This window comes from Sulfitobacter sp. 1A13421, assembly GCF_043557285.1.
GTDB lineage: Bacteria > Pseudomonadota > Alphaproteobacteria > Rhodobacterales > Rhodobacteraceae > Sulfitobacter > Sulfitobacter faviae.
In genome coordinates, this window is record NZ_JBIFFQ010000001.1 from 1 (window position 1) to 110,624 (window position 110,624).

Here is a 110,624-nt window from a genome sequence, read left to right on the forward strand (position 1 = left end):
TGGCGCGGTTGACGGGGCTCGAACCCGCGACCCCCGGCGTGACAGGCCGGTACTCTAACCAACTGAGCTACAACCGCGCGATGTGGGCGGAATAGGCCACGGGGCGCGGGGCGTCAAGCGCATTCGCGCGAGAAAATGCGCTTTCTCGACAGAAGTTTTTGCGTGGCATTTTAAGGGGATTGGAAACGAAAAAAGGGACCTCAGAGAGGTCCCCTTTTCAGGCAGCGGTGGCGCGGTTGACGGGGCTCGAACCCGCGACCCCCGGCGTGACAGGCCGGTACTCTAACCAACTGAGCTACAACCGCCCGCTGCACTCTCCAGGTCGCCCCGGAGCGTTTGGGTGTTCTATGGTGAGGGCGCTCCGCCGTCAAGCGCGGTTTGCGCGAAAATGCGAAATTTTCGTAAGTTGTTTTTGGGGCGTTTGATGGGCTGGGTTTGAGGTGGGAAACCATGTGGTTTTTACGGAGGGATCGCGGCGCTTTTACTTGGCCGCCCCCATGGTCGGGACTGACGAAGGCTATGGCTTGGAATACTGCTATGCCGCGGAGGCATTGAGCTGCTGGCCCAACATCAATCGCTGAACGAGAGGGAAATGCTGCGTCGTGAGAGGCTCGAACTCCCGACCCAGACTGACCGCGCAGCGGACGGGCGTCGGTCGGGCTCACCACTGGGGAAACCGGTTGATCCAAATAAATAGGTTGGAGGGGGATGGTGGGTCGTGAGAGGCTCGAACTCCCGACATCTTCGGTGTAAACGAAGCGCTCTACCAACTGAGCTAACGACCCGACTTGGACCTGATAGCCCAAGGTGGGGGCGGGCTTCAAGCCTATAATGTCAGCCTTTCTTGCTGGCCGTTCTCAAGGCGGAAAACCACCCCCTGCCCGCCTTGCATCTCCCGCAGCGCGGCGGGCGTGCGGCCCAGTAAAATAAGGCGCAACATGCGCGATGTGATGCCGTGGGTGACCAGCACATGGGGGCCGGACAGGCTGTCCAGAAAGCGCTGGCAGCGCTTATGCAGCGCCGCGAAACCCTCGCCCTCGGGGGCGTGTTCATAAAGATCGTAGGAATCACGCGCGGCGGGGGTTTGGCGCAGCAACGTCTCGCGCGATATTCCGGCCCAAGCGCCGATGCCGATCTCCCCCAAGCGGGGATCAGGCCCAGCCTCCAGCCCCGTCCCCGCCAGCGCGATTTCGGCTGTGACCACCGCCCGCCCCTGCGGGCTGCTCAGCGCCGAGACTCCCGCCAGATCGCAGCGTTTCAGAATCGCATTCTGCGCCGCGGCCTGTTCACGCCCCCGCTCGGTCAGCGGGGAATCGAAATGCCCTTGGAGCCGATTGGCGAGGTTCCACTCCGTCTCCCCATGGCGCAGGATATAGAGCGTCGGGTAACGGCTCATGCGGGGGCTTCCAAGATGCGCTCGGTCCCGTTCTCCAGCAGATAGACGCAGCCTTGCCGGTTGCTGAGCCGACCGGCCTCTGCCGGATCAACGCCGCATACCTCTGCGCGAAGCACCTGCCCCCAGAGCCCGTGGGCGACCAGCACCGTGGGCGTGGTCAAACTGTCGAGCACCGCCCGTATCCGCTTGCGAAAGGCCGCCAGCCCCTCCCCGCCCGGCGCGGCGGCGTAGATCTCCAACGGGGCGGGGTCGCGGGCAGCGAGGTCGGGGTGCGCGGCGAATATCTCATCCCGGGTTGCCCCCTGCCAATCGCCTGCATGGATTTCTTTCAGCCGGGCATCCGTTTGGAAAGCGGCCCCATTCAACGCAATCCGCGCCGTCTGCTGCGCGCGGCCAAGCGGAGAGACGAGGATATCCGGCTTTTGCGCAAGGATCGCTGGCATGATCTGCGCTTGTCGCTCGGCCTCGGCGATACCCTGATCGGTCAGCGGTGAATCGAGATGCCCTTGTAGACGAAACGCGCGATTACACTCGGTCTGCCCGTGGCGCAGGAACCAGATTTTAGGATGTGCCGACATGCTCTCTCCGCCCGTGGTGCCCGTGGTATGGGCCGATAGGGATAAGGATCACTCCGACGCAGAGAAGGCAAGCCATGGGACATGGGCGCAGGCTCTGAGTGGCAAGCCAATCCAACGCGAACTAGGGGGAAAATGGTGGGTGATAAGAGATTTGAATCTTGATTAACTTCAATAAAAACAACTACTTACCATACCATTTGTAACCATGTAACCGGCGTAAAAATGGGCGAAGAATACCCTCCGAAGCCGCGCGATGACGTCAAAGCTGAGCATACGCTCGAAGCCCCAACTACTTGAGGTTGCAATGCTAGCAGGAATCGAGATTGTAGGTATGTAAACTTAGGGAGTTAAAAATGAAGAAATTTGTCATAATGATTGCAGCAATATTAGGGGGCTGCACAGCAGGGCCTACGCCTCAACAGAACGCAAAGGCGTCGGCAGCATACAGTCAGGCCTCCACCGCCTCACTGTGCTATACGAACCGCCTAAGCACCACTCCTGCACTGTCGAAGCTGATGATCGAGGCTGAACTAGCCAGCAGAGGTGTAAAGCACTGCGCTAACGAAAGCTATGGACGCACTTCGGCTTCGATGCTTGGAGCACGGCGTTATTCCCGTGGTTCAGCGACCACAATCAGCGCAAACCTCGACAAAGACTGTAGTGATTTTTCAAGCGGCGCATCTGCACAGAGATACTTTCTCGCCTCTGGAGGTCCGCACAATGACCCACATAACCTTGACGGAGATGGCGATGGGCTTGCTTGTGAGTGGGGAGTAGAAGCCAAAAGACTCGCAAGCTATACCTACAAGGCTCCTCGAGCCACCTATAGGGCTCCCCGAAGGGCACGTGCCTCACAGCGATGCTACACTGGCCCACGGGGCGGCACATACACTATCACCGCCAGCGGCAATAAGAATTACGACGGTTGCTAACCCGAGCCATTCGCATTGCGATCAACAGCCTAGGCTCGACGGTTCCGACTCAATAGATATTGCAAGCCCGCCGGCGTGAACCGGCGGGTGCATGGTAGAAATTGACCGCGGTAAAGGTCAAGGCGATCAGCTGGCAGCGGTGCGCGCCCAATTTTTAAAGGTCTCAGGCCGCTCCAGCCAACCACGCACTTCGTCTTCATTTCCCTGCGCGGCTGCGACAACGATATGTGCAAGCGCGCCGATGGCGGAGTTGTGCGATACCTCCCCTGCGTCCAGCGTCACCAGAATTTTGTCGATAAGGTCTTCAAGTTGCGCATGGTTCTCTGCTGTCAGTTTCATGCTAAGTTCTCCCCTTGATCTGTGAGGCAGGATACAGGCCAAATGCCACCAACCTCGCCCAGCACTTCGACCATCCGGTCCCATAAAGGGTGTGGGTGCGCGGGGTCGCGGTCCAGTGCTGTAAGCGCGGCCACAAGGGCTGCATGGGTTTCGTCGGGCAGGTAAGTGTCATTTAGGGCCATTGTCGGCACTCCAAAGGGGTTGGTCGTGCTGCCAGAATCCCACAAGCGGATTCGCCCCGCAAGATAAAAATGCGTATAAGTAATTGTTTTTAAATAAGTAAATACTGACTTAGGTCGACCCATACAGCGGCTTGCTATCGCTGCATGGGCCTTCCTTGAGTGCAAGGGTGACCAAACCCTTGTGTGATAGTATAACACTTGAGCGACCGGTGTGCTAGACCTTTTGTGTCAGTAGGTCGCCAATTGTGGTGCCAGCCGGTGCAGCGAGCAGATGCTTAGCAATCATTTCGCCAGCGGCGATCACCTGATTAATCGCGCCCACAGCTATGTTGCCGCTCAGCACCTTCGTCTCTCGTCCCTGATCAGCCGAAATAGCCGCTACCGGGTCTTCGCTGCCTACCGTCACTTGCGCGCCGCCTCTTCAAGTTCCTGTTGGGTAAACGCGAAGCGCCCATACACCTTTGCGAAATCATCGCTCACGCTGTCGATATCTTCGAGCGCCAACAAGACGGCCCGCGTCACATTCGCGTCACGATTTCCGCCGATGTCGAGCGTCTCGCCATCCCCGTCTGTCTCCTCGTTGAAAAAGCGCGCCTTGTTGCCGTCAAAATGCCGCTGATCTTCGTCCATCACTTCGCGTCCTTTGCGGCTCTCCTCTCTGCGCGACGTTGTGCTTGACGCTCCATTTTACGTTCGTGGATGCGCTTCGCCTTCTCCTCGGGTGTCTCAGCCGCCAGCACCTCCTTAGGTGTCATTACGTTGGCCTCAGAACGGACACGGCGGCTGGCGTTGCGTTCGTCTTTCCCAGCCGTCAGCTTGTATTCGTCAATACGTTCGCGCTCGCGGTATGTATCATCTATAGCGCGCTCCAGCTCGATCTTGATCCGACGTTTCACCTCGGCAAGTTCCGCCATAACCTCGTGATAACGAGGCTCCTCCGGGGAATGCGTTGGCAGTTCGTTCTCAAGCGCGACCCGCTTCTTAAATTGACGATCATACCGGGATGTATAGTCACGCTCGATCTGGATTGCAGGGTGTTCTGCGCGGATAGCCTCAAGCTCTTCATCATTAAACCTCGGGCCGGGGCGCATGTCGGGGATATCCTCGTCATTTTCGAGGGCGCCCAGCGCGGCAAAAAGCGCGCTCATACCACCATCGCCGCCCATGCTGATCTCACCGCGATCTGTAAGGCTGTGGCGGGTATGCGGGTCAAAGGCGCGCTCCATGCGGTCTTCAAACTCGCGCTGGCGGCGGTTGTTGTAACAGTCGACTTCGGAAGGGTTTGTCATGTCAGGCACTCACTGCGGGGGTTCGCTCCCGTCTGATATTGAGTCGCCGGAATCAGCATGCAAGAGGCATTCGGAGCAGTAGAAAATAAATCCAGAACCGGACAACTTTCGTCTGCATCCCTAGAGTTCCGTGTCTATAACATCTTCCCCGCTTCACGCCTGACCGGGAAATTTTCCGCCCCTCTGGGGTTGTTCTCGGGCTGATTTCCAGCGCCGGAGAGGTGAAGCATTTTGGTCGTATTATGTATGTTTTTAAGAGTGATAACTGTATTTGGTGATAAGTGCTTCTGTGTAGTTCTTCTTGGCGCCCAAAATGCTTCAACACTCCGGCTCGCAACCTATCCCGGTCAGCAGACGCGGCACCCGATACCTTGCTCCGGCTATACGCACGCGGCACGCTGCACCCGATACCCTGCTCCGGTCAGGGCACGGCGCACGCGGCACCACGCACCCGATACCTACCCCGGTTATACGCGGGAAGTGTCCCGCGCTGCACATAAGTTCCCCCACCGCCCCAAAAGCACGGCTCTGCCGCACCAGAGGCGCTGTGAGGAACCTTAGGGCGCGATCTAGGGGTCAGGGGCCACCGTGGTAGACCAAACACAAAACGCGGTTCTAAGGCCGTTTTTCGGCCTTTTCCTACCCAGACGCCACGGCCTGCACTTTCTTGCCCTGCGACCGGAATTTCTTCTGCATCCCTGCGCCGGTCGGTCTATAGGGCATCCAAAAACGCCGAATTTAGAGTGTTGCCTTTATGTCACGTCGCCGGTCAGGTCTCAGCGCTGAAAGACTGCCGCAGCTTCGCGGTGAAGGACCACGGCGCGCCGGATACACCCGACCATTCTTCGCAGGTCCATTTGACCGGCGTGGCATGCCCGTGCGGCTGATACCAGAACGCCTGCCATCCGCCACGCTCGGCAAGGAAGTCGCGGATCATAGCCGCCTGTTCCGGTGTCAGCCCATCCCAGCGCAGGGTGATCACTTGCCGGATGTGGTTCAGCCCAGCCGGTGACGACTGCGTATAGCCGTCGCCAAAGTCAGCCTTGCGCAGGCTAATTTCTGGGTTGTGACCGGTGCCGGGTGATGGTGCGACGGGCGGCGCAAATGTTGGAAGTGCCATGGCCTACCTCTTCCGGCTCAGCAGTGCGCCGGGGCGCATTTGCCGGGAGATTTCAGAGACCACGACGTTGCGCATACTCTGCTCCATCTCCCGCGCCATCTGCTTTGCCAGATCATTGTTCTGCTCCGGGGTGCCGCCAGAGGCGTTGACGGTGACCGGGGCATTGATCTCAATAGAGGGCGCAGCGGCTCCAGAGCGGGCCAAAGGAAGGGCCGACGACACGCGGGCGGCACCTACCAGCCCGCCACCTGAGTAGCCCCTGAGCGCGCTCTGGTGAAGACTGTCGAGGTTCGCCACCCCAAGGGCAGACGTGGCCGCTTTGCTCATGACATATTCGCCTTTGTGGACCACGCCAGCGGGCTGATACTTGCCACCGTGACCGGTGTATCCGCCTTCGGCAAAGCCACCGCCCAGCACCTTCAGGATCGTGCCGAAAACGCTACCACCGGCACCCTCAGCCGCTTCTAGCAACCGTTTCTGAAGGCTCATACGGATTAATTCGAGGATCAACTGCCCTACGGCCTGCTTTGCGGTCATCGCACCTGTCGCCATTTGCTCGAATACCCCGGCGATCCGCTCGGCACCGGCGCGGGATGCGTTTTGCACATCCTGAATTTTAGCGGCGGCAAGCTCAGCAGCTGCACCGGCTTCGACGTATTCGCGGGCCAATGTGTCGATCTGTGCTGTCAGCTGTGGCGTGATCTGCTGACCGGCGCGCTGTGCCGCTGCCAGAAGCTCGGCACGGGTGCGCGCAAACTCGATTGCATCGCCCTGTGCCATCCGCGCGCCAGCCACTTCCGCCAGCGCCTGCGCTTCAAGACGCAGTGCGGCTGTCTCCTGAGCGATACTTTCGATCTCCCGTTGAAGGTCGTTCTGGCGCGCAGTTCCACCACCACCTGCACCTTTACCACCACCACCGGCATCGGGTTCTGGTGATCCGAAACTTGCATCGATAGAGGGTAGCTGTGGGCGGATTGAATTTGTGACTGCCAGCCCCGGCGTAGCTGCGCGGTGACCACGGCGGGACTTCGGACCGGGGTCGTCATAGGTTGCGTCGTCTGTGCTGCCGTCTGCGGAGCCACCGGGAAGGGATGCCCGCAACTCACGGGCTTTAGCTGCGGCTGTGGCGAGTGCGCTCACCAGACGGCCAAGGCCGCCGATCACAAAGTCAAACTTGGTGCCGTTGATTGCGGCCACCTCGCGCATGACTTCATTCGCCGTATCTGCGGCGGCAGCTAAACGGCTCTCAAATTCATCTGCGCTGATCGTGCCAGCTTCAAGTTCGCCGGTCAGGGTGCGCATTCCACCTGCGACGCGGTCGAGCGTGTCGACTGCATCGGTCTGCCCCATCGCGCGCAGTTGCTCAGCTACACGAGCGATCCGATCTGCGTTGCGCTCGGCGTAGTAGCTGGTTTCGTCATAAACGCTTGCCAGCGCTTCAAGGGCGGCGCGGTTGTCTTCCACGGCACGGGCGTCGCGGGACAACGTGCTCGCAATGCTTTCACCCAAAAGAGCGCGGGCCTGATTGGGGTTGCCGTCAAACAGGTTGTCGAGATACGCGCCCAGCTCTAGCACTTTTGGCGCAGCGTCCGCGATCCCGACCACCAAACCCTTCAGGAAGGCATCGGCGCGGGATTTGAGCGCTGCGAAGCGGCGGTCAAGCTCAGCGGCCTTCTCGATCAACTCCTGATCGAGCACCGCCCCGGTGTCGTTTGCCGCGCGGATCGTGTCGCGCAGCTTGGCCTCGCCACGACCCACCAACTCAGCAAAGCGCTCACCTGCGCTGCCCCCAAACAGCTCGTCACTGATCCGGATGCGCGCGGCCTGATCCAAGCCTTCCATGCGCCCGATGATCTCAAGCAAGAGTTCGGAGGGGTCTTTTAGCTTGGTCTTCAGCTCATTTGCGGAGATCCCCAAGCGCTGGAATGCCTCTGCGGCTGGGCCGGTCTTTGTGATGATAAACTCATCGGCGCGCAGGTTCAGCTCTTTAAGGCCGTCCACTACCTGATCAATGCCGATGCGGTTCTGCGCCCCAACAAACTTCCATTCTTGCAGCGCCTGCACCGATACACCCGCGCGCTTAGCTTCATCACCGATGCTCGCGACATCGTTCACGATGCGGCCAAGGTTGCCGCTCAGACCAGACAAGGCACCCACGGTCAGACCACCGACAAGGCCACCTGCAAGACCGGGGCCAAGGCGCTTGAATGTGGCGAGGATGCTGTCACCAGCTTTGCCGTAGGTATCACGAAGGCGGTTCGCGCTCTGCTTGGCGCGCGCTTCCATCTGGTTTGATGCGCGGTTCTGTGCGGCGTTGGCGCGCTTCAAACCCTTTTCGAGTTTGTCGATGCGGGCTTCAACGTCAACGATAAGGCCGGGAAGATCAGACATGTTGCGAGTTCCTAGAAGATGAAGAGTTCGGCGTTTTCGCCGCTATATTGTGATTTGTTGCTCTGACCTGCGCAGGCGCGTGACACCGCCATCGCGGCGGCAATCGCACCGTCGATCCGGTCTGTCTTTTTAGCTTTGTGCATCCTGATCAGGCCGGACGTGGGATTGCGGCTAGCCACCACGCTGTCAAAGTGCTGGCGCAACGCTGCATGACCAGAATGCCGGATAAGTTCGCCATTAACCGTGCGTTCGAGATCGCCAGCGGCCACGCCCATTGAAAGCGGCGCCTGCCTAAACTCGATTGTTGGCAGGCCATCGTCATAGAGCCGCTGCATCGTCGCGCGGGCTAAGTGCGGGTCGAATGCGATCTCTTGCACGTCATAGGTCGCGCATAGCTCCCTGATCTGGTCTTCGATCATGCCGTGGTCGATGATTGGGCCGGGGCAGACAGTGATCAGGCCTTCGTCGCGCCACGTCTCGTAGGGCAGACCGTCACGATCTGCGCGGCCTTTGAGGTCATCACCCGGCACGAACAGCCAAGGCATGATGGTGATCTGCCCGTCGTCGTGCCGCCAAGCTGCGACAACGGCAGTCAGATCGCCACTGATCGACATGTCGACGCCGATGTAGCAGGGCAGTTCTTCGAGGTCCGCAAGATCGATGTCACAGGCGCGACCATCATAAGCGACCATGCTGAAAAGCGGGTCACGGCTGTTGGCCTGCCAGACGTTCAGGTTAAACTGCAGAAACGCAGCCTTGTCTGCGGGCTTGTTCTCAGCTTCTTTTGCCAGCCCGCGCAGGCCTTCCAAACTCGGAAAGCCATGGGCAAGGCCGGGGTTTGCTTTGTGCCAGACCGCTTCATCCTGCCAGTCGTCATCCGGTTCAGCTTGGAAAAGAACCGGCAGGTATGCGGGGTTGTCGATCTCACCAAGGGCGACACGGCGGGCGTAGTTGTATTGCTCTGCGGCCAGCGTCTCGGCACCGCGTCCGGCGGTAGTGGCGATCACGGTCAGGCTATCGTCTATCTTGGCGGCACCTGATCTAAGCGCTTCCCATAGGTCGCGCCCCTTCCACACGTGGAGTTCATCTACAAAAGTCATTGCCGGGGTTTGGCCATGGGCGGCGGCGGCGTCGCTCGATAATGTCTTCAGCGTGATATCCTGCGCTTTGAAAACCAGCTTTTTCGGGGCGTTGTGGGCGTCGTAAATCTTTGTCGCCGCGATTAGGTTGCGATCTTCGCGGATGATGTTTGCGGCTTCCCGGAATAGGATGCCCGCTTGATCCCTGTCAGCCGCCGCCGCGACCACCTGACCAGCCGGGCGGCGTTCTGGGCCTATGGTGTGCAACAGTGCCAGCCCAGCTGCCAAGCTGGTCTTGCGACCACCCCTGCCAATGAGCATAAACACCGTCTGCACGATCCTGCGGCCATCGGGGTGGCGCGGGCCATAAATCCGGCGAATTATTCTTTCCTGCCATGGTGCGAGCTGAAAGGCACGGCCCGGTGCATCGGATGCCGGGTGTCTTAAGGCGCGCAAGAATTGCACGGCGCGTTCACCGTGGCCCAATGGGTCAGGGATAGGCGATGCGTCGAATACCCACGCCGGATAGGTCGAGGGCAATTCGACGGAATCCGCCTGTGTCGTTTCTATGATCCCTAAGCCGTCCATATCACCGGATCGTCAGCGGGTTGACGTAGCCAATGTCGGTGTCGTCGGATGCTATGCCCATGCGCGCACGGCTGACCGGAGATAAGCCCAGCTCAGCCGCCAGCTGTCTTGCTGTCTGAGCCGCGCGGTTCTGGACCCCAAACAGCTTGGGGTCGATCTCGCCGCCATTCAGGGCGCGGTTGGTCTCGATCTCGCGCACGACGCCACGCATGAGGCAGTATTCCTCTACCCCGCCAAGGTCGCCTTTCGTCAGGATGCGCGCGGCGATCAGACCGGGCATAATGCGTTTCCACTCAGCCGCGGCGTATGGGCTGAAATACTCCGGCACCCGCGGCGCTTTAGTGAGGGCGTCTTTCGATGTGGATACTTGCGGCTTCACGCCGCGCAGATGCTTGCTCACTGTGTCACCGCCCTGATCTCCAGCCCGCGACCATTGGCGATCTCCAGCACGCCGGTCACTGCATAGGTCGCACCGTTGTAGGTGATCCGGTCAGCGGTCGAGACGTTCGGCACATACCAGAGCCGGAAAGCGATCGTGCCGGTCGTGCCTTCACCAACGCCGGACAGATAGTCCGTAAGCTCTTGCTGCACGATCTCTGCGCGCGGTGTGACGTAGCTAGCCCATGTCTGAGACACGGCACCGGAGGGTTGCACCGTCTCTGTCATCCGCTCCAGTGTGATCTGGTGGCGCATTGCGCCTGCCTTGATCATGGTCAATCCCTCCACCGGATTACGGCTTCGATCTCGATCACGCCGTGGGTGTAACTCAGCTCGGGCTGGACATCCCTGAGCCATATGGTGCGGGGCTGGTCGAGATGATCAATGTCGACGCCGTCCTGAGCATCCGGCATGGCGATGACGGCACGGCTCACTGCAAAGCCAATAGCCTTGGCAGTGTCGGGGCCATCTTCTACTGCCCAGACGTGCAGGTCGAGGTTCACGCGGGCAAGGTGCTGACCACCAGAAGCGCGGCCCAGATATTCAGTGGTGGCACCGGACATGATCACGCAAGGAAAGCGGTCAGCACGGCCTGCGCGGATATGCTCAGGCTGCACCAGCGCGGTAACTGCCGGGTCTGCGATCAGGGCCGCGCGCAGGGCTGTTTGAAGGCTTACACTAGGTTCGATCATCATGTGCCACCGTTGTTCTTGATTGCCTTCGTGATAGCGCTCTGGATACGGCGCAGCACTTTGGCCTTCTTGAGCCGGAACGCGGGGCGCATGAAGGGCTGCGCCTCATGGTTCACTGTGCCAAATTCCTGAAGATGGCCGTGGCGCATGTCCGGCGATCCAACCGTCACCGCCGCGACATTTTTGGGAAGGGTCACACTGCCACCGCTTGAAGAATAAGCAGGCGTAGTTCCACCGGGGCCGGTGACTGTGATTGTGTTCACAAGGTCGCCTGTATCCTCTGGGGCAAGCTGCTCCATAGCGTCTGCGATGTCCTGCGCGCCTTTGACCAGCGCGGGGCGCAGTTCTGCCAATACCTCACGGGGTATCGCCAGCAGGCGCTCTTCCAGCGCGGCTGACTGTGCCGCAAGGCTCTTACGCTTTGACATGGCCGGTCACACTCTCGCGGTAAGGGCTGATCAGTTCCAACACGCCAAACGGCACGGCGGTCAGGCGTATGTCGCTGGCTCCTTCGCGCTGGGCATACCAATAGGCGGCAAGCTGCAACGCCGCCTCGGTCAGGGATGCTGGCACCGGCTCATGTGCGGCAAAAGGCTTGCCGATAAAGTTGCTGATCCAGTCTTCGGCCACCGCCAGCTTGTGGCTCAGCAGTGTGTCGTCGAGATCGTGTTCGAGGTTCAGTTGCGCCTTCAGCAAAGGCAGACTGGTCGTCGTCATGTCGTCTGATCCTGAAAAGTTATATTCGAGGTCTCTTGTGCGGCTGTCCCCCCGCCGGTCCTCAAAAAGTTCGCTAAATTAAACACCTCCCCCTCCAATGACCTTGCCAATTGCGGGACAGTGCGCTTGCTTGCGGTTATTCTTTTGCCGATAGGCAATAAATTTTATTGAGGGAGATACGATCAATGGCCGCAAAACCAAGAACGAACGCATACAAACGGCAGTATCGTGAGGCGATTGTCGGATGGCATCGCCAGTCGAATTCACCAAAGGTGATTTATATCCAAAATGATGGTGGGATGAGCGGAGATAACTTGACGCATCATCCCATTGGCGGACGAAGCGCAGAAGGTGAAGCTGTGGTGGTATTTCACCTTTCTCAGGTTCGGACCTTTGGCATTCAAGATGAAACCGGCAGAAACGAGTATATAGCGGAGCTGCGCAGAGAGAACTCCTCCGAGTAACTGCCAGACCAGAACCGAGAGTAGTCAACTTCTGTGCTCCAACCGCTGCTTGTGCCTATTGTGACAGGGTGCACAAAGGCTCTGCCAGTTGCTTTTGTCCCAGAACAGCACCATGTCGCCTTTGTGCGGGATGATGTGATCCACCACCGCAGCCAGGGCGTTGCAGCCAGGGTGTGCGCAGAGCGGGTTGAATTGCAGCCATTCAGCACGAGCCTTACGCCACGCGCCGTTATAGCCGCGCTGTGCTGCTGTAGGGCGGTTGGCGTCGTGGCGCTTGTTCCGAGCGCGAGTGCTAGCGATCTGACAGGTGCAACGCACACCGTGCGCAACGATCTGACCACAGGTGCAGATATGTGGTGGGCGGGTCATGCGGCGCGCACCTTCGAGTGACGTGCTTTCAGCGCGCGCAAGCCTTCCCGGTCGAACTCGGGATCAAGCCCAGCGTCGATGTTTGCTTGCCGCTGCTCAGCTGACATCGCCGGGGTGGCGTTCGTGTCATCTTCAGCGGCGCCATGAACAGCTTTCAACTGGTCGATGTGACCGTCGAACGCTTGCAGGATTTCGGGCAAGGTAGCGTTCCATGCCGTCTCTGGTGTCCAGCCCAGCCAGCCTGTCGCAATCTTGTAGAGGCTGGCATAGAGGTCGCCCCAAGCCATAGGCTTGCTGGTCGGTGCCTTCGCGGCCTCGCCCTGATCCTTGCGGGTCTCAGGGGTCATCAGCGCTTCGATGAGAGCGAAGGCAGGACCGGTCAACGCCTGCTGAACACTGGCAAGCGTGGCACCGGCCATAGCGTTCAGCAGGTCATCTGCTGCGCCGCGATCTGTTGCGGCGTAGGTGACGATCTTACGTAGGGTTGTGGTATCGCCTTGCTGGACTTTCACCAGCAGCTCGGGGAAGCCGTTGTGCATCGCCTCAAGCTGTATTCCGGCCCGCAAAGATGGCCTCAGCCATACCTTGCTGCCAAGCCCGTATGTCAAAGGGACATCGTATGCGGGCCGGAAACTCATGTTACACCGCGCACTTCAGCTTAATGAAGCGGTCGGGGTGCGTTACGTCAGCGCCGACGCGCTTGCGGGCATGGAAGCGCACCTGACCATTGGTGGCCAAGCTATAAGGGTCGCGCAGCGTTGTCAGGCCAACGCGGTCGATGATCCGGTAGCCTGACATATCACCAAACAGAACCGGGCAAAGGCCTGCGCCGATGTCATCCATATCTGGCATCTCTACCACAGGGCGGCCCAGCAGTGTCGAGGGTGCGCCAGCGGTGATCGGGTCGAGAACCAGATAGCGGCCATTGCCATCTTTCCACGTGCGCACGATGGCCAAAGTGTTGCGGTTCATCATCCAGACGCCGGACTGAGCGTAAGTCGTGGCGATCTTGTGATACATGGCGATCAGCACGTCAGCAGGGTTCGACGCAGGGAAGTTTGCCGCCACACCGGTTTTCAGCTCAGCGATGCCGGTTGCCGCCATGATGCCGTAGGGCTGCCCAGCGCCTGTGCCTTTGACGAACGCCATCCCTTCGGTCTTTGCGAAAGACTCGGCGAAGTCGGCCAGCAACTCGCCTTCGAGATTGTAGGCATTGTCTTCGAGCAATGCGTTCGAGACATCAGTGAACGTCGCCAGCTCGTGCGGCATCATAGTGACCTGCTCAAAGGTCATGCCGGACGCGGTGCGGTTCGCGATCTCAGCAACCCAAGTTGCAGCCGTGCCGGTGACGCGGCGCGGATAGGTAATTGACGGGGCGCTGATCGTAATAACCTTGGCGTAGGACCGGATCGGGCTGAACTCGCGCAGTAGCTTGATCAGTTCATTGCCAAACTCTTGCGGGGCGAGGTAGCCCGCGCTGGCGTCATTGGCGACGGTCAGGGCTTTGACTTCCTCGGGCGCAATGCGTTCGACGCCACGGCGCAGGAAGTTGCCAAATGCCTTTGTCTCAGCATCAGCGACGGGGCCGGTGATGTGAACACCTTGGGGCCGGTTGGCTTTGGCTTCGATCTTATCCAGACGCGCGACAATAGCCTCGAAAGCCTTCGTGTCGATCTGAGGCGCGTTGGCCGGGGTCTTGGGGTCGGGCTGATCGTTGATCAGGTCTTCGTTTTCCATGTGGGTTTCCTTGTGCATTGCTGTGGTGTCATCGGACTTTATTGACGTGATCTGCGCGCCCGGATGACACGGCACGGCGACAACAGAGATTTCATGAAGGGTCAGGGCGGTGATGGTGCGGCCCTTGGCGCGGGGTGTGGCCTTGGTGGTGACAAAGCCGATGGACAGGCCGGTGACGGCCTTGCTGCGGATCATGGCGCGCACTTCCCGCGCACGCTCCACGTCATCCACCAGCAGGCGCCCTTTGACGGTCAGGCCGGTGTCAGACTCTGTGATGGTGTCCCAGACGCCGATGACCTGACCCTGATCGTGTGCGAACAGCATCGGCAGGGTCGCGGGTGTTGTGATCGCGCCCTTTTCGATCATGTCGCCTACGCGGTCTGGCGTGCCGTAGGGCCATGCTGTGCCGGTGATCTCGCCGGTGTCTGTGACGGACAATGCCGCCTTAATCTCAATGCGGCCTGTCATTCTGTGGTGTCTCCGGTTGCCGGGGCAGCGGTGCCGCTCCACCGGGCGTCGAGAATGTCAAGCGCCAGCGGAAATGTCTCGGCCATGGGGCGGTTGCGCGCGTAGGTATTAACTAAGTGCATAGCCTCTTGCGGGTGCATACCAGCGCCGATCAGGCCAAGCCGGATGATCTCGGTAACGTCAGCGGCATTGAATTGCATGGCGACCACGCGCTGATAGAATGCGCCGATGCCCGTGTCGGCCAGTCGTTCAAGCTCGGTGATCATGTCGTCGGTCAGGGTGAAACTGTGTTCGGCGGTGCCGAAAAACGCGCGGTGCGTGATCATGCTGCGTCTGCCTCTGGGGCCGGGGCAGAAGCGCCGGACGTTGTGTAGGGGTTGGCCAAGCTGTCACCGTCCGGCAAGGGTGCGAGGTTCAAGCCGCTGCGCACCTCATTGGCTGTCATCGCGCCCATGCTGCGGTATTGCCCATAGGCACCGGCACGGGCTGCAGCATTGGTGGTCAGCAGATCGTCGGTGACAAATTCCACATAGAATGCCTCGCGCTCCTCTGGCGTGAACAGGACGCGCGCATAAGCCCAAGCCCAGCTTGTCAGCCACGGCTTGAGCGTGATGGCGTAGAACTGGCGCGCCATCTCCTCAGTGTTGGACCATGTGCCACGGGTCAGCTCAAAAAGCATTGTTGGCGGCACCCGGAACACGCGGGCAATCTCGCGAATTTGTTCAAGGCGGTTCTCGGCAAACTGAGCATCGGCAAGGGTCATGCTCAGCTGGTCATAGCTCATACCTTCATCGAGAATGGCAGTGCCGCCAGCGTTGCGCCCCGCGTGGGTGTTGAACCACGATGCCGCGATCTTCTTCTTGGCTTCGACATCCAGCACCTTGTCGCTCTTGATAATGCCGGACGGGCGCGCGCCATTGGCGAACAGGGACGCGACGTGCTGTTCAAATGCCAATGACAGGGCAATGGCTTCACGGCCCAGAGTGATCGGCGAAACGCCACCAAAGGGCTGCACATGAAGAATGTCGCGATAGCTGAAGCGGCGCTGACCCTGATCGGCGGTCTGCACAATGTAGAAGGGTTCGCCGTCCAGCTCATAGTCCAAACGAACGCTCGCCGGGTCCAGCCGGTGCAGCTCGAAGGGTGTATCGTCGCTCAGCCGCACGACATGGGCGTAGCCATTGCCGGTCAGTAGGGCGTCGATGGTGAGCGCTTCACGCAACTGGCCAGCGCTTGTCCACTCGTTTGCCTCATCATGCACCAGCTTATACGCGGCACTGTCCTTGGCGGCTTCTTTGGTGGCGCTCAAATGCACCTTGGCGGGCATGGCACCGATGGTCTCAGCGATCAGCGCCACCGCGCATGCAACGGCAGGAACACGCAAGGCAGAGTTGCCACTTACGTGGATACCAGTCGCGGTAGGTGTCATGCCGAACAACCCAAATGCCTCTAAATCGGTCAGAGTCAGGGCTTTGGCTTCGGGCTTTCCGAACAGGCGGTCGAGGAAGGGCATGGGTGTTCCACAAGCTGGCAGGTGGTATATAGATACCACACACTCAGCCTTCTGTGAATCCCATAAATGTAATAGTATTACAATTCTGGTTCACCCGAGTATTGCTATCGGGAACCTTGTTTAACCACTCAGATTGCACCTATGATACAACTGGATATGGGCAGGCAGAGAGCGTCATAATGGCCACTCAAGAGATCTCTGACATCGTTGACCGAGCTGAACTAGTTCTAAGAACTGCTTACGCCGGTTTGGATATGATGAGGTTGTCGAGTGGCGCGAAGAAGGACCTCGGACTTCGCAACGTCCTTACCTTCGGCCGAAGCGTGACGTTCGTGATACAAAACCTGAGCAGTAAGTCCGAGCGATTTGAGGAATGGTATAAACCGCATCAGGATAGGCTGAAGGCTGACCCTGTATTTAGCTTTTTCAGAGACGCGCGAAATAACTTGGAGAAACAGGGGCGCTTAGAGATCGCGACGTCCGCCCATATAGTATCATTTGGCGACGAAGAAATGAAGGCTCTCTCGGCAGATAAACCGCCGGGTGCAATAGCCTTCTTCATAGGTGACCAGCTTGGCGGGTCAGGTTGGGAAGTGCCGCTGCCGAATGGAGAGAAGCTTAAATACTACGTGGAGATGCCAAGTGACATTGCAGTTGTCGAGCAATCATTTGTGGGCAGTCTCGCCGAGAAATATTTGAGCGATAATAAGCAGACTACTTTAGAACTCTGCGAACAATACTTAGCCGCGCTATCAGACATCGTCGATAGCGCGAGAGAGTATTTTCTAGCTCAGCCTGCTGCTCAGCTATACCGCGGAACCCGCCTACCTCCATATATAAAGGTTATCAAATAAGACCCTCCACGCCTCTAGATACCGTAAGAAGGAAGTTTTGCGATTGCGTCGGCCTTGGTCTTCAGGGTCACGTCGCCATAGTCATCAGCTGCGGTCCTACCCGCGTGCCCCTGTATCGCATCAGCCACGCGATCTGAGACGCCAAGTTCCCGGCACTGTGTTTTGAAGCGGTGTCGCCATGCGTGGTTGGGCTGAACTCCATCCGGCACTAGACCATCCCGGCGAAGCCATTCCGCAAGCTGGCTGGATATTCTGACCGCTTTCGTGGCGTATCGCGCAGGCTCTTTTCCACCGTGGAACAGCGGGCCGCTTCCCGCCTGCTCAAGGAAGCGCTCGAACCCCTCATCAATAAGTTGCTGGTGCAGCGGCACGTCCCGATACTCACTTGTCTTGACCGATCCAGCGTCCGGCGTGATCCGCATACCCCAATGCCCGCCCTCCTTACGCAGGTCTTCTTTACGAAGCTGCGTCAGCTCAGTGACCCGCGCGCCCGAAAACGCTGCCAACATTGGCACCCAACGTTTTGCCGCTATCAGCTCAGGCTTCTCGCGCACCCTGCCTCGTTCGTCTTCGTGGGGTGTATATTCCCGAGATGCCTTCAATAGCTTCAACGCCTCAGCGTCGGTGAAACCTTTCTCGCGACTGCGCCTTTGCCGGGGCTTCGGCTGCTTCACGGTCGCAGCCACGTTCTGCGTCAGGCGCTCGTTATCCACCGCCCAGTTCAGCAGTGACCGGATCGTTGACAGGTATTTGTCGCTGACAGTCTTTGCCGCTAAATCTTTCAACAGATGATCCCGCCATTCCACAATGTCTTTCTTGGTAAGCCGCGCGGCGTCATCGTGCTTCACGAATTTGCGCAGCCTCTCGACCGTCAGCCCAAGCTGACGCCCGTTGTCCCTCATAAAGCCTGCCTGCTTGCGGGCGGTCACATAGTCCGCCCAAAGGCGTTTGAGACTGACCGGCTCAGGGGCGTCAGAAGGGGGCTGGGCGTTCACAATGATGGGCACGGTAGGGGTGCCAGTGAAGTCACCCTCGTCACGCTCAGCGACCCGCGCCAGTGCCTCTAGCTCTGCGCTGCATAGAGCGCGAGCGATCACGCGCCACTCGTCACTCCCCTGCCCAGCGCTGACATTGCCGACGGCCCGGAACCTTTCAAGTTGATCGCCGATAAGTGCTTGCAGTTCGTCGTCGCTGCTACGTCCCGCAACCGCCTTCCGCAGCCTGTTCACATAGAGGTCGTCAATACCGCTGTCCGCGTATCCCGGCTCATTTCTGAGAAGATCGTCAAAGGCTAGCCGCTGATTGTAGTGGCTCAGCGCGATCTGATCAGCTGCCAGCGGATAGCGTCCGGCACCGGCCTGTGCATGCCCCTGCCCCGCCTTACGCTCTGCTTGCGCAATCTGGTGCTGGAGTCGTGCCACAGCACCGGGCAACAGCTTGAGCGCCTGACGGTAGTCCCCACCCAATGGGCTGCGCAGCTCAGTCTTCCCTACGACATCGCGGAGGTCTTTCGGCACCACGAGTCGCGCGTGATACCTACCTGAGCGGTTGATTAGATGCCTGACCTTGCCAGCCATGGTGCGTTCCTGATTGTAACCAGAGTTGTAACATCAGAACGGCCAGCGGGCCTTATTTGCAAGGGTTTTCTTTGTTATCAAAGGGGTAGGATGGTGGGTGATAAGAGATTTGAACTCCTGACATCTTCGATGTGAACGAAGCGCTCTACCACTGAGCTAATCACCCTTGCGGGGCGAAGTAGCCAATTGCGGCGCGGCTTGCAAGAGGGTTTAGCGCAAAAACTGTCGCGAGATGCGGCGGGCCCTGCCCCACGGTGGATACGAAAACGCGCGCCCCGGAAGGCGCGCGCTGATGGCATTCTAACTGGCCGTTCGCCTTAATGCGTGGTCGTGGCGTCCACGCCTGCGGCACGGGCCTTCATCGCGGCGGCCTCGGCGGCCTCTTGGGCGGCTTCGTCCCAATCGATCGCTTTTGGCTTGCTCACCAGCGCATGCTCCAGAACTTCCGAAACATGGCCCACCGGGATGATGGTCAGCCCCTCTTTGACGTTGTCGGGGATGTCCGGCAGGTCTTTCTCGTTCTCCTTGGGGATCAGCACCGTGGTGATGCCGCCGCGCAGGGCCGCGAGAAGTTTCTCCTTCAATCCGCCGATTGGCATGGCGTTACCGCGCAAGCTGACCTCACCGGTCATGGCGATGTCGCGCCGCACCGGAATCTGCGTCAACACCGAGACGATCGAGGTCACCATCGCCAGACCGGCCGAGGGGCCGTCCTTGGGGGTGGCGCCGTCGGGCACGTGCACGTGGATGTCCAGCGTGTCGAACTTCGGCGGCTTGACCCCGATCTGCGGAGAGATTGACCGGACGTAGGAACTGGCCGCGTCGATGCTTTCCTTCATCACGTCGCCAAGCTTGCCGGTGGTCTTCATCCGACCTTTACCCGGCAGGCGCAGCGCTTCGATCGACAGAAGCTCGCCGCCGACTGAGGTATAGGCCAGCCCGGTCACGACACCGATCTGGTCCTTCTCCTCGGCCAGACCAAAGCGGTGCTTGCGCACGCCAAGGAAGTCTTCGAGGTTGTCGCCGGTGACGGTGACGCTCTCGGCCTCTTTCTTGACGATCTTGGTCAGCGACTTGCGCGCCACCTTGGCGATCTCACGCTCGAGGTTCCGCACACCGGCCTCGCGGGTGTAATAGCGGATCATGCCGGTCAGAGCGGAATCCTCGATTTTGAATTCCTTCTCCTTCAAACCGTGGTTCTTGATCTGCTTCTGCACCAGATGCTGCTTGGCGATCTCGCGCTTTTCGTCCTCGGTGTAGCCGGAAAGCGGAATGATCTCCATCCGGTCAAGCAACGGCCCGGGCATGTTGTAGCTGTTCGACGTGGTCAGGAACATGACGTTCGACAGGTCGTATTCCACCTCCAAGTAGTGGTCCACGAAAGTGCCGTTCTGTTCCGGATCAAGCACTTCGAGCATGGCCGAGGCCGGGTCGCCACGGAAGTCCTGACCCATCTTGTCGATTTCGTCGAGCAGGATGAGCGGGTTCGTGGTCTTGGCCTTCTTCAGCGCCTGAATGATCTTGCCGGGCATGGAACCGATGTAGGTCCGGCGGTGGCCGCGGATCTCGGATTCGTCGCGCACGCCACCGAGCGAGATGCGAATGAATTCGCGCCCCGTGGCCTTGGCGACGGATTTGCCCAAGGATGTCTTACCGACGCCCGGAGGGCCGACAAGGCACATGATCGGGCCCTTCATCTTGGTCGAGCGCTGCTGCACGGCGAGATATTCGACGATGCGTTCCTTGACCTTCTCGAGACCATAGTGATCGTCGTCGAGGATCTTCTGGGCACGACCCAGATCCTTCTTCACGCGCGACTTCACGCCCCACGGGATCGACAGCATCCAGTCAAGGTAGTTGCGCACCACGGTGGCTTCGGCCGACATGGGCGACATGTTCTTAAGCTTCTTCAGCTCGGCCTCGGCCTTTTCGCGGGCTTCCTTGCTCAGCTTGGTCTCGGCGATCTTGGCTTCGAGTTCGGCCACTTCATTCTTGCCGTCCTCGCCGTCACCCAGCTCCTGCTGGATCGCCTTCATCTGTTCGTTCAGATAGTATTCGCGCTGCGTGCGCTCCATCTGCGACTTCACGCGGGTCTTGATCTTCTTCTCGACCTGCAGCACCGACATTTCGCCCTGCATCAGGCCATAGACCTTCTCAAGCCGCTCGGAGATGCTCAGCGTCTCCAGCAAGTCCTGCTTCTGCTCGACTTCGATGCCGAGGTGACCGGCCACGAGATCGGCCAGACGCGCAGGCTCGGCGCTTTCGCCAACGGCTGCGAGCGCTTCCTCGGGGACGTTTTTCTTGACCTTGGCGTAGCGCTCGAACTCATCGGCCACGGTGCGCAAGAGCGCCTGCGTGGTGGCCGCGTCGCCCGGCATCTCGGTCAGATACTCGGCGCGCGCCTCGAAGAAGTTGTCGTTCTCAAGGTATTCGGTGATGCGCACCCGCGCTTGGCCTTCGACCAGCACTTTCACGGTGCCATCGGGCAGTTTCAGCAGTTGCAGCACATTGGCCAGCACACCAGCCTTGTAGATGCCGGATGTGTCGGGATCATCCTCGGCAGGGTCGATCTGGCTCGACAGCAGGATTTGTTTATCGTCTGCCATCACCTCTTCAAGGGCGCGGACGGATTTCTCGCGGCCAACGAAAAGCGGCACGATCATGTGGGGAAACACGACGATGTCGCGCAGCGGAAGCACCGGGTAGGATGCGTTCAGTGGCTCTAACATGCTCAATTCCTTATCTTAGCAAGACATCCGGGCCCCTGTCATAGGCGGCCTCTGACATCCCCTCTTCTGGACAGGACATGTGTGCATCCCATCCGCCTGTTTCAATCCCTTGCGGGCTATTCGACCGCCATCATCGCGCTTCGGCGGGATGGAGGCAAGCGCGCGATGGGGTGATTTCGCCCCAATTGCACGCGTCGTAAGAAAGGGGCGCCGCGCGGGCGCCCCTGATCGGTCAGGCTTCGGCCTGTTCCAGCGTCGGATAGTCGGTAAAGCCCTCGCGCCCACCGCCATAGTAGGTATCGGTATCGCCCTCGTTCAGCGGCCCGTTCATCTGCCAGCGGCGCGGCAGATCGGGATTGGCGATGAAGGGGCGACCCACGGCGATCAGATCGGCCTTATCCTCGGCCACGGCCTTGATCGCCATCTCGCGGTCATAGCCATTGTTGGCCATGTAAGGCCCGTCAAAGAGCGCCCGCAGCGCGGCGATGCTTTCACCTTCGTCCAACTCGCGCGAGCCGCCTGTCGCGCCTTCGACAAGATGCAGATAGGAGAGGTTGTAGCGGTTCAGCCCCTTCACGACATACTCAAAGGTCTCTTGGGGATTGGCGTCTTCGATCCCGTTGGCGGGCGAAAAGGGCGAGAGGCGCAGCCCCACACGTTCGCCGCCCCAGACTTCCGTCACCGCATCCAGCACCTCGAACAGCAGACGTGCGCGGTTTTCCACGCTGCCGCCATAGGCGTCCTCGCGTTTGTTGCCGCCGGTTTTGAGGAATTGGTCCAGCAGATAGCCATTGGCCCCGTGAACCTCGACCCCGTCGAAGCCTGCTTTCTTGGCCATCTCGGCGGCATGGGCATAGTCGGCGACCAGACGCGGCATCTCATCCAATTCAAGCGCGCGTGGCTCGGAGGTATCCTCGAACCCGTTGGCGGTGAAGGTTTTCACGCCAGCGCCGATAGCAGAAGGCGCGACAGGCTTGCCGCCATCGGGCTGTAGAGAGGTGTGGCTGATCCGGCCCACATGCCAAAGCTGGATGACGATCCGCCCACCTTCGGCATGCACCGCGTCGGTCACCTTGCGCCACGCGGCGACTTGGCCCTCGCTATGAATGCCGGGGGTCTGGAAATAGCCCTTGCCCTCGGGGCTGATCTGGGTGGCCTCGGTAATGATGATGCCCGCGCCCGCCCGCTGGCGGTAATAGTCGACATGCATGTCCGAGACTTCGCCGGTCTCATTATCCGCGCGGTTGCGCGTCAGGGGGGCCATCACCAAACGGTTCTCGGCCGCGATCTCACCGGCGGTGAAAGGGGTAAAAAGCTTCTCGGTCATATTCGGGCCTTTCCTTGCAATAGAATGTGCAAGGCACCTAAGACCCCGCCACCTTGCAGCAAGGACCGTCAGCACAAATTCGCGTGAGGGCGAAACGCCCCGCCGCTACAGCGGGTCGATGTCGCCCTGCTCGCGCCCTGCGTGGAAATCGGCCTGCCACTGGGTGAACCGCCCCGCCGCAATGGCCTCGCGCATGCCGGCCATGATGTCTTGGTAGTATTGCAGGTTGTGCCATGTCAGCAGCATCGACGAGATGATCTCTTGGCTGCGGAAGACATGGTGTAGATAGGCGCGCGAATAGTTGCGGCAGGCCGGGCAGCTGCAATTCTCATCCAGCGGGCGCGGATCATCCTGATGCCGCGCGTTCTTGATGTTGAGCACGCCCCTCCGGGTAAAGACTTGCCCCGTGCGACCAGAGCGTGAGGGCAGGACACAGTCCATCATGTCGATCCCCCGCGCCACGGCACCGACGATATCGTCGGGCTTGCCCACGCCCATCAGATAGCGCGGCCTGTCCTCGGGCAGCATGTCGGTCGAGAAATCCAAGGTAGAGAACATCGCCTGCTGCCCCTCCCCCACGGCCAGACCGCCGACGGCATAGCCGTCAAAGCCGATCTCGCGCAGCGCCTCGGCGCTTTCTTGGCGGAAGTCTTCTTCCAACCCGCCTTGCTGGATGCCGAACAGCATGTGACCGGGGCGGTCGCCAAAGGCCTCCCGGCTGCGCTTGGCCCAGCGCATCGACAGACGCATGCTTTCGGCGATGCGGTCCCGGTCGGCGGGCAGCGCCGGGCATTCGTCGAAACACATGACGATGTCCGAGCCCAGAAGCTCCTGAATCTCCATCGAGCGCTCCGGCGTGATCTCATGCTTGGAGCCGTCGATGTGGCTTTTGAAAGTCACGCCGCGTTCGGTCAGCTTGCGCAGGCCAGCAAGGCTCATCACCTGAAAACCGCCACTGTCGGTCAGGATCGGCTTGTCCCAATTCATGAACTTATGCAGCCCGCCTAAGGCGGCCACACGCTCTGCCGTGGGGCGCAGCATCAGGTGGTAGGTATTGCCCAACAGGATATCCGCGCCCGTCGACGCCACGCTTTCAGGCATCATCGCCTTGACGGTCGCCGCCGTGCCGACCGGCATGAAGGCAGGCGTGCGGATCTCGCCGCGTGGGGTCTGGATCACGCCACTGCGTGCCTTGCCGTCCTGCGCGTGTTTGGTGAATCCGGTGCTGGTCATACGATGCCCTCTCTGCCTGCGACTGGCGCGATAAACCAGTGGCGGGAAACATGCAATAAAGCTAAAATAGCCAAGATTGCTTGAAAATGATATTGCTCAAAGGATTACGGCCTTGACCCTCGAAGATATGCTGCTCGGCTTGTTGGAGAACAACCTTGCTTGGCTTTTGCTGGCCCTGCTGGTCGTGATCCTGATCCTGAAATCGGTCAAGATCGTCCCGCAGTCCGAACAACATGTGATTGAACGCTTTGGCCGGTTGCGCGCGGTCTTGGGGCCGGGGATCAATATGATCGTGCCCTTTATCGACAGTGTGGCGCATAAAATCTCGATCCTCGAACGACAATTGCCCACGGCCAGCCAAGACGCCATCACCCGCGACAACGTGTTGGTGCAGGTGGACACGTCTGTCTTTTACCGCATCACCGAGCCTGAAAAGACCGTCTACCGCATCCGCAACGTGGACAGCGCGATCTCGACCACCGTGGCGGGGATCGTACGGGCCGAGATCGGCAAGATGGATCTGGACGAGGTGCAGGCCAACCGCAGCCAGTTAATCACCACCATCAAGGCCAGCGTCGAAGACGCCGTGGACTCTTGGGGGATCGAAGTGACCCGGGCCGAGATACTGGACGTAAACCTAGATGCCGCCACCCGCGCCGCGATGATGCAGCAACTCAATGCCGAACGCGCCCGCCGCGCGCAGGTGACCGAGGCCGAGGGCAAGAAACGCGCCGTGGAACTGGCCGCCGAGGCCGAGCTCTATGCCTCCGAGCAGACCGCCAAGGCCCGCCGCATTCTGGCCGATGCCGAAGCCTATGCGACCCAAGTCGTCGCCACGGCGATCAACGAAAACGGGCTGGATGCCGCACATTACCAGATCGCGCTGAAACAGGTCGATGCGCTGAATGCCATGGGCAAAGGCGCGGGCAGCCAGACCATCCTTGTCCCTGCACAGGCCCTCGAAGCCTTTGGAGACGCTTTCAAATTGCTCAAAGGGAAAAGCTGATGGCGGCTTGGTGGACGCTTTGGTGGGTTTGGGTCTGCGCGGCGCTGGCGCTCGGCGTGGTTGAGCTTTTGTTGCCCGGTTCGATCTTCTTGGGCTTTGCCCTCGGCGCGCTTGGCACGGCCTTGATCGTCGCCCTCTGGTCGCCCGCCAATGTGGCTCTGCTGCTGGCCCTCTTTGCCGTGCTGTCCTTGATCGCTTGGCTGGCCCTGCGGGCGCTTTTCAAACGGCAGTCCAGCGGCGCACGAATCGTGACCCGTGACATTAACGAAAACTAAACGCCCGCAAATGGCATGAAGAGGCGCCGCGCAGCCTTGAATTGCCCGAACCCCCGCTACATTGCGCTATCCATGCAGCGGCTTGCCTTACTCTCACGCGCTTTCGCGACTGTGTTTCCTCGTTTTCTGGGGGCCTTCGTGCTGGCGATTGCGCTGCTGACGGGGGCCGCCACCGGGCAGGCGCAGGAAAAATGGTTTGAAACGACCGAGCTGAACCCCGGCCTGCCGCCCCCGCCTGAGACGCTGGACCGCGGCACACCGATGGCCGCGTTAGAAAGCTTCATCTACCTCACCGACAATGGGCACTATTCGGACGCGGCCCATATCCTTGACCTGTCGGACCTGCCGCAAGGGGATCAGGCGGTTATTGGGGCCGAGCGCGCTTTTCAACTTTCCGTTCTGATGGAGCGCAAGGTCGTCGTGCCATGGCGCAGGCTGGCGGACCGGCCCGACGGCTGGCTCTCAGGCTCGGCCGAGGACAATGACACCGGGCGCGTGCGCCGCTCGCTCTTGATCGACCGGTTGGAACTGGGCGGCCATGACGTGCCGCTGCGGCTCAACCGGATCAAACCTGGTGAGGATGCCGAGCCAGTCTGGGTCTTCTCGCGCCAGAGCATCGATAACATTCCGCATCTTCACGCGCAGTATGGGCCGACGGACCTTGAGACGATGCTGCCCGACTGGCTGCGCATTCGCGCCTTTTGGGGCATGTACCTGTGGGAGGTGCTGTTCCTGCCCCTGCTGGTCGTCGTCGCGCTAACAGCCGGTTGGTTCGCCTTTAGCATCATGCGCCGCCTCGGGCAGGCCGCCAAACGCCGCTGGATGCGCTTTTTGCTGCGCTCCTTCCGCTGGCCCGCCGCCATCGTGCTTTGCGCCGCGATCATCGGCACGGCCACCAGTCGGGTCTTGGTCGTGTCGGGCTTTATCGACGCGGTGCTGAGCCCGATTTTGCTGATCGCCTATGTTACCGCCGCCGCCCTTGCCATTGTCTTTACCTTTGACGAGATCTTTGACCGGATCAGCCCCAACAACGCCTATGAGCTTGCCGATCCGATGAATGCCCATATGCGCTCCATCGCCACGACAATCGCGGCGGCGCGCAAAGGGGTGATCGTGATCGCCGTGCTGGTGGCCTCGGGGGTGATCCTCGTTTCCAGCAACGCGGACAACACCATTGGCCTGTCGCTGCTGGCCTCTGCCGGTGCGGTGACCATCGTCTTGGGTTTCGCCGCCCGTGAGGTTCTGGGCAATATCCTCGCCTCTATCCAGATTGCGCTGAACCGCTCTGCACGGATCGGGGACCAACTGATCTTCGAAGGGCATTTCTGCACGGTCGAGCAAATTCACTTTACTTACGTGCAACTGCTCAACTGGAACGGCACCCGGCTGATCGTGCCGGTCAGCTATTTCGTCTCCGACGCCTTTGAAAACTGGTCGATCGAGGATCACGCCATGGTGCGCCCCATCATCCTGACCCTGTCGCAAAACGCTGATGTGGCAGCCCTGCGCCGTGTGTTCTTTGACCTCTTGGCCCGCGAAGACCCCGATGATGTCAAACCGATGGACAAGGCCAAGGTGCATGTGCTCGACCAAGATGCCTTTGGCATCAAGGTGCGCTTCGAGTTGCCCACCGACAATGCCGCGACCTTTTGGGATATCGAATGCCGCGTGCGTGAGGAACTTCTTGCCGCCGCCGCACGGATGGAGAAAGAAGACGACGTCCGCATGTTGCCCCCCGCCCCTGCGGATATGGGCACCCCCTGACATCGCGCCGCTTGATGCAGCCCCTGCCGCAGGTTAGGCAGGCAGACCAATGACCCAAGGAGCAGGCAATGGAAAAACTCACATTTGGTTGGGAAGAATGGGTTGCCCTGCCCGATCTTGGCCTGCCCGCGATCAAAGCCAAAGTCGACACCGGCGCGCGCACCTCGGCGCTGCATGCCCATGACATCGAAGTCTTCGGCCCCGCCTCCAAGCCCAAGGTGCGGTTCAACGTGCATCCCATCGCCGGGCGCGAAGATATCTCGATCACCTGTTCCGCCCCAATCATCGACCGGCGCGAGGTGACTTCTTCCAACGGCGAATCCGAACAGCGCTTCGTCATCGCCACCACGCTTGAGGTCGGCGGCCAAAGCTGGCCCATCGACGTGACCTTGACGAACCGGGGCACCATGACCAGCCGCATGTTGCTGGGCCGTCAGGCGCTGACCGAACATATCAACATCTCGGCAACCGAACGGCGGCTGCAACCTGATCTGAATTACGACGTCTACCACACCGCCAGCCTGCGCCACAAAGCGCCGCAGCGCGCCCTGCGCATCGCGGTGCTGAGCCGGGAAGACAACTATTCCACCCGCCGTCTGGTCGAAGTGGGCGAAGCGCGCGGCCATGTGGTCGAAGTCATCGACACCACGCGCTGCTATATGGCGATCAACCAACTGGCCCCCGAGGTGCATTACGACGGCAAGCGCCTGCCGCGCTACGACGCGGTGATCCCGCGCATCGGCGCATCGATCACCTCCTACGGCACCGCCGTGATCCGCCAGTTCGAGACCATCGGCACCTTTTGCGTCAACGGCTCTGCCGGGATCACCGCTAGCCGCGACAAACTGCACGCGCATCAGGTCTTGGCCGCCAAGCGCATTGGCATGCCGACCACGGCCTTCGCCGCCTCGCCCAAAGACACCAGCAACCTGATGGCGTTGGTGGGCACCGCGCCGCTGATTGTGAAGCTGCTGGAGTCGACCCAAGGCAAGGGCGTCGTGCTGGCAGAAACCAAGAAGGCCGCCGAAAGTGTGATCGACGCCTTCCGTGGCCTGCGCGCCAACTTCCTCGTGCAGGATTTCGTCAAGGAGGCCGCCGGTGAAGACATCCGCTGCCTCGTGGTGGCGGGCAAGGTCGTGGCCTCTATGAAACGCACGGGCGCGGAGGGGGACTTCCGCTCGAACCTGCACCGGGGCGGCTCGGCCAAGGTCGTGCGCATCTCGAAAGAGGAACGCGATACCGCCGTGCGTGCCGCCCGGGCCTTTGGCCTCGGCATCGCCGGGGTCGATCTGCTGCGGTCGGAAAGCGGGCCAAAGGTGCTTGAGGTCAACTCCTCCCCCGGGTTCGAGGGGATTGAGAATGCCACCAAGAAAGACATCGTCGGCAAGGTCTATGATGAGATCGAAGCCCGGGTGAAGCCACAGCCCGCGCGGCGTCGCAAAGGCGGCTAGCGGGGGCGACAGCAGCCCCACCCGGCTTGGGGCCACTTTACGCCCCTGCCCGCAATCCCTATATAAAACGTCGAGAATGATGCGAGGCAAGAGATGACCGAACAGACCCAACCGCTCGAAGGGACACCGCTGATTGCGCCCTCCTCCACCGATCACCCGCTTTACGAGCAGGTCGTTGAGGCTTGTCGCACGGTCTATGACCCTGAGATCCCGGTGAATATCTATGAACTGGGGCTGATCTACACCATCGACATCAACGACGAGAATGAAGTCGACATCAAGATGTCGCTGACCGCGCCCGGCTGCCCCGTTGCCGGTGAGATGCCCGGTTGGGTTGCCGATGCGGTTGAGCCGATTGCCGGGGTCAAGCAGGTCAATGTGGCACTGGTCTGGGAGCCGCCTTGGGGCATGGACATGATGTCGGACGAAGCCCGCCTTGAACTGGGCTTCATGTAAGCGACAGCTTTACAAAGCGAAGAACAGACGCCGTCGATGCAGGGCATTGGCGGCGTTTTCTTTTGGCCGCATCCCGCCGAGCGGGGCTGCCGTGGATTGTTCATTTGACTGACATGATCCGGTCGTGAAACCGTTACATCGGGCACCCATAGAAGCCCCAGAACTTCATTCACGAACGGATAACATTATGCGAACACTTGTTTCTCTCGCCGCTCTGGCCCTCGCGCCCGGCATGGCGCTGGCCGAGACCCATGCCGCCGCGACACCGGTGGAGTACGGCCCCCGCCCGGCCTATCTGGTGGACAAGCTGCCCGAGGGCGCATTGAAGGACAAGCTGGCTTCCTGCATGGGCCAAGAGGCCGCCAAGACCGATTTCTCCATCGGCCACCGTGGCGCGCCGCTGATGTTTCCTGAGCATACCGTGCAATCCAACGTCGCCGCCGCGCGTATGGGCGCGGGCATTCTGGAATGCGACGTGACCTTTACCACCGATCACGAGTTGGTCTGCCGCCACGCCCAGAACGATCTGCACACTACGACGAACATCCTCGTCTCCGATCTGGCCGAGAAATGCACCACCGGCTTCACCGCCGCGTCGGGTGACACGCCCGCCAGCGCCGAATGCCGCACCTCCGACATCACCTTGGCCGAATTCCGCACCCTGACGCCCAAGATGGACAGCGCTGACAAGACCGCCACCACCGCCGAAGACTATCAGGGCGGCGTCGCGACTTGGCGCACCGAGCTTTACAGCGACAAGGCCGATCTGATGACCCATGCGGAATCGATCGAACTGTTCAAATCCCTCGGTGCCAAATTCACGCCCGAGCTGAAATCCCCCTCCGTCGAGATGCCGCACGAGGGTTTCTCTCAGGAAGACTACGCGCAGAAACTGGTGGATGAATATGTCGCCGCAGGCATCCCCGCCTCCGACGTCTGGCCGCAGTCCTTCAACCTCGAAGACGTGCTCTACTGGGTCGACAACACACCCGAATTCGGCAAGCAGGCCGTCTATCTGGTGCAGTGGTCCGACGGTTTCGATGAGCAAAACCCCGAGACTTGGGCCGAAGATTTCGCCGATCTGAAAGCCAAGGGCGTGAACTACCTCGCCCCCTCGCTCAACATGATGCTGACCAACAAGGACGGCGCCATCGCCGCATCCGAATACGCCATGGCCGCGAAAGAAGCAGGGCTGACCCTGATCGCATGGACGCTGGAGCGCTCCGGCCCGCTCGCCTCCGGTGGCGGTTGGTACTTCCAGTCGGTCAATGACATTGTGAAAGACGACAGCGACTATCTGGTGGCGCTGGATGTGTTGGCCCAAGACGTGGGCGTGGCCGGTGTCTTCTCTGACTGGCCCGCGACCGTGACCTATTATGCGAACTGCATGGGCCTCTGATCGGTCCTAGCCGTTAGAACGCCATCAGGGCCGCCCCCTTTCGGGCGGCCCTTTTCCGTGGCCGGGCTTGCATGGATTCCGCCTTCCTGCGACATTGCGGGAAACAAGGGGCAAGCCATGGAAACTTGGGCAATTTTTACCGGCGATATCGTGAAATCCTCCGCGATGAGCCGGGCGGAGTTGGATGCCATCTTCGCGCGCCTTGACGACGCCGCCGAGGCGCTGACTGCTTGGCAAGGCCAGCCCGCCCGGATGACCCGTTTTCGTGGAGATGGCTGGCAGATGGCCGTGGCGCCCGCCTTCACCTTCCGCGCAGCCCTCGTGCTACGCGCCACCGTGCGCCGCTGCGGCAAGACCGCCGACACCCGCTTTGGTATCGGGATCGGCCCCGCGCATTTCGCAGGGGACGACCTATCCCGCGCGGACGGAGTGGCACTGGTCAGCTCCGGCCACGCGCTCGACAACATGCCCCGCGCGCGCCGCATGCACGCGCCCGACGCCCCCCTCGCCCTGCGCACGGCCCTGCCCCTCGCCGACCGGATCGCGGGCGGCTGGACCAAGCGCCAAGCCGAGGTCGCCTACTACATGCTGACCCCCGAACCACCCCTGCAGGCGGAGCTTGCGCGGGAGTTCGACCTGACGCAGCAGAGCGTACAGGGCCATGTGGACGCGGCGGGGATAGATGAGTTGCGGGAGGTCTGCGAGGTTCTCGAGGCGCGCAAAACAGCCCTTTAAGCCTGTTTTATCAAATTACAGCCAAATTAGACTGTTAAACACCATAAGAAAACACTTGTCCCGGCTCGCCATGGCTTTTCAAATGGACGCCATCACCAACTACCGGAATTTCTATGACCGAACAGGCCATCGCCACCGCTCTCGCTTGCCTGATCGCTCACTTGCTGGCGGATTTCGTGTTTCAAACCAATGCCATGGTCGCCGCCAAGCGCAAGCCGCAAGTGCTACTGCTCCACGGCGCCATCGTCTTTGCCCTGACCGCATTGGCCCTCGGCGGCAATTTGATCCCCGCCGCCCTCCTCGCGCTTGCCCATACCGCAATTGATGCGCTCAAGACCTACGCCGTGCCGGCGCACCAGCGCGACCGGCTTTGGTCCTACCTTACCGATCAACTCGCCCATCTCATCACCATCGTAGCCCTTGTCCACTATGCCCCCGACGCCTTTGCCCGCGGCATCTGGGCCGACCACAGCAGCATGCTCATCCCGCCCGCCCTGTTTATCGCGGGGCTGATCACCGCGACGCTCGCAGGCGGTCCCGCCGTGGGTGGTTTGATGCTGCCGCACAAGGCGCAGGCCCAACCGGATGGGTTGGAGAATGCGGGCCGGATGATCGGCCTGCTGGAACGCGCGTTGATCTTTCTAATGGTCATGATCGGCGAGCCTGCGGGCATCGGTTTTCTCATCGCGGCAAAGTCGATTCTGCGCTTTGACACCGTGAAAAAGAATCAGAAGATAAGCGAATACGTGATTATCGGCACGCTAGCCTCATTCGGCTGGGCGCTCATCGCCGCCTTCGCCACCAAGGCCGCAATGAATTCCTTCTGACGGCTTGAGATCGCCGCGCCGCACCCCTATCTTGGCGGCATAGGAGATTTGTGATGTTTGGCATTCCCGGCAAGCAAGCCGTTACCATGACCCCCAAAGCCGCTGGCCAGATTGCGAAGTTGATGCAATCAGCGGGCCACGCCGGGCTGCGCATTGGCGTCAAGAAAGGCGGCTGTGCGGGCATGGAATACACCATGGAATACGTCGAAGCGACCGACCCCAATGATGAGGTGGTCGAACAAGACGGCGCGCGGGTGATGATCGCCCCCATGGCGCAGATGTTCCTCTTCGGCACCGAGATCGACTATGAGACAACGTTGCTGGAGTCCGGTTTCAAGTTCCGCAATCCCAATGTGACCGAAGCCTGCGGTTGCGGCGAATCGATCAAATTCGACGAAAGCCTCGGCGCGAAGTAAGCGCGCCGATCTGCCCCGGCCTTGACGAAAGGCCACGGGCCTGCGAACTGATCTGGTAACATTAACAGATCAGGACGGAACCGATGCGCCCCAAAATCGCCGCCGGCAACTGGAAAATGAACGGCACCGCCGCCGCGCTGACAGAGCTTCACAGCCTTGCCACCGGCCTGCCCGAAAACCCGCCGCAGGTCGTGATCTGCCCACCCAGCACCCTCCTCTTTCGCGCGACCGACGCCACCCATGGCAGCCCGATCCAGATCGGTGCACAGGATTGCCATGCCGAAGAAGCGGGCGCCTACACCGGCGATATCTCTGCCGCGATGGTTGCCGACAGCGGGGCCAGCCATGTGATCCTCGGCCATTCCGAGCGCCGCGATGCCCACCGCGAGACCGATGCCGATGTGCAAGCCAAGGCGCGGGCCGCATGGGGTGCCGGTCTCACCGCCATCATCTGCATCGGCGAAAGCGAGGCTGAGCGGGAGGCAGGCCAGACCCTCGACATTATCGGCGCGCAGCTCGACGGCTCCCTCCCCGATGCCGTGGAGGCCGGGAACACCGTCATCGCTTATGAGCCGATTTGGGCCATCGGCACCGGCAAGGTCCCTAGCATTGCGCAGATCAAAGAGGTGCATGACTTCATCCGCACCCGCCTGATCGACCGTTTCGGCGCGGAGATCGGCAATGCGCTCCCCCTGCTCTACGGCGGTTCGGTAAAGGCTGCCAATGCGGTCGAAATCTTTGCCGTCGAAAACGTCGATGGCGCGTTGGTCGGCGGGGCCAGCCTCAAGGCCGAGGATTTCGCGCCCATCGTGACGGCCCTCGCCCAGTCCTAAGCCAATGCGGGGCGGCGAAGACACCCGCCGCCCCGCCCTCTTACAGCGGCAGCATCGTCGTCGATTTGATCTCTTCCATCGACAAAAGCGCCGTGACGTTATGCACCTTCACCTCTGAAATCAGCGCCTGATAAAAGACATCATAGGCCCGCGCGTTCTTGACCCGCACCTTCAGGATATAGTCGATATCCCCCGCCAGACGGTGCGCCTCCTGCACCTCTGGCCGGTCTTTCAACGCCTGCAAAAATGCCGCCTGCCAAGCCGCCTCATGCTCTGACGTGCGGATCAGGACAAAGAAACAGGCCTCGAACCCAAGCGCTTCGGAATCCAGCACCACGGTCTGCTGGCCGATGACCCCGGCCTCGCGCAGTTTGCGTATCCGATTCCACACCGGCGTTTTCGAAGACCCCACTTCACGGGCAATATCGTCCAGCGATTGGCTCGCATCCCGTTGCAGCTGCGCCAAAATCTTCCGGTCAGTCTCATCAATTCGGACAGTCATTCTCTTCTCTCTCGTCCTGGCAGGACGTTCACACTCAACCTGCGGCCAAAGCGAACGCATGTTCTTATCTGCGCCAGCATATAGCCAATTATCGGGAATATTTCCTATATAGGAGGTCACGTCAAACAGAATACAGGGCGCATCATGGATCACTTTCCCATCTTCCTCGCCACCCGCGGGCAAAAGATCCTCCTCTCCGGCGGCGGCGAAGCTGCTCTGGCCAAGCTGCGTCTGCTGATGAAAACCGAAGCGGCGCTGCATGTCTTCGCCCCCGACCCGGCGGCAGAGATCGTAGATTGGCAAGCGGCGGGCAAGCTCACCCTGCACCGTCGCCCCCTCACCGCCGCCGATCTGCCCGGCGCGCGGCTGTTCTACGCGGCGGACGAAGATGACGCGCTGGATGCCGAGAATGCCGCGCTTGCCCATGCCGCGGGCGTGCTGGTCAACATCGTCGACAACCTGCATGACAGCGAATTCATCACCCCCGCCATCGTCGACCGCGATCCCGTGACCGTGGCCATCGGCACCGAAGGCGCCGCCCCGGTGCTGGCCCGCGCCATCAAGGCCGATTTGGAAGAGCGTCTGCCCGTCACCCTCGGCCCGCTAGCGCGGATCGGCAAAGGCTTTCGCAAGCTGGCCGATGCCCTGCCCATGGGCCGCGCGCGCCGTGATTTCTGGCGGGAGTATTATTTTGCAACCGGCCCCCGCGCCATGGCTGAGGGCAATGATACCGTGCGCCCGGCGCTGAAAACCCTGCTGCACACCCACCTCACCCGCAAAGCCCGCGCAGGCCATGTGGCCTTTGTCGGCGGCGGCCCGGGCGACCCGGAACTGCTGACGCTCAAGGCCCGCCGCGCGCTGGATGAGGCCGATGTGGTGATCTACGACCGGCTGATCAGCCCCGAGATCCTCGAACTCGCCCGCCGCGAGGCGCTGATGATCGACGTGGGCAAAGAGGGCTTTGGCCCCTCCACAGCCCAAGAGCATATCAATGCCCTGCTGGTCGAACATGCCCAGAGCGGTGCGCAGGTGGTGCGGTTGAAATCTGGCGATGCCACGGTCTTTGGCCGGCTCGACGAAGAGATCGACGCGGTCGACGCCCATGGCATCGGCTGGCACATCGTGCCCGGCATCACCGCCGCCTCCGCCGCCGTGGCGGGCATCGGGCAGAGCCTGACCAAACGGGGCCGCAATGCCTCGGTCCGCTTCCTCACCGGGCACGACATGAAAGGTTTCGCCGATCACGACTGGGCTGCCCTCGCGCGCCCGAATGAAGTCGCCGCGATCTATATGGGCAAGAAATCCGCCCGTTTCGTCCAAGGCCGCCTGCTGATGCATGGCGCCGACCGCGCCACATCCGTCACCGTGATCGAAAACGCCTCGCGCGCCGATCAGCGGGTGCTGTCGACCACGCTGAACGATCTGCCGCGCGATCTGGCCGATGCCGAAATGACCGGCCCCGCGCTCACCTTCTACGGCCTCGCCCCGCGCGCCGCCGTCCAAGTTGCCACCGAAACCCCGCTAGAGGAGCTGGCCTAACATGCCCAAGCCTTTCACCCCCAAGGTCGTGACCGCCAATGCGCTGCTCGAAGGCGATGTCGTCTATCAAACCGCCACCGGCTGGACCCGTAAACTCGCTGAAGCCGAAGTCCTGACCGATGAAGCCGACGCGGACCTGCGCATGATCGACGCACTAAGCCAGCAGGATCAGGTCGTCGGCGTCTACCTCGCCGATGTGGCCCCCGAAGCGGGCGGCCCCAAGCCCACACACTTCCGCGAAGAGTTCCGCGCCACAGGCCCGTCGAACTACGCCCACGGCAAACAGGAGACCGTCTGATGTACAGCTACACCGAATTCGACGACAAATTCCTCGCCGAGCGCAACGCCCAGTTCCGCGCCCAAGTCGAGCGCCGCATCGACGGCTCGCTCACCGAGGATGAGTTCAAACCCCTACGCCTGATGAACGGCCTCTACCTGCAACTGCACGCCTATATGCTGCGGGTGGCGATCCCCTATGGCACGCTGAACAGCGCCCAGATGGATCAACTCGCCTATATCGCCGAGCGGTGGGACAAGGGCTACGGCCATTTCACCACCCGTCAGAACATCCAGTACAACTGGCCCGAGCTGCGCGACGTGCCCGACATGCTCGACGCGCTGGCCGAGGTGAAACTGCATGCGATCCAGACCTCCGGCAACACGATCCGCAACGTGACGGCAGACCATTTCGCCGGCGCCGCCGCCGATGAGGTCGCCGATCCCCGCCCCGTGGCCGAGTTGATCCGCCAGTGGTCCACCGACCACCCGGAATTCCAGTTCCTGCCGCGCAAGTTCAAGGTCGCCGTCACCGGCGCCGCCGCCGACCGGGCGGTGATCAAAGCCCATGACATCGGCCTGCGCATAGTCGAACGCGATGGCGAGCAGGGTTTTGAAGTTATCGTCGGCGGCGGTCTTGGCCGCACCCCGATGATCGGCAAGGTGCTCTATGAATTTGTCAGCGCCGACGATCTGCTGCCCACGCTCGAAGCCATCGTCAGCGTCTACAACGTGCTCGGTCGCCGCGACAACAAGTATAAGGCGCGCATCAAGATCACCGTGCACGAGAACGGCATCGAAGACATCCGCGCCCGGGTCGATGCGCAATATGCGCTGATCCGCGACCAGTTCACCGGCGTCGACCAGCAAATGCTGTCGCGCATCGAAGCCGATTTCGCAGCACCCGCGTTCAAAACAGCCTCCCTCGGGGCTTACGAATCCGCCTATACCAACGATCCGGTCTTCCGCGCCTGGGCCGATACCAACCTCGCTGCGCACCGCGTGCCGGGCTATGCCATCGTCTCGATCAGCCTCAAGGCCCATGGCGCCACGCCCGGCGACGCGACGGCAGACCAGATGCGCGTGATGGCCGACCTCGCCCGCCGCTTCGGCCATGACGAGCTACGCATCAGCCATGAGCAGAACGTCATCCTGCCCCATGTGCACCGCAGCGACCTGCCCGAACTGCACGCCGCGCTGAAAGAGGCGAAACTTGCCACCGCCAACATCGGCCTGATCTCGGACATCATCGCCTGCCCCGGGATGGATTACTGCGCACTGGCCACCGCGCGTTCCATCCCGATCGCGCAGGAAATCGCCACCCGTTTCGACGAGCTGAAGCTCGAACACGACGTGGGCCCGCTGAAGATCAAAATCTCCGGCTGCATCAACGCCTGCGGCCACCACCACGTGGGCCATATCGGCATCCTCGGCCTCGACCGCGCGGGCGTGGAGAACTACCAGATCACGCTCGGCGGCGACGGCACCGAGGACGCAAGCCTCGGCACCCGCACCGGCCCCGGCTTCTCGGCAGAGGAGATCATCCCCGCCATCGAACGCCTCGTGCGGGGCTATCTCGACCTGCGCAACGATCCCGGCGAGACCTTCCTGCAAGCCTACCGCCGCCTCGGCCTCGCGCCATTCAAAGCCGTGCTCTACCCCGAAGCGGCAGAGAAGGATCGGGCCAATGCCGCTTGACACCCCTGAACTTCATCCTTTCTCAAATACCGATGCGCCGCCCCCCGTGGGGCAGCGCGCGGTCGAGGAAAAGGTGGCACGGCTCAACGCCGACCTGCGCCACCACGGGGCAACGGATGTGATCCGCCGCGCCGATGCAGAGATCGAGAACCTCACCCTCGTCTCCAGCTTCGGCGCGGAATCGGTGGCGCTGTTGCACCTCGCCTCCATGGTCTCGCGGGACATCCCGGTGCTCTTCATCGACACCGAGATGCTCTTTGCCGAAACCCTCGTCTACCAACAGGAACTGAGCGAGCGCCTCGGTCTGCGCAATGTCACCACCCTGCGCAGCGCAGAAATCGCAGCACAGGATCCCGATGGCACGCTGCATCAGTATGACACCGACGCCTGCTGCGCCCTGCGCAAGACCCGGCCCCTGCAAAGCGCACTGGCGGGCTATGACGGCTGGATCACCGGGCGCAAACGTTTTCAATCGGGCAGCCGCGCGACCTTGGAGTTTTTCGAGACCGAGGTCCCCGAAGACGGTGCAGCGCCCCGCATCAAAGTGAACCCGCTGGCCTATTGGGCTAATTCCGATGTGAGCGATTACATCACCGAAAACCGCCTGCCCCGGCATCCGCTGGTGGCCAGGGGCTACCCATCGATCGGCTGCGCGCCCTGCACCTCGCCCGTGGCCCCGGGCGAAGACCCGCGCGCCGGGCGCTGGCGTGATCAGAACAAAGAAGAATGCGGCATCCATTTTGTGAACGGCAAAGTGGTCCGAACAGGAGACAAACCATGAGCGTACTCGTCACCGACACAGGCTTCACCGCCGACGACTGGACCCAAGGCTATTGCGAGGATGGCGCCGCGAACGATTGCCGCGCCGTCGATCTAGCGTCTGACGCCGATGCCCATGCCGTCACCCTGACCCCGGCGCTTGAAATGATCCGCGTGGACTTCCCCTCATTCGCGGATGGGCGCGGCTTTACCATCGCGCGCGTTCTGCGCCTGCGCGGCTACACGGGCCGCCTGCGCGCCCGCGGGCATCTGCTGGCCGATCAATATGCCATGGCCCGCCGCGCCGGGTTCGATGAGGTCGAGATCGACGAGGATCTGGCCGCCCGCCAGCCTGAGGACCAATGGCTGGCCCGCGCCGATTGGCAGGCCCATGACTATCAGTCCCGCCTGCGCGGTGCCGCATCCGGACCGGCGACCGCGGCCAAATAGGCCGCTTCATTGCCCTCCCCCCTTCCTTGCCATAAGTAGAGGCCGCAACCCGATTTGCGGAAACCATGATGACCGAGCAGAGCACAGTGAACCAAACCGCCGCCAAGCCCGTCCCGACATTGCCCGATGCCCAGACCGTGACCTCGGTCACCCACTGGACCGATCAGCTGTTCTCGTTCCGGGTAACCCGGCCCGCTTCCCTGCGCTTTCGCTCGGGTGAGTTCGTGATGATCGGCCTGATGGGCGACCCGCATCCCGAAACCGGCAAGCAAAAACCACTACTGCGCGCCTATTCCATCGCCTCGCCCGCGTGGGACGATGAGTTGGAGTTCTACTCGATCAAGGTGCAAGACGGCCCGCTGACCTCCAAGCTGCAACACATCCAGCCCGGCGATCAGATCATTCTGCGGCCCAAACCCGTGGGCACGCTGGTCCATGACGCGTTGCTGCCCGGCGTCCGGTTGTGGATGTTCGCCACCGGCACCGGCTTTGCCCCCTTCGCAAGCCTGCTGCGCGAGCCTGAGACCTATGAGAAATTCGACGAGGTCATCGTCACCCACACCTGCCGCGACGTGGCAGAGCTTGAGTATGGCCGGCAGTTGATCGAAGGACTGAAGGCTGACGAGCTGATGCAGGAACTCATCGGCCCGGAAAACCTTGCCAAGATTCGCTATTACCCGACCACCACCCGCGAAGAGAGCCCCAAGATGGGCCGGATCACCAACCTTTTGCAGGATGGCACGGTGTTCGAAGATCTGGGCGTGCCCCAAATCAATGCCGCCCATGACCGCGCCATGGTCTGCGGCAGCCTTGGCTTCAACAAGGATATTATGGAGATTCTCGAAGGCTTTGGCCTGACCGAGGGCGCCAATTCCGACCCCCAGCATTTCGTCGTTGAAAAGGCTTTCGTCGGCTGAGCCGAATTAAGCCTTACGAAAGGTCGCAGCGTTACAACCAAGGTGTCGGCGCAGCTTTGCCGACGCTTTGGCAGAACCCTGCGCATCCCGAAAACGCCCCCTTCCGCTGCACTGCGGCAGGGCTTAGCTGACGCCTTGCGAGCGCGGGGGACTGCCGCGCGAAACGCAACCACAGGCGAAAGGCATATCAATGGCGAGCAATGGGACCCCGACCCCAAAGAAAGTCTCCGATCTGGCAACTCAAAAAGCCGACCTGTCCAGCACGGCGCTGATCGGCATCTTCGGCAGCGACAGCACGCCCGGCGCGCTGATCCGCGAAGGTGGCGGTAAAATCTCGCGCGTCGAAGTGGGCGATCAGGTCGCAGGCGGCATCGTCTCCGCCATCGGGCAAGGGACGTTGGTGCTCTCCAGCCGCCGCGGCAATCAAGTGCTGCGCCTGCCGCAGAGCTGAAACCTTGAGGGAGGCGCGGCGCGCGCCTCTTGACCTGCCGCGCGGGGCAGTGCACATCCCGCGCATGAGCAAGACAGCATTGATCACCGGCGCATCGCGCGGCCTTGGGGCCGCATTGGCAGAAGCCTTGGCCCCCACCCATCACATCATCGCGGTCGGTCGCACGACCGGCGCGCTCGAAGAGTTGGACGACCGTATCCAAGCCAAGGGCGGCAGCGCCACCTTGGCGCCGATGGACGTCACCAACGCCGATGCCATGGCCGTGCTGTGCCGGGGCATCCATGACCGCTGGGGCGGGCTTGACCTTTGGCTGCACTGCGCCGTCCATGCCGCCCCGCTGACGCCCACCGATCACATCGACGCCAAGGATATGGAGAAATCCATCGCCGGAAACGTCACCGCCACCGCGCGGCTGATCACCTTTGTCTCGCCGCTTTTGGGGGCGAATGGCACAGCTGTCTTCTTTGACGATCCGCGTGCGGGCACGAAATTCTTCGGCAGCTACGGCGCCACGAAGGCCGCGCAGATCGCGCTGGCGACCTCTTGGCAGGTCGAGACCGCGCAGATCGGCCCCCGTGTCCATATCCTCACGCCCGAGCCGATGCCCACCGCCACCCGCGCCCGCTTCTTCCCAGGCGAAGACCGCGCGGCGCTGAGCGACACCGCCACGCAGGCCGCTGCGGTATTGGCGCAACTGTCGGAAAACTCCGCCTCCTGAACCGCGCGGCACCGGCGCGCTGCGCTTGCCGCCGGTCCGCCCCTCGCCTATCAAGGCAAAAAGGGGCCATTCATGCGTATTTTGATTACAAACGATGACGGCATCAACGCGCCCGGTCTGGCCGTGCTGCGCGCCATTGCCGAGGAACTGGCCGGACCTACGGGCGAGGTCTGGACCGTGGCACCGGCGTTCGAGCAATCCGGCGTGGGCCATTGCATCAGCTACACCAAGCCGATGATGATCACGCGATTGGACGAACGCGTCTTCGCCACCGAAGGCTCCCCCGCCGATTGCGTGCTTGCCGCGATCCACGACACGATGACCGCCGCCCCCCCCGATCTGGTGCTCTCCGGCGTGAACCGGGGCAATAACGCGGCTGAAAACGCGCTCTATTCCGGCACGCTTGGCGGCGCGATCGAGGCGGCGTTGCAAGGTTTGCCCGCCATCGCCCTGTCGCAATACTACGGCCCCGCCAACCGCGATCTCGCCGATCCATTTGAGGCCGCCGCCCAGCACGGCGCCGAGACCTGCCGCCGCATTTTGGACCACAGCCCCAAGGAAGACGCGGCCTATGGGCTTTTCTACAACGTGAACTTCCCGCCCGTAGCGGGCGCTGATGTGCGTGGCATCCGGCTGGCCCCTCAGGGCCGCCGCCCCGGCACCGGGTTTTCGACCGAAGCACATCTGTCGCCCTCGGGCCGCCGCTTTTTGTGGATCAAGGGCGGCGATCAGCGCGTGCAAACGGCACCGGGCAGCGATGCCTGCGTCAACCTTGACGGCTATGTCTCAGTCACCCCGATGCGCTGCGACCTGACGGATCACGCAGCCCTCGAAACGCTGGCGGGCATCAACGGATGAATGAGCCACCCATCTCTGAAGCGGAACGCAAGATGCAGTTCCTCTACGCGCTGCGCTCCAAGGGCGTGACCGATGCGCGTGTGCTCACAGCGATGGAAGCGATCGATCGCGGCCCCTTCATTCGCGGCCTCTTTGCCAGCCGCGCCTATGAGGACATGCCCCTGCCCATCGCCTGCGGCCAGACCATCAGCCAGCCCTCTGTCGTGGGGCTCATGAGCCAAGCTTTGCAGGTGTCGTCGCGCGATAAGGTGCTCGAAATCGGCACCGGCTCGGGCTATCAGGCCGCGATCCTCAGCAAGCTTGCCCGGCGGGTCTATACCATCGACCGGCACCGCCGTCTGGTGCAAGAGGCGCGCGGCGTCTTCGAGGCGATGGATCTGACCAATATCACCGCGATCACCGCCGATGGCAGCTTTGGCCTTGCCGAACAGGCCCCCTTTGACCGGATCATCGTGACCGCCGCCGCCGAAGACCCGCCCGGCCCCCTGCTGGCGCAGTTGAAGGAAGGCGGCATCATGGTACTGCCCGTCGGCCAATCCGACACGGTCCAACACCTCATCCGCGTGCGAAAGACCGCTGATGGGCTGGAATACGACGAATTGCGTGCCGTGCGCTTTGTCCCCCTGCTGGAAGGCTTGGGCAAGGACGGCTAATAGGTTACAGAGACACGGACAACGCCCCATACCGTCTGGGGGCGAAGATGAGGACTTGCAGATGCGCCAAACACGCTTGCGCCGCCCCATGCGGCTGACCCTAATGGCCGGGACCAGTGCGATACTGCTGGCAGGTTGCGAAAATCAGCCCTTGGATTACGACATGCGCAGCACCTTTGGCGATGGGTTCTCCACCGCCGAAGCCGCGCGCGGGCCTTTGGCAGACCGGCCCAAGCCCGACGCCCGGGGCGTGATCTCTTATCCCAACTACCAAGTCGTCGTCGCCCGCCGGGGCGATACGCTGAAAGACGTGGCCGCGCGTGTGGGCGCCGACAGCGGCGAATTGGCCCGCTACAACGGGATCGATCAGGGCGTCCCGCTCCGCCAGGGTGAGATCATCGCCCTGCCCCGCCGCGTCTCTGAGCCTGCGCCCGGCACCAATGGCGCCGTGGACATTACCACCCTTGCCGGCAGCGCCATCGACCGCGCCCCGGCGACCCCCAGCGTGCAGACCCAAAGCCTGCCGCCCGCAGGCACCACCAGCACGCCCGCGCCGCAGCCCGCAGCACCGCAGGCGAAAGAGCCTGTGCGCCACCGGGTCGAGCGGGGCGAGACCGCCTATACCGTGGCGCGTCTTTACAACGTGCCGGTCAAGGCACTGGCCGAGTGGAACGGCCTCGGCCCAGATTTCGCGATCCGCGAGGGCCAATTCCTGCTGATCCCGGTCGAGAAACAGGCGCCCCCGCGTCAGGCGACCAACACCGCGTCGAGCGCCGCCGCCTCACGCCCCGTGCAGCCGGTCACCAGCGCGCCCGGCGCAGGCACCCCCACGCCGACGCCGCCCTCTGCCGCCAAACCGCTGCCGCAGGATGAGACCGCACAGCCCCTGCCGCCCAAGGTCGAGCCGAAAGAGCCTGTGGCCGATGTGGGCAAGCCCACCGCCCCGGCAAAGGCCACCAAGATGACACCCCCGGTCCAAGGCTCCATCATCCGCGCCTATTCCAAGGGCAAGAACGAGGGCATTAACATCAAAGGCAGCCCCGGCGGGCCGGTGAAAGCCGCCGAGGCGGGCACCGTCGCCGCGATCACCAAGAGCGCCGAGGGCATCCCGATCGTCGTGGTGCGCCATGCCAACAACCTGCTCACGGTCTATGCGAATGTCGACGGCGTGAATGTCGCCAAGGGCGATAGTGTCAGCCGGGGTCAGCAGATCGCCAAACTGCGCGGCGGATCGGAATCGCATGTGCATTTCGAGGTGCGCAAAGGCTTTGAGAGCGTCGATCCGACGCCCTATATTCAGTAACCAAACGACAAAGGGCCCGCAGAATATGCGGGCCCTTTCGCCAATACCGTCCGGCGCTCAACCGCCCGAAACGGGAACGCCTTTTCGGCCCGCCAAATCCACGAAATACTGCCAGGCCACCCGGCCCGAGCGGGCGCCGCGTGTGGCCTGCCATTCGACAGCCTCGGCGCGCAATGTGTCGTCGTCGATCTCCACGCCGAAGGCATCGCAATAGCCGCGGATCATCGCCAGATATTGGTCCTGATCGCAGGGATGGAACCCCAGCCAGAGCCCGAACCGGTCAGAGAGAGAGACCTTTTCCTCGACCGCTTCGGAAGGATTGATCGCGCTGCCGCGCTCGTTCTCGATCATGTCGCGCGGCATCAAGTGGCGGCGGTTCGATGTGGCATAGAGCACGACATTCTCGGGCCGCCCTTCGATGCCCCCATCCAACACGGCCTTCAGCGATTTGTAATGCGCGTCGTCATGGCCAAAGCTGAGGTCGTCGCAAAACAGGATGAACCGCTGCGAGGCCCCGCGCAGGAGGGACAGAAGCCGCCCGACCGACGGCAGGTCTTCGCGCTGCAATTCAACGATGCGCAATGCTTCATGTGATGCTTGAACGTCCGCGTGTATCGCTTTGACAAGGCTGGATTTCCCCATGCCTCGAGCGCCCCAAAGAAGCGCGTTGTTCGCAGGCAACCCCGCTGCAAATTGGCGGGTGTTGGCCAAGAGCGTATCCCGCGCCCGATCCACACCCACCAAAAGCGGCAGGTCGATCCGCGCGACCTGCGGCACGGGCATCAGACGGTCGGGGTCGGTGTGCCAGACGAAGGCAGTGGCCGCATCGAAGTCCGGCGCGGCGAGCGGCGCGGGAGACATACGCTCCAGCGCCGCCGCGATACGGTCCATCGGATCATTGATCACAGCAGGTCTTCCTCGTCTTCGTCGTCAAAGTAGCCCTCTTCGCGCAGCTTTTCGTTGCGCTTTGTCTCGACCCGGCGCACGAGGAAGATCGAGATTTCGTAAAGGCCATAAACCACCACGAAAAGGATCACCTGCGTAATCACATCCGGCGGGGTGACCAGCGCGGCCAGCACGAGGATCGCCACCACCGCATATTTGCGCACATTGGCCAGACCTTCGGAACTGACCAGCCCCGCCTTGCCCATCAGCGTCAGCAGAACCGGGAGCTGGAAACACAGGCCAAAGGCCACGATGAATTTGATCGTGAGCGACAGATACTCCTGCGCCGAGCCTTGGAAGGCGATGGCGGCAATGCCGTTTTCACCATCCGGCCCACCGACCAGCGTGCCGGCCTGTTGGAAGCCAAGGAAGAAGTCGAAGGCCAGCGGCGTGACGACGTAAAAGGCGAAAGCCGCGCCAAGGAAGAACATCACTGGCGAGGAAATCAGGAAGGGCAGAAAGGCCCCCTTCTCGTTCTTGTAAAGCCCCGGCGCCACGAAGCGCCACAGCTGGTAGCTGATGAAGGGGAAGCCCAGCACCAGACCGCCCAGAAGCGAGATCGAGATGGCGACGAAGAACCCCTCTTGCAGCTTGATCAGGATCAGCCCGCAATCTTCCTGCCCCCGTTCCGCCATGGCCGAGCAAAGCGGTTCGGTCAGGAAGTTGAAGATCGGGTTCCAGACGGTAAAGCAGATCACCATCCCGATGATGAAGGCGATGACCGAATGGATGAGCCGCGTGCGCAGCTCGGCCAGATGCTCGATCAACGGGGCGGAACTGTCGTCGATCTCGTCATAATCGTCGGTGGCGCTCATTCAACTCACTCTTTCTTGGCGGCAGCTTTGGGTGCCGTTGAGGTCTTGGCGGCGGCATCGTCCGATGCCGCTTGGGCCTGACCTGCGTCTTTTTCGATCACAGGCCGCGCCGGGGCTTCCTTGGCGGGGGCGGCGTCCGAAAGCTTCGCCTCTGCCGCTTCGGCCTCGGCCATGGCTTCCGCCGCTTCGCGTTGCTTGCGTTCGGCGGCGGCCCGCGCGGTGCTGGCTCGGATCTTCTTCACATCCTCGGCCTTTTGCGCCGCCAGTTTGCCAGTCTCGCTCTCAGGGTCGAAATTGGTCAGTGACCGGGTCGCGTCCTTGACCTCATCCATGGCGCTGCCCAGCGGGTTGCTGGCCGTTTTGAGCGATTTGTTCAGCGACGATGACATCTCGCGCATGCCGCTTTCATCGGCGGCATCGTTCATCGCTTGACTGAATTCACGCGCCATGCCTTTGGCCTTGCCCACGAATTGCCCGACGCGCCGAAACAGCACGGGCAAGTCCTTGGGGCCGACCACGATCAGGGCCACCACGCCGATGACTAAAAGTTCCGTCCAACCCAGATCGAACATCGGGTTACACCCGGTCCTTGTCGGCCTTCAGGTCGGTCTTGGGATGGGTGCCCTGATCGGCATGTTCCGGCAGGTCAGCATGGTGCACGTCTTCGACATGTTTGATCTCGTCGCGCTTGTTTTCTTCTTCGCCTTCGCTGATGCCCTTTTTGAAGCTGGTGATGCCCTTGCCGACTTCGCCCATGAGCGAGGAAATCTTGCCACGGCCAAAAAGCACCAGCACGACAACCGCGATCAGCAGCAGGCCCGGCAGTCCGATATTGTTCAACATGTCTGTTCTCCCATCAGGTTTGGCGCGGTCTGGTCGCGCCGGTCTGGACTGTGATAGCGGGCGGCGCCGGGACCATGAAGGGGCAATGCGGCGGATGGGCGGTGCGGCGGGCGAAGGACTGCCGATTTTCGGGCGTGCAATTCCAGTTGTGACATGTTTTTGTCAGGAGCGTCAGGAGGCAGCATGGTATCAGCGAAAACCGAAGATCGGCTTGTCCGGCTGATCGACAGGCTGCGGGATGGGCGGCTGCACCGGGCCGAGGATCTGGCCCGGCAGTTCGGCGTCTCCCCCCGCACGATCTACCGCGATATGGGCAAGCTCAGCGCGGCGGGCCTGTCCATCGCTGGGACGCGGGGCGAAGGCTATCGGATCATCCCTGCGATCACCCTGCCCCCGCTGACCCTGACGGCGGCGGAGGTGGAGGCGCTGAACCTCGGCCTTGCCGTGGCAGCAGAGGTGGGCGACCCCGCCCTGCAAGCCGCGGCAGAGGCATTGGCCGCCAAATTCGACGCGGTGCTGCCGACCGAGACCATTGCCGAGGGCGCCGCATGGGCGCAGGCGCTGAGGTCGCAGGGCAAAGCCACGCGGGTTTTCACCCATCTGCCGGTGCTGCGCGCGGCCGTGCAGGCCCGTCAAAAGCTGCGGATTGCGGTGATCGGCGAAGCTCCGCAGGTGGTACGCCCGCTTGAGGTGCGCAATTGGGGGCGGTTCTGGCTGCTGACGGCCTGGAGCGAGGGGGCGGCGGATTTCGTGACCCTGCCGCTTGATCAGATTGAGAGCGCTGAGCCGCTACCGGAGTTGTTCGTGGACGAGCCGGGCAGAACGCTCGCGGACCATCGCCCCTAACCCCAGATCAACGCCGCCTCAGCCCTTCAATCGCCAGCCGGTTTGCGGGGGCAAAAACGCCTCGACACTGGCCTGCGCGATCACGATGGTATCCTGTTCCGTGGCTACATTCAGCCCGCCCTTTACCGCGTGCACCTCGGCGCGACCGCGCGGCAGTTTGGCCACCAGCGCGTCGACATCCACCTTCTCAGGCTCTTGCACCGCGACGGTGACCTGCACGCGCATCTGATCTGGCGTCACCTCCAGCGCGCCGAACAGCGGTAGGGAAGAATGGCGCAGGGCATCCTCGATCGCGCGGGCGGCGGCCTTGGTATAGTCCATCCCATGCAGATCGTTGCCCATGCCCATTTCGATGATGATCCGCTGCTCAGCCATCGGCACGCTCCATCTCGAAGCCGACGGAAAGCGCCACATTGGCCATGACCGTTGGGTTCCCTTCCCCTTCGGGGCGCGGCACGTCGAGACCACCGTGATGCAGCTTCACCGTCACCTCGCCATAGGGAAAGACCGCGCGCAGCGCCTCGGCATCCACCAAATCGGGGCGCTGCACGCCCACGTCGAGGGTGATGCGCATGGCCGATTTATCGAAACCGAAAAGCTCGGCCAGATTGATCGAATTGTGCCACAGCGCATCCTGCACCGCACGTTTCGCGGCCTGCGTATAGTCACCGCGGCGCAGGGAGGAGCCCATGCCGAATTCTACCAACAGCGGCTTCATGAGGTCACCGGAAAGACAAAGCAACGGTCGCGGCGCACGGTCAGCCACATGACGGCGCCGGGTTGCGGCAGAAAGACATTGGGCACCGTGGCCTTGAGCCGCGATCCGTCCTCTTCCAACATAAACTCCACGAGGCTTTCGTTGCCCATGAAACGCGCGCGTTCCACCACCGCCCGGGCCGGTGTGCCATCGGACGCCGTCGGGCGCGGCCCCTTGCCCGCCCGGTCAAAATCGATGCGCAGGTGTTGCGGGCGAAAGACGATATTTACGGGCGTGCCGTCGGGCACCCCGGGGGCAAGGAATTGGCCAAAGACCGTATCGGCCAATGCCCCGGTCACCGTGGCCTCAAGCACATTGGCATCGCTGAAAAAGGCGACGGAGGCACGGTCCACGGGCCGCGTATAGACGTTGTAGGGCGCGCCTTGCTGCACGATCTTGCCGTCGCGCATCAGGGCGATCTCATCGGCCATGCGCATCGCCTCGTCCGGCTCATGGGTGACCAGCAAAACGGCGGTGTCCTCTTCCTTGAGGATGCTCAGCGTCTCGTCGCGGATGCCATCGCGCAGGCGGTTGTCGAGGCCGGAAAACGGCTCATCCATCAGCATGATACGCGGCTGCGGCGCCAGCGCGCGGGCCAGCGCCACGCGCTGCTGCTCCCCGCCCGAAAGCTGGTGCGGATAGCCGTCGATATAGCGCAGCAGGTCCACCCGTTCGAGCAGTTCTTCGATCCGCGCGCGTTTCTCCTCGCGCGTGCCTTTCTTGAGGCCAAAGCCCACGTTGTCGGCCACGCTTAGATGCGGGAACAGGGCGAAATCCTGAAACATCAAGCCGATCTCGCGCCGCTCGGGCGGGACGCGGAACATGGTGTCGCAGATCAGTTTGCCGTCGACATGGATCGTGCCGCTGTCTTGCATCTCAACGCCCGCGATCATGCGCAACGTGGTGGATTTGCCGCAGCCCGAGGGGCCAAGCAGGCAGGTCACCTGCCCCGGCAAGATCTGCAAAGATACGTCATCGACCACCTGCCGCCCGCCATAGGCGCGGCGCAGGTTGCGAATTTCCAGACGGGGGGTGGGGTCACTCATGGCGGCTGCGGTATCCGATCAAATCGCTCGGAAACCCAGCTATCAGCCCCGCCGCGCCCCCGCAAGCACCGCCGCGAACCCGGCCAGCAGCACGAAGATGCAGATCACCAACAATTGCTCATATTTATGCCCCTCGGGTAGAAGTGCCGCGACCCATCCCCAGCCCCGCGCGAAATAAGCCGCAGCCCCCAGCATCGCGGCGGCAAAGGCGGCAAGGTAGCTCCAGACCGGGATCGCGCGCCCCGCCACCAGCCCCACCAGCAGCACCGGGGTAAGGAACATCGACGCGGTGCCGCTCACCGCCACGGCATCAAAGAGGGTGGCGTTGCCCCAAAGCGTCAGCAGCGCGCCAAGCGCCATGAACCCCGCCATCACCAGCCGCCCGCCCTTCAAGCTGCGCGGCGCAATGCGCCATTCCTCAACCATCAGCCGCGCGGCAGAGGCGAGCGCCGAGTCGAGCGTCGACAGCGCCGAGACCAGCAGCGACAGCATCAGCGCCACGAAAATCCAGCCCGGGAACATTTGCCCCCATGTGCCGATCAACTCACCCTCATAGGCCGCGCCGGTCAGGCTGGCTTGGACGCCAAAAAAGCCAAAGCCGATGATGCAAAGCGTCGAAATCCAGAACGCATGAAGGAAGGACGCCCGCGTGGTCGCCTTATCCGCCAGAAAGCCGCGGTCCATCATCACCGGGTCATGCGCCGGGTAGGAAAAGACCTGCAACAGCGCCACGACCAAGAGCACCCAGCCGTTGTAGGGGCCAGAGACGCCCGGCGCGCTTAGCACCGGGCCAAGCTCGAACCCCGGGCTCAGCAGCAGCGCTCCGAGCGCAAGGCCGAAGACAACGAGAAAGACCAGCATCTGCACCACATCCGTGCGCAGCGCGGCGGAAAGCCCGCCCCACGCCGAATAGCCAAAGCCAAGGGCGGCGACGATCAGAACAGCCAGCGTACCCGACCCGGGCCAGACGGCCTCGAAAATCAGCGCGACGACCAAGAGATTGGCAAAAACCTCGGAGAGCAGCCGCAGCCCGATCACGAGGTTATAGGCCGCCGTGCCCGCGCTCCCGAAATGCCCCGCCAGCCAGTCCTGCACCGACCGCGCGCCGCCGCGCCGCAGGTGGCCGACGATGAAACCGCCCGTCAGGAAAGACCCGTAATAGGCCGCATAGGCCAGCGTGCCCGCGATGCCGTAGAAATAGCCCAAGATCGCCGCGTTCATCAGGCTGCGGGCGAAAATCCATGTGGTGACTTGGCTCAGCACCAGCACCCAAAGCCCCGGTGCGCGGCCCGCCGCATTGGCCCCGCCAAAAAAGCCCTCGACCGTCGCGCGGCGCGGTGCCACCAAGAGACTGGCAAGGATCACGGCTGCGAAAAGAAGGACAAGAACAGTGGTTTGCATGGGCGGCGGACCTTTTGCGAGAAGCTAATCCACAAGGGTTAGCCGCCGCTTGCAATCCGGGCCAGCACTGAAACCGCTGCTGTCAGGAATGTGATCCGCCGCGACGGGTCATGGCCGGGACGCGCGCCCCGGCCATGGAGGGTTTACATGGTCAGATTGGTGCCGCCGCCATCCAACAGCAGGTTCTGCCCCACGATGAAGCCCGCGTGCTGCGAACAAAGGAAGGCACAGGTCGCGCCGAACTCCTCACGGGTGCCATAGCGCCCCGCGGGGATGCCCGCCTGCCGCTCCGCGCGGGCTTCGTCCAGCGTGATGCCCTTTTGCTTAACCACATTGGCGTCGAGCGAATCTGCCCGGTCGGTCGCATGAATGCCCGGCAGAAGGTTGTTAATCGTAACCCCCTTGCCCGCGACCTGCCGCGCGGTGCCCGCGACATAGCCGGTAAGCCCGGTGCGGGCGGAGTTGCTGAGCCCCAGAACGGGGATCGGCGCGCGCACCGACTGGCTGGTGATGTTCACGACCCGGCCCCAGCCTCGCTCCATCATTCCAGGCACTAGGGCTTTGATCAGCGCGATGGGGGCCAGCATATTGGCGTCGAGCGCCTTGATGAAATCCTCGCGGTCCCAATCCTGCCACATGCCGGGAGGGGGGCCACCCGCGTTATTGACCAGAATGTCACAGCCCTCTGCCGCCTTGATGACCAGCGCCTGACCCTCTTCCGTGGCCACATCCGCCGCGACGGTGGTGACCTCGACGCCGTGTTCCTGACGGATGCGCTCGGCCGAGGCCTCAAGCGCCTCTGCGCCGCGGGCGTTCATCACAAGGTTCACCCCTGCCGCCGCCAGCGCCTCGGCGCAGCCAAGGCCGAGCCCCTTGGACGAAGCACAGACCAGCGCCTTCTTCCCTTTGATTCCCAAATCCATTTTGATTCCTCCTATGCATTTGCATATGCCTACCACGCCGCGCCGCCAATGCCAGCAAATCACCCGAGCCTTGACCCATCCGGGCCACAATTCTAGCCTATCTCACTGGCGAAAGCCCCAGAACCAAAGGCCCGTCATGTCCCCCAGCCGCACCGCCCCCGCACAGAACCTCGCCGTCTACCGCGCCGGGCAATTCCGCGCGAGCGATGGGGCAAACATGGGCGATGCGCTGTCCTTTGCCGCCGAATTGGTCCTCGATGATGTCTATGAGTTGGACCGCACGGCAGAGCCGCAGCGCCTGTCTCTGCTAACCCTGCCCGGCGATCAATTCCGCCTTACTGAGGATACCGGCGTGGGCCGCCCCGGGGGCGATCTGCATCTCGACAGCCTGCTGACGCTGATGTCGCCCGACGGGCAGACCCAAGAGGCGCTGCTGCTGGTGGAGGTCGATCAACACGGGCACGCGGCAGAGGTTTACCTTTTGCCGTTTGGCCCGCTGACACCGCAGACGGGCTACCGGATCGTGGGCATCGACACCCAGACCGCGCGGCAAAAATTCGGTCAGCTGGCCTGCGTCTCTTTCACGCGCGGCACCCATATCTCGCTCAGCACGGGTGAATTGCGGCCTATCGAAGACCTGCGCGTGGGGGACCGTATCCTGACCCGCGACGACGGGGTGCAAACCCTGCGCTGGATCGGGCAAAGCACCCTGCGCGCGGTCGGCGAATTTGCCCCGATCCGCATCCGCGCAGGCACGCTCAACAACGAACACGACCTGATCGTCAGCCCCGATCACCGGCTGTTCTTCTATCAACGCAGCGATGAGATGGGCGCGGGCCGGTCCGAATTGCTGGTCAAGGCGCGGCATCTGGTCAACGGCGACAGCGTGACGGTGCAGGACGGTGGATTCGTCGACTACTTCCAACTGCTCTTTGACGGGCATCAGATCATCTATGCCGAAGGCATCGCCGCCGAATCCATGTTGGTCGACAGCCGCACCCGGTCGGTCCTGCCGCCGGAAATGTCCGAAGCCTTGGGCGAGGTGATCCCCGGCCATTCCGATCTGCCCCATGCCGGGCTCGATCTGGCAGAGGCACTGCTTGACCGCCCCGACGCGGCGGCGCTGCTGCGCAAAGCCTCAACCCGTTAAGGCGCCTCGACGGCGTAGTGGAACTCCTCCCGGACGATCTTGCCGTCTTTGACGTGGTAAACGCCGATCTCTTCCATCTGGAACCGCTCACCGCTTTGCTTGTCGGTGGCATCGACCTTGAACATCGCGCTGAACTGGCTGTCGCCAAAGTAGAACGGGCCGATCACCTCGGTGCTATGTTCCTCCATCGCGTTCTCCCACCAATCGTGCTTGCCATGGATTGCCTTGACCCCATGGGTCTCTCGCCCCTGCCCGCCCATATCGGCCGCCTCGACCGAGACGGCATCGTCGGCATAGAGCCGATCAAGGTTCGCACGCACTTGGGCGTTCCCCGCACGGCAGCCCGCGACCAATTCGCGGGCAATCTCTTTCAGTTCCATCGCATCCCCTCCATGTACCCCTTATGTTCTCACCCTACGCCACCCAGCGATTCGCAGCAATGGCCAGATTGCGCCCGGTCGCGGCGCGGCCTATATGGGTCGGATGTTGGACACGCCGCAAAACCGCCCCGCCTTGCCGCCCGAGATCGCGCGCCGTCGCACCTTTGCGATCATCAGCCACCCTGACGCGGGCAAAACCACGCTGACTGAAAAGTTCCTGCTGTTCGGCGGGGCCATTCAGATGGCCGGCCAAGTGCGCGCCAAGGGCGAGGCGCGGCGCACGCGCTCGGACTTCATGGCGATGGAAAAGGACCGGGGTATCTCAGTCTCGGCCTCGGCCATGTCCTTTGACTTCCATAGCGGTGACACCAACTACCGGTTCAACCTCGTCGACACGCCCGGCCACTCGGATTTCTCCGAAGACACCTACCGCACCCTGACGGCAGTGGACGCCGCCGTGATGGTGATCGACGGCGCGAAAGGCGTGGAAAGCCAGACGCAAAAGCTCTTCGAAGTCTGCCGGATGCGCGACCTGCCGATCCTGACCTTCTGTAATAAGATGGACCGGGAAAGCCGCGATACCTTTGAAATCATTGACGAGATTCAGGAAAACCTCGCCATCGACGTGACGCCCGCAAGCTGGCCCATCGGCGTGGGCCGCGATTTCGTGGGCTGCTATGACATGCTGCGCGACCGGCTGGAACTGATGGACCGCGCCGACCGGAACCGCGTCGCCGACAGCATCAAGATCGAAGGGCTTGACGACCCAAAGCTGGCCGAACACGTTCCCGCCGCGCTGCTGGAGAAACTGCGCGAAGACCTTGAAATGGCGCGCGAACTGCTGCCACCGCTGGACCTCAAGGCGATGCACGAAGGCACGCTGACCCCGATCTGGTTCGGCTCGGCGATCAACTCCTTCGGGGTGCGTGAATTGATGGAAGGCATCGCCAAATACGGGCCAGAGCCGCAAATCCAAGCCGCCACCCCACGCCAGATCCTGCCCGAAGAGAAAAAAGTCGCGGGCTTTGTCTTCAAGGTGCAGGCCAATATGGACCCCAAGCACCGCGACCGCGTGGCCTTTGTCCGCCTCGCCTCGGGGCATTTCGAGCGTGGCATGAAAATGACCCATGTGCGCACGAAAAAGCCGATGACGGTGTCCAACCCGGTCATGTTCCTCGCCTCCGACCGCGAGTTGGCCGAGGAGGCTTGGGCCGGCGACATCATCGGCATCCCCAACCACGGGCAGCTGCGCATCGGTGACACGCTGACCCAAGGCGAAGCGCTCCGCGTGAGCGGCATCCCCTCCTTCGCGCCCGAATTGCTGCAATCGGTCCGCGCGGGCGACCCGCTGAAGGCGAAACACCTTGAAAAAGCGCTGATGCAATTCGCCGAAGAAGGTGCTGCAAAAGTGTTCAAACCCTCGATCGGTTCGGGGTTTGTCGTGGGCGTCGTCGGCCAGTTGCAATTCGAAGTGCTCGCCAGCCGGATCGAGTTGGAATATGGCCTGCCGGTTCGGTTTGAGCCGTCTCAGTTCACCTCGGCCCGTTGGGTGAACGGCACGAAGCAAGCCGTTGATAAGTTTATCGATAGCAACAAACAGCACATCGCGCATGACCACGATGGCGACATCGTTTACCTGACCCGCCTGCAATGGGACATCGACCGCGTCGAGCGCGATTACCCGGATGTGAAGCTGACCGCGACCAAGGAAATGATGGTGTAAAACGGCCCGCCCCCGGGGGCAGAAAACCTTGATTTCGGGGCCGATCATGGCATTCTAACCCCAACTGGGGAGACGCGATGCCGACGACGACGAAATGGGGGCTGGTGGCCACGATCCTGGCCCCCGCAGAGGAGATACGACGCTTTGCCGCCTACCATTTGGAGGCGGGCGCGCATCGCCTCTACCTATACCTCGATGCCGAAAACCCAGAGGCTTTCCAAAGCCTGAAGGCCCATCCGAAAATCCGTGTCACCACCTGCGATGAGGCCTATTGGCAAAGGCTCTGCGGCAAACGTCCGCAAAAGCACCAAGTCCGTCAAAGCCAGAACGCGACCCGCGCCTATAGCCGGGCGGATGATGTGGATTGGTTGATCCATATGGATGTGGACGAATTCCTCGTCTCTGACCGCCCGGTGCACGAGGTGCTCGCCACCCTGCCCCCGGCACAAAAAATCACCCGCATCCGCCCGATGGAGGCTTTGGCTGGGGATGGCACGGCCTTCAAAGCCTTCATTCCGAACGGCCCCGAGCGCGCCCAGATCGTCTCGGCGCTTTACCCGACCTATGGTGATTACGTCAAAGGTGGCTTTCTGAGCCATCTGGCCGGGAAAGTTTTCGTTCGCACCGGGATGGCGGAGGTGCGGCTCCAGATCCACAACGCTTTTCAGCACGATACGATGATCGACGGGCCAGAGCAGCAGCCCGGCATTGATCTTGCGCATCTTCACGCGAAAAGCTGGCCGGAGTGGCTCGCCGCCTATCGCTACCGGCTGGAAAAAGGCTCCTACCGCGCCGATCTGGCCCCGAACCGCCCCCGCGATCGCGGCGGATTGTCGATGCATGAACTCTTTTCCATGATCGAATCCGAAGGGGGTGAGCCGGGATTGCGCGCCTTTTTTGATGAGGTCTGCGCCGATACGCCTGAACTGCGCGAAACGTTAAATGCCCACGGTCTGCTGCGTCTCGCTGATCTCGACCTTGATGCAAAGGTGTCGCGCCATTTCCCAAGTTAAGCGCCTGAGAGGGCAAGTGTTTGACGGCTGGGCCGCAACTTGCTATGCGCTTTCGCAACATGCCGCGGCAAATGCCGCCCCTTGGGCCATTCGGGCCGGCTTGTATTGCTGCCGCGGGCCAAGTCAGTGTCCGCTCAACTCGGACGCACATGACAAAATTTACCGATCTGAACCTGAATGCCAAGGTCCTCAAAGCTATTGATGAGGCTGGCTACGAATCGCCCACACCTATTCAGGCGGGCGCCATTCCCCCCGCTCTTGAAGGTCGTGACGTTTTGGGCATCGCCCAGACCGGCACCGGCAAGACAGCCAGCTTCACGCTGCCGATGCTGTCACTTCTCGCCCGTGGCCGGGCGCGCGCGCGGATGCCGCGGAGCCTCGTGCTCTGCCCCACGCGGGAACTCGCCGCTCAGGTGGCCGAGAACTTTGACACCTATTCCAAGCATCTGAAACTGACCAAGGCGCTGCTCATCGGCGGAGTCTCGTTCAAGGAGCAGGACAAGCTGATCGACAAGGGCGTCGACGTGCTGATCGCCACACCGGGCCGCTTGCTTGATCATTTCGAGCGTGGCAAGCTGATCCTGTCGGACGTCAAGGTCATGGTCGTGGACGAAGCTGACCGGATGCTCGACATGGGCTTTATCCCTGACATTGAGCGGATCTTTGGCCTCACGCCCTTCACCCGGCAAACGCTGTTCTTCTCGGCCACCATGGCGCCCGAGATCGAGCGGATCACCAACACCTTCCTCAGCAACCCTGAGCGGATCGAAGTGGCGCGTCAGGCGACCACGAGCGAGAATATCGAACAAGGCGTCGTCATGTTCAAAGGCTCGCGCAAGGACCGCGAGGCGAGCGAGAAGCGCAAACTGCTCCGCCTGCTGATCGATGCCGAAGGCGAGAAATGCACCAATGCGATCATCTTCTGCAACCGCAAGATGGACGTGGATATCGTCGCGAAATCGCTGAAGAAATACGGATATGACGCGGCCCCGATCCACGGCGATCTGGACCAGAGCCAGCGAACCCGCACGCTCGAAGGGTTCCGGGGTGGCGAGCTGCGCTTCCTTGTGGCTTCCGACGTTGCCGCGCGTGGCCTTGATGTGCCAAGCGTGAGCCATGTCTTCAACTTCGACGTGCCGAGCCATGCCGAAGACTACGTTCACCGCATTGGCCGCACCGGCCGCGCGGGCCGCGATGGCAAGGCGATCATGATCTGCCAGCCGCGCGACGAAAAGAACTTCGAGGATGTCGAGCGTTTGGTGCAAAAGGAAATCCCGCGCATCGAAAACCCGCTTGGCAAAGCCAAACCCGCCGAGGAGACCTCCGACGCACCGGCCAAGTCCGATGACAAGCCCAAGCGGACCCGCTCTCGCAGCCGCAAGGCCGACAAGCCCGTTGAGGCACCCGCCGAGGACAAGCAACCGCAGGCCGAGAAGGCTGAGGCCAAGGTCGACGCTAAAACCGACGACAAAGCGCAGCCCGAAAAGGCAGAGGCCGCGCAGGGCGAGCGCAAGTCGGGCCGCGGCAACAAGGACGAGAAGAAGTCGCGCGGCGGACGTGGCCGGGGCGACAAACGTGGCGGCAACGACAACCGTGTCGTCGGTCTGGGCGATCACACGCCAGACTTCATCGGTTTAAGCTTCCGCGAACGCATCTGAACCGCACCACAGCGGGCATGAATTCGCCGCCGATCCTCGCCGGGATTGGCGGCTTTTTCGTCTGTGCTATGTGAGGGGAAACCACTCACATAGGACCATCATGCTGCGCCCCGCCCTCTTCGCCCTCGCCCTTGCCCTGACCGCCCTTACAGCCGCCCCCGCCAGCGCCGAACGCTGCCGGGCCGAGGTCAATGGCGCCGAAGTTGTGGTGGAGGCCGAAAATTTCGCCAATTTCGCCGAAGAGGTCGGCACCCGCGAGCGTCTGATGAATTGGCCCGCGCGGAAGTGGAGCAAGCTTTGGGGCACGCCGCCCGCCTGCGACAGCGGAGTGCTGTTCGACTACCTCGCCACCACTGTGCCGCTGGATCAGATCGACGGCTATTGCCTGACCGCCACGCCCGAAGACGGGCATTTCCTGATCCCCGGCGCGCGGAACTATCGCGGCTATTGCAAGAAGACCTTCTGCGAGCGGGTGAACACCACCAAGGAAGAGACCGTCGAGATCAGCAAGAACATCGCGCGCTCCGCCGTGGACAGGCTCAGCCAGCCGGAGAACCTCCGCGCCGTGGCACATAAATCGGGGGCGTTCATTTTGACGGGAGGGGCCTCTGCCCTCAGCGCCAATTTGGCGACGACAGGCAGCACGCTGGCCACTGCCCTGTCGACCCCCGCCGCCCTTGCGGCCACGGGGGTAAGCGTGGTCGCGGTGGGCGGCGCGGTCTATATGTGCAGCGGTGACGCGGAGGTCAGCTCAGACGGCTGACCACCACGGTGACTTCGGGCTTCTTGCCGATTTCGTCATAGGACGACTGCCGCGCGACCTTTTTCAAACCGTCATTCAGCTTGTCGTCATCCCGCAGGGTGGCGGCTTTCTGGCGGTTCAGCCATTGGCTGAGGTCTTGTTCCAGCACATCCACGAGCGGCGCGTTGGAGCGGCCCGTTTCCGGCAGCCCCATCAGATCGACCCAAGGCTCGCCCAAAGGCTCGTCATCGGTATCGAGGATCAGCGTCACCGTGGCATGGCCGTTCAGCGCCATGCGGATACGGTCGCGGATCACACCATCCAGCGCACCAACCTGAACCGAACCGTCCAGATACATGCGGCCTGTGTCGACATGTTCGACCACCTTGGGCTGGTTGCCCGACAGGTCCACCATCATGCCGTTCACCGCCAGAACGCCGGTGATGCCCTTGGTATCGGCGATCTTGACGTGTTCGCGCAGGTGGCGATGCTCCCCATGCATGGGGATCAGAACCTGAGGTTTCACGATGGCATGCAGCGTTTCAAGATCGGGGCGGTTGGCATGGCCTGAGACGTGATAGAGGCCCGAGGAGTCGTCGACGACATCGACGCCCTTTTCCGAGAACTGGTTGATGATGCCGATCACGCCACGCTCATTGCCCGGAATGGTTTTCGACGAAAAGAGGAAGAGATCGCCCTCTTTCAACTCGATCCCCTGATACTTGCCCCGGGCCAGTTGCGCAGAGGCCGCGCGGCGCTCCCCTTGGCTGCCGGTGACCAGCAACATCAGGTTCTCGCGCGGGATCGCGCGGGCATTCTCGGGCGAAATGACGGGCGGGAAGTCTTTCATCACACCGGTCTGGATCGAGGCTTCGACCATGCGGTTCATCGCACGGCCCAAGAGCACGATCGACCGCCCTGCCCGCGCACCGGCTTCGGCCAGGGTTTTGACCCGCGCCACGTTGGAGGCGAAGGTGGTGGCGACGACCATACCCTCGGCGCTGCTCACCAGCTTTTCGATCTCCGGGCCCACAGTGGCTTCGGAGCGACCGGGATGGGCGGAGAAAACATTCGTGCTGTCGCAGATCAGCGCCTTCACGCCATCCTTGCAAACCTCGGCCCAAAGCGCGTCGTCAAAGGCTTCGCCGACGCCCGGCGTGCGGTCGATCTTGAAATCGCCCGAATGGATCGTGCGCCCCTCGGGCGTGTCGATGACCATGGCGGAGGATTCGGGGATCGAATGCGAGATCGGCAGGAAGCCAACTTTGAACGGGCCTGCGGTGATCTGCTCGGGCCATGCGCTGACGGTGGTGACCGCATCCTCGGGGTGGCCGTGTTCGGACATCTTCCGGCGGGCGATATTGGCAGTAAAGGCGCGCGCATAGATCGGCGCCTTCAGCACCTCATAGGAATGCGCGATGGCGCCGATATGGTCTTCGTGGGCGTGGGTGATAAAGATCGCCTCGATCTGGTCGCGGCGTTCTTTCAGCCAAGTGATGTCGGGCAGGATCAGGTCCACGCCCGGCGTGCTGTCCATATCCGGGAAGGCCACACCGATGTCGACGACGATCAGCCGCTCTTTCCCGGGCTTGCCGTAGCCATAGACATAGGCGTTCATGCCAATTTCACCCGCCCCACCGAGGGGCAGATAGATAAATCGTTCGCTGCTCATATTATTCAGCTTTGTCCTTATTATAATCGTGGATCACGGTCAGCCCGTGCATCGTGAGTTCATCTTGATAATCATCGAACAGGTCGACTGCCTGCTGAAACAGCGGTGCCAGACCCCCCGTGGCGACAACGCGCATGCGTCTTGCACGTTCCGCCCTTATCCGCTCACATATCTCACGAACCAGCCCGACATAACCCCAAAAGACACCGGACTGCATGCAGGCCACCGTATTGGTGCCAATCACCGACGGCGGTTTCGAGATGTCGACATGCGGCAGGGCGGCGGCCGCGTTGTGCAGCGCCTCTAGGCTGAGGTTCACCCCCGGAGCGATCACACCCCCGATATAGGCCCCGTCATCGGCCACCACGTCAAAGGTCGTGGCCGTGCCGAAATCCACCACGATCAGGTCGCCGCCATAGAGATCATAGCCTGCCACGGTGTTCACCAACCGGTCCGGGCCGACCTGCGTCCCCTCGTCCACACGCACGTCGATGGGCAGTGCACAGCCCGGTTTCCCGACAACGAAGGGCCGCGTGTTAAAGTAGCGATCCGCCAGAACGCGCAGGTTGAACACCACCCGCGGCACCGTCGAGCTGATGATCATATCGGTGATGTCGGCGTCGATATTCTGAAGCCGCATCAGTGTGTTGAGCCAAACGTAATATTGGTCTGCGGTCCGTTTCCATTCGGTCGACGTGCGCCATGTGGCGATGAACGCATCCCCATCCCAGATAGAGAACACGGTGTTGGTATTGCCGCAGTCGATTGCCAGAAGCATGGTGCCTCCCCTCCCCCCGATTTTAGAAAAACACGTCCGCCGCGGTGATGGGCACCGCGCCGTCGCGGGTGCGCAGGATCAGATTGCCTGCGCCGTCTACATCTTCGAAAACGCCGGTCATCTCGTCGCGCATGGTGCGCGCGGTGATGACCTCTCCGAGCCGCGCGGCATGGGCGAGCCACGCCGTGCGGATCGTGCTGAACCCATAGGTCGTGAACTGCTCTTCCAGACCGGCGTATTCCCGCGCAAGCACGTCGAGGAACTCTTCTGCGCCCACATTGCCCCCCGCTTCTCGCAAGGTCACCGCAGGTAAGGCGCGCGCTTCAAGGCTGTCCGCCACCGGTCCATGCGCAAGATTCACGCCGATGCCGATGGCCAGATGCTCACCCACGCTTTCCAACAGAATGCCAGCGACCTTGCCGCCGCGCAGAAGGACGTCATTCGGCCACTTGAGCGCAAAAGCGTCCTCCCGCCCCGTCACAGCCACGAATGCACGGTAAAGCGCGAGCGAGGCCACGAAAGAGCGCAGCGCGGCGACGCCCGGCGCCTCTTTGCGCGGCATCATCAGGGTGGCCGCGAAATTGCCGCGGGGAGTGGCCCAGCTCCGCCCCCGACGCCCGCGCGCCGCCGTCTGCTCCAGCGCCAAGATCCAAGTCGGCGCGGTCAGCTCTTGCTGTAACCGCGCCGCCTCTGAGAGGGTGGAATCGAGCGTGTCATAGACGCGCCGGCCATAGCCTTCCGGCCAAGGGGTCATGCGCGTCCCTGGTCGATCTCGTGCCGCACCGCTCAGTTCACCAGCGATGCCGCTGCCGATGCCGCCAAGCCTTCGACGCCGAACATATTGGCAATACCGACGATCATGATGACGGCAGAGGCCATCAGCACCACGGTCAGCACGCCGCCGTTCTGGTGATCGAGCGTGTCCGAACGCTCTTCGCCGAAGTACATGTAGAAGACGATGCGCAGGTAGTAATAGGCACCGATCACACTGGCGATCACGCCCGCGATGGCCAGCCATGTCATATTGGCGTCATAGGCCGCGCGCAGCACATAGAACTTCCCGAAGAAGCCCAGCATCGGCGGCACGCCCGCAAGGCTGAACAGCAGCACCAGCATCGCCAGCGCCCGGCCCGGGTTGGTCTTGGCATACATGTTGAGCAGGGTAATATCGGTCACCGGCGCGCCGTCTTTCTGCATCAACAGGATAAAGGCGAAGGTGCCGAGGTTCATGGTCACATAGATCGCCATATAGACCAGCATTGCCTGCACGCCAAAAGCGGTGCCCGCGGCTAGCCCCATGAGCGCATAGCCAATATGCGCGATGGAGGAAAAGGCCATCAGACGTTTAATATTGGTCTGACCGATCGCGGCGACCGAGCCAAAGAACATCGACAGAACCGACAGCAGCGCGACGATCTGGGTCCAATCGCCGACGATCTGGCCAAAGGCGTCATGCATCACCCGCGCGAAGAGACCCATCGCCGCAACCTTGGGGGCCGTGGCAAAGAAGGCCGCGATCGGCGTGGGCGCGCCCTCGTAAACGTCCGGTGTCCACATATGGAAGGGCACAGCGGAGACTTTGAAGGCCAGACCGGAGATCAGGAAGACCAGACCAAAGAGCAGGCCAAGCGATGTGCCGCCCGTTTGCGCCGTGGTGATGATGCCCGCGAACAGCGTGGTCCCGGCGTAGCCATAGACCAGCGATGCGCCATAGAGAAGCAAGCCCGAGCTGAGTGCGCCGAGCACGAAATACTTCAAACCCGCTTCCGTGGATTTAACCGAGTCGCGGCGCAGGGAGGCTACAACATAAAGCGCCAGCGATTGCAGCTCGAGGCCCATGTAGAGCGCCATCAGGTCGCCTGCGGAGACCATCATCATCATGCCAACGACGGCCAAGGCCACGAGCATCGGATACTCGAACCGCAGCAAGCCGCGCAGTTTCATATAGTTTTCCGACATGACCAAGACGACAGCGGCCGAAAGCAAGATCGTCACCTTGGCGAAACGCGCGAAAGTGTCGTCGATGAACATGCCGTGGAAGGCGATATTGGTGGTGCCGTCGCCAGACATGGCCACCCAACCGGCCAGCAGCACCATCACCACCGCGGTCACCCAGACGAGCACCCCGGCGGCCTTGTCTTTCGACGTATAGACCGCGCCAAGAAGGCCAAGCAGGGCAAACCCCGCAAGGACGATCTCGGGCAGAATGATGTTCAGATCAGCGGATATCATGCGCCAAGTCCTTCTTAATGCGAGGCATCGGCGGTCTGCACGGCGGTGTCAGCCGCCTCCAGCGCCATGTCGTAATTTTCAATCAGGGCAGCCACGGAGGGCCCGATCATGTCCAGCACCAGCGCCGGGTAGACGCCCAGGATCAGGGTCATCGCCACCAGAGGGGCAATGATCCATTTCTCACGCGCAGTCATATCGGTGATCGCCTTGAGGCTTTCCTTGATCAGGTCACCCATCACCACGCGGCGATAGAGCCACAGCGCATAGGCCGCCGAGAAGATCACGCCCGTCGTGGCCACGGCCGCCACCCAAGTGTTCACTTGGAAGGTCGCCATCAGCGTCAGGAATTCCCCCACGAAGCCCGAGGTGCCCGGCAGGCCCACATTGGCCATGGTGAAGAACATGAAGACCAGCGCATAGGCGGGCATCCGGTTCACCAGACCGCCATAGGCGTCGATCTCACGGGTGTGCATCCGGTCATAGATCACGCCCACGCTGAGGAAGAGCGCGCCGGAGATGAAACCGTGGCTGATCATCTGGAAGATCGCCCCATCGACGCCCTGCTGGTTGGCCGCAAAGATGCCCATGGTCACGAAACCCATGTGGGCCACCGAGGAATAGGCGATCAGCTTTTTCATGTCCTGCTGCACCAGCGCCACCAGCGAGGTGTAGACGATGGCAATGGCCGACATCCACAGTATCAGCGGCGTCATCACCTCGGCCCCCACTGGGAACATCGGCAAGGAGAAGCGCAAGAAGCCGTAACCGCCCATCTTGAGCAGGATCGCCGCCAGCACCACGGAGCCTGCCGTCGGCGCCTGAACGTGGGCGTCGGGCAGCCAAGTGTGCACTGGCCACATCGGCATTTTCACCGCGAAGCTGGCGAAGAAGGCAAGGAACATCAGCGTTTGCATGCCGCCGACGATCTGGATGCCCAGAACCTCAAAGCTTTCGGAGCCGAAGTTATGCGTGAGCAGGCTGATCTCACAGCCGCCGATGCAGGTGGTGCCTGCTTCGGTAAACATCGCCACCATGGCCACCAGCATCAGCACCGAGCCGAGGAAGGTATAGAGGAAGAATTTGAAGCTCGCGTAGATCCGCTCTTTCCCGCCCCAGATGCCGATGATCAGGAACATCGGAATGAGCCCCGCTTCGAAGAAGAGGTAGAAGAGCACCAGATCCAGCGCCATGAAGACGCCCAGCATCAGGGTCTCCAACAGCAGGAAGGCGATCATATATTCCTTCACGCGATGCTCGACGTTCCAGCTTGCCGCGATGACCAGCGGCATCATGAAGGTCGTGAGCATCACGAAAAGGATCGAAATCCCGTCCACACCAAGGCGGTATTTCAGGCCCAAAAGCCAGTCGGCCTCATCCACGAATTGGAAATCGGTGTTCGACGGGTCGAACTCGAACAGCACAAAAAGCGAGATCAGGAAGGTGACCGTCGTGGTGATGAAGGCCAACCATTTCGCATTGCGCCCGGCGGCGGCATCATCGCCCCGCAGGAAGACCGCAAGGATCAAGGCTGCGAATGCCGGAATGAATGTGATGATTGAAAGCAGATGCGTATCCATCAGTTCGCTCCTCCGCTCATCGTCATCCATGTCACCAGAACGGCGATGCCGATAACCATGGCGAAGGCATAGGTGAAGATATAGCCCGTCTGTGCCTTACCTGCGAGGCGGGTGAAGAAGGGGATGATCCCCATGGCGATGCCATTAAGCGTGCCGTCGATCACAGTGCCATCGCCGCGTTTCCACAGGAACCGGCCGATCGTTTTGGCAGGACGCACGAAAATCACGTCGTAAACCTCATCAAAGTACCATTTGTTTTTCAGGAACAGGTAAAGCGGGCGTTGGTTTGCCGCCAGCCGTCCCGGGACGGTCGGGCTCCAGATGTAGAACCACAGGGCCATGACCAGACCGGCCAGCATCGCGATGAAGGGCGAGACCTTGACCCATTTCGGCGCGGCATGGGCATCTTCCAGCACATGGTTTTCAGGTGCGAAGTAAAGCGCCCCCTCGCCCGGTGCACCGCCGAAGGCTTCGTGATGCGTGCCTGCGTCTTGGTGGCCTTCAACCAGCGCATCCGCGCCATGGTCGCCATCGACCGGACCAGTTGCGCCGTGGTCATCCTCGGCCCCTTCGACATGTTCGTCGCCGTGGCCTGCCATCTCGGCCATCGGGATGCCGTAGAACTTGCCGACTTGATCCGCGTGACCAAAGAAGCTGCCGTACCAGATCATCCCGGCAAAGACCGAGCCAAGCGCCAGAACGCCAAGCGGGATCAGCATGACCATCGGGCTTTCATGCGCATGCTCATGCGTGTGCTTGTTGCCGCGCGGCTTGCCAAAGAAGGTCAAGAAGATTAGGCGCCAGCTGTAGAAGCTCGTCATCGCCGCGGCGATCACAAGAAGCCAGAAGCCATACATCGACCCACCGCCCCAAGCGCTCTCGATAATCGCGTCCTTCGACAGGAAGCCCGCGAAACCAATATGCGTGAGCGGAATCCCGACGCCGGTGATGGCCAGCGTGCCGATCATCATTGCCCAGAAGGTATAGGGGATCTTTTTGCGCAGACCGCCGTAGTTGGTCATGTCCTGCTCATGGTGCATCGCATGGATGACCGAGCCCGCGCCCAAGAAGAGCATCGCCTTGAAGAAGGCGTGCGTGAAAAGGTGGAACATCGCCGCCGAATACATGCCAACGCCCGCGGCCACGAACATATAGCCAAGCTGCGACATGGTCGAATAGGCGATGACGCGTTTGATGTCGGTCTGCACAAGGCCGATGGTCGCGGCAACAAAGGCAGTGGTGGCGCCGATCACGGTGACGAAACCCATCGCCTCGGGCGCGAATTCCATCACGGGCGACATGCGGCAGACCAGGAAGACCCCCGCGGTCACCATGGTCGCGGCGTGGATCAGCGCCGACACAGGCGTCGGGCCCTCCATCGCGTCAGGCAGCCATGTGTGCAGGAACAGTTGCGCCGATTTACCCATCGCGCCGAGGAACAGCAGGAAGGCGATCAGGTTCGCCGCATTCCAGTCGTTCCACAGGAAGGTGACAGACTGTTCGGCCAAATCGGGTGCGGCGGCAAAGATATCGTCAAAGCGGATCGAGTCCGTCAGCATGTAAAGGCCAAAGATGCCCAGCAGGAACGCAAAGTCGCCCACCCGGTTGACCACAAAGGCTTTCATCGCCGCAGCATTGGCCGACGGCTTGCGGAAGTAGAAGCCGATCAGCAGGTAGGAGGCCACGCCCACGCCTTCCCAACCAAAGAACATCTGCACGAGGTTGTCGGCTGTCACCAGCATCAACATCGCGAAGGTGAAGAAAGACAGATAGGCGAAGAACCGAGGGCGATAGCTTTCGTTATCACGGAAGTTCTCGTCATGGGCCATGTAGCCGAAGGAATAGAGATGTACGAGGCTCGACACCGTAGTGATGACGATCAGCATGATCGCGGTCAGACGGTCGAGCCGGATCGCCCAATCGGTGCTCAGCGTGCCGCTTTCAATAAAGCGCAGGATCTGAATTTGCTCGGCTGGGCCGTCCAGCGTCAAGAAAACCACCCAAGACAGGAAGGCGGCAAGGAACAGCAGCCCGGTGGCGACCCACTGGGCGGCCTTCTCACCTATGATCTTCCAGCCGAAACCGCAGAGGATGGCACCCACCAGCGGGGCGAATAGGATCGTGGTTTCCATTGCCTCAGCCCTTCATCACGTTGACATCTTCCACCGCGATCGAGCCACGGTTGCGGAAGAAACAGACCAAAATGGCGAGGCCGATGGCGGCCTCGGCGGCGGCGACGGTGAGCACGAAAAGCGTGAAGACCTGCCCCGTCAGATCACCAAGGAAGCTGGAAAAGGCGACGAGGTTGATGTTCACCGCGAGCAGCATCAATTCGATGCTCATCAGCAGAATGATCACGTTCTTGCGGTTCAGGAATAGCCCGAAGATGCCGATGACAAACAGCGTCGCCGCCACTGTCAGGTAATGCTCAAGTCCGATCATGTCGTCCCTTACGTTCCCGCCCCTTGATGGGCTTTGGTCGCGCCCCATCTGAGGGGGCTTTTAGTATCACTTTGCCCCGGCTGCCACCGGGATTGCCGATGCTTTAGCCGATAAAGCTGTAGCCGCCGAAAAACACGACGATCAACACCACGACCAGTACCACGATTGTTGTTCTCGACATTTCGACGTCCCTTCTCTCTCTTGGTTCGGCCGTTCTCTTTCAAAGAGAACGGCCCCGGAATTATCAAAAAATTCCGTCTGTTACAGGCCCTGCCCTGACTTCACGTCGCGTAGTTCCATCGCCTTGGCCGGGTCGCGCATCATCTGCGCCACCACGTCTTGGCGCTTCACGTCCTTACGGTGACGCAGTGTCAGCACGATCGCCCCGATCATCGCCACCAGCAGGATCAGACCCGCCAGTTGGAACAGCAGGAAGTAACGATCATAAAGCAGCAGGCCGAGCGCTTCGGTGTTGAACCGTGCCGGGTCAATCGCATTGGCCCGCAGGCTCTCCGCCGCCGCACTCTGTTCCCATGCGCCGAAGGCCATGACGAATTGCATCAAAATCACCAGCCCGATCAGCAAGGCCAAAGGCATGTAGCGCGCCATCTCGGCCTTGAGTTCGGCAAAGTCCACGTCGAGCATCATGACGACGAAGAGGAAGAGCACCGCCACCGCGCCCACATAGACGATGACCAGCAGCATCGCCACGAACTCCGCGCCGAGCAGAACAAAGAGCCCCGCCGCCGAGAGGAAGGACAGGATCAGCCAGAGCACCGAATGCACCGGGTTGCGGCTGATCACCGTGAACAGCCCGCCGGTGATGACGCTGATCGCGAAGAGGTAAAATGAAAAGACCGTCATGCGCCGTCTTCCTTCTTGGTATCTTTTTCTTCGTCTAGGACCGATTGCGCCAGTTCCAGGGCCCGGGTCATCGCGGGAAGCCCGGCAAAGACCGACATCTGGCTGATCGTCTCGACGATATGTTGTTTCGTGGCCCCCGCCTCGCGCGCGTGGCGCACGGTTTGGCGAAGGGCCATGTCATTCTGCGCGCCCTGCATGGTCAGCCCGGCAAGGGTCAGAAGGAGCCGCGTCCGCGCGTCCAGCCCGCCTTTGTTGACCGTGTCGCCGAACCAGAAATCCATCATTTCCTTCGGCATGGTGCCCATCATCGCCTCGAACCCTTTGGGCGAAAAAGCATCCATCGCTGGAAAGGCTTTCGCCATCTCCTGCGCTTGCTTCATCATCGCATCAAAAGGGTTCTTGGGGTCGCTCATCTGTAAGGCGCGTCCATTTCGAGGTTGCGGGCAATCTCGGCTTCCCAGCGTTCGCCGTTGTCCAAAAGCTTGGCCTTGTCGTAGTAAAGCTCTTCGCGGGTCTCGGTCGAGAACTCGAAGTTCGGACCTTCGACAATGGCATCCACCGGGCAGGCTTCCTGGCAGAAACCGCAGTAGATGCATTTGGTCATGTCGATGTCATAGCGCGTGGTGCGGCGGCTGCCGTCTTCGCGGGCTTCGGCGTCGATGGTGATCGCCTGCGCGGGGCAGATCGCTTCGCAAAGCTTACAGGCAATGCAGCGTTCCTCCCCATTGGGATAACGGCGCAGGGCATGTTCCCCGCGAAAACGGGGCGACAGCGGCCCCTTCTCATGCGGGTAGTTCAGCGTGGTTTTCGGCGCAAAGAAATAGCGCATCCCCAGCATGAACGCCTTGGCGTAATCTGCCAGCAGGAAATATTTCGCGGCGCGGGTGTAATCAGTCGCAGCCATATCAGCCCCCTACGGTCCAGCGGGCGTAGATGCCCCAGAACCAATCGAATTTTGCAGCGAATGCCACGAAGACCACCCAGAAGAGCGAGAAGGGAAGGAATACTTTCCAACCCAGCCGCATCAGCTGGTCATAGCGGTAGCGCGGCGTGATTGCCTTCACCATGGCGAACATGAAGAAGACCATCAGCATCTTGATGAACATCCAGAAGAAGCCATCGGGCAGGAACGGCACCGGCGACAGCCAGCCACCGAAGAACATCAGCGACACCAGCGCGCACATCAGCACCACCGCCACCAGCTCGCCAATCATGAAGAGCAGGAAGGGCGTCGAGGAATATTCCACCTGATAGCCCGCCACCAGTTCCGATTCTGCTTCCGGAAGGTCGAACGGTGGACGGTTGGTTTCCGCCAGCGCCGAGATGAAGAACAGGATCAACATCGGGAAATGCGGCAGGAAGTACCAGTTCAGCAGACCCCAGTCGCCGTCCTGCGCCGCTACGATGGAGGAGAAGTTCATCGATCCGGTCGAGAGGATCACGCCGATGATGATCAGACCAATCGACACTTCATAAGAGATCATCTGCGCGGCGGAGCGCAAGGAACCCAAGAAGGGATATTTCGAGTTCGACGCCCAACCGCCCATGATCACGCCGTAAACCTCGAGCGAGGAGACGGCGAAGACATAGAGGATCGCCACGTTGATGTCCGACAGGATCCAACCGTCGTTAAACGGGATCACCGCCCAAGCAATCATTGCCATGACGAAAGAAATCATCGGCGCAAGGAAGAAGACCCCCTTGTCTGCGCCCGCCGGAACCACCACTTCCTTAACGATATATTTGAGGAAGTCGGCAAAACTCTGCAGCAGGCCGAAGACGCCCACAACGTTGGGGCCGCGGCGCATCATCACGGCGGCCCAGATCTTGCGGTCGGCATACATGAGGAAGGCCAGCGCCAGCAGCAACGGCACCACCAGCAGCAACACCTGCCCAACCGTCAGCAGGGCAATGCCAAGCCCGGTCGTGTAAAAGAAATCAGCCATAAGTCCTCACACCGTCGGAATGCCGCGTTCCGCGCATTGAAACGCGGTCACTTCGGCATCAATTGTCTTCAAGCCTTTGGGCAGGCTCGGCGAGATTGTGTAAACAGCATCTGCCCGCCATATGCCACCCTCTTCGCTCACATTTGTCCGCACATGACGCGCAAATCCGTAGCCCCGGATCAGCGTGTATTGCGCGGCGGCACATTCGGCGTAGTCCGACACGTCTTGCGCTGAAAGCGCCTTGGTCATCGCCACGTTGAATTGCACCAAATCACCGTCCAAAAGCTGGGTTTCGACCCCCTTGTAATCGGGGATAAAATCCTCGGCCACCGGCACCTGCGGTTCGCAGGCGGCCAGTAGCATCAAGGGGGCCAGCGCCATTGTTCTCACTCCGCCGCCATCGGCTCGGCCCGGCGCGCGGCGGCCAGTGCCGACAGTTCCGCCATCAACTGGCTGGCCCGCGCGATCGGGTTGGAGAGATAGAAGTCACGCACCGCAGGCGCGAAAGACGCATCGCCCAGCTTGCCCTCAGGCAGCGCGTTCCATTCGTTTTCCGGCACCTCATCGACATTCGCCAGATGCGGCACGGCCTCGGTCAGCTTGCGGCGCAGCTCGGCAATGGAATCATAGCCCAGTTGGGCGCCCATCTCAGCCGAAAGCGCCCGGAGAATCGCCCAGTTCTCTTTCGCCTGCCCCGGCGCAAAGCCTGCGCGCAGCGCCAGCTGCGGACGGCCTTCGGTATTGACGAACAGCCCCGGCTCCTCGGTATAGGCAGCACCCGGCAAGATGATGTCGGCACGGTGTGCGCCGCGGTCGCCATGGCTGCCTTGGTAGATCACGAAGGGGCCTTCGCCGATCTCGATCTCGTCGGCACCGAGGTTGTAGATCACCTCTGCCGCGTTCACGTCGTCCATGCCGTTTTCGGCCACGGCACCGATGTCCATGGCACCGACGCGCGAGGCGGCGGTGTGCAGGACCATCAGCTTGCTCTTGGTCTTCTCGGCCAGTTCCATCGCTTTCGCCAGAACCGCCGAACCATCGGCTTCGCGCAGCGCGCCCTGGCCCACGACGATCACCGAAGGCTGTTCCAGCACTTCGTCGAAGTCGCTGCCCATCAGCTTGTCGAGCGTGGCGCGGTCGTTGCCCAGATGGTGATGCGGATAGGTCAGGTCAGCCGCCTCGCCGATCAGGCCGATCTCGGCGCCATTGCTCCATGCCTTGCGGATACGCGCGTTCAGCACCGGCGCCTCGACGGCGGGGTTCGTGCCGATGAGCTGGATCATCTTGGCATCATCCAGATCCTCGATCCGCGCGTTGCCAACATAGCCGAAACGGTTGCCCGCGGGCAGTTTCGCGCCATCGGTGCGGCATTCGACAACACCGCCCTGCCCTTCGATCAACTGCTTCAGCGCGAAGCTCGCCTCCACCGGGGCCAGATCGCCAATGAGACCGGCCAGATTCTTGCCCTTCATCGCGGCGGCGGCGGCATTCAGCGCCTCGGGCCAGCTGGCTTTGCGCAGCTTGCCGTTCTCCCGGATGTAAGGTGTGTCAAGACGCTGGCGGCGCAGACCGTCCCAAACGAAGCGGGTCTTGTCGGAAATCCACTCCTCGTTCACGCCGTCATGGTTGCGCGGCAGGAAGCGCATCACTTCGCGGCCCTTGGTGTCGACGCGGATGTTGGAGCCGAGCGCATCCATCACGTCGATGCTCTCGGTCTTGCTGAGTTCCCACGGACGCGCGGTGAAGGCGTAGGGTTTGGACACCAGCGCGCCCACCGGGCAAAGATCGATGATATTACCCGACAGGTTGCTGTCGATCAGCGCGCCGAGATAGGTCGTGATCTCCGCATCCTCGCCGCGGCCTGTCTGGCCCATGACGTGCTGGCCCGCGACCTCGGTCGTGAAGCGCACGCAGCGGGTGCAGGAGATGCAGCGCGTCATATGGGTTTCCACCAGCGGGCCGAGATCGAGATCTTCGGTCGCGCGCTTGGGCTCGCGGTAGCGCGAGAAGTCGACGCCGTAGGCCATCGCCTGGTCCTGCAGGTCGCACTCACCGCCCTGGTCGCAGATCGGGCAATCGAGCGGGTGGTTGATGAGCAGGAATTCCATCACGCCTTCGCGGGCCTTCTTGACCATGGGCGAGTTGGTTTTCACGACCGGCGGCTGGCCCTCGGGACCGGGGCGCAGGTCGCGCACCTGCATGGCGCAGGAGGCGGCGGGCTTGGGCGGCCCGCCGACGACTTCCACAAGACACATGCGGCAGTTGCCCGCGATCGACAGACGCTCGTGGTAACAGAAGCGCGGCACTTCGATGCCGACCTGCTCGCAGGCCTGAATGAGCGTCATCGCCCCTTCGACTTCGACTTCCTTACCGTCGATGATGATCTTGCGGATATCGCTCATAAGCTCACTTTGCCTTCAGTAACGAACCGATCCGGCTCGATTTTTGAATCTCTTCGCGTCCGAGCGCACAATAGCTTTGCGGGTCCGAAGTATCGACCCCCTTCGCCTTGAAAAACGCGGCGCCCCGCGCTCTCATGCGCGCTTTTTCAGCGTCACTATCAATATAGGCGTCGATCTCGGCGTCGGAGTAACCCAGATCGGTTGCCTTGCCTTTCAAGTCCCAAGCCATCTTGACCGCGCGCAGCATCCGCGCGCTGATGTCGGGGCAGTTCTTGCGGATGATGTCGGCGACGCCCATGTCCAAGAGCGCATCGTCGATGGCGGCCACCTCGCGCAGCGGCGGTTTGGCGGCGACCGGTGTCACGCTGGCGGCGGTGAGGCTCAGGCCCATCACGGCGATCATCAGGGTGCGCATATCAATTCTCCTTCATGCAGCGGGCCGGAACGGCCCGTCTGACAGATGGAGATTGCAGGCCGTGATATTCAATATCACCGCCCCCAAGACCCACAGGCCCGCGATATGTCGCCGATGCGATCACTGGGGGCAGCGCCCCTGAAAGGTCAGCGCCCCGCCATCGAACCGCAGCGCGCTTGCCGGGGCATCGGGGCCAAAGGTCCAGTCGATTTTCGAGTTGCCGTAGTTGCCGACACAGTATTTCACCGCCTCATAGCGCGCCGCTGCACGGGCGCCGTCGATGGATTTGCCGGCGTCCTTGACCGTCACCTGAAAGACATCCCGCTGGCCGTCGATCTTGCGCAGTTTGGTGTTGAAATACTGCCCGTCAAAGGCAATTCGCTCGCCATCATTGGCGCAGCCCGCCAGCAGGGCGCTGAGCGTCAGAACCGTCAAAGCATATTTCATAGACCTACTCCGCTGCGCCATGGCCCGGCCTTGCCGATCGCCCCGCGCCTATTGTGGACGGACGCGCCTGGCGCGCGCCCGCTATCGCCGCTCCTGCGTCACGCGTCAAGCCGGTGAGGCCCGCCGCCGCGCAGGGTTTCACTCTGCCGCGACCGCGCTGACGCGGCCCGTGCGCTTGTGTTTGATCCGATCTTCGATCTCATCACGGAAGTGGCGGATCAGACCTTGGATCGGCCAAGCCGCCGCATCGCCAAGCGCGCAGATCGTGTGGCCTTCGACCTGTTTGGTCACGTCGAGCAGCATGTCGATCTCTTCCGGCTCGGCATCGCCCGAGACCAGACGGTCCATCACCCGCATCATCCAACCGGTGCCTTCGCGGCAGGGCGTGCACTGGCCGCAGCTTTCGTGTTTGTAGAACTTCGACAGCCGCCAGATCGCTTTGATCACGTCCGTCGAGTTGTCCATCACGATCACCGCCGCGGTGCCGAGGCCCGAACGCTGCTCACGCAGGTAGTCGAAGTCCATGATCGCGTCGCGCATATCCTTGCCGGGGATCAGCGGCACCGACGACCCGCCGGGGATCACCGCCTTGAGGTTGTCCCAGCCGCCGCGGATGCCGCCGCAATGGGTCTCGATCAGCTCTTCAAAGGAGATCGACATCGCCTCTTCAACGACGCAGGGGTTGTTCACGTGACCTGAGATCGCGAACAGCTTGGTGCCCGCGTTATTGGCGCGGCCAAAGCCCGCGAACCACTCAGGGCCACGGCGCAGAATGGTCGGCACCACGGCGATGGATTCGACGTTGTTCACCGTGGTCGGGCAACCGTAAAGGCCCGCGCCCGCCGGGAACGGCGGTTTCATCCGGGGCATGCCCTTCTTGCCTTCGAGGCTTTCCAGCAGCGCGGTTTCTTCGCCACAAATGTAAGCCCCTGCCCCGTGGTGCAGGTAGATATCGAAATCCCAGCCCGATTTGCTGGCGTTCTTGCCCACCAGACCGGCCTCATAGGCCTCATCAATCGCGGCCTGCAGGGCTTCGCGCTCGCGGATATACTCGCCGCGCAGGTAGATGTAGCAGGTATGCGCGTTCATCGCGAAAGAGGCGATCAGGCAGCCTTCGATCAACGTATGCGGATCGTGGCGCATGATCTCGCGGTCTTTGCAGGTGCCCGGCTCGGATTCGTCGGCGTTGACCACAAGGTATGCCGGGCGGCCATCGCTTTCCTTCGGCATGAAGGACCACTTAAGCCCCGTCGGGAAGCCCGCCCCACCCCGGCCCCGCAGGCCAGAGGCTTTCATCTGGTCGACGATCCAATCGCGCCCCTTTTGAATGATCCCGGCAGTCCCATCCCAATGGCCGCGCGCCTGCGCGCCTTTCAGGGTGCGGTCATGCATGCCGTAGATGTTGGTGAAAATGCGGTCTTTGTCCTGAAGCATGATGCCTACCTTTGGTTCTCACGGCTGGCCCGGCGGGCCTGCCACATTTGATATATCACGACCATCGCCCAGAAAAGCGCGGCCAGTGCAGCAAAGTCGAAGAGCAGCGCATAACGTCCCGGCAGGCCAAGCGCCGGGCCGGCCCATTGCATGGCCAGCCACAAGCACATGGTCACGGCAATGACCAGCCCTGCGGTGCGGCCCTTGCGGGCAAGCGCTCTGTCTTCGGCTTCGCTCATGTCTCTCTCTTACCCCGATCAGCCCTCGGCCTTGCCGTCACTGGCAAAAGCCTTGGCCTGACCGATCCAATCGTCGCGCCGGATGCGGCCCTTGAAACGCAGACGGGAATCGACCCAGTCGATTTCCTCCCCCTCAAGGGCCGCGATCTGATCGAAATGAAAGATGCCCAATTCATTCAGCGTCTGTTCCAGCTTCCGCCCGATGCCACCAATGCGCTTGAGGTCATCCGCCCCGCCCGCACGCGGCGCGTCGAGCAGCGTGGGTTTGCCATCGGTCGATGTGCCACCTGTCGCCCCCTTGGGCGCGGTCTCAACGGTCTCTTCGGGGGGGGTCACCACCGCGGGCGCTTCTTCGGCTTCGACAACCTGTTCCGGGGCGGCTTCTACGGCGGCTGTGTCGGCCACGGGCGGCGTCGGCGTTGTTTCCTCGGAGGTTCCGGCGGGTTCTTCCTCGCCCGCCACATCGACCTCGGCAACATCATCCGGCGCGGCCTCAACGGCAGCCGTATCGGCGACGGGCGCGGTCGGCGGTGTCTCTGCCACAGGCTCAACCGGCGCGCTGGCCTTTCGCGCAGCCCCGATGCCCGCGTCACCGGCAGGGACCGTGCCCACCGCTGGCGAGACGCTGTCCGATGCTGTCGGCGCCGCCGCAACCGATGCTGCCGCCGCGCTGCGGGTGTTGTCGTGCGGTGCGGCGGCTGGCACGTCTTTGCACAGCAGGGTCATTGCCAGATAGCCCATGATCACCGCCACCAGCACACCGGCCAAAATACACATCAACAGACCCCAGATGCCGAAAGCCAGCAACAGGAATGCCACGAGCAAACCGACACCGGCACCCAGCCACCAGCAGCGCTTGGTGCAGGCTTCTCGTTCCGAAATATCCGTCATGACTGTCCTTCTCTCCCTTGATGCGGGCGATGCGGCTTATGGCTCTGCGGGGTGGTGTGGGTGCCGTCCTTGGCCCGTTGTTAATCTCCGTCTTATTCTTCTGCGAGGCGCGCGGCCTGCTCTACCCAATTGTCGCGGCTGACGCGGCCTTTGAACCCTTCGAGGTTCTGGTCGACCCAAGCGACCTCCTCAGGGCCCCATTGGGCGATCTGGTCAAAGTGGTAAAAACCCATGCCGTTGAGCATCTGCTCCAGCTTCGGACCGACGCCTTTGATCTTTTTCAGATCATCCGCCCCGCCCTCACGCGGGCCGTCCAACTGTGCGGGCTTTTGGCCGGGCGTCGCGGGGGTGTCGGTCTCGGCCTCGGCGGCATCGACGGTTTCACCCGCGGGGTCGCGCTTGGAACGCGGCTTGCTTTTCGAGGCGGCCTCGGCCTCCTGCTCGGTGATGCCGGTCTTGTCGGCGCTTTCGCCCTCGGCGGGACGCGGCTCTTCGGCTTCGACCTCTTCCACGGTTTCAGGCTGCGGCGCGTCGGGCTTGCGCTGCCAAGGTGTCAGCAGCGGCACCTCGGTGCCGTCGATGCGCTTGACCGTATCGCCGATATCGACCGCGGCCTGAGCGCTGGCGTTATACTGCGTGCGCCCGCTTTCGTGATCCGTGAGGCTGGTCAACCCGCCTAGAGGCTCAGAGGCATAGCGCCCGTTCTGAGGCCCGGGCACGGGCACGCGCCCCTCGCTCAACTCATCAAGGATTTCGTTCAGCCGCGCGGTGGTCAGGTCTTCATAATAGTCCTTGCCGATCTGCGCCATGGGGGCGTTGGAACAGGCACCGAGGCATTCGACCTCTTCCCAAGAAAAACGCCCATCCGCCGACAACTCATGCGGCTTGGCGGCGATACGCTCTTTGCAGACGGCGACCAGATCCTCGGCCCCGCAAATCATGCAGGAGGTGGTGCCGCAAACTTGGATATGTGCCACGGAACCAACGGGTTGCAGTTGGAACATGAAGTAGAAGGTCGCCACTTCGAGGCCCCGGATATAGGCCATGCCCAGCATTTCCGACACATGTTCAATCGCCGGGCGGGTCAACCAGCCCTCTTGCTCCTGCGCGCGCCACAAAAGCGGGATGATCGCGCTGGCCTGACGGCCTTCGGGGTATTTGGTGATCTGCGCTTCGGCCCATTCTTGGTTGGCGGGCGTGAAGGCAAAACTGTCGGGCTGGTCAGGGTGTAGACGGCGGAGCATTAGTTCGAACCTATGGTCAGGCGGAGGCCAATGAAGCCCCCGGCGTAAATTTCTTCAAAACGGGGTGACGCCAGCGGCATCACCGGTCAATCTCTCCAAAGACGACGTCCATGGTGCCGATGATCGCGGCCACATCGGCAAGCTGGTGGCCGCTGGCCACATGGTCCATCGCCTGCAAGTGCAAGAAGCCCGGCGCGCGGATTTTGGAGCGATAGGGTTTGTTGGAGCCATCGGCCACAAGGTAGACGCCAAACTCGCCCTTGGGCGCTTCGACGGCGCAGTAAACCTCGCCCTTCGGAACGTGGAACCCTTCGGTGTAAAGCTTGAAGTGGTGGATCAGGCTTTCCATGTCGGTCTTCATCGCGGTGCGCGACGGCGGGGTGATCTTGCCCCGGGCCAGTACATCGCCCTGCCCTTCGGGGGCGCGCAGCTTCTCGATCGCCTGCTGGATGATGTAGGTCGACTGGCGCATCTCTTCCATCCGGCAGAGGTAGCGGTCAAAGCAGTCGCCGTTCTTGCCCACGGGGATCTGGAAGTCGAATTCGTCGTAGCATTCATAGGGCTGCGCGCGGCGCAGGTCCCAAGCAAAGCCCGACCCGCGCACCATCACACCGCTGAAGCCGTAGTTGAGGATATCCTCCTCGGTGACGACGCCGATGTCGACGTTGCGCTGTTTGAAGATGCGGTTCTCGGTCAGCAGCTCGTCGATGTCGACCATGAATTTTTTGAGGAACTGTTCGCACCAAGCTTCGATATCGTCCAGCAGCGCGGGCGGCAGGTCTTGGTGGACGCCGCCGGGGCGGAAGTACGCCGCGTGCAGACGCGCGCCGCAGGCCCGCTCGTAAAAGATCATCAGGCTCTCACGCTCTTCAAAGCCCCAGAGCGGCGGCGTCAGCGCGCCCACGTCCAGCGCCTGCGTGGTGATGTTAAGAAGGTGGTTCAGAATGCGCCCGATTTCCGAGAACAGCACCCGGATCAGCGAGGCACGGCGCGGCACCACCGTGTCGGTCAGCTTTTCGATGGCCAGACACCAAGCGTGCTCTTGGTTCATCGGGGCCACGTAATCCAGCCGGTCGAAATACGGCAGGTTTTGCAGATAGGTGCGGCTTTCCATCAGCTTTTCGGTGCCACGGTGCAGCAGGCCGATATGGGGGTCGCAACGCTCTACCACCTCACCGTCAAGCTCAAGCACCAGACGCAAAACCCCGTGTGCGGCAGGGTGTTGCGGGCCGAAGTTGATGTTGAAGTTGCGAATCTTCTGCTCGCCGGACTCAAAGTCGGTCGACCCGTCGTCAAAGGCTTTTGTGCGAATGTCGCCGTCCATTACCGTTTCTCCAGTTCTTGCAGCTTCATGCCCATCCACCACAGCAGGGCGATCGTGCCCAGCGGGATCAGACAGGCCACCGCCCAGTATTTGTTGATGCCGAAGAACGGCAGCAGTTTGACCATCGGAATGGCGGTCAGCGCCGAGAGGATCAGCCAGCCGAACCCGCCCATTACTTCGCGTCCTTGCTCACATGACCGTCGGGTGCCGACTTGTCGTCGCCGGGCAGGATGTAATCGGCCCCTTCCCATGGCGACATGAAGTCGAACTGGCGGTATTCCTGAACGAGGCTCACAGGCTCATAGACCACGCGTTTGGCGCCTTCGTCATAGCGCACCTCGGTATAGCCCGTGGTCGGAAAATCCTTGCGCAGCGGGTGCCCGCGGAAACCATAGTCCGTGAGGATGCGGCGCAGATCCGGGTGACCGGAAAAGAGGATGCCGAACATGTCAAAGACTTCACGTTCGAACCAATCAGCACTGGGGTGCACGCCGGTGATCGAGGGCACCATGTCCTTCTCCCGCGCGGCGGCGCGCAGGCGGATGCGCTGGTTCTGATACATCGACAGGAAGTGGTAAACCACGTCAAAGCGCTTGGCCCGGCCCGGATAATCCACTGCCGTAATGTCCACCAAAGTCGAGAAACGGCAGGTCGGGTCACCTTTGAGGAACTCGACAAGCCCGGCGACATTGGCCAGCGCCACATCCATGTTCAATTCACCCTTGGTGACATCCCATCCGAGCACGCAATCGGGGCGTTTGGCTTCGATATAGGCCCCAAGTTCCTGCAGTTGTTCGCTCATCGCAAATCTTCCTTCCACGCGCCGATCAACGCCATCTCACTGTCCCGCGCCTTTAGCGCTTTGTCCTTCTGCCTGCCCCGCTTGCGGCGCAGGCGGTTGCCTTAGCGCACGATCGTCCCGGTGCGACGAATTTTGCGCTGCAGCTGGAGGATACCATAAAGCAGTGCTTCCGCCGTCGGCGGGCAGCCGGGCACATAGACATCGACCGGCACGATGCGGTCACAGCCGCGCACGACCGAATAGCTGTAGTGATAGTAACCGCCGCCATTGGCGCAGGACCCCATCGAGATCACATAGCGCGGTTCTGGCATCTGGTCATAGACCTTGCGCAGCGCCGGGGCCATCTTGTTGGTCAGCGTGCCCGCGACGATCATCAGGTCCGACTGGCGCGGAGAGGCGCGTGGTGCTGTGCCGAAACGCTCAAGGTCATAGCGCGGCATGGAGCTGTGCATCATTTCTACCGCGCAGCAGGCCAAACCGAAGGTCATCCAGTGCAAGCTGCCGGTGCGCGCCCAGTTGATGATGTCTTCGGTCGAAGTCAGCAGGAACCCCTTGTCCTGCAACTCGGCATTCAGGCTTTGGGTGGCGAACTCAGGGTCCGGCCCCGCGCCATATTGACCGTAGGCCGCAGGGGCGGAGGCACCGGATTTCACCCGTGGGCTTTGGTGGCCATCGCCCATCACCGGGGTGACGAGTGCGTCATCTTTTACTGCCATTCCAGCGCTCCCTTCTTCCATTCATAGGCGAAGCCCGCCGTCAGCACGCCCAAGAACACCATCATTGACCAAAAGCCCACCATGCTCACCTCTTTGAAGGCCACGGCCCATGGGAAGAGGAAGGCGATTTCGAGGTCGAAGATGATGAAGAGGATCGAAACCAGATAAAAACGCACGTCAAACTTCATCCGCGCATCGTCGAATGCGTTGAACCCGCATTCATAGGCCGAGACCTTCTCCGGGTCAGGATTGCGCACGGCCACGACCACAGCGGCGAGGATCAGCACGAGGCCAAGGCCAATCGCCACAGCCAGAAAAACGAGGATGGGCAGGTATTCCCGCAGCATGTCGTCCAAGGGGATGCTCCTTTCGCGGTGCGCGGCATGAGGCAAAGGCCAAAAGCCCGCGCAGACAAACTTGGAACGGGTTTAACTCTGCCCGTGGGTAGGGTCAACGGGCCAAGCCCGGTTAATGCCGCCCACGGGCCCGCAATAGAGCCATTTCGCCAAAGCCTTGAGCTAGACCACCCAAGCGGCTTTGCGCTTGTCGAAGAAGGCACCGATTCCCTCGGCGGCCTCATCGGTTTCCCAACGCGCCGCGAGGGCGTTGATAGACATTTCCACCGCCTCGGGCGTGGCGATTCCACCCAAGTCCTGCGCCAGCTTCTTGGCCGCCGCCACCGCCCCGGGCGCGCAGGAGAGGTAAGGCTCGACCTCGGCCTCGACGGCCGCGTCAAGTTCATCCGCCGGAACGGCGCGGGCCAACAGCCCCAGATCGACAGCCTCCGCCGCATCGAACAGACGCGCCGACATGAAGACCCGCCGCGCGCGCCCCTCCCCCATCCGCGCCAGCACATAAGGTCCGATGGTGGCCGGGATGATGCCCAGACGGGTCTCGGTGAAGCCCATCTTTAGCGTATCGACCCCCACGGCCACATCACAGACCGAGGCCATGCCGACGCCGCCGCCGAAGGCATTGCCCTGCAGCTTGCCGATCACCGGCTTCGGCAGCGCGTTAAGCGCGCCCAGCATCGTCGCCAGCTTACCCGCCTCCGCCGAGCGTGTTTCGGCATCCATATCGCGCTGGTCGCGCATCCAGCCCAGATCGCCGCCCGCGCAGAAGGATTTGCCCGCCCCGGTCAAAACTACGACGCGCACCGCGTCATCCTCGGCCAGCCTGCCTGCCGCCGCGGTCAGGTCGGCCAGCATCTGCGCGGACATCGCATTGTGCTTCTCCGGCCGGTTCAGGGTGAGCGTGGCCACCCCGCGTGCGTCGGTTTCGATCGTCAAAGTCTCGTACATGTCAGCCTCGCATTGCCCGTGCCATTTCGGCGGCCTCTTCGACCACCGCCTGATCGACGCCGGTGTCATAGCCAAGCGCCGTCAGATGTTTGTTCACCGCCTCGGTGGCGACATTGCCCGCCGCCCCCGGCGCATAGGGACAGCCGCCCAAGCCGCCCACGGCGGCATCGAAGACCCGCAGGCCCATCGACAATGAGGCGTCGATATTGGCGATCGCCCGGCCATGGGTGTCGTGGTAATGCCCCGCAAGCCGCCCTGCGGGCACCACGTCGCGCACCGACAGCAGCATCCGCGCGATACTGTCGGGCGTGCCCGCGCCGATGGTGTCGCCGAGAGAGATCTCGTAGCAGCCCAAGGCGAAGAGCTTGTCGGCCACGCGGGCCACGGCCCCGGGATCAACCTTGCCGTCATAGGGGCATTCCACCACGCAGGAGACATAGCCGCGCACCGGCATGTCCACGTGTCGGGCCTCTTCGAGGATCGGGGCGAAGCGCTCGAAAGCCTCGTCGATGCTGGCGTTGATGTTCTTCTGGCTAAACCCTTCGGAGGCGGAGGCGAAAATGGCGATCTCGTCGGCCTTCGCGGCCAGCGCATCTTCATAGCCGCGCAAGTTGGGTGTCAGCGCCGCGTAGCGCACGCCCTCGGCACGCGTGATACCGGAGAGCACCTCGCCCGAACCGGCCATCTGCGGCACCCACTTGGGGCTGACGAAACTGGCGCATTCGATGCGGGCAAAGCCCGCGGCGCTCAGCTTGTCCACCAGCGCCACCTTCTCGGCCACGGGGATCTCGCGTTTCTCGTTCTGCAGCCCGTCGCGGGGGCCGACCTCGAAAATCTCACATGGTCCAAGGCTCATTGGCCGCACTCCTTCCCTGTGTGGGCCATGGTCATTCAATCGGCCATGGCGCGTAGAAATCCTTCTCGTAGAGCTTCGCCCCCTCGGGCAGCGCCTGTGCGAAGCTCTCGCGCTCCGTGATCCGTTCATACCACGCCGCGACCGAGGGGTGGTCATCCAATTTCACGAAATGCCGCGCCATGTAGACCGCTTGCCCGACCGAGATGTCGGCGGCAGAAAAGCCGGAGGTCAGCAGGTAGTCGCGGTTCTCCAATGGCGTCGAGAGCCGCGCCTCGAGCGCGTCGTAGCACTTGCCAATCCGCGCCGCTTCGAGCTTCATCACGATGGGGCTGCGCATGTGATCCTCGCGCAGGGCGATATGCTGTTGGGTGAGTGCTGCGGTGTGCTGGCTGATGGTCTCGGCGAAATGCACCCAGACCAGCCATGCCATGCGGTCCGGGCTGCCGACCGAGCGGCCCATGCGGTCGGGGCTGTAGCGCTCGCAGAGGTACTGGGTGATCGCCCCGGTCTCGAACATGCGCTCGCCGTCGATCTCCAGCGCCGGCACCCGGCCCGCGGGCGACAATACGAGGTATTCCGGATCGCGTAGGCTGCGGTCGAAGGCATGCATCTTGACCTGAAACTCCACGTCGTCGAGTTCATGAAGCAGCCAAAGAGTGCGCATCGAACGTGTCTGCGGACAGTGGTGCAGCGTGATCATGCGCCCTCCTCGGCTTCCAGACGAACCAGCGCGGCCCCGGCCTCGACCTGATCGCCCGCTTGTGCGAGCACCTCGGCCACCACGCCATCGCGCGCGGCGAGCAGCGAATGCTCCATCTTCATCGCCTCGAGCACCGCCAGACGGTCGCCCTTGGTAACGCTCTGACCGACCTCGGCGTCGATGGCGCGGACAAGGCCCGGCATCGGGGCCTCGACGATGTTGCCGTCGCCATGCGCTGCCGCGGCACGCGCCAGCGGATCGATCACGTCAAAGGCAATGCCATAGGCGTCGAAGACCGTGACCACTTCACCGGCAACCGAGACCGGGGGCGCGACATGGCCGTCGATTATCCAACGTCCGGCAATCCGTTCGGCGCGGACTTCGCTGTCCCCCACGGACCAGAGTTGCACGTCCTCCGAGAGCACACGCACCTTCAGCAGATGCTCTTCGCCGTCACGGCCCAGCATCACCTGATGCCGCAGCGGCCGCCAGAGGTTGAAGCCCGCCTCCGGCTGCGGCTCCAGCAAGCCAAGCGCTGCCATCCCGGCCAGAGCGAAATGCCGCCCCGGCACATCGGGCTGCGCCGTCAGCGCCTCGATGTCCCGCGCGATCAGGCCCGTATCCACGTCGCCCTTGGCGAAACCCTCGTGCTCGGCCAGCGCACCGAGGAAGGCGAGGTTGGTGACCGTACCGCCAACTTCACACCCCTTCAGTGCCGCGCGCAAGCGCGACAGCGCCACGTCCCGCGTGGGCCCGTGCACGATGACCTTGGCGATCATCGGATCGTAAAATGGGCTGATCGTGTCGCCCGCACGCACGCCGCTGTCGGCGCGGGTCTGGGGCGTGAAGGACAGATGCGTCAGCGTCCCGGTGGCGGGCAGGAAACCCTTCGGCACGTCCTCGGCGTAGAGCCGCGCCTCGAAGGCATGGCCACTGAGGCTCAGTTCATTCTGCGCTTTCGGCAGCGCCTCGCCCGCCGCCACGCGCAGCTGCCATTCCACCAGATCGACCCCGGTGACCAGTTCGGTCACCGGATGCTCCACCTGAAGCCGCGTGTTCATCTCCATGAAGAAGAACCCGTCGGTCGAAAGCCCGCCCGAGCCGTCGACAATGAATTCTACCGTCCCGGCACCGGCATAGCCGATGGCCTCTGCTGCGCGCACCGCCGCTTGGCCCATGGCCTCGCGCATCTCTTCCGTCATGCCCGGCGCGGGCGCTTCCTCGATCACCTTCTGGTGGCGGCGCTGGAGCGAGCAGTCGCGCTCGAAGAGATGCACCGCATGGGTGCCGTCGCCAAAGACCTGCACCTCGATGTGGCGCGGCTTGGTGACGAATTTCTCGACCAGCACGTCCGGGTTGCCGAAGGCGGTTTTGGCCTCGGAGCGCGCAGACTCCAACGCCGCCTGAAACCCCTTGGCCTCCTCGACCAGCCGCATGCCCTTGCCGCCGCCGCCTGCCACGGCCTTGATCAGCACCGGGTAACCGATCTTCTCGGCCTCGCGGGCCAGCAGCGCATCGTCCTGATCGGCGCCGTGATAGCCCGGCACCACGGGCACGCCCGCCTCGACCATCAGCGCCTTGGCGGCGTCCTTGAGGCCCATGGCCCGGATCGCCTTGGCCGAGGGGCCGATAAAAGTCAGCCCTGCGGCCTCCACCGCCTCCACGAAATCGGGGTTCTCGCTGAGAAACCCGTAGCCCGGATGGATCGCCTGCGCGCCGGTATCGAGCGCGGCTTGGATGATCACATCGCCCTTCAGATAACTTTCCGCCGGCGTCGAGCCGCCGATATGCACCGCGGCATCCGCCATGGCGACATGTTTCGCGCCCGCATCCGCGTCCGAGTACACCGCCACGCAGCGCACCCCCATGGCCTGCGCCGTTTCCATCACCCGGCAAGCAATCTCACCCCGGTTCGCAATCAGGATCGTGTCAAACATGCCCTACCCTTTTCATCTCTTTCTGCTCCAAATATTTCGGGGGGTCCGGGGGGCTGCCCCCCCGGTTCCCTCGGCCCGATCACATCCGGAACAATCCAAATTTCGTCGGCTCGATCGGCGCGTTCAGGCTGGCCGAGAGGCTCAGGTAGAGCACGTCGCGGCTCTTGCGCGGATCGATGATCCCGTCGTCCCACAGACGCGCGGAGGCATAGAGTGGGTGGCTCTGCTCCTCGAACATATCGATCGTGGGCTGTTTGAAGGCGGTCTCTTCCTCTTCGGTCCAAGTCTCGCCCGCGCGTTCCATCGCGTCGCGCTTGACGGTGGCCAAGACGCCCGCCGCCTGCGCGCCGCCCATGACGGAGATGCGGCTGTTGGGCCAAGTCCAGAGGAAGCGCGGCCGGTAGGCCCGGCCCGACATGCCGTAGTTGCCCGCGCCAAAGGAGCCGCCGACGAGCATGGTGATCTTGGGCACGTTGGTGGTGGCCACCGCGGTCACCATCTTGGCGCCGTGACGCGCGATGCCTTCGTTTTCATATTTACGGCCCACCATGAAGCCGGTGATGTTCTGCAAGAAGACCAGCGGGATGTTGCGCTGGCTGCAAAGCTCCACGAAATGCGCGCCCTTCTGGGCCGCTTCTGAGAAGAGTACGCCGTTGTTGGCGATGATGCCGATGGGACAGCCTTTGACATGGGCAAAGCCGCAGACCAGCGTCTCGCCGAAGCGGGACTTGAACTCGTCGAAACGGCTGCCGTCGACGAGCCGCATGATCACCTCCCGGATATCATAGGGCGTGCGCAGGTCGGCAGGCACGACGCCCAGCATCTCGGCAGGGTCATAGGCGGGCTCTTCGGGGCTGGCCCAATCGACGGTCTTTGGCTTGGTCTTGTTGAGCTGCCCCACCGCGCGGCGCGCCAGTGCCAGTGCATGGGCGTCGTCCTCGGCGAGGTAATCCGCCACGCCCGAAAGCCGCGTGTGCACGTCGCCGCCGCCGAGGTCTTCGGCCGAGACCACCTCGCCCGTCGCGGCCTTCACCAAGGGCGGGCCGGCAAGGAAGATCGTGCCCTGCTCTTTCACAATGATGGTGACGTCCGACATCGCAGGCACATAGGCGCCGCCTGCGGTACAAGACCCCATCACCACGGCGATCTGCGCGATGCCCTTGGCGCTCATCCGGGCCTGGTTGTAGAAGATCGCGCCGAAATGGTCGCGGTCGGGGAAGACTTCGTCTTGGTTCGGCAGGTTCGCGCCGCCACTGTCGACCAGATAGATGCAGGGCAGACGGTTGGCCTCGGCGATCTCCTGCGCGCGGAGGTGTTTTTTCACCGTCATCGGATAGTAGGTGCCGCCCTTCACGGTGGCGTCGTTACAGACCACCATGACTTCATGCCCCTGCACCCGACCGATGCCCGCGATCACACCCGCGCAGGGCGCCGCGCCACCATAGAGCCCATGCGCCGCGGTGGCGCCGATCTCAAGAAACGGGCTGCCGGGGTCCAGAAGGTTCGCCACCCGCTCGCGCGGCAGCATCTTGCCACGGCTTTCATGCCGCGCACGGCTCTTTTCGCCCCCGCCCAAAGCGGCAGCTTCGGCGGCCTCTCGAACCTCGCTCAGGGCTTTGAGATGCGCCATCTCGTTGGCCTTATAGGCATCCGAGGATGGCAGGGCTTGCGATGTCAGTTTCATGTTACGTCCTCATTCTCTCGCGCCGCCAGACGCTTCAATTCCTTGCGGATCACCTTGCCGGTGACGGTCATCGGCAGGTCTTTCACAAATGCGATCTCGCGCGGGTAGGAATAGCTGGCGAGCCGTTCCTTCACCCAGTCCTGCAGTTCCTTTGCTTCGACCTCCGCATCCGGTTTCAGCACCACGTAGGCCTTCACGATCTCGGTGCGGAGCGCATCGGGTTTGCCGACCACGCCGCAGGTCGCCACGGCCGCGTGCGTGAGCAGGCAATCCTCAATCTCTGCCGGGCCGATGCGGTAGCCCGCGGAGGTGATTACGTCGTCCTCGCGCCCCACGAAACGCAGGTAGTCGCCCTCCCAGATGCCGCGGTCGCCGGTCAGCAGCCAGTCGCCGTGGAACTTCGCCGCCGTCTCCTCGGGCCGGTTCCAGTAGCGCAGCATCATCGACGGCGCGCCTTTGCGCACCGCCACGTCGCCCTCCGCATCGGTGGGCTCACCGTTTTCGTCCAGCACGGCCAGTTCGAAGCCGGGCACTGGCTTGCCGATGCAGCCGGGCTGGGCAGGGAAATCCACGCCGCAGCTCGAGGCGACCATGTTGCATTCGGTCTGGCCGTAGAACTCGTTGATCTCGAGCCCAAACGCCTCGCGGCCCCAAGCCAGCATCTCGGCCCCCAGAGGCTCGCCGCCGCTGGCGACCGAACGCAGGCCCGGCAGCGCGACATCCGCCGCTTTCAGCATCCGCAACGCGGTCGGCGGGAAGAACACGTTGCGCACCTCGCCTTTCGCGATCACCTCGGCGCAGCCCTCGACGGTGAACTTGGGCATCCGGGCGGCCACCACTGGCACGCCAAGCGCCAGTGCGGGCATCGCCACGTCGAAAAGCCCACCGATCCACGCCCAATCCGCCGGGGTCCAAAGGCAATCGCCCGCCTGCCCCAGATGGTCATGGCTGACCGACACGCCCGGCAGATGGCCCGAGAGCACCCGGTGCCCGTGCAGCGCACCTTTCGGCGTGCCGGTGGTGCCGGAGGTGTAAATCAGCACGGCGGGATCTTCGGGGCCGACCTCGGCGAATTCCACCGCCTCACCGTCCACGCCAGCCTCCGCCGCGATCCACGGGGTGGCCAGATCGCCGAGCAGTTCCGCGCCTTCCGCATCGGTCAGCACGATTTCGCAACCCGCGTCACCCACCCGGCTGGCCAGCGCGTCCCGTTTGAACAGTTTGAACAGCGGCACCGAGATCGCGCCGATCTTCCAGATCGCCAGATGCGCCGCCGCGCACCACGGCGACTGGCTGAGCAGCACGCCCACCCGGTCGCCGCGCGCGACCTGCGTTTTCAGCGCGCGGGCCAGACCGTCGACCATCTCGTGCAGCGCGCCGTAGCTCACGTCGCGCCGTTCTGTAGCGGTCAGGTCGATGATCGCCAGTGCACCGTCGGGCTGGGCGAGGCATTGCGCCGCCATGTTGCCCTGCCAGATGGGCCAGTCGCCTTCGTTCTTCATATCAGCTTCGGTACTCCGGATTTTCGAAATCGAACCGCGCGCCCGCGTCCCAGGCGTTGCGGTCGTTGCCCTCGCGCGGGTAGCCGCCCGCGTCCTTCAGCATCCGTGCCAGATGCAGGGCGTTCCATGTCATGATCGTGGTGTTGCGCTGCGTGAATTCGTTGTCGAAGCCCGCGCGCTTGCCCTCGACATCGTCGCCGTAAGACGGCCCCGGCCCGGCCTCGCCGATCCAGCCGCAATCGGCCTGCGGCGGGATCGTGTAGCCCAGATGGTTCATCGCGAAACCGGTGGTCATGGCGACATGTTTGATGCCGTCTTCGTTGCCCGTCACCACGGTGCCGCCGACCTTGCCGTAAAAGACCGACTGGCCCTTGTCGTTGAGCTCGCCCGACATCGCATAGAGCCGCTCGATCAGCACGCGGCAGACACTGCTCTCCTCGCCCAGCCACAAAGGCGTACCGATGACCAGAATGTCGGCGGCCAAGACCTTTTGCCAGATCGCGGGCCAGTCGTCGCGGTCCCAGCCGTGTTCGGTCATGTCCGGATAGACGCCCGGCGGCACTTGGTGGTCCAGCAGGTAGAGGTGTTCGACACCCACCCCCTGCGCCTCCATGATGCCGGCGCTGGCGTTCATCAGAAGCTGGGTGTGGCTGTCGCCCGGGGTCTTCTTGAGCGAGCAGTTGACGTAGAGCGCCTTGAGATCGGAATAGTCAGTCACGGCCAAGTTCCTTCTTCAGTTGCTCCAACTCCCGATCAAGGAAGAAAGAGGTGATGGAGCGGATGACGACCAGCATCAGCAGGAACAGCAAGTCCGCAAACCGCAGGCTGATCGCGGTGTGGATCACGTCCGAGACGATGAAAAGCTCCAGCCCCGCGAGGATGTAGCGCCCCAGTTCGATCCGCTCGCGGTTGGTGCGGCGCACGCGCTCTGGCCCCTTCTGGGCGATCTCGGCGATCGTCACCCCGGTCAGGAAACGTGCCGCACCGATCAGCAGCAGAATGATGGCCGCGATGTCGATGACCGCGGCGAGGATCTCGAAACCCTCGATCAGCCAAGGCAGAAAGTGGTGCAGGATACCGCCTTCTGTCTCCAGTTCTATCAGGTTTTCCATCCTGATCCCTCCGTCCTGTTTGGCCGACACAGCGAGATGCGGTTAATAGGCCGCCCCCAAACGCAGCGCCTGTTCCCCCGTCATCTGCATCAAGCAGGCCAAGGTTGCAGGCCCGCCGCCTGTGCCACCGCCCCATTGGCTGCGTTCATAATCGCAGGCGGCATCGCGGAAGGTAATCCACGCGCGCTGCATGTCACGCAGCGCCTCGGCCTGCGAAGGCAGCTGCGGCTGGTAGAGGGCATTCTCCTCATCGGCGGATTTCGCCTGCACCATGCGGGCGCGGTAATTCTCGTTCAGCAGGCCGTCCCAAAAGGTCAACTCAGCATCAAGACACCCGCCCATGCCGACGGTCGAATAGCCGCCCGGCCCTTCCATGCAGAGGTTGGCGGAAAGACCGATACAGGCGCGCTGATCGGCAAACTCTTCGGCCCCGGCCAGACAGTCCGCCGTGGCGGCATCGGAATAGGTGATGTCCTGCGCGGATACCGGCCCCGCCAGAAACGGGCAGGCCAGCAGGAGGGCGCGCATCACATCGCCCCCATCATCTCACGGCCGACCAGCATGCGGCGGATCTCGGACGTGCCCGCGCCGATCTCCATCAGCTTGGCGTCGCGGAAGATGCGGCCCACCGGGTTGTCGCTGAGGTACCCCGCGCCGCCCATCGCCTGCACCGCTTGATGCGCCTGCACCATGGCTTGCTCGGAGGCATAAAGACAGCAGGCCGCCGCGTCTTGACGGGTCACGTCGCCCCGATCACAAGCCTGCGCCACGCTGTAGACATAGGCCCGCGCCGAGTTCATCGCGGTGTACATATCCGCCATCTTGCCCTGCATCAGTTGGAAGTCCCCGATGCGCTGGCCGAACTGCTTGCGCTCGGCCATATAGGGCATGATCTCATCCAGACAGGCGGCCATGATGCCAAGGCCGATGCCCGCCAGCACCACGCGCTCGTAGTCGAGACCCGACATCAGCACCCGCACGCCCTTGCCCTCTTCGCCGAGGATGTTCTCGAACGGCACTTCGCAGTCTTCGAAGATCAACTCCGCGGTGTTTGAACCGCGCATGCCAAGCTTGTCGAAATGCTTGGAGGTCGAGAACCCCTTCATCGACTTCTCGATCAAAAAGGCGGTGATGCCCTTGGAGCCCGCCTCGGGGTCGGTCTTGGCATAGACCACCAGCGTCTCCGCGTCGGGGCCGTTGGTGATCCAATACTTGTTGCCGTTCAGACGGAAGTGGTCGTTCCGCTTCTCGGCATGCAGTTTCATGCTGACCACGTCACTGCCCGCGCCCACTTCGGACATGGCCAGCGCGCCGACATGCTCGCCCGAGCAGAGTTTGGGCAGGAACTGCGCCTTCTGCTCCGGGGTGCCGTTCAGCTTGATCTGGTTCACACAGAGGTTGGAATGCGCGCCGTAGGAAAGCGAGACCGAGGCGGAGGCGCGGGCGATCTCTTCGACGGCGACCGTGTGGGCGACGTAGCCAAGACCGGAGCCGCCGAACTCTTCCTCGACGGTCATGCCCAGAAGGCCCAACTCGCCCATTTCCTGCCAAAGCTCGGCGGGGAATTCGTTCTTGCTGTCGATCTCGGCGGCCATTGGCTTGACGCGCTCCTGCGCCCAGCGATGCACCATCTCCCGCATGGCCGCGACGTCTTCTCCCAGATCAAACTGCATACTTGCGTTGAACACGGCTTCTCCCCCCGATTTATTGAACGCTTGTTCATTACCTACCGCCCCGCCCGCTTTGCGTCAAGCGGCGCGATATGGAACCGCCCCGCGCCGCGGCGGGTTGGCCCTGCGACCAAGCGAACACTACAACAAAGCGAGATGCAAATGAGCGATGATCTGAAAAAAGAGTTCTGGGACCGTCTGGACGACACCCGCGCCGGGATGCTGATGACCAAGACCGCCCGCGCGATCCCAATGACACACTACATCGACGAAGACGACCGCGCCGCCGTTCTGTGGTTCATCACCGCCAAAGGCACCGATCTGGCGCAATCCGCCGAAGGACGCGCCGCCGCCGAATACCTGATCGCCAGCAAGGACGAATCCCTCTGGGCGCGGATCGACGGTCATGTTTCCGCCGTGACCAACCCGACCGAGTTGGACAAGATTTGGAACGCCATCGCGGGCGCATGGTTCGAAGACGGCAAGCAGGACCCGGATGTGCAATTGATCCGCTTCGACCTCACCGAAGCCGAGGTTTGGGCCACCGATGGTGGGTTCAAGTTCCTCTATGAGATCGGCAAGGCGCAGATGACCGGCCAAAAGCCCGACATGGGCAAACACGGCACCATCCGCTTCTAAGCCGAGCCCCCCTGAAAAACGGCGCTGACCTCGGCCCGGATGATCCGCGCGATCAGGGCGCAATCCTCCAGCGAAAAGGTCAGCGGCACGCGCATGTCGATCAACCCCGCCAGCACCGCATCGCTGGCGGGCATTTTCTCAGCCCGCGCATAGCGCCATGTGTCGTAGCGGCTGGTGAAGCCCGTAGGCTCGGCCCTGCCGAACCATTTCAACTCCACCCCGCGCGCAGCGCAGCGCGCCAACACCGCCTCGACATCCTCCGCCGACCAACCTTTCAGCAGGAATTGGATCGACGAGCCAACGATGCTCTCCGCCTCGGGCCGGTCGATGACCGTGAGCCCCGGCGTGTCGCGTAGCCCCGCCTCGATCACCCGATAACGCTCATTCCAGCGGGCCACCTGTTCCGGCAGCCGCCGCAATTGCGGGCGCAGGACCGCGGCGCGCAGGTTGTCCATCCGGCCCGAGATATTGGGCGTCTCATAGCGGATCGTCTCAAAAGCCTCCGGCCCCGGCGCGGCGGCGTGGCGGTCATAGAGCATGTAAGACCCCGACAGCATGATCGCCCGCGCCGCGACCTCGGCATCATCGGTGATCAGCAGCCCACCCTCACCCGCGTTCACATGTTTATAGGTCTGGCAGGAAAAACACCCGATCTTTCCCTGTGTGCCCGATGGTTTGCCGTTCCACGCCGCCCCCATCGTATGGGCGCAGTCTTCGATCACCGTGATGCCGCGCGCATCGCAAAGCGCCATCAGAGCGTCCATGTCCACCAGATGGCCGCGCATATGGCTGAGCAGCAGCACATCGGCCTGATCCGCCTTGGCGGCGAGGTCATCAAGGTCGATCACCAGCTGCTCCGTCACGCCGACGAAAACCGGGACCGCCCCCAGCGACGCAATCGCCCCCGGCACCGGGGCGAGTGTGAAGGCATTGGTCAGCACCCGGTCGCCCGGTTTCACCCCCACTGCGCGCAGCGCCGTGGCCATGGCATAGCCGCCCGAGGCCACGGCGAGACAATATTTCGCCCCCGTCATCGCGGCGAATTCCTGCTCCAGCAGGGCAACCTCGGCCACCTCCCCCGGGGCTGTGTTGTAGCGGTGCAACCGTCCGTGACGCATCACCGCCACTGCCGCCTCGATCGCATCTTCGGGGATCGGCTCTTGCTGCGTGAAACTACCGGTAAACCGTTCGGCCATCAGGCGGCTTTGCCGATCAAACGTTCGATGACCTCCGGCAGGTCGGCGAAATCGCCCAACAGCGCTTCGGGCTCCAGCGCAGCCATGTCTTCGCCCGAGGGGCCGAAGGTCACCAGCACGCAAGGAACCCCTGCGGCTTTGGCGGTCTTGCGGTCGGTGTCGCTGTCGCCGATCAACACGCATTGCGCCGGATCGCCCCCGGCACGCCGGGCGGTTTCGAACAGGTGTTCGGGGTCAGGTTTGCGCACGGCCAGCGTATCAGCCCCCAACATCGCGCCGAATGCATCGCGCACGCCGAGACGGGTCAGCAGCAACTCCGCCAAAGCCTCGGGTTTGTTGGTGCAGATCGCCACGCGGTAGCCCGCGGCTTTGAGCGCGGCCACAGCCTCCATCGCGCCGGGGTAGATGATGGTATGGGTGTCGATGTCGCGCCCATAGGCTTCGAGCAGCATCGGGTAATAGCGGTCGATCGTCGCCGCGTCATCGGCACGGCCCAGCTTTTGCATCCCCAAGGTCAGCATCGCCCGCCCGCCGCGCAGCGCGGTGCCCGCATCCTCGGCATGGACCAGCACATCGCCCTCGCCCATGTCACGGAAACAGGCATTGGCGGCGGCGATCAAATCGCCCGAGGTATCGGCCAAGGTGCCGTCGAGATCGAAAACCACTGTCTTCACTGGATACTCCTTGGGCGGAACCCCGCCTTGCAAAATGGCATCGTGTTGCAGTCCGCAACCTAGTTTGATGGGCCGCAACCTTGCGCCTTTGTGCGAAGCGCGTAAAGAGAATGCAAGCTGAAGGACAAAGAGATTTACATGGAAACTGCATTGATCATCCTCGCCGCGGGCAAGGGGACACGGATGAACTCGGACCTGCCAAAGGTACTGCACCGCGTGGCCTCTGCCCCCATGCTGGAACACGCGATGGCCGCGGGCGCCATGCTCGGCCCCCGCCATACAGTCGTGGTGGCAGGCCACGGCGCCGATCAGGTCCGCGCCGCCGCCACGCTTTTTGACGAAGACGCGCTGGTCGTCGAACAGACCGAGCAATTGGGCACGGCCCATGCGGTGGCGCAGGCCCGCCCGGCGCTGGACGGGTTCGAGGGCATGGCACTGGTGCTCTACGGTGACACGCCCTTCGTCCAGCCCGAGACGCTTGAGAAGATGCAAGAGGCGCTGGCGACACATGACGTGGTGGTTCTGGGGTTCGAGGCCGCCGATCCCGCCCGATATGGCCGTTTGGTGATGCAGGGCGACGCCTTGGAGCGGATCGTCGAATTCAAAGACGCCTCCGCCGAAGAGCGCGCGATTACCTTGTGCAACTCCGGCGTGGTGGCCTGTAAATCCGAACTGCTCTTCGATTTGATCGACAAGGTCGGCAACGACAACGCCTCGGAAGAATACTACCTCACCGACATTATCGGCATCGCCCGCGCCGAAGGCCGCAGCGCCACGGTTGTTACCTGCGACGAGGCCGAGACCATGGGCGTGAACTCCCGCGCCGATCTGGCGAGGGCCGAGGCCGCGTTCCAATCCCGCGCCCGCGATCTGTTGATGGAAGACGGCGTGACCTTGGTCGCCCCCGAAACCGTCTTCCTGTCGCGCGACACTTTCATCGGGCGCGATACGGTGGTGGAGCCGAATGTCGTCTTCGGTCCGAATGTCACCGTGGAATCCGGCAGCACCATCCGCGCCTTCTCGCATCTCGAAGGCTGCCATGTCTCACGCGGCGGGGTCGTCGGCCCCTATGCCCGGTTGCGCCCCGGCGCGGAACTGGCCGAAGACGTGCGCATCGGCAATTTCGTCGAGGTAAAGAACGCGCAGATCGCCGAAGGGGCCAAGGTCAACCACCTGAGCTATATCGGCGACGCCACTGTCGGCGCGCGCAGCAACATCGGCGCGGGCACGATCACCTGCAATTATGACGGGGTGATGAAACATCATACCACCATCGGCGCGGGGGCTTTCATCGGGTCGAACACCATGCTCGTGGCCCCGGTGACCATTGGCGAGGGCGCGATGACCGGCTCGGGCTCGGTCATCACCTCGGACGTAGAACCCGAGGCGCTGGCCCTGTCGCGCGCCCCGCAGGTTGAGAAACCCGGGATGGCGCGCAAAATGTTCGAAATTTTGAAGGCCAAGAAGGCAAAATTGCAGAGAGGCAGCTAATTATGTGTGGAATTGTCGGGGTGCTCGGCACCCATGAAGTCGCGCCGATCTTGGTCGAGTCCCTCAAACGGCTGGAATATCGCGGCTATGACAGCGCCGGCATCGCGACTCTGAACGAAGGCAAGCTTGAGCGGCGTCGCGCCTTGGGCAAGCTGGTAAACCTCTCGGACGCGCTGGTGCATGAGCCGCTGGCGGGCAAGTCCGGCATCGGCCACACCCGCTGGGCCACCCATGGCGCGCCGAGCGTCACCAACGCCCACCCGCATCAGGCCGGCCCCGTGGCCGTGGTGCATAACGGCATCATCGAAAACTTCCGCGAGCTGCGGGCCGAATTGGCCCAACATGGCGCGCAATTCGTCACCGAGACCGATACCGAGACTGTGGCCCTGCTGACCCAGTATCACATGGCGCAGGGCGCAGGCCCGGTAGAGGCTGCCAAACAGACCCTCGCACGCCTCGAAGGCGCTTTTGCGTTGGCTTTCCTCTTTGACGGTCACGACGATCTGATGATCGCCGCCCGCAAAGGCTCCCCCTTGGCCATAGGCTATGGCGAGGGTGAGATGTATGTGGGCAGCGACGCCATCGCGCTGGCTCCGTTGACCAATCAAATCGCCTATCTTGAAGAGGGTGATTGCGCCGTCATCACCCGCACCTCGGTTGAGGTCACCGACCGCAATGGGGCGCTCGCCAACCGGGCGATCAAATCCGTGCAGATCGACAATACCCGCATCGACAAGGCGGGCCACAAACACTTCATGGCAAAAGAAATTGCCGAGCAACCCGGCGTGATCGGCGCGGCCATCGGCCATTACCTCACCCCCGAGGGCGAGATCAACATCAGCGCACAAGACATTGATTTCACGCAGTTCGACCGCATCCTCATGGTCGCCTGCGGCACCGCGTCCTATGCCTGTTTCACCGCGAAATACTGGTTCGAGCAGATCGCCCGCCTGCCTGTCGAGATCGATGTCGCCTCGGAATTCCGCTACCGTGAGCCGCCGATCCCGCCGCGCACGCTGGCGGTTTTCGTCAGCCAATCGGGTGAGACCGCCGACACGCTCGCAGCCCTGCGCTATTGCGAGGGCAAGGCCGCGCGCATCCTTTCGGTCGTCAACGTGCCGGAAAGCTCCATCGCCCGCGAAAGCGATCTGGCGCTGCCGATTTACGCCGGGGTCGAAGTCGGGGTGGCCTCGACCAAAGCCTTTACCTGCCAGTTGGTCGTGCTCTTCGCGCTGGTGCTCAAAGCCGCGCGGGACCGCGATGTGATCAGCACAGAGAGCTTCGCCGATCACATCTCCGCACTTCGTGGACTGCCCGCGATCATCAGCACGGCGCTTGAACAAAACGACGCGATGCAAGAAGCCGCGCTCAAACTCGCCCATGCCCGCGATGTGTTGTTCCTTGGCCGGGGCCAGATGTACCCCCTCGCCCTTGAAGGCGCGTTGAAACTGAAAGAAATCAGCTACATCCACGCCGAAGCTTATGCATCGGGTGAGCTGAAACATGGCCCCATCGCACTGGTGGATGAGCATGTGCCGGTAGTCGTCATGGCACCACGCGACGCGCTCTTCGACAAGACCGTCAGCAACATGCAAGAGGTCATGGCGCGCAAGGGCAAGGTGATCCTGATCTCCGACGCCAAAGGTCAGGCCGAGGCCAATGACGGCGTCTGGTTCAGCATCGAGATGCCCCCGGTGCCGGATGCTTTGGCCCCGATCCTCTATGCGGTTCCGGCGCAGTTGCTGGCCTATCACACCGCCGTGGCGAAAGGCACGGATGTGGACCAGCCACGCAATCTCGCAAAATCGGTGACGGTGGAATGACCCCCGAAACCGCCCTTGAGGAACTTCAAGCGCAGGCCAACCCGGCCCGCGCGGAAGAGATGCGCGCCTATCACAAAGCCAACCGAGGCAATCTTGGCCTGACCAACCCGCAAATTGCGGAGCTCGCCCAATCGTGGCGCGCGGCGCTGGACGTCGAGGGCCGTGTCGCGCTTGCCGATGCCCTTTGGCAGTCCGACATTTTCGAAGCACGCGTCGCCGCGGCAAAACTGCTCACCCAAGCGCGGCTGCGCCCGGAAGATCAAGCCGCATGGGCGCTAATCGCAAGCTGGACTCCCGATTTCGACAGTTGGGCAATTGCCGATCATGCCAGCATGGCGGCGCAGAAACGTCTGGTGGCCGATCCGACGCGCTTGGACGAAGTGGAGAACTGGGTCGCTTCGGATCACCTCTGGACCCGGCGCGCCGCGCTGGTGTCGACCCTGCCGTGGACCAAGCAGAACAATCCGAAACCTGAGGAGCTTGAAGCCCGCGACCGTATCCTCGGCTGGGCCGCGACGATGGTGCCGGATCACCGCTGGTTCATTCAAAAAGCAATTGGCTGGTGGCTGCGCGACCTGTCAAAACACGACGCTGACCGCACCCGCGCTTTCATCGCCGCCCATGGAGAGGCAATGAAACCTTTCGCGGTGAAAGAAGCCCTGCGCCTGCTGAAAAAAGCAGAAGGCGCAGGCTGATCCTTAGCCTTCGGTCGAGACCTCGACCGTTGTGAGGTCGGTCAGCGACGCGCCGATCAAACGCAAGGCAGGCAGCGACATGCGGCTGCCTGCGGTTGCGGGCCCCTCCAGCGGGATCAGCGTCACCGCGGCGGATTTGCCCGTTGCGGGGTTGGTCACCCGCCCCGGCTGTTCGGCGTCGATCAGAGGTGTTTTCAACCACAGCCCCGGCTCCGTCGCGCTGCCCAAGCTGACCACGGTCGACTCCAAGGCGGCACCAGTACTGGCGGGTGCGCGGGTGGCCGCTTCGCGCTCTGCCGCCGTGGTGGTATCCAGCGCCTCGGCGCTGCTGCCCGCGGTGGCGATGGGAGAGGCGGCGGGCCGCGTTGCAGGGGCCGGTCCGCTCGGCGTTGCAACCTCAGCCGTGGCGTCGACCGATGCGGATGCGGATGCGGGCGCAGGCTCAGGCTGGCTGGCATCCATCCCGAGGCGTTCCGTCAGGTTGCTGCAACCGGCGGTGGCGGCGGCGATGAAAAGCGGTAAGATTATACGTGTCATCCGCGCAGCCTAACCGCGCCCTGTCCCCTTATCAATCGCCCAAATGGCGCTTGCCCCGGGTTGGGCGGGGCATTACCTATAAAGCATGACAGCACCCCTCATTGACCCTTTCATGCGCGCGATCACCTATCTGCGCGTCTCCGTCACCGACCGCTGCGATTTCCGCTGCGTCTACTGCATGCCGGAGAACATGACCTTCCTGCCCAAGAAGGAATTGCTGACGCTGGAGGAGCTCGACCGCCTGTGCAGCAATTTCATCGACCTCGGCGTCGAGAAGCTGCGCATCACCGGGGGCGAGCCGCTGGTCCGGCGCGGCATCATGACCTTCTTCGACGGCATGAAACGGCATCTCGACAGCGGCAAGCTGAAAGAGCTGACGCTGACCACCAACGGCAGCCAGTTGGAGCGTTTCGCTGACGATCTCTATGCCGCCGGGGTGCGCCGGGTGAATGTCTCGCTCGACACGCTGGACGAGCAGAAATTCGCGGATATCACCCGCTGGGGTCGCCTGCCGCAGTTGCTGCGCGGGATCGACGCGGCGCAGCGGGCGGGGCTTAAGATCAAGATCAACGCCGTGGCGCTCAAGGGCTTCAACGAGCCGGAATTGCTGCATATCACCGAATGGTGCGCCGCGCGGGGCATAGATCTCACGTGGATCGAGGTCATGCCGATGGGTGACTTGGGCAACGAGGATCGTTTCGGCCAATACTGGTCGCTGCGCGACGTGCGCGCGCGATACACCGAACATTACACCGTCACCGATTTGGCCGAGCGTACGGGGGGCCCTGCGCGCTATGTGCGGCTGGAGGAAACCGGGCAGAAGATCGGCTTCATCACCCCGCTGAGCCATAACTTCTGCGAAAGCTGCAACCGCGTGCGGGTCACCTGCACCGGCGAGATTTTCATGTGTCTGGGCCAAGAGGATGTGGCCGATCTGCGCAAACCCCTGCGCGATCACCCGGACACGGACCTGCCGCTGCAGGAGGCGATCCGCGCGGCCATAGACCGCAAGCCCAAGGGGCATGACTTCGACTATTCGCGGCAGCGTGTTGACGGGCAGATGCCCCGCCACATGAGCCACACGGGCGGCTGAGCCCTTGGCGGTGCCGTTTCTCTACCGGGCATGGGTCGCGGCAAGCCGTGTGATCTTGCCCGTGGCCGGGCGGCGCTCCATGGCCAAACTGCGCCGCGCCGAGGTCGCACCGGAACGCGCGCGCGAAAAGCTGGGCCATGCCAGCCAACCCCGCCCCGAGGGGCAGTTGATCTGGTTTCACGCAGCCTCGGTTGGGGAGAGCCTGTCGGTTCTGGCGCTGATCGACCGGATGGGGCGCGCCCTGCCGCAGGCGCATTTCCTCATCACTTCCGGCACCGCCACCTCGGCCCGTTTGGTGGGCGGCCGCCTGCCCCCGCGAACGCGGCATCAGTTCGCCCCGCTCGACGCCCCCGGCCCGCTGAAGCGGTTCCTTGACCATTGGCGCCCCGATGCGGCGCTCTTCGTGGAAAGCGAGCTTTGGCCGCAGATGTTGCGGCGGACCCATGCGCGGGGCACGGCGATGGCGCTGATCAACGCCCGCCTCTCGCAACGCTCAATCGAAAGCTGGCAGAAACGGCCCGCGCTGGCGGGGTTCCTCTTTGGCGTGTTCGACCTGATCCTGACGCAGAATGACGCGATGGCCCGGGCCATGACCACGATCAACGCCCCGGCTGACCGGGTCACGCCGGGGATCAACCTCAAGTCCATGGCAGGCCCCTTGCCGCAGGACGACGGGACCATCGCCGAGGCGGGAAAGGCCTTGGAGGGCCGCCCTGTCTGGATCGGCTCCTCAACCCACCCGGGCGAGGAGAAGGCGGTGTTGGAAGCGCATCGCCAAGTGCTGGAGCATATCCCCGAGTTGTGCTTGATCCTTGCCCCCCGCCACCCCGAGCGCGGTGACGAGGTCGCCGGTCTCATCGCCAGCTACGGCCTGACGCATGGGCGTCGAACACGGGGCGACATGCCGCGCGAACAGGTCTATCTGGCCGACACTCTGGGCGAGTTGGGCACATGGTACGCGCTATCCGACATCGTCTTTCTGGGCGGGTCGCTGCATCCCATCGGGGGGCACAACCCCTATGAGGTCGCGCAGGCCGGGGCGATGGTGCTCTCGGGCACCCATGTCGCCAATTTTGCCGAGACCTATGCCGAGATGGAAGCCGCAGGTGCAGCGCGACTGGTGGCGGGCACGCAGGATTTGGCGGACCGTGTGGGGGCTCTGCTGCGCAACGATATCGCCCGCGCCTCTGGCGTGGCCGCGGCCAAGGCCTATGCCGCCGGGCAGACCGACAAGCTTGACAGTATTGCCGAGCGTCTGATCACGGCCCTGCACCTGCGAGGGGACAGCGATGCCTGAGCTTTTCGTCACCAACTACAACCGCAATTTCACCGGGGTGTCGGCCACGGCGGCCAATGTGATCCGGCAACAGGTCGACCGGCATGATTTGGCGCTGGTGGGCCAGCCCCTGCCCGGCTGTCCGCTGCCACTGACCCGCGTCGCGGCGGGGCGGATCACCCGCAAACATCCCCCCCAAGACCGCCCCTTCGCCATTTGGCATGTGCGCCGCAACACCGAAATGCGCAGCGCGCTTTGGCTGCGCGATGTGCGTGGGGCAAATATCCGGATCGTCTTTACCTCTGCCGCGCAGCGGCTGCATTCGGCCTATCCCCGCTGGCTGATCCGGCAGATGGACGCGGTAATCGCCACGACCGAACGCGCAGCGGAGTTCGTGCCCCATGTCCGCGCCGTGGTGCCGCATGGGGTGGATACCGATGTCTTCTCCCCCGCCACCAGCCGGGCGAACGCTTGGGAGCAGTTGGGCTTTGGCGGCACCCATGGCATCGCCACCGTGGGGCGCATCCGGCCCGAGAAAGGCACCGACCTTTTCGTCGAGGCCATGCTGCGCCTGCTGCCCCAACGCCCCGGCGCGGTGGCGCTGGTGATTGGCCGGGCGGGCGGCAAACATGAGGCGTTTTTGACCAAGCTCAAGGCGCAGGTCGAGGCCGCGGGCCTTGCCAATCGGCTGCTTTTCATCGGCGAATATCCCGCCGCCGATCTGCCCAAACTGATGCGCGCCCTGTCGCTGGTGGTGCAACTGCCGCGCTACGAGGGCTATGGCATGGTCCCGCTCGAAGCGCTGGCCTCGGGCGTGCCTTTCGTCGGCAGTGACGCGGGCTATTACGGCGCTTTCTCGAACGGGGGCCGCGTGGGCAAGGTCGTGCCACTGGGTGCGGCAGAGGCTGCGGCCCAAGCCGCGCTGTCCCTGCTAGAGCGCGAGGATCAAGCCGCCCTCTCCGAGGCCGCGCGCCACTGGGCCGAACAGCGTTTCAGCGCCCGGGCCGAGGCCGATGGGATCGAAGCCGTCTACAACGCGCTTTGGGAGCGCGGCTAGCCCCCAAAGCAAAACGCGCCCCCCAAGGGAGGCGCGCTCTAGTCATTACTGAAGGTAGGATCAGGCCGCAGGCATCCGTTGCTCGACGATGCCTGCCCACCAGCTACACCCCGCCGGAATGGCTTCGTCGTTGAAATTATACTCCGGGTGGTGCACCGCCGCCGTGTCGCCGTTGCCGACAAGGATATAGGCGCCCGGGCGTTCCTCCAGCATGAAGGCGAAGTCTTCGCCACCCATCACGAGCGGCGCTTCCTCGCATTGGCCCGAGATCGAGCGCGCCACGTCGGCGGCGAACTCGGTCTGCTCCTCGTGGTTCACCATGACCGGGTAGCCGCGGTGATAGGTCACGTCTGCCGTCCCGCCGAAGGTGCTCGCGATGCCGTTGCAAATCTCGTTGATCCGCTTCTCGGCCAGTTCCCGCATCTCGGCGGACATGGTGCGCACGGTGCCTTTGATCTGCACCTTCTGCGGGATCACGTTGAAGGCTTTCGAGGAGGTCTCGAAAGAGGTGACGGAGACCACGATCTGCTCCACCGGGTCGGCATTGCGCGCGGTGATGGTCTGCAGCGCCAGCACGGCCTGCGCGGACATCACGGTGGTGTCGACGGTCTCATGCGGCTTGGCGGCATGGCCGCCGCGGCCTTCGAAGGTGATGTCGAACTGATCGGTCGCGGCAAAGAACGAACCTGCGCGGATGCCGAAGGAGCCCGTGGGCATGCCCGGCCAGTTGTGCATGCCGTAGACTTCCTGAATGCCCCAACGCTCCATCATGCCGTCTTCGCACATCTCGCGACCACCGCCGCCGCCCTCTTCGGCGGGCTGGAAGATCACCACGACAGTGCCGTCAAAGTTGCGGGTCTCGGCGAGGTATTGCGCAGCACCAAGCAGCATGGCGGTGTGGCCGTCATGACCACAAGCATGCATCGCGCCATCGGTCTTGGAGGCGTACTCCAACCCGGTCTGTTCGTGGATCGGCAGCGCGTCCATGTCGGCGCGCAACCCGATGACCTTGCCCGAGCCGGTCTCCTTACCCTTGATCACGCCGACGACACCGGTGCGGCCGATGCCCTCGACCACCTCGTCGCAGCCGAAGCTGCGCAGCTTTTCGGCCACGGTGGCCGAGGTGCGGTGGGTCTCGAACAGGATCTCGGGGTTTTCGTGCAGGTCGCGGCGCCATGCGGTGATGTCGGCGTGCAGCTCGGCAAATCGGTTCTTAACGGGCATTTAGGAAGTATCCTCCGGAGTTGGGTTGGGCGCTGTTTTCATGCAGTCGCATTTATCTGCCACATGCTTACGCCCTTGCCAGCCGGTCCTCAACCACCTGCGCGAACCATGAGCAGCCCGCCGGGATCGCGGCATCGTCGAAGTCATATTCCGGGTGATGGACCGTCGCCCCTTCGCCGTTGCCGATCATAATATAGGCACCCGGTCGCGCATTGAGCATATAGGAAAAATCCTCTCCGGCCATGATCGGCGGCGTGTCCCGGTCGGTGCCGGGAGTGACCTTGTCGGCGGCCTCAGCGGCAAAGCGGGTTTGATCGGCGTGGTTGCGGGTGACCGGGTAACCGCGCTGGTAGTCGATCTCGGCCCGGCATTGATGTGCCTCCGCCGTCAGGCGGGTGAGGTCGTGTAGACGACGCTCGGCCAAATCCTGAACCTCCGGATCCAGCGTGCGCACCGTCCCGCGCAACAGCACCTGATGCGGCAGGACGTTGTGACTGTCGGTGTCGCTGCGCAGGGTGCAGACCGAGACGACGACCTGTTTCAGCGGATCGGTGTTGCGGCTGGCGATGGATTGCAGCGCGATCATCACATGGGCGGCGGCGAGGTTCGTGTCCACCGCCTCATGCGGGGCCGCGGCATGGCCGCCTTGGCCCGTCAGCGTGATGGCAAACTCGTCCGCCGCCGCCAGCAGCGCGCCCTCGCGGATGGCGAACTGCCCGGTCGGGTGGCCGGGCATGTTGTGCATGCCGTAAACCTCATCGATGCCCCAGCGGTCCATCAACCCTTCCTGCACCATGACGTTGCCGCCGCCGCCGCCCTCCTCGGCGGGCTGGAAGATCAGTACCACGCGCCCGTTGAAATTGCGCGTCTCTGCGAGGTATTGCGCGGCCCCCAGCAGCATCGCCGTATGACCGTCGTGGCCGCAGGCATGCATTTTGCCGGGGTTCTTTGAAGCATGCGGCAGGCCCGTCGCCTCGGTGATCGGCAGCGCGTCCATGTCGGCGCGCAGGCCGATGGTGCGGCCCGACGTGTTGCTCTGCCCTTCGATCACCGCGACCACGCCGGTCTGGGCGATGCCGGTGGTGATGTCGGTGATGCCGAAGCTGCGCAGCTTGTCTTCGACGAAGCGCGCGGTCTCGGGCAGGTCGAACATCAGCTCCGGATGCTGGTGCAGATGGCGGCGCCAGGCGGTGATCTCGGCGTGGGTCTCGGCAAAGCGGTTTTTGATCGGCATGGAATGTCCTTTTCGAAATATGCTCAGAGCGTCGGGCCAAGGCGGATGGCACTGCCATCGCTGAAACGGTCGGCGCGGAATCTGCGCAGATCATGGCCCGGCGCGTCGCCCATGACCAGAGCCGCCAGCACCCGCCCCATGGCCGGCCCGATGCCGAAGCCGTGGCCCGACATGCCGGTGCCGATGACAAGGCCGGGGATCTGCGCGCAGGTGTCCACTACCGGCACGATATCCGGCATCGTGTCGATCATCCCGGCCCATGAGGCGCGGGCGATGATGGGCGGCAGATCGGGATAAAGCGCGGCAAAACGTTTGCGCGCCCGGCGCAGCGCGCGGTGGTCCGGCATGGGGTCGAGGATGCGCATCGCCTCAAAGGGGCTGTGCGCGTCAGCCGCCCAGTTGCGCGGCGTGCGCCACGCATCGGGAAAGCCGCGCGGGGCCGCGGCGCGCAGACGCTGACCGAAGGGGCTTTGGCGCAGTTGCGGCAGGTAGTGCCGCAGGGCGCGAAAGGCATCGGGGCCGACATAGAGATCGGGACGCCCGCCGGGCGCCAGCGTATAGCCACCATCGGCGCGGCGGCGGAAGGCAAGACCCGCCTCGGCGGCAGCCCCGGCGTGAACCTCGGGCAGCACATTGGTGGCCAGCACGCTCTCGCGCACCGAAAGCTGCGGCAGGCTGACGCCATGGGCGCGCAGGAACAGCGCCGACCACGCCCCGCCCGCCAGCACGACCGAGGAACAGCGGATCGCGCCCGCCTCGCTCACCACGCCCGCCACGCGACCAGCGGCGAGGTCAAGGCGCCGCACCGCGCAATTCTCGATGATCTTCACGCCCTCGCGCGCCGCCAGCGCCGCCAAGGCGGGCACGGCGACCCAAGGCTCTGCGCGCATGTCCGAGGGGGTGGTGAGCGCCCCGGCATAAGTCCCGGCCAGCCCCGGGAAAGCCTTGGCGACTTCGCCCGCGTCCATCAACCGGCTGTCGACGCCATGGGTCTTGGCATGCGGCAGCCAGTCGGCATAGCCCTGCATCTTGGCCTCGGTCTGCGCCAGATAGGTGACGCCGGTCTGCTGCAAGCCGATGTCGCGGTCGAGTTCAGGCGCCAGTTCACGCCAAAGCCGCGCGGCCTCGACCATAATCGGCAACTCGTCTGAGTCGCGCCCCTGTTGGCGTATCCAGCCCCAGTTGCGGCTGGATTGTTCCGCGGCGATGCGGCCCTTTTCCAAGAGCGTGACCTGTTTGCCTGCCCGGGCCAGAAACAAAGCGGTACAGACGCCGATTACCCCGCCGCCGATGACGACGACCTCGCTCTCGCGCGGCGGGGTGCGCGGATAGCTGGCGGGCGTGGCGAGGGTGATGGGAAAAGCGGACATGCGGACCCCGGTGGCTGACGCCGCGCGGCTGCACCGGGCGGCCGTGAAAAGGACTGGCCCCGCGCGGGGCCAGCCACAGGTCTGTCAGGGAAAGCTCAGCCCTGCAAGCGGGTCAGCAGACGGCGCATGAAGTCGTGGCCGGCCTCGAATTGCGCCACCTCGATAAACTCGTTGGGCTGATGCGCCTGCGCGATATCGCCCGGGCCGCAGATCACGGCGGAATAGCCCGCCTCCTGAAACTGCCCGGCCTCGGTGCCGTAGCTCACTTTGTGGCTGGCGTTGTCGCCGGTGATTTGGCGCACGATCTGCTCGGCCTCGCCGTCCTTCTCGGGCTGCAGGGCGGGCACGTCGAAACGGGTCGAGGTCTCGATATAGGTCTCGGGCACCACGTCCTGCATCTGCTTTTCGACCTCACGCACCTTCTTGAGGTAGGCGGTGCCCCATTTGTCCTTGTCCTCGCCGGGGACGACGCGGAAATCCATCGCGAACTTGCAGTCCTTGGCGGTGATGTTGTGGGCCGTGCCGCCCTCGATCACGCCGACATGGGCGGTGGTGAAGGGCGGGTCGAACATCGCCGCGATCTCGGTCGGCTTGGCGGCCATGTTGTCGCTGTTCACGTCATTGGCCCATTCGATAAGCTTCGCACCCGCCATGATCGCGTTGACCCCGGTGTGCAGCAGCGAGGAATGCACCTCGAAACCCACCAGATGGGTGTTGAAGCCGATGCCGCCCTTGTGCCCGGTCACCGCCTGCATGGTCGAGGGCTCGCCCACGATCACCGCCGAGCCCTTGGGCACCACGCCCTGCATCGCTTGGATCATCGGCGGCGCGCCGGTGCAGCCGATCTCCTCATCGAAGCTGAGTGCGATCTGTAGGGGGCGATTGACTTCTGCATAATGCGCCTCGACCAGCGCCCAGATCGCCAGCGCGTCGAAGCCCTTCATGTCGCAGGTGCCGCGCCCGTAGTAGCGGCCATCCTTCTCGGTCACGGTGAAAGGGTCGGTGTCCCAAGCCTGCCCGTCGACCGGCACCACGTCCGTGTGCCCCGAAAGGACCACGGCCCCCTCCTCCCACGGGCCCGCATGGGCAAAAAGCGCGTGTTTGGGCTGTTCAGGGTCGATGTAGCGGTGGCTCTCGATCCCATGGGAGGCGAGATAGTCGGCCACCCAGTCGATCAGCGGGATATTGGTGTCGCGCGACACGGTGGGAAAGCTGATGAGCTTGGTCATCAACTCGAGCGGGGTCAGGCGTTCGGTCATGGGTCTTCTTTCAATAGCCGCTGTCGGTGGTCAGCACATGGTGCCCCGGCTCCACCTCGCGGTAGACCGAAGGTTCGGGCCGGTAACTGACCGGGTGGATTGGCGAGGGGATCGGCTTGAAGTTCAAATCCTTCTCGGACTTGCGGCGGCGCGGATCGGCGATCGGCACGGCCTTCATCAGCGCCTGCGTATAGGGGTGTTGCGGGTTCTCGAAGACCCGCTGACGCGAGCCCATCTCGACGATGCGGCCCAGATACATGACGCCGACATAGTGGCTCACGCGTTCGACCACGGCCATGTCGTGGCTGATGAACAAAAACGACAGTTCCATCTCGGCCTGAAGCTCCATCATCAGGTTCAGCACCTGCGCCTGCACGCTAACGTCCAGCGCCGAGACCGCTTCGTCCGCGATGATCAGCTTGGGGTTCAGCGCAAGTGCGCGGGCGATGGCGACGCGCTGGCGCTGGCCGCCCGACAGCTCATGCGGGAAGCGGCGCATGAAGCTGCGCGGCAGTTCCACGCGGTCGAAGAGCATCTCGATCCGCTTGTTGATCTCCCCCCCCTTGAGGGTGCCGAAGTTGTGGATCGGCTCGGCCACCTGATCGGCCAACTGCATCTGCGGGTTGAGCGAGGCGAAGGGGTCTTGGAAGATCATCTGCATGTCGAGCCGCGCGGTGCGCAGCGCCGATTGGTCCAGCGACATGATGTCGACGCCGTCGAGCTTTACCTCCCCCGACATCGGCTCCACCAGCCGCAGGATCGAGCGCCCTGCGGTGGATTTGCCGCAGCCCGATTCGCCGACGAGGCTGAGCGTCTGGCCCTTGTTGAGCGAGAACGACAGGTCCTCGACCGCATGAACATTGGCGACGGTGCGGCGCAGGAAACCGCCCTGCACCGGGAAGCGTGTGGTCAGGTTCTTGACCGACAGAAGCACTTCTTCGCGGCCCTTGATCGGCACGATCTCCTTGTCGGGCGTGCCCAGCAGTTTCATCGGCTCGGGGTATGGCTTGCCCGTCATCTCGCCGAGCTTCGGCACCGCGGCCAGAAGCGCCTTGGTATAGGGGTGCTGCGGGTTCTCGAAGATCTCCTCGACGGTGCCTTCTTCGACCTTCTTGCCGCGGAACATGACGACCACGCGGTCGGCCATCTGCGCCACCACGGCCATGTCGTGGGTGATAAACATCACCGCCGTCCCGGTCTCGCGCTTCAGCCGATCCATCAGGGCGAGGATCTCGGCCTGAATGGTCACGTCGAGCGCGGTTGTGGGCTCATCGGCGATCAAGAGACGCGGCTCACAGGCCAGCGCCATAGCGATCACCACACGCTGGCGCATGCCGCCCGAAAGTTCGTGGGGGTATTGCTTGAGGCGGCGCTCCGGCTCGGGGATGCGGACCTGTTTCATCAGCTCCAGCGCGCGGGCCTCGGCCTCTTTGCGGGTCATGTTCAGATGCAGGCGCAGACCTTCGGTCATCTGCTTGCCGATGGTGAACACGGGGTTCAGCGCGGTCATCGGCTCTTGGAAGATCATGCCGATCTCATTGCCGCGAATCTTGCGCATCAGATTGCCGCCGCTGGCCGCGAGATCGACTTGGCCTTCTTCACCGCGCTCAAAAAGCAGGCGACCGCCTGCAATTTCACCGCCGCCATACTCGACCAGTCGCATCAGCGACAGGGAGGACACCGATTTGCCCGATCCTGATTCTCCGACCACGCAAACCGTCTCACCGGGATTGATGTCGAAACTGACATCCTCAACACCGACCACGGGGCCATCTTTGGTTTGAAATTCGACGCGCAGGCCCTGAATTTGGGCGATTGGCGCCCCATTGGTGTGATCCAGCATCTGTTTCCCTGTTGTTTTTATTGGCGCAGATTTTGCCCGACGCTACGGCGAATGTCACGAGACTGTCAAACCTGACGCGCAGAGTTCGGGCTTTGTCATAATCGCGCCACGTCCGCCCTTGCAATTTCCGGCAAACCTGTTTCGATATAGCCCATGCGGTTTGGAAAGAGCGCTTCGAGCACAGGTTGAATATTACTTGTTTTGTTATGTTTAGCTGGCGAAGCTCATGTTCTTTCCGGGGCGACAACAACAAGGCGGGGAACATCCCGTCGACAATAAGCGGCACGCCCACGTGTCCAACATGGAGTAAGATATGAAATTGAAGACCCTATTGATGGGGGCTGTCGCATCGACGGCGCTTGCCCCTATGGCCTTTGCCGAAGCCCATGAGGGCGAGCGGGGCCGCGACGGCGAAGTCAAAATCATCTATTGGCAGGCGCCTTCGATCCTGAACCCCTATCTGTCCAGCGGCACAAAAGACGTCGAAGCCTCCTCGCTGGTTCTCGAACCGCTAGGCCGCTACGACCAGAACGGCGCGCTGGTGCCCTATCTGGCGACCGAGATTCCGACGCTGGAAAACGGCGGCGTGAGCGAAGACCTCAAGACCATCACATGGAAGCTGAAAGACGGGCTGATGTGGTCCGACGGCACCCCCGTCACCGCCAATGACGTCAAGTTCACCGCCGATTACTGCATGAACCCCGAAGGCGGCTGTGCGCAGCTGGCCAAATTCGAAGGTGTCTCCTCGGTCGACGTGGTCGATGACCAGACAGTCAAAGTTACCTTCTCCGAGCCGATGCCGAACCCCTACGGCCCCTTCATGGGCGGCCAATCCCCGATCATTCAGGCGGCACAGTTTGCCGATTGTACCGGCGCCAAAGCGCCTGAGTGCACCGAGGCCAACTTCAACCCCATCGGCACCGGCCCCTTCACCGTCACCGAGTTCCGCCCGAACGACGTGATCACCATGGCCGCGAACGAGAACTACCGCGACCCGAGCAAGCCTGCCTTCGCCACGCTGACCTTCAAAGGCGGCGGTGACGCGACAGCGGCGGGCCGTGCCGTGATGGAAACGGGTGAGTTCGACTACGCCTGGAACCTGCAACTGGCCCCCGATGTCATCGCCAAGATGGCCGAAGGCGGCAAAGGCAAGCCCATGTCGGCTTTCGGCACGCTGGTTGAGCGTCTTGAACTGAACATGACCGATGCCTCCCCCGATCTGCCGGAGGGTGAGCGCGCCACGGCCAAACACCCGCACCCGATCCTGAGCGATGAGAAAGTCCGCCGGGCGCTCTCCATGGCGATCGACCGCGAACTGCTGGTCGAGGTCGGCTACGGCCAAGCGGGCCGCGCCACCTGCAACATGGTGCCTGCGCCTGAGCTTTACGCCTCTGACAACACCGACTGTCTGACCCAAGACATCGAAGGCGCCAAGGCGCTGTTGGACGAAGCGGGCTGGGTTGACAGCGATGGCGACGGTGTGCGTGAGAAGGACGGCGAGAAACTGTCGCTCCTTTACCAGACCTCGACCAACGCCGTGCGTCAGGACTTCCAAGCGCTGATCAAAGATTGGTGGAGCCAGATCGGTGTCGAAACCGAATTGCGCAACATCGACTCTTCGGTCTTCTTCGGTGGCGACCCCGGTTCGACCGACACGTTCCAGCGTTTCTATGCAGACGTTGAAATGTACGCCAACAACTTCGACGGCACCGACCCGCAGAGCTACCTTGCCCAGCGGACCTGCGCCAAGTTCCCAAGCCCGGAAACACAGTGGCAGGGTGAGAACATCAACCGCTTCTGCAACGAAGAGTATGATGCGATGGTGGCCGAACTGGGCCGCACCGGCGAAATGGAAAAGCGTGGCGAACTGGCCAAAAAGCTGAACGACATGCTGACCAAAGACAGCTACTCGATCCTGCCGCTGGTGGACCGTGGCCGCGTCTCGGCTGCTTCCAACACCCTTGGTGGCGTTGTTCTGAACACATGGGACTCCGAACTGTGGAATGCCGCCGATTGGTACCGCATGGAAGAGTGATCTAGGACGGAGGCGCGGCAGGCCCGCGCCTCCCTTCACCGACCTTCGGGGGAGTGCGTCATCCGCGCGCCCCCGTCTCGCCCCCACCCCCTCACAGACTGACCTACAAAGGCGACGCCCATGTTGACCTTCACCATCCGACGACTTCTTTTGTCGATCCCGACGCTTTTGTTTATCAGCCTGGTGATTTTCCTGCTGCTGCAACTCGCCCCCGGCGACCCGATGGCCCAAGTGCCGCTGACGGTCCCGCCCGAGGTAAAAGAGAAGATGCGCGAAGCGCTCGGCCTCGGCCAGCCGATCTATATCCAATATTGGAAATGGCTCGTGCAGGTCTTTTGGATCGAGCCGCAGGTCTTCATCGACTATCTGACCAACCGCTCCGCCCTGTTTAGCTGGCTGCCCGATACGGCGCTTTCCGAAGGCAAGCTGCGCGTGATCTCTTGGCAGACCCGTTCGCCGGTGATGGACATCGTGATCCAGCGCATGCCACAGACCCTTTGGGTCGTGGGGCTGGCCTATATCGTCGGCATCGTCATCGCGATCCCGATCGGCATCTACTCGGCCTACCGTCACTATTCGGTCTTCGATCAGGCCGGGACGTTCATTACCATGATCGGCTTTTCGATCCCGCCCTTCTTCACCGGTCCGCTGCTCATCGTAATCTTCTCGGTCTCTCTGGGCTGGCTGCCGTCGATCTATGACACGACCCATGTCGTGAACGATTGGGAGAGCTTCAAGGTGCAGTTCTTCCAGATGATCATGCCGGTGATGGTGCTGGCGCTGCAAACCACGGCGCAGATCAGCCGCTACATGCGCGGTGCCATGCTCGACAACCTCAATCAAGACTACGTGCGCACCGCCCGCGCCAAGGGTCTGAAGGAAAGCGTCGTGGTCATGGTCCATGTGCTGCGCAACTCGATGATCCCGGTGGTCACCGTCATCGCGCTTGGCATGCCCGCGATCTTTGGCGGCGCCATCATCACCGAGAACGTCTTTAAGGTGAACGGCATCGGCCAACTGCTGCTGACCGCGCTACGCGCCAACGACCTGCCGATGGTGATGACCCTAACCTTCATCTTCGCGGTGCTGATCGTGCTGTTCAACCTGATCGCAGATATCCTCTACGGCCTGCTTGACCCAAGGATCCGTTATGACTGAGCAACCCATTCCCGCAAGCCCGGTCGAAGCCGACCTCGAGTTCATGAAGGCCCTGCAAGACAAGGGCCCGCAAAAACCGCCGCGCAGCCAATGGCGCGATGTTTGGGACCAGTTCCGCAAGCACAAAGGCGCGCTTTTTGGCGGAGGTTTCCTGATCTTCATCACGCTGGCGGTGATCTTTGGCCCCTATCTGTGGGACATCGACGCCAAGAAGCTGGACATCCGTAACAAGAACTGGCGGCCGATCTATACGCTGCTCTGGAACGGCGATGCGAAGGCGGGCTGGGCCCATC

General features: G+C 62.5%; 117 protein-coding genes and 4 tRNA genes (1 of these 121 running past the window's edge). 40 read left to right on the top strand and 81 right to left on the bottom strand.

Features of this window, described 5'->3' with window-relative positions; genetic code table 11:
* The 5 genes from ACGYLI_RS00005 to ACGYLI_RS00025 form a co-directional block, all read right to left on the bottom strand.
* A tRNA-Asp gene (locus ACGYLI_RS00005) sits at positions 1-77 on the bottom strand.
* Positions 78-228: 151 nt separating this feature from the next.
* A tRNA-Asp gene (locus ACGYLI_RS00010) sits at positions 229-305 on the bottom strand.
* A 404-nt stretch (positions 306-709) separates the two neighbouring features.
* Positions 710-785: transfer RNA gene (locus tag ACGYLI_RS00015), tRNA-Val, on the bottom strand.
* Between the two features lie 41 nt (positions 786-826).
* Entirely contained in the window at positions 827-1,396 is a 570-nt protein-coding gene (locus ACGYLI_RS00020; protein WP_394416144.1) for a histidine phosphatase family protein, read from the bottom strand.
* Positions 1,393-1,974 (bottom strand): histidine phosphatase family protein, encoded by a 582-nt coding sequence (locus ACGYLI_RS00025; RefSeq protein ID WP_394416146.1) that lies wholly within the window; start codon positions 1,972-1,974, stop codon positions 1,393-1,395. The genes ACGYLI_RS00020 and ACGYLI_RS00025 overlap by 4 nt, the downstream gene beginning before the upstream one ends.
* A gap of 590 nt (positions 1,975-2,564) precedes the next feature.
* On the opposite strand from ACGYLI_RS00025, the gene ACGYLI_RS00030 reads away from it, so the two are divergent.
* Complete coding sequence (locus tag ACGYLI_RS00030) at positions 2,565-2,906, top strand: excalibur calcium-binding domain-containing protein (RefSeq protein WP_394417117.1); 342 nt, start codon at positions 2,565-2,567, stop codon at positions 2,904-2,906.
* A 126-nt stretch (positions 2,907-3,032) separates the two neighbouring features.
* On the opposite strand, the gene ACGYLI_RS00035 is transcribed toward ACGYLI_RS00030, so the two are convergent.
* From ACGYLI_RS00035 to ACGYLI_RS00095, 13 genes are all read right to left on the bottom strand, one after another.
* Entirely contained in the window at positions 3,033-3,245 is a 213-nt protein-coding gene (locus ACGYLI_RS00035; RefSeq protein ID WP_394416148.1) for a hypothetical protein, read from the bottom strand.
* On the bottom strand, positions 3,242-3,550 hold the full coding sequence (locus ACGYLI_RS00040; RefSeq protein WP_394416150.1) for a hypothetical protein: 309 nt from the start codon (positions 3,548-3,550) through the stop codon (positions 3,242-3,244). The genes ACGYLI_RS00035 and ACGYLI_RS00040 overlap by 4 nt, the downstream gene beginning before the upstream one ends.
* Before the next feature lie 91 nt (positions 3,551-3,641).
* On the bottom strand, positions 3,642-3,833 hold the full coding sequence (locus ACGYLI_RS00045) for a hypothetical protein (RefSeq protein ID WP_394416152.1): 192 nt from the start codon (positions 3,831-3,833) through the stop codon (positions 3,642-3,644).
* Positions 3,830-4,057 (bottom strand): hypothetical protein, encoded by a 228-nt coding sequence (locus ACGYLI_RS00050; RefSeq protein WP_394416154.1) that lies wholly within the window; start codon positions 4,055-4,057, stop codon positions 3,830-3,832. The genes ACGYLI_RS00045 and ACGYLI_RS00050 overlap by 4 nt, the downstream gene beginning before the upstream one ends.
* The gene (locus ACGYLI_RS00055; protein ID WP_394416156.1) at positions 4,057-4,716 is read right to left on the bottom strand and encodes a hypothetical protein; all 660 of its coding nucleotides are present in this window, start codon (positions 4,714-4,716) and stop codon (positions 4,057-4,059) included. The genes ACGYLI_RS00050 and ACGYLI_RS00055 overlap by 1 nt, the downstream gene beginning before the upstream one ends.
* A 769-nt stretch (positions 4,717-5,485) precedes the next feature.
* Positions 5,486-5,836 carry a phage tail protein gene (locus tag ACGYLI_RS00060; RefSeq protein WP_394416158.1) on the bottom strand — a complete coding sequence of 117 codons (351 nt, stop codon included), beginning with the start codon at positions 5,834-5,836 and terminating at the stop codon, positions 5,486-5,488.
* 3 nt (positions 5,837-5,839) lie between these two features.
* Positions 5,840-8,227 carry a phage tail tape measure protein gene (locus tag ACGYLI_RS00065; RefSeq protein WP_394416160.1) on the bottom strand — a complete coding sequence of 796 codons (2,388 nt, stop codon included), beginning with the start codon at positions 8,225-8,227 and terminating at the stop codon, positions 5,840-5,842.
* A gap of 11 nt (positions 8,228-8,238) precedes the next feature.
* Complete coding sequence (locus tag ACGYLI_RS00070) at positions 8,239-9,894, bottom strand: terminase large subunit (RefSeq protein ID WP_394416162.1); 1,656 nt, start codon at positions 9,892-9,894, stop codon at positions 8,239-8,241.
* 1 nt (position 9,895) lies between these two features.
* Complete coding sequence (locus ACGYLI_RS00075; protein WP_394416164.1) at positions 9,896-10,294, bottom strand: P27 family phage terminase small subunit; 399 nt, start codon at positions 10,292-10,294, stop codon at positions 9,896-9,898.
* A complete protein-coding gene (locus ACGYLI_RS00080) occupies positions 10,291-10,605 on the bottom strand; it encodes a phage head closure protein (RefSeq protein WP_394416166.1) in 315 nt (104 codons plus the stop codon). Before ACGYLI_RS00080 ends, ACGYLI_RS00075 begins: the two co-directional genes overlap by 4 nt.
* A gap of 2 nt (positions 10,606-10,607) precedes the next feature.
* Complete coding sequence (locus ACGYLI_RS00085) at positions 10,608-11,027, bottom strand: DUF3168 domain-containing protein (protein WP_394416168.1); 420 nt, start codon at positions 11,025-11,027, stop codon at positions 10,608-10,610.
* Positions 11,024-11,452 carry an HK97-gp10 family putative phage morphogenesis protein gene (locus ACGYLI_RS00090; protein ID WP_394416170.1) on the bottom strand — a complete coding sequence of 143 codons (429 nt, stop codon included), beginning with the start codon at positions 11,450-11,452 and terminating at the stop codon, positions 11,024-11,026. The genes ACGYLI_RS00085 and ACGYLI_RS00090 overlap by 4 nt, the downstream gene beginning before the upstream one ends.
* Positions 11,439-11,741 (bottom strand): head-tail connector protein, encoded by a 303-nt coding sequence (locus ACGYLI_RS00095; protein ID WP_394416172.1) that lies wholly within the window; start codon positions 11,739-11,741, stop codon positions 11,439-11,441. The genes ACGYLI_RS00090 and ACGYLI_RS00095 overlap by 14 nt, the downstream gene beginning before the upstream one ends.
* 185 nt (positions 11,742-11,926) lie before the next feature.
* Here ACGYLI_RS00095 and ACGYLI_RS00100 point away from each other — a divergent pair, with 185 nt between their 5' ends.
* Positions 11,927-12,205, top strand: coding sequence for a hypothetical protein (locus tag ACGYLI_RS00100; RefSeq protein WP_394416174.1), 279 nt, complete (start codon positions 11,927-11,929; stop codon positions 12,203-12,205).
* A 24-nt stretch (positions 12,206-12,229) separates the two neighbouring features.
* Here the strand turns inward: ACGYLI_RS00100 and ACGYLI_RS00105 are convergent, their stop codons facing one another.
* From ACGYLI_RS00105 to ACGYLI_RS00125, 5 genes are all read right to left on the bottom strand, one after another.
* The gene (locus tag ACGYLI_RS00105) at positions 12,230-12,574 is read right to left on the bottom strand and encodes an HNH endonuclease signature motif containing protein (protein WP_394416176.1); all 345 of its coding nucleotides are present in this window, start codon (positions 12,572-12,574) and stop codon (positions 12,230-12,232) included.
* Positions 12,571-13,113: a hypothetical protein gene (locus tag ACGYLI_RS00110; RefSeq protein WP_394416177.1), complete on the bottom strand. Its 543-nt coding sequence runs from the start codon at positions 13,111-13,113 to the stop codon at positions 12,571-12,573. The genes ACGYLI_RS00105 and ACGYLI_RS00110 overlap by 4 nt, the downstream gene beginning before the upstream one ends.
* A gap of 100 nt (positions 13,114-13,213) precedes the next feature.
* The gene (locus ACGYLI_RS00115; RefSeq protein WP_394416179.1) at positions 13,214-14,749 is read right to left on the bottom strand and encodes a phage major capsid protein; all 1,536 of its coding nucleotides are present in this window, start codon (positions 14,747-14,749) and stop codon (positions 13,214-13,216) included.
* A gap of 26 nt (positions 14,750-14,775) precedes the next feature.
* The gene (locus tag ACGYLI_RS00120; protein ID WP_394416181.1) at positions 14,776-15,105 is read right to left on the bottom strand and encodes a gene transfer agent family protein; all 330 of its coding nucleotides are present in this window, start codon (positions 15,103-15,105) and stop codon (positions 14,776-14,778) included.
* The gene (locus ACGYLI_RS00125) at positions 15,102-16,292 is read right to left on the bottom strand and encodes a phage portal protein (protein WP_394416183.1); all 1,191 of its coding nucleotides are present in this window, start codon (positions 16,290-16,292) and stop codon (positions 15,102-15,104) included. Before ACGYLI_RS00125 ends, ACGYLI_RS00120 begins: the two co-directional genes overlap by 4 nt.
* Positions 16,293-16,471: 179 nt before the next feature.
* Between ACGYLI_RS00125 and ACGYLI_RS00130 the strand changes: the two genes are divergently transcribed.
* Positions 16,472-17,146: a hypothetical protein gene (locus tag ACGYLI_RS00130; RefSeq protein WP_394416185.1), complete on the top strand. Its 675-nt coding sequence runs from the start codon at positions 16,472-16,474 to the stop codon at positions 17,144-17,146.
* A gap of 14 nt (positions 17,147-17,160) precedes the next feature.
* Here ACGYLI_RS00130 and ACGYLI_RS00135 read toward each other — a convergent pair whose 3' ends face one another.
* The 5 genes from ACGYLI_RS00135 to tgt all read right to left on the bottom strand — a co-directional run bounded on the left by ACGYLI_RS00135 (position 17,161) and on the right by tgt (position 24,012).
* Complete coding sequence (locus ACGYLI_RS00135) at positions 17,161-18,723, bottom strand: DUF6538 domain-containing protein (protein ID WP_394416187.1); 1,563 nt, start codon at positions 18,721-18,723, stop codon at positions 17,161-17,163.
* Between the two features lie 91 nt (positions 18,724-18,814).
* Positions 18,815-18,889 (bottom strand) — tRNA-Val (locus ACGYLI_RS00140).
* A gap of 151 nt (positions 18,890-19,040) precedes the next feature.
* The gene (gene lon, locus ACGYLI_RS00145) at positions 19,041-21,452 is read right to left on the bottom strand and encodes an endopeptidase La (RefSeq protein ID WP_394416189.1); all 2,412 of its coding nucleotides are present in this window, start codon (positions 21,450-21,452) and stop codon (positions 19,041-19,043) included.
* 232 nt (positions 21,453-21,684) lie between these two features.
* Complete coding sequence (locus ACGYLI_RS00150) at positions 21,685-22,779, bottom strand: alkene reductase (protein ID WP_394416191.1); 1,095 nt, start codon at positions 22,777-22,779, stop codon at positions 21,685-21,687.
* Between the two features lie 105 nt (positions 22,780-22,884).
* Positions 22,885-24,012, bottom strand: a complete 1,128-nt coding sequence (gene tgt / locus ACGYLI_RS00155) for a tRNA guanosine(34) transglycosylase Tgt (protein ID WP_394416193.1) — start codon at positions 24,010-24,012, stop codon at positions 22,885-22,887.
* Positions 24,013-24,139: 127 nt separating this feature from the next.
* Here tgt and ACGYLI_RS00160 point away from each other — a divergent pair, with 127 nt between their 5' ends.
* The 10 genes from ACGYLI_RS00160 (at position 24,140) to tpiA (ending at position 33,174) form a co-directional block, all read left to right on the top strand.
* Positions 24,140-25,018 carry an SPFH domain-containing protein gene (locus tag ACGYLI_RS00160; RefSeq protein ID WP_394417119.1) on the top strand — a complete coding sequence of 293 codons (879 nt, stop codon included), beginning with the start codon at positions 24,140-24,142 and terminating at the stop codon, positions 25,016-25,018.
* Positions 25,018-25,293: an NfeD family protein gene (locus ACGYLI_RS00165; RefSeq protein WP_394416195.1), complete on the top strand. Its 276-nt coding sequence runs from the start codon at positions 25,018-25,020 to the stop codon at positions 25,291-25,293. Before ACGYLI_RS00160 ends, ACGYLI_RS00165 begins: the two co-directional genes overlap by 1 nt.
* A gap of 72 nt (positions 25,294-25,365) precedes the next feature.
* Complete coding sequence (locus tag ACGYLI_RS00170; RefSeq protein ID WP_394416197.1) at positions 25,366-27,057, top strand: mechanosensitive ion channel family protein; 1,692 nt, start codon at positions 25,366-25,368, stop codon at positions 27,055-27,057.
* Between the two features lie 68 nt (positions 27,058-27,125).
* Positions 27,126-28,508, top strand: a complete 1,383-nt coding sequence (gene rimK, locus ACGYLI_RS00175) for a 30S ribosomal protein S6--L-glutamate ligase (RefSeq protein ID WP_394416199.1) — start codon at positions 27,126-27,128, stop codon at positions 28,506-28,508.
* Between the two features lie 93 nt (positions 28,509-28,601).
* Complete coding sequence (locus tag ACGYLI_RS00180) at positions 28,602-28,964, top strand: SUF system Fe-S cluster assembly protein (protein WP_209218051.1); 363 nt, start codon at positions 28,602-28,604, stop codon at positions 28,962-28,964.
* A 187-nt stretch (positions 28,965-29,151) separates the two neighbouring features.
* Entirely contained in the window at positions 29,152-30,363 is a 1,212-nt protein-coding gene (locus ACGYLI_RS00185; RefSeq protein WP_394416201.1) for a glycerophosphodiester phosphodiesterase family protein, read from the top strand.
* A 117-nt stretch (positions 30,364-30,480) separates the two neighbouring features.
* Positions 30,481-31,098, top strand: coding sequence for a hypothetical protein (locus ACGYLI_RS00190; protein ID WP_394416203.1), 618 nt, complete (start codon positions 30,481-30,483; stop codon positions 31,096-31,098).
* A gap of 113 nt (positions 31,099-31,211) precedes the next feature.
* Positions 31,212-31,925 (top strand): DUF3307 domain-containing protein, encoded by a 714-nt coding sequence (locus tag ACGYLI_RS00195; RefSeq protein ID WP_271693478.1) that lies wholly within the window; start codon positions 31,212-31,214, stop codon positions 31,923-31,925.
* A gap of 53 nt (positions 31,926-31,978) precedes the next feature.
* Positions 31,979-32,341 carry an iron-sulfur cluster assembly accessory protein gene (locus ACGYLI_RS00200; protein ID WP_067265014.1) on the top strand — a complete coding sequence of 121 codons (363 nt, stop codon included), beginning with the start codon at positions 31,979-31,981 and terminating at the stop codon, positions 32,339-32,341.
* Positions 32,342-32,424: 83 nt separating this feature from the next.
* A complete protein-coding gene (gene tpiA / locus ACGYLI_RS00205) occupies positions 32,425-33,174 on the top strand; it encodes a triose-phosphate isomerase (RefSeq protein WP_394416205.1) in 750 nt (249 codons plus the stop codon).
* A gap of 40 nt (positions 33,175-33,214) precedes the next feature.
* Here tpiA and ACGYLI_RS00210 read toward each other — a convergent pair whose 3' ends face one another.
* Complete coding sequence (locus ACGYLI_RS00210; RefSeq protein ID WP_067265010.1) at positions 33,215-33,676, bottom strand: Lrp/AsnC family transcriptional regulator; 462 nt, start codon at positions 33,674-33,676, stop codon at positions 33,215-33,217.
* Positions 33,677-33,820: 144 nt separating this feature from the next.
* Here ACGYLI_RS00210 and cysG point away from each other — a divergent pair, with 144 nt between their 5' ends.
* From cysG to ACGYLI_RS00265, 11 genes are all read left to right on the top strand, one after another.
* Positions 33,821-35,215: a siroheme synthase CysG gene (gene cysG, locus ACGYLI_RS00215; RefSeq protein ID WP_394416207.1), complete on the top strand. Its 1,395-nt coding sequence runs from the start codon at positions 33,821-33,823 to the stop codon at positions 35,213-35,215.
* Position 35,216: 1 nt separating this feature from the next.
* Positions 35,217-35,513: a DUF2849 domain-containing protein gene (locus ACGYLI_RS00220; protein ID WP_394416209.1), complete on the top strand. Its 297-nt coding sequence runs from the start codon at positions 35,217-35,219 to the stop codon at positions 35,511-35,513.
* The gene (locus tag ACGYLI_RS00225; RefSeq protein ID WP_394416211.1) at positions 35,513-37,189 is read left to right on the top strand and encodes a nitrite/sulfite reductase; all 1,677 of its coding nucleotides are present in this window, start codon (positions 35,513-35,515) and stop codon (positions 37,187-37,189) included. Before ACGYLI_RS00220 ends, ACGYLI_RS00225 begins: the two co-directional genes overlap by 1 nt.
* A complete protein-coding gene (locus tag ACGYLI_RS00230; protein WP_394416213.1) occupies positions 37,179-37,970 on the top strand; it encodes a phosphoadenylyl-sulfate reductase in 792 nt (263 codons plus the stop codon). Before ACGYLI_RS00225 ends, ACGYLI_RS00230 begins: the two co-directional genes overlap by 11 nt.
* Entirely contained in the window at positions 37,967-38,398 is a 432-nt protein-coding gene (locus ACGYLI_RS00235; RefSeq protein ID WP_394416215.1) for a DUF934 domain-containing protein, read from the top strand. The genes ACGYLI_RS00230 and ACGYLI_RS00235 overlap by 4 nt, the downstream gene beginning before the upstream one ends.
* Positions 38,399-38,466: 68 nt before the next feature.
* Positions 38,467-39,315 carry a ferredoxin--NADP reductase gene (locus tag ACGYLI_RS00240; protein WP_394416217.1) on the top strand — a complete coding sequence of 283 codons (849 nt, stop codon included), beginning with the start codon at positions 38,467-38,469 and terminating at the stop codon, positions 39,313-39,315.
* 190 nt (positions 39,316-39,505) lie between these two features.
* Entirely contained in the window at positions 39,506-39,766 is a 261-nt protein-coding gene (locus ACGYLI_RS00245) for a pilus assembly protein PilZ (RefSeq protein WP_394416219.1), read from the top strand.
* 64 nt (positions 39,767-39,830) lie between these two features.
* Entirely contained in the window at positions 39,831-40,484 is a 654-nt protein-coding gene (locus ACGYLI_RS00250; RefSeq protein ID WP_394416221.1) for an SDR family NAD(P)-dependent oxidoreductase, read from the top strand.
* Positions 40,485-40,556: 72 nt separating this feature from the next.
* The gene (surE, locus tag ACGYLI_RS00255) at positions 40,557-41,342 is read left to right on the top strand and encodes a 5'/3'-nucleotidase SurE (RefSeq protein ID WP_394416223.1); all 786 of its coding nucleotides are present in this window, start codon (positions 40,557-40,559) and stop codon (positions 41,340-41,342) included.
* Positions 41,339-41,995, top strand: coding sequence for a protein-L-isoaspartate(D-aspartate) O-methyltransferase (locus ACGYLI_RS00260; protein WP_067267929.1), 657 nt, complete (start codon positions 41,339-41,341; stop codon positions 41,993-41,995). Before surE ends, ACGYLI_RS00260 begins: the two co-directional genes overlap by 4 nt.
* 61 nt (positions 41,996-42,056) lie before the next feature.
* Complete coding sequence (locus ACGYLI_RS00265; RefSeq protein ID WP_271693468.1) at positions 42,057-43,298, top strand: M23 family metallopeptidase; 1,242 nt, start codon at positions 42,057-42,059, stop codon at positions 43,296-43,298.
* A 57-nt stretch (positions 43,299-43,355) separates the two neighbouring features.
* On the opposite strand, the gene ACGYLI_RS00270 is transcribed toward ACGYLI_RS00265, so the two are convergent.
* The 4 genes from ACGYLI_RS00270 to ACGYLI_RS00285 are packed head-to-tail and all read right to left on the bottom strand — an operon-like array spanning position 43,356 to position 45,901.
* Positions 43,356-44,204, bottom strand: a complete 849-nt coding sequence (locus ACGYLI_RS00270) for an ATP-binding protein (protein WP_394416225.1) — start codon at positions 44,202-44,204, stop codon at positions 43,356-43,358.
* On the bottom strand, positions 44,201-45,058 hold the full coding sequence (tatC, locus tag ACGYLI_RS00275; protein ID WP_067267932.1) for a twin-arginine translocase subunit TatC: 858 nt from the start codon (positions 45,056-45,058) through the stop codon (positions 44,201-44,203). Before tatC ends, ACGYLI_RS00270 begins: the two co-directional genes overlap by 4 nt.
* 5 nt (positions 45,059-45,063) lie before the next feature.
* Positions 45,064-45,630 carry a Sec-independent protein translocase protein TatB gene (tatB, locus tag ACGYLI_RS00280; RefSeq protein ID WP_394416227.1) on the bottom strand — a complete coding sequence of 189 codons (567 nt, stop codon included), beginning with the start codon at positions 45,628-45,630 and terminating at the stop codon, positions 45,064-45,066.
* A 4-nt stretch (positions 45,631-45,634) separates the two neighbouring features.
* Positions 45,635-45,901 (bottom strand): twin-arginine translocase TatA/TatE family subunit, encoded by a 267-nt coding sequence (locus tag ACGYLI_RS00285; RefSeq protein WP_067268177.1) that lies wholly within the window; start codon positions 45,899-45,901, stop codon positions 45,635-45,637.
* Positions 45,902-46,084: 183 nt separating this feature from the next.
* Here ACGYLI_RS00285 and ACGYLI_RS00290 point away from each other — a divergent pair, with 183 nt between their 5' ends.
* Positions 46,085-46,747: a helix-turn-helix transcriptional regulator gene (locus tag ACGYLI_RS00290; protein ID WP_394416229.1), complete on the top strand. Its 663-nt coding sequence runs from the start codon at positions 46,085-46,087 to the stop codon at positions 46,745-46,747.
* Positions 46,748-46,765: 18 nt separating this feature from the next.
* On the opposite strand, the gene ACGYLI_RS00295 is transcribed toward ACGYLI_RS00290, so the two are convergent.
* The 5 genes from ACGYLI_RS00295 to ACGYLI_RS00315 form a co-directional block, all read right to left on the bottom strand.
* On the bottom strand, positions 46,766-47,122 hold the full coding sequence (locus ACGYLI_RS00295; RefSeq protein ID WP_394416231.1) for a Lin0512 family protein: 357 nt from the start codon (positions 47,120-47,122) through the stop codon (positions 46,766-46,768).
* Positions 47,115-47,465: a Lin0512 family protein gene (locus tag ACGYLI_RS00300; protein ID WP_271687623.1), complete on the bottom strand. Its 351-nt coding sequence runs from the start codon at positions 47,463-47,465 to the stop codon at positions 47,115-47,117. The genes ACGYLI_RS00295 and ACGYLI_RS00300 overlap by 8 nt, the downstream gene beginning before the upstream one ends.
* Positions 47,462-48,550: an ABC transporter ATP-binding protein gene (locus tag ACGYLI_RS00305; protein ID WP_394416233.1), complete on the bottom strand. Its 1,089-nt coding sequence runs from the start codon at positions 48,548-48,550 to the stop codon at positions 47,462-47,464. The genes ACGYLI_RS00300 and ACGYLI_RS00305 overlap by 4 nt, the downstream gene beginning before the upstream one ends.
* A 42-nt stretch (positions 48,551-48,592) precedes the next feature.
* Positions 48,593-49,951, bottom strand: coding sequence for a sodium:proline symporter (locus tag ACGYLI_RS00310; protein WP_394416235.1), 1,359 nt, complete (start codon positions 49,949-49,951; stop codon positions 48,593-48,595).
* A 143-nt stretch (positions 49,952-50,094) separates the two neighbouring features.
* Complete coding sequence (locus ACGYLI_RS00315) at positions 50,095-50,874, bottom strand: SDR family oxidoreductase (protein ID WP_322327929.1); 780 nt, start codon at positions 50,872-50,874, stop codon at positions 50,095-50,097.
* A 136-nt stretch (positions 50,875-51,010) separates the two neighbouring features.
* Between ACGYLI_RS00315 and ACGYLI_RS00320 the strand changes: the two genes are divergently transcribed.
* Entirely contained in the window at positions 51,011-52,024 is a 1,014-nt protein-coding gene (locus ACGYLI_RS00320) for a Hint domain-containing protein (RefSeq protein WP_394416237.1), read from the top strand.
* Here ACGYLI_RS00320 and ACGYLI_RS00325 read toward each other — a convergent pair.
* Complete coding sequence (locus ACGYLI_RS00325) at positions 52,021-52,404, bottom strand: SnoaL-like domain-containing protein (RefSeq protein ID WP_394416239.1); 384 nt, start codon at positions 52,402-52,404, stop codon at positions 52,021-52,023. The genes ACGYLI_RS00320 and ACGYLI_RS00325 overlap by 4 nt on opposite strands.
* A 103-nt stretch (positions 52,405-52,507) precedes the next feature.
* Here ACGYLI_RS00325 and ACGYLI_RS00330 point away from each other — a divergent pair, with 103 nt between their 5' ends.
* The 4 genes from ACGYLI_RS00330 to ACGYLI_RS00345 all read left to right on the top strand — a co-directional run bounded on the left by ACGYLI_RS00330 (position 52,508) and on the right by ACGYLI_RS00345 (position 57,561).
* Positions 52,508-54,127: a peptide chain release factor 3 gene (locus ACGYLI_RS00330; protein ID WP_067268179.1), complete on the top strand. Its 1,620-nt coding sequence runs from the start codon at positions 52,508-52,510 to the stop codon at positions 54,125-54,127.
* A gap of 77 nt (positions 54,128-54,204) precedes the next feature.
* Entirely contained in the window at positions 54,205-55,140 is a 936-nt protein-coding gene (locus tag ACGYLI_RS00335) for a glycosyltransferase family 2 protein (RefSeq protein ID WP_394416241.1), read from the top strand.
* Positions 55,141-55,289: 149 nt separating this feature from the next.
* Positions 55,290-56,798: a DEAD/DEAH box helicase gene (locus ACGYLI_RS00340; RefSeq protein WP_394416243.1), complete on the top strand. Its 1,509-nt coding sequence runs from the start codon at positions 55,290-55,292 to the stop codon at positions 56,796-56,798.
* 100 nt (positions 56,799-56,898) lie between these two features.
* Positions 56,899-57,561 (top strand): hypothetical protein, encoded by a 663-nt coding sequence (locus ACGYLI_RS00345; RefSeq protein WP_394416245.1) that lies wholly within the window; start codon positions 56,899-56,901, stop codon positions 57,559-57,561.
* Here the strand turns inward: ACGYLI_RS00345 and ACGYLI_RS00350 are convergent.
* From ACGYLI_RS00350 to ACGYLI_RS00515, 34 genes are all read right to left on the bottom strand, one after another.
* Complete coding sequence (locus ACGYLI_RS00350; protein WP_394416247.1) at positions 57,545-59,212, bottom strand: ribonuclease J; 1,668 nt, start codon at positions 59,210-59,212, stop codon at positions 57,545-57,547. The genes ACGYLI_RS00345 and ACGYLI_RS00350 overlap by 17 nt on opposite strands.
* Position 59,213: 1 nt before the next feature.
* The gene (locus tag ACGYLI_RS00355; protein WP_394416249.1) at positions 59,214-59,990 is read right to left on the bottom strand and encodes a type III pantothenate kinase; all 777 of its coding nucleotides are present in this window, start codon (positions 59,988-59,990) and stop codon (positions 59,214-59,216) included.
* 22 nt (positions 59,991-60,012) lie between these two features.
* Positions 60,013-60,744, bottom strand: a complete 732-nt coding sequence (locus tag ACGYLI_RS00360; RefSeq protein WP_394416251.1) for a biotin--[acetyl-CoA-carboxylase] ligase — start codon at positions 60,742-60,744, stop codon at positions 60,013-60,015.
* Positions 60,745-60,776: 32 nt separating this feature from the next.
* The gene (gene nuoN, locus ACGYLI_RS00365) at positions 60,777-62,222 is read right to left on the bottom strand and encodes an NADH-quinone oxidoreductase subunit NuoN (protein WP_394416253.1); all 1,446 of its coding nucleotides are present in this window, start codon (positions 62,220-62,222) and stop codon (positions 60,777-60,779) included.
* A gap of 14 nt (positions 62,223-62,236) precedes the next feature.
* On the bottom strand, positions 62,237-63,799 hold the full coding sequence (locus tag ACGYLI_RS00370; RefSeq protein WP_271687634.1) for an NADH-quinone oxidoreductase subunit M: 1,563 nt from the start codon (positions 63,797-63,799) through the stop codon (positions 62,237-62,239).
* Entirely contained in the window at positions 63,799-65,931 is a 2,133-nt protein-coding gene (gene nuoL, locus ACGYLI_RS00375; protein ID WP_394416255.1) for an NADH-quinone oxidoreductase subunit L, read from the bottom strand. Before nuoL ends, ACGYLI_RS00370 begins: the two co-directional genes overlap by 1 nt.
* A 4-nt stretch (positions 65,932-65,935) precedes the next feature.
* Positions 65,936-66,241 carry an NADH-quinone oxidoreductase subunit NuoK gene (gene nuoK / locus ACGYLI_RS00380; RefSeq protein WP_007119508.1) on the bottom strand — a complete coding sequence of 102 codons (306 nt, stop codon included), beginning with the start codon at positions 66,239-66,241 and terminating at the stop codon, positions 65,936-65,938.
* Positions 66,242-66,502: 261 nt separating this feature from the next.
* Positions 66,503-67,105, bottom strand: a complete 603-nt coding sequence (locus tag ACGYLI_RS00385) for an NADH-quinone oxidoreductase subunit J (RefSeq protein WP_067268146.1) — start codon at positions 67,103-67,105, stop codon at positions 66,503-66,505.
* Entirely contained in the window at positions 67,102-67,518 is a 417-nt protein-coding gene (locus ACGYLI_RS00390; protein WP_093926559.1) for a carboxymuconolactone decarboxylase family protein, read from the bottom strand. The genes ACGYLI_RS00385 and ACGYLI_RS00390 overlap by 4 nt, the downstream gene beginning before the upstream one ends.
* On the bottom strand, positions 67,515-68,009 hold the full coding sequence (gene nuoI / locus ACGYLI_RS00395; protein ID WP_067263454.1) for an NADH-quinone oxidoreductase subunit NuoI: 495 nt from the start codon (positions 68,007-68,009) through the stop codon (positions 67,515-67,517). Before nuoI ends, ACGYLI_RS00390 begins: the two co-directional genes overlap by 4 nt.
* 1 nt (position 68,010) lies before the next feature.
* Positions 68,011-69,051: an NADH-quinone oxidoreductase subunit NuoH gene (nuoH, locus tag ACGYLI_RS00400; RefSeq protein WP_067263452.1), complete on the bottom strand. Its 1,041-nt coding sequence runs from the start codon at positions 69,049-69,051 to the stop codon at positions 68,011-68,013.
* A gap of 6 nt (positions 69,052-69,057) precedes the next feature.
* Positions 69,058-69,432: a hypothetical protein gene (locus tag ACGYLI_RS00405; RefSeq protein ID WP_067263450.1), complete on the bottom strand. Its 375-nt coding sequence runs from the start codon at positions 69,430-69,432 to the stop codon at positions 69,058-69,060.
* 5 nt (positions 69,433-69,437) lie between these two features.
* The gene (gene nuoG, locus ACGYLI_RS00410) at positions 69,438-71,453 is read right to left on the bottom strand and encodes an NADH-quinone oxidoreductase subunit NuoG (RefSeq protein ID WP_394416257.1); all 2,016 of its coding nucleotides are present in this window, start codon (positions 71,451-71,453) and stop codon (positions 69,438-69,440) included.
* A gap of 4 nt (positions 71,454-71,457) precedes the next feature.
* Positions 71,458-71,868 carry a DUF5333 domain-containing protein gene (locus ACGYLI_RS00415; RefSeq protein ID WP_322327938.1) on the bottom strand — a complete coding sequence of 137 codons (411 nt, stop codon included), beginning with the start codon at positions 71,866-71,868 and terminating at the stop codon, positions 71,458-71,460.
* A gap of 120 nt (positions 71,869-71,988) precedes the next feature.
* Positions 71,989-72,315, bottom strand: coding sequence for a hypothetical protein (locus ACGYLI_RS00420; RefSeq protein ID WP_394399795.1), 327 nt, complete (start codon positions 72,313-72,315; stop codon positions 71,989-71,991).
* 138 nt (positions 72,316-72,453) lie between these two features.
* On the bottom strand, positions 72,454-73,749 hold the full coding sequence (gene nuoF, locus ACGYLI_RS00425) for an NADH-quinone oxidoreductase subunit NuoF (RefSeq protein ID WP_209218008.1): 1,296 nt from the start codon (positions 73,747-73,749) through the stop codon (positions 72,454-72,456).
* A 5-nt stretch (positions 73,750-73,754) separates the two neighbouring features.
* Positions 73,755-73,988: a DUF5337 domain-containing protein gene (locus ACGYLI_RS00430; RefSeq protein ID WP_067263425.1), complete on the bottom strand. Its 234-nt coding sequence runs from the start codon at positions 73,986-73,988 to the stop codon at positions 73,755-73,757.
* Between the two features lie 18 nt (positions 73,989-74,006).
* On the bottom strand, positions 74,007-74,879 hold the full coding sequence (locus ACGYLI_RS00435) for a hypothetical protein (protein WP_394416259.1): 873 nt from the start codon (positions 74,877-74,879) through the stop codon (positions 74,007-74,009).
* A 92-nt stretch (positions 74,880-74,971) separates the two neighbouring features.
* Positions 74,972-76,123 carry an NADH-quinone oxidoreductase subunit E gene (locus ACGYLI_RS00440; protein WP_394416261.1) on the bottom strand — a complete coding sequence of 384 codons (1,152 nt, stop codon included), beginning with the start codon at positions 76,121-76,123 and terminating at the stop codon, positions 74,972-74,974.
* A 79-nt stretch (positions 76,124-76,202) separates the two neighbouring features.
* Positions 76,203-77,447, bottom strand: coding sequence for an NADH-quinone oxidoreductase subunit D (locus ACGYLI_RS00445; RefSeq protein WP_322327941.1), 1,245 nt, complete (start codon positions 77,445-77,447; stop codon positions 76,203-76,205).
* Positions 77,447-77,620, bottom strand: a complete 174-nt coding sequence (locus ACGYLI_RS00450) for a hypothetical protein (RefSeq protein ID WP_271687645.1) — start codon at positions 77,618-77,620, stop codon at positions 77,447-77,449. Before ACGYLI_RS00450 ends, ACGYLI_RS00445 begins: the two co-directional genes overlap by 1 nt.
* Positions 77,620-78,249 (bottom strand): NADH-quinone oxidoreductase subunit C, encoded by a 630-nt coding sequence (locus ACGYLI_RS00455; RefSeq protein ID WP_136720172.1) that lies wholly within the window; start codon positions 78,247-78,249, stop codon positions 77,620-77,622. The genes ACGYLI_RS00450 and ACGYLI_RS00455 overlap by 1 nt, the downstream gene beginning before the upstream one ends.
* A 101-nt stretch (positions 78,250-78,350) precedes the next feature.
* Positions 78,351-78,965 (bottom strand): NADH-quinone oxidoreductase subunit B family protein, encoded by a 615-nt coding sequence (locus ACGYLI_RS00460; protein ID WP_231886322.1) that lies wholly within the window; start codon positions 78,963-78,965, stop codon positions 78,351-78,353.
* Positions 78,956-79,321, bottom strand: a complete 366-nt coding sequence (locus ACGYLI_RS00465) for an NADH-quinone oxidoreductase subunit A (protein ID WP_067263411.1) — start codon at positions 79,319-79,321, stop codon at positions 78,956-78,958. Before ACGYLI_RS00465 ends, ACGYLI_RS00460 begins: the two co-directional genes overlap by 10 nt.
* A 162-nt stretch (positions 79,322-79,483) precedes the next feature.
* Positions 79,484-80,266 (bottom strand): crotonase/enoyl-CoA hydratase family protein, encoded by a 783-nt coding sequence (locus ACGYLI_RS00470; RefSeq protein WP_394416263.1) that lies wholly within the window; start codon positions 80,264-80,266, stop codon positions 79,484-79,486.
* A 1-nt stretch (position 80,267) separates the two neighbouring features.
* Entirely contained in the window at positions 80,268-81,122 is an 855-nt protein-coding gene (locus tag ACGYLI_RS00475; RefSeq protein WP_394416265.1) for a hydroxymethylglutaryl-CoA lyase, read from the bottom strand.
* A gap of 31 nt (positions 81,123-81,153) precedes the next feature.
* On the bottom strand, positions 81,154-81,822 hold the full coding sequence (locus ACGYLI_RS00480) for a glutathione S-transferase family protein (protein ID WP_067263402.1): 669 nt from the start codon (positions 81,820-81,822) through the stop codon (positions 81,154-81,156).
* Positions 81,819-83,759, bottom strand: coding sequence for an acetyl/propionyl/methylcrotonyl-CoA carboxylase subunit alpha (locus ACGYLI_RS00485; protein WP_394416267.1), 1,941 nt, complete (start codon positions 83,757-83,759; stop codon positions 81,819-81,821). Before ACGYLI_RS00485 ends, ACGYLI_RS00480 begins: the two co-directional genes overlap by 4 nt.
* Positions 83,760-83,838: 79 nt before the next feature.
* Positions 83,839-85,443, bottom strand: coding sequence for a carboxyl transferase domain-containing protein (locus ACGYLI_RS00490; RefSeq protein WP_394416269.1), 1,605 nt, complete (start codon positions 85,441-85,443; stop codon positions 83,839-83,841).
* The gene (locus tag ACGYLI_RS00495) at positions 85,440-86,945 is read right to left on the bottom strand and encodes an AMP-binding protein (RefSeq protein WP_394416271.1); all 1,506 of its coding nucleotides are present in this window, start codon (positions 86,943-86,945) and stop codon (positions 85,440-85,442) included. The genes ACGYLI_RS00490 and ACGYLI_RS00495 overlap by 4 nt, the downstream gene beginning before the upstream one ends.
* Before the next feature lies 1 nt (position 86,946).
* Positions 86,947-87,663, bottom strand: a complete 717-nt coding sequence (locus tag ACGYLI_RS00500; RefSeq protein ID WP_394416273.1) for a flavodoxin family protein — start codon at positions 87,661-87,663, stop codon at positions 86,947-86,949.
* The gene (locus tag ACGYLI_RS00505) at positions 87,656-88,057 is read right to left on the bottom strand and encodes a DUF1622 domain-containing protein (protein WP_394416275.1); all 402 of its coding nucleotides are present in this window, start codon (positions 88,055-88,057) and stop codon (positions 87,656-87,658) included. Before ACGYLI_RS00505 ends, ACGYLI_RS00500 begins: the two co-directional genes overlap by 8 nt.
* A 42-nt stretch (positions 88,058-88,099) precedes the next feature.
* The gene (locus ACGYLI_RS00510) at positions 88,100-88,585 is read right to left on the bottom strand and encodes a lysozyme inhibitor LprI family protein (protein WP_394416277.1); all 486 of its coding nucleotides are present in this window, start codon (positions 88,583-88,585) and stop codon (positions 88,100-88,102) included.
* Complete coding sequence (locus ACGYLI_RS00515; RefSeq protein WP_271687663.1) at positions 88,585-89,745, bottom strand: isovaleryl-CoA dehydrogenase; 1,161 nt, start codon at positions 89,743-89,745, stop codon at positions 88,585-88,587. The genes ACGYLI_RS00510 and ACGYLI_RS00515 overlap by 1 nt, the downstream gene beginning before the upstream one ends.
* Before the next feature lie 144 nt (positions 89,746-89,889).
* On the opposite strand from ACGYLI_RS00515, the gene ACGYLI_RS00520 reads away from it, so the two are divergent.
* Complete coding sequence (locus ACGYLI_RS00520; protein WP_209217986.1) at positions 89,890-90,366, top strand: pyridoxamine 5'-phosphate oxidase family protein; 477 nt, start codon at positions 89,890-89,892, stop codon at positions 90,364-90,366.
* On the opposite strand, the gene ACGYLI_RS00525 is transcribed toward ACGYLI_RS00520, so the two are convergent.
* Positions 90,363-91,562 (bottom strand): DegT/DnrJ/EryC1/StrS family aminotransferase, encoded by a 1,200-nt coding sequence (locus ACGYLI_RS00525; RefSeq protein WP_394416279.1) that lies wholly within the window; start codon positions 91,560-91,562, stop codon positions 90,363-90,365. The genes ACGYLI_RS00520 and ACGYLI_RS00525 overlap by 4 nt on opposite strands.
* On the bottom strand, positions 91,562-92,236 hold the full coding sequence (locus tag ACGYLI_RS00530) for an HAD-IIIA family hydrolase (protein ID WP_394416281.1): 675 nt from the start codon (positions 92,234-92,236) through the stop codon (positions 91,562-91,564). The genes ACGYLI_RS00525 and ACGYLI_RS00530 overlap by 1 nt, the downstream gene beginning before the upstream one ends.
* 138 nt (positions 92,237-92,374) lie before the next feature.
* Between ACGYLI_RS00530 and glmU the strand changes: the two genes are divergently transcribed.
* Genes glmU through ACGYLI_RS00545 form a run of 3 tightly spaced genes read left to right on the top strand, consistent with a single transcriptional unit; the run spans position 92,375 to position 96,245 of the window.
* Positions 92,375-93,727, top strand: a complete 1,353-nt coding sequence (gene glmU, locus ACGYLI_RS00535; protein WP_394416283.1) for a bifunctional UDP-N-acetylglucosamine diphosphorylase/glucosamine-1-phosphate N-acetyltransferase GlmU — start codon at positions 92,375-92,377, stop codon at positions 93,725-93,727.
* Positions 93,728-93,729: 2 nt separating this feature from the next.
* Positions 93,730-95,550 (top strand): glutamine--fructose-6-phosphate transaminase (isomerizing), encoded by a 1,821-nt coding sequence (gene glmS, locus ACGYLI_RS00540; RefSeq protein ID WP_394416285.1) that lies wholly within the window; start codon positions 93,730-93,732, stop codon positions 95,548-95,550.
* Positions 95,547-96,245: a DNA alkylation repair protein gene (locus ACGYLI_RS00545; RefSeq protein ID WP_394416287.1), complete on the top strand. Its 699-nt coding sequence runs from the start codon at positions 95,547-95,549 to the stop codon at positions 96,243-96,245. Before glmS ends, ACGYLI_RS00545 begins: the two co-directional genes overlap by 4 nt.
* 3 nt (positions 96,246-96,248) lie before the next feature.
* Here the strand turns inward: ACGYLI_RS00545 and ACGYLI_RS00550 are convergent, their stop codons facing one another.
* A complete protein-coding gene (locus ACGYLI_RS00550; RefSeq protein WP_394416289.1) occupies positions 96,249-96,782 on the bottom strand; it encodes a hypothetical protein in 534 nt (177 codons plus the stop codon).
* An 85-nt stretch (positions 96,783-96,867) separates the two neighbouring features.
* On the opposite strand from ACGYLI_RS00550, the gene moaA reads away from it, so the two are divergent.
* From moaA to ACGYLI_RS00565, 3 genes are read left to right on the top strand one after another with little or no spacing between them, the layout of a single operon-like run.
* Positions 96,868-97,875, top strand: coding sequence for a GTP 3',8-cyclase MoaA (gene moaA / locus ACGYLI_RS00555; protein WP_394416291.1), 1,008 nt, complete (start codon positions 96,868-96,870; stop codon positions 97,873-97,875).
* Between the two features lie 4 nt (positions 97,876-97,879).
* Complete coding sequence (locus ACGYLI_RS00560; RefSeq protein WP_394416293.1) at positions 97,880-99,172, top strand: 3-deoxy-D-manno-octulosonic acid transferase; 1,293 nt, start codon at positions 97,880-97,882, stop codon at positions 99,170-99,172.
* A complete protein-coding gene (locus tag ACGYLI_RS00565) occupies positions 99,165-100,208 on the top strand; it encodes a glycosyltransferase family 4 protein (protein ID WP_394416295.1) in 1,044 nt (347 codons plus the stop codon). The genes ACGYLI_RS00560 and ACGYLI_RS00565 overlap by 8 nt, the downstream gene beginning before the upstream one ends.
* Positions 100,209-100,268: 60 nt before the next feature.
* On the opposite strand, the gene ACGYLI_RS00570 is transcribed toward ACGYLI_RS00565, so the two are convergent.
* From ACGYLI_RS00570 to ACGYLI_RS00590, 5 genes are all read right to left on the bottom strand, one after another.
* Positions 100,269-101,432, bottom strand: coding sequence for a M20 aminoacylase family protein (locus ACGYLI_RS00570; protein WP_394416297.1), 1,164 nt, complete (start codon positions 101,430-101,432; stop codon positions 100,269-100,271).
* Positions 101,433-101,499: 67 nt separating this feature from the next.
* Positions 101,500-102,666 (bottom strand): M20 aminoacylase family protein, encoded by a 1,167-nt coding sequence (locus ACGYLI_RS00575; protein WP_394416299.1) that lies wholly within the window; start codon positions 102,664-102,666, stop codon positions 101,500-101,502.
* Between the two features lie 23 nt (positions 102,667-102,689).
* Entirely contained in the window at positions 102,690-104,036 is a 1,347-nt protein-coding gene (locus ACGYLI_RS00580) for an NAD(P)/FAD-dependent oxidoreductase (protein ID WP_394416301.1), read from the bottom strand.
* Positions 104,037-104,131: 95 nt separating this feature from the next.
* Complete coding sequence (gene argE / locus ACGYLI_RS00585) at positions 104,132-105,295, bottom strand: acetylornithine deacetylase (RefSeq protein ID WP_394416303.1); 1,164 nt, start codon at positions 105,293-105,295, stop codon at positions 104,132-104,134.
* Positions 105,296-105,305: 10 nt separating this feature from the next.
* Positions 105,306-107,138 carry a dipeptide ABC transporter ATP-binding protein gene (locus ACGYLI_RS00590; protein WP_394416305.1) on the bottom strand — a complete coding sequence of 611 codons (1,833 nt, stop codon included), beginning with the start codon at positions 107,136-107,138 and terminating at the stop codon, positions 105,306-105,308.
* 313 nt (positions 107,139-107,451) lie between these two features.
* Between ACGYLI_RS00590 and ACGYLI_RS00595 the strand changes: the two genes are divergently transcribed.
* From ACGYLI_RS00595 to ACGYLI_RS00605, 3 genes are all read left to right on the top strand, one after another.
* Positions 107,452-109,173 carry a peptide ABC transporter substrate-binding protein gene (locus ACGYLI_RS00595; protein WP_168612027.1) on the top strand — a complete coding sequence of 574 codons (1,722 nt, stop codon included), beginning with the start codon at positions 107,452-107,454 and terminating at the stop codon, positions 109,171-109,173.
* 120 nt (positions 109,174-109,293) lie between these two features.
* Positions 109,294-110,331: an ABC transporter permease gene (locus ACGYLI_RS00600; RefSeq protein WP_394416307.1), complete on the top strand. Its 1,038-nt coding sequence runs from the start codon at positions 109,294-109,296 to the stop codon at positions 110,329-110,331.
* A protein-coding gene (locus ACGYLI_RS00605; RefSeq protein WP_271693412.1) for an ABC transporter permease crosses the window boundary here: on the top strand, positions 110,324-110,624 show its 5' end (the start). 698 nt of this gene lie beyond the right edge of the window; 301 of the gene's 999 nt are visible here — the first part of the coding sequence; the start codon lies at positions 110,324-110,326; its stop codon lies beyond the right edge, outside the window. Before ACGYLI_RS00600 ends, ACGYLI_RS00605 begins: the two co-directional genes overlap by 8 nt.

Coding starts and splice junctions, on each gene's coding strand:
- ACGYLI_RS00120 (WP_394416181.1), bottom strand. CDS start 15,105: ATGATCACGCACCGCGCGTTTTTCGGCACCGCCGAACACAGTTTCACC.
- ACGYLI_RS00415 (WP_322327938.1), bottom strand. CDS start 71,868: ATGCGCACCCTGATGATCGCCGTGATGGGCCTGAGCCTCACCGCCGCC.
- ACGYLI_RS00345 (WP_394416245.1), top strand. CDS start 56,899: ATGCTGCGCCCCGCCCTCTTCGCCCTCGCCCTTGCCCTGACCGCCCTT.
- ACGYLI_RS00545 (WP_394416287.1), top strand. CDS start 95,547: ATGACCCCCGAAACCGCCCTTGAGGAACTTCAAGCGCAGGCCAACCCG.
- ACGYLI_RS00095 (WP_394416172.1), bottom strand. CDS start 11,741: ATGACGACGACCAGTCTGCCTTTGCTGAAGGCGCAACTGAACCTCGAA.
- ACGYLI_RS00405 (WP_067263450.1), bottom strand. CDS start 69,432: ATGGCGCTGGCCCCCTTGATGCTACTGGCCGCCTGCGAACCGCAGGTG.
- ACGYLI_RS00445 (WP_322327941.1), bottom strand. CDS start 77,447: ATGGACGGCGACATTCGCACAAAAGCCTTTGACGACGGGTCGACCGAC.
- tgt (WP_394416193.1), bottom strand. CDS start 24,012: ATGACCAGCACCGGATTCACCAAACACGCGCAGGACGGCAAGGCACGC.
- ACGYLI_RS00595 (WP_168612027.1), top strand. CDS start 107,452: ATGAAATTGAAGACCCTATTGATGGGGGCTGTCGCATCGACGGCGCTT.
- ACGYLI_RS00265 (WP_271693468.1), top strand. CDS start 42,057: ATGCGCCAAACACGCTTGCGCCGCCCCATGCGGCTGACCCTAATGGCC.
- tatC (WP_067267932.1), bottom strand. CDS start 45,058: ATGAGCGCCACCGACGATTATGACGAGATCGACGACAGTTCCGCCCCG.
- ACGYLI_RS00180 (WP_209218051.1), top strand. CDS start 28,602: ATGACCGAACAGACCCAACCGCTCGAAGGGACACCGCTGATTGCGCCC.
- ACGYLI_RS00050 (WP_394416154.1), bottom strand. CDS start 4,057: ATGGACGAAGATCAGCGGCATTTTGACGGCAACAAGGCGCGCTTTTTC.
- ACGYLI_RS00520 (WP_209217986.1), top strand. CDS start 89,890: ATGAGCGATGATCTGAAAAAAGAGTTCTGGGACCGTCTGGACGACACC.
- ACGYLI_RS00300 (WP_271687623.1), bottom strand. CDS start 47,465: ATGAAGCCGCTGTTGGTAGAATTCGGCATGGGCTCCTCCCTGCGCCGC.
- ACGYLI_RS00170 (WP_394416197.1), top strand. CDS start 25,366: ATGCAGCGGCTTGCCTTACTCTCACGCGCTTTCGCGACTGTGTTTCCT.
- glmS (WP_394416285.1), top strand. CDS start 93,730: ATGTGTGGAATTGTCGGGGTGCTCGGCACCCATGAAGTCGCGCCGATC.
- nuoK (WP_007119508.1), bottom strand. CDS start 66,241: ATGATCGGACTTGAGCATTACCTGACAGTGGCGGCGACGCTGTTTGTC.
- ACGYLI_RS00240 (WP_394416217.1), top strand. CDS start 38,467: ATGACCGAGCAGAGCACAGTGAACCAAACCGCCGCCAAGCCCGTCCCG.
- argE (WP_394416303.1), bottom strand. CDS start 105,295: ATGACCGAACGCCTGACCCCGCTCGAGTTGATGACCAAGCTCATCAGC.
- ACGYLI_RS00385 (WP_067268146.1), bottom strand. CDS start 67,105: ATGACGGTCTTTTCATTTTACCTCTTCGCGATCAGCGTCATCACCGGC.
- ACGYLI_RS00090 (WP_394416170.1), bottom strand. CDS start 11,452: ATGTCAAAGCGTAAGAGCCTTGCGGCACAGTCAGCCGCGCTGGAAGAG.
- ACGYLI_RS00295 (WP_394416231.1), bottom strand. CDS start 47,122: ATGGCTGAGCAGCGGATCATCATCGAAATGGGCATGGGCAACGATCTG.
- ACGYLI_RS00040 (WP_394416150.1), bottom strand. CDS start 3,550: ATGGGTCGACCTAAGTCAGTATTTACTTATTTAAAAACAATTACTTAT.
- ACGYLI_RS00480 (WP_067263402.1), bottom strand. CDS start 81,822: ATGATCACGCTGCACCACTGTCCGCAGACACGTTCGATGCGCACTCTT.
- moaA (WP_394416291.1), top strand. CDS start 96,868: ATGACAGCACCCCTCATTGACCCTTTCATGCGCGCGATCACCTATCTG.
- ACGYLI_RS00525 (WP_394416279.1), bottom strand. CDS start 91,562: ATGGCCGAACGGTTTACCGGTAGTTTCACGCAGCAAGAGCCGATCCCC.
- ACGYLI_RS00565 (WP_394416295.1), top strand. CDS start 99,165: ATGCCTGAGCTTTTCGTCACCAACTACAACCGCAATTTCACCGGGGTG.
- ACGYLI_RS00315 (WP_322327929.1), bottom strand. CDS start 50,874: ATGGATTTGGGAATCAAAGGGAAGAAGGCGCTGGTCTGTGCTTCGTCC.
- lon (WP_394416189.1), bottom strand. CDS start 21,452: ATGTTAGAGCCACTGAACGCATCCTACCCGGTGCTTCCGCTGCGCGAC.
- ACGYLI_RS00080 (WP_394416166.1), bottom strand. CDS start 10,605: ATGATCAAGGCAGGCGCAATGCGCCACCAGATCACACTGGAGCGGATG.
- cysG (WP_394416207.1), top strand. CDS start 33,821: ATGGATCACTTTCCCATCTTCCTCGCCACCCGCGGGCAAAAGATCCTC.
- ACGYLI_RS00330 (WP_067268179.1), top strand. CDS start 52,508: ATGTTGGACACGCCGCAAAACCGCCCCGCCTTGCCGCCCGAGATCGCG.
- ACGYLI_RS00390 (WP_093926559.1), bottom strand. CDS start 67,518: ATGAGCGACCCCAAGAACCCTTTTGATGCGATGATGAAGCAAGCGCAG.
- ACGYLI_RS00485 (WP_394416267.1), bottom strand. CDS start 83,759: ATGTTTGACACGATCCTGATTGCGAACCGGGGTGAGATTGCTTGCCGG.
- ACGYLI_RS00360 (WP_394416251.1), bottom strand. CDS start 60,744: ATGACCCCTTGGCCGGAAGGCTATGGCCGGCGCGTCTATGACACGCTC.
- ACGYLI_RS00580 (WP_394416301.1), bottom strand. CDS start 104,036: ATGTCCGCTTTTCCCATCACCCTCGCCACGCCCGCCAGCTATCCGCGC.
- ACGYLI_RS00085 (WP_394416168.1), bottom strand. CDS start 11,027: ATGATGATCGAACCTAGTGTAAGCCTTCAAACAGCCCTGCGCGCGGCC.
- glmU (WP_394416283.1), top strand. CDS start 92,375: ATGGAAACTGCATTGATCATCCTCGCCGCGGGCAAGGGGACACGGATG.
- ACGYLI_RS00110 (WP_394416177.1), bottom strand. CDS start 13,113: ATGCACAACGGCTTCCCCGAGCTGCTGGTGAAAGTCCAGCAAGGCGAT.
- ACGYLI_RS00125 (WP_394416183.1), bottom strand. CDS start 16,292: ATGCCCTTCCTCGACCGCCTGTTCGGAAAGCCCGAAGCCAAAGCCCTG.
- tatB (WP_394416227.1), bottom strand. CDS start 45,630: ATGTTCGATCTGGGTTGGACGGAACTTTTAGTCATCGGCGTGGTGGCC.
- ACGYLI_RS00550 (WP_394416289.1), bottom strand. CDS start 96,782: ATGACACGTATAATCTTACCGCTTTTCATCGCCGCCGCCACCGCCGGT.
- ACGYLI_RS00195 (WP_271693478.1), top strand. CDS start 31,212: ATGACCGAACAGGCCATCGCCACCGCTCTCGCTTGCCTGATCGCTCAC.
- ACGYLI_RS00250 (WP_394416221.1), top strand. CDS start 39,831: ATGAGCAAGACAGCATTGATCACCGGCGCATCGCGCGGCCTTGGGGCC.
- ACGYLI_RS00135 (WP_394416187.1), bottom strand. CDS start 18,723: ATGGCTGGCAAGGTCAGGCATCTAATCAACCGCTCAGGTAGGTATCAC.
- ACGYLI_RS00325 (WP_394416239.1), bottom strand. CDS start 52,404: ATGGAACTGAAAGAGATTGCCCGCGAATTGGTCGCGGGCTGCCGTGCG.
- ACGYLI_RS00435 (WP_394416259.1), bottom strand. CDS start 74,879: ATGACGGATATTTCGGAACGAGAAGCCTGCACCAAGCGCTGCTGGTGG.
- ACGYLI_RS00575 (WP_394416299.1), bottom strand. CDS start 102,666: ATGCCGATCAAAAACCGCTTTGCCGAGACCCACGCCGAGATCACCGCC.
- ACGYLI_RS00100 (WP_394416174.1), top strand. CDS start 11,927: ATGGCCGCAAAACCAAGAACGAACGCATACAAACGGCAGTATCGTGAG.
- ACGYLI_RS00230 (WP_394416213.1), top strand. CDS start 37,179: ATGCCGCTTGACACCCCTGAACTTCATCCTTTCTCAAATACCGATGCG.
- ACGYLI_RS00210 (WP_067265010.1), bottom strand. CDS start 33,676: ATGACTGTCCGAATTGATGAGACTGACCGGAAGATTTTGGCGCAGCTG.
- ACGYLI_RS00370 (WP_271687634.1), bottom strand. CDS start 63,799: ATGGATACGCATCTGCTTTCAATCATCACATTCATTCCGGCATTCGCA.
- ACGYLI_RS00150 (WP_394416191.1), bottom strand. CDS start 22,779: ATGACCGAGAAGCTTTTTACCCCTTTCACCGCCGGTGAGATCGCGGCC.
- tpiA (WP_394416205.1), top strand. CDS start 32,425: ATGCGCCCCAAAATCGCCGCCGGCAACTGGAAAATGAACGGCACCGCC.
- ACGYLI_RS00355 (WP_394416249.1), bottom strand. CDS start 59,990: ATGCTTCTGGCAATCGACTGCGGCAATACCAACACCGTGTTCTCTATC.
- ACGYLI_RS00065 (WP_394416160.1), bottom strand. CDS start 8,227: ATGTCTGATCTTCCCGGCCTTATCGTTGACGTTGAAGCCCGCATCGAC.
- ACGYLI_RS00220 (WP_394416209.1), top strand. CDS start 35,217: ATGCCCAAGCCTTTCACCCCCAAGGTCGTGACCGCCAATGCGCTGCTC.
- ACGYLI_RS00035 (WP_394416148.1), bottom strand. CDS start 3,245: ATGAAACTGACAGCAGAGAACCATGCGCAACTTGAAGACCTTATCGAC.
- ACGYLI_RS00200 (WP_067265014.1), top strand. CDS start 31,979: ATGTTTGGCATTCCCGGCAAGCAAGCCGTTACCATGACCCCCAAAGCC.
- ACGYLI_RS00505 (WP_394416275.1), bottom strand. CDS start 88,057: ATGGAAAACCTGATAGAACTGGAGACAGAAGGCGGTATCCTGCACCAC.
- ACGYLI_RS00470 (WP_394416263.1), bottom strand. CDS start 80,266: ATGTACGAGACTTTGACGATCGAAACCGACGCACGCGGGGTGGCCACG.
- ACGYLI_RS00420 (WP_394399795.1), bottom strand. CDS start 72,315: ATGAAATATGCTTTGACGGTTCTGACGCTCAGCGCCCTGCTGGCGGGC.
- ACGYLI_RS00130 (WP_394416185.1), top strand. CDS start 16,472: ATGGCCACTCAAGAGATCTCTGACATCGTTGACCGAGCTGAACTAGTT.
- nuoN (WP_394416253.1), bottom strand. CDS start 62,222: ATGATATCCGCTGATCTGAACATCATTCTGCCCGAGATCGTCCTTGCG.
- ACGYLI_RS00165 (WP_394416195.1), top strand. CDS start 25,018: ATGGCGGCTTGGTGGACGCTTTGGTGGGTTTGGGTCTGCGCGGCGCTG.
- rimK (WP_394416199.1), top strand. CDS start 27,126: ATGGAAAAACTCACATTTGGTTGGGAAGAATGGGTTGCCCTGCCCGAT.
- ACGYLI_RS00460 (WP_231886322.1), bottom strand. CDS start 78,965: ATGGCAGTAAAAGATGACGCACTCGTCACCCCGGTGATGGGCGATGGC.
- ACGYLI_RS00290 (WP_394416229.1), top strand. CDS start 46,085: ATGGTATCAGCGAAAACCGAAGATCGGCTTGTCCGGCTGATCGACAGG.
- ACGYLI_RS00245 (WP_394416219.1), top strand. CDS start 39,506: ATGGCGAGCAATGGGACCCCGACCCCAAAGAAAGTCTCCGATCTGGCA.
- ACGYLI_RS00235 (WP_394416215.1), top strand. CDS start 37,967: ATGAGCGTACTCGTCACCGACACAGGCTTCACCGCCGACGACTGGACC.
- nuoH (WP_067263452.1), bottom strand. CDS start 69,051: ATGGCTGATTTCTTTTACACGACCGGGCTTGGCATTGCCCTGCTGACG.
- ACGYLI_RS00310 (WP_394416235.1), bottom strand. CDS start 49,951: ATGCAAACCACTGTTCTTGTCCTTCTTTTCGCAGCCGTGATCCTTGCC.
- nuoF (WP_209218008.1), bottom strand. CDS start 73,749: ATGCTTCAGGACAAAGACCGCATTTTCACCAACATCTACGGCATGCAT.
- ACGYLI_RS00105 (WP_394416176.1), bottom strand. CDS start 12,574: ATGACCCGCCCACCACATATCTGCACCTGTGGTCAGATCGTTGCGCAC.
- ACGYLI_RS00320 (WP_394416237.1), top strand. CDS start 51,011: ATGTCCCCCAGCCGCACCGCCCCCGCACAGAACCTCGCCGTCTACCGC.
- ACGYLI_RS00185 (WP_394416201.1), top strand. CDS start 29,152: ATGCGAACACTTGTTTCTCTCGCCGCTCTGGCCCTCGCGCCCGGCATG.
- ACGYLI_RS00340 (WP_394416243.1), top strand. CDS start 55,290: ATGACAAAATTTACCGATCTGAACCTGAATGCCAAGGTCCTCAAAGCT.
- ACGYLI_RS00055 (WP_394416156.1), bottom strand. CDS start 4,716: ATGACAAACCCTTCCGAAGTCGACTGTTACAACAACCGCCGCCAGCGC.
- ACGYLI_RS00590 (WP_394416305.1), bottom strand. CDS start 107,138: ATGCTGGATCACACCAATGGGGCGCCAATCGCCCAAATTCAGGGCCTG.
- ACGYLI_RS00060 (WP_394416158.1), bottom strand. CDS start 5,836: ATGGCACTTCCAACATTTGCGCCGCCCGTCGCACCATCACCCGGCACC.
- ACGYLI_RS00160 (WP_394417119.1), top strand. CDS start 24,140: ATGCTGCTCGGCTTGTTGGAGAACAACCTTGCTTGGCTTTTGCTGGCC.
- ACGYLI_RS00260 (WP_067267929.1), top strand. CDS start 41,339: ATGAATGAGCCACCCATCTCTGAAGCGGAACGCAAGATGCAGTTCCTC.
- nuoG (WP_394416257.1), bottom strand. CDS start 71,453: ATGAGCGATATCCGCAAGATCATCATCGACGGTAAGGAAGTCGAAGTC.
- ACGYLI_RS00440 (WP_394416261.1), bottom strand. CDS start 76,123: ATGCTCCGCCGTCTACACCCTGACCAGCCCGACAGTTTTGCCTTCACG.
- ACGYLI_RS00025 (WP_394416146.1), bottom strand. CDS start 1,974: ATGTCGGCACATCCTAAAATCTGGTTCCTGCGCCACGGGCAGACCGAG.
- surE (WP_394416223.1), top strand. CDS start 40,557: ATGCGTATTTTGATTACAAACGATGACGGCATCAACGCGCCCGGTCTG.
- ACGYLI_RS00495 (WP_394416271.1), bottom strand. CDS start 86,945: ATGAAGAACGAAGGCGACTGGCCCATCTGGCAGGGCAACATGGCGGCG.
- ACGYLI_RS00335 (WP_394416241.1), top strand. CDS start 54,205: ATGCCGACGACGACGAAATGGGGGCTGGTGGCCACGATCCTGGCCCCC.
- ACGYLI_RS00510 (WP_394416277.1), bottom strand. CDS start 88,585: ATGCGCGCCCTCCTGCTGGCCTGCCCGTTTCTGGCGGGGCCGGTATCC.
- ACGYLI_RS00600 (WP_394416307.1), top strand. CDS start 109,294: ATGTTGACCTTCACCATCCGACGACTTCTTTTGTCGATCCCGACGCTT.
- ACGYLI_RS00475 (WP_394416265.1), bottom strand. CDS start 81,122: ATGAGCCTTGGACCATGTGAGATTTTCGAGGTCGGCCCCCGCGACGGG.
- ACGYLI_RS00455 (WP_136720172.1), bottom strand. CDS start 78,249: ATGAGCGAACAACTGCAGGAACTTGGGGCCTATATCGAAGCCAAACGC.
- ACGYLI_RS00285 (WP_067268177.1), bottom strand. CDS start 45,901: ATGTTGAACAATATCGGACTGCCGGGCCTGCTGCTGATCGCGGTTGTC.
- nuoI (WP_067263454.1), bottom strand. CDS start 68,009: ATGGCTGCGACTGATTACACCCGCGCCGCGAAATATTTCCTGCTGGCA.
- ACGYLI_RS00430 (WP_067263425.1), bottom strand. CDS start 73,988: ATGAGCGAAGCCGAAGACAGAGCGCTTGCCCGCAAGGGCCGCACCGCA.
- ACGYLI_RS00350 (WP_394416247.1), bottom strand. CDS start 59,212: ATGAGCAGCGAACGATTTATCTATCTGCCCCTCGGTGGGGCGGGTGAA.
- ACGYLI_RS00190 (WP_394416203.1), top strand. CDS start 30,481: ATGGAAACTTGGGCAATTTTTACCGGCGATATCGTGAAATCCTCCGCG.
- ACGYLI_RS00490 (WP_394416269.1), bottom strand. CDS start 85,443: ATGAAACTGACATCGCAAGCCCTGCCATCCTCGGATGCCTATAAGGCC.
- ACGYLI_RS00225 (WP_394416211.1), top strand. CDS start 35,513: ATGTACAGCTACACCGAATTCGACGACAAATTCCTCGCCGAGCGCAAC.
- nuoL (WP_394416255.1), bottom strand. CDS start 65,931: ATGGAAACCACGATCCTATTCGCCCCGCTGGTGGGTGCCATCCTCTGC.
- ACGYLI_RS00450 (WP_271687645.1), bottom strand. CDS start 77,620: ATGGGCGGGTTCGGCTGGCTGATCCTCTCGGCGCTGACCGCCATTCCG.
- ACGYLI_RS00305 (WP_394416233.1), bottom strand. CDS start 48,550: ATGAGTGACCCCACCCCCCGTCTGGAAATTCGCAACCTGCGCCGCGCC.
- ACGYLI_RS00030 (WP_394417117.1), top strand. CDS start 2,565: ATGCTTGGAGCACGGCGTTATTCCCGTGGTTCAGCGACCACAATCAGC.
- ACGYLI_RS00070 (WP_394416162.1), bottom strand. CDS start 9,894: ATGGACGGCTTAGGGATCATAGAAACGACACAGGCGGATTCCGTCGAA.
- ACGYLI_RS00020 (WP_394416144.1), bottom strand. CDS start 1,396: ATGAGCCGTTACCCGACGCTCTATATCCTGCGCCATGGGGAGACGGAG.
- ACGYLI_RS00570 (WP_394416297.1), bottom strand. CDS start 101,432: ATGCCCGTTAAGAACCGATTTGCCGAGCTGCACGCCGACATCACCGCA.